Origin of the sequence: Micromonospora sp. NBC_01392, assembly GCF_045040125.1 — a bacterium.
In the GTDB taxonomy this organism is placed as follows: domain Bacteria; phylum Actinomycetota; class Actinomycetes; order Mycobacteriales; family Micromonosporaceae; genus Micromonospora.
Map to the genome: position 1 here is coordinate 3,747,573 of NZ_CP109549.1, position 115,343 is coordinate 3,862,915.

96 protein-coding genes and 1 pseudogene (2 of these 97 cut by a window edge) are annotated in these 115,343 nt (G+C 72.9%); 58 read left to right on the forward strand and 39 right to left on the reverse strand.

From position 1 onward, the window contains the following. Positions 1-972, forward strand: partial view of a glycosyltransferase gene (locus OG767_RS16155; RefSeq protein ID WP_405089297.1) — the 3' portion only. It extends 381 nt beyond the left edge of the window; only the last 972 of its 1,353 coding nucleotides appear in the window; its start codon lies beyond the left edge, outside the window; its stop codon occupies positions 970-972. A gap of 90 nt (positions 973-1,062) precedes the next feature. Here the strand turns inward: OG767_RS16155 and OG767_RS16160 are convergent, their stop codons facing one another. Together OG767_RS16160 and OG767_RS16165 are read right to left on the reverse strand one after the other, a co-directional pair. After that, positions 1,063-3,870, reverse strand: a complete 2,808-nt coding sequence (locus tag OG767_RS16160) for an AAA family ATPase (protein WP_405089298.1) — start codon at positions 3,868-3,870, stop codon at positions 1,063-1,065. A 469-nt stretch (positions 3,871-4,339) separates the two neighbouring features. Beyond that, positions 4,340-7,096, reverse strand: coding sequence for an AAA family ATPase (locus OG767_RS16165; RefSeq protein WP_405089299.1), 2,757 nt, complete (start codon positions 7,094-7,096; stop codon positions 4,340-4,342). Positions 7,097-8,383: 1,287 nt separating this feature from the next. Between OG767_RS16165 and OG767_RS16170 the strand changes: the two genes are divergently transcribed. Continuing rightward, the gene (locus OG767_RS16170; protein ID WP_405089300.1) at positions 8,384-9,775 is read left to right on the forward strand and encodes an AMP-binding protein; all 1,392 of its coding nucleotides are present in this window, start codon (positions 8,384-8,386) and stop codon (positions 9,773-9,775) included. Between the two features lie 51 nt (positions 9,776-9,826). Further along, positions 9,827-10,492, forward strand: coding sequence for a 4'-phosphopantetheinyl transferase (locus OG767_RS16175; protein WP_405089301.1), 666 nt, complete (start codon positions 9,827-9,829; stop codon positions 10,490-10,492). Here OG767_RS16175 and OG767_RS16180 read toward each other — a convergent pair. Further along, positions 10,489-11,892: an acyl-CoA synthetase gene (locus OG767_RS16180; RefSeq protein WP_405089302.1), complete on the reverse strand. Its 1,404-nt coding sequence runs from the start codon at positions 11,890-11,892 to the stop codon at positions 10,489-10,491. The two genes, OG767_RS16175 and OG767_RS16180, sit on opposite strands and share 4 nt — an antisense overlap. Before the next feature lie 285 nt (positions 11,893-12,177). Here OG767_RS16180 and OG767_RS16185 point away from each other — a divergent pair, with 285 nt between their 5' ends. From OG767_RS16185 to OG767_RS16200, 4 genes are all read left to right on the forward strand, one after another. Continuing rightward, entirely contained in the window at positions 12,178-13,110 is a 933-nt protein-coding gene (locus tag OG767_RS16185; protein ID WP_405089303.1) for an ATP-binding cassette domain-containing protein, read from the forward strand. Further along, positions 13,107-13,847 carry an ABC transporter permease gene (locus OG767_RS16190; protein ID WP_405089304.1) on the forward strand — a complete coding sequence of 247 codons (741 nt, stop codon included), beginning with the start codon at positions 13,107-13,109 and terminating at the stop codon, positions 13,845-13,847. Before OG767_RS16185 ends, OG767_RS16190 begins: the two co-directional genes overlap by 4 nt. A 189-nt stretch (positions 13,848-14,036) precedes the next feature. Then, positions 14,037-14,351: a DUF5988 family protein gene (locus tag OG767_RS16195; RefSeq protein WP_396769833.1), complete on the forward strand. Its 315-nt coding sequence runs from the start codon at positions 14,037-14,039 to the stop codon at positions 14,349-14,351. Between the two features lie 18 nt (positions 14,352-14,369). Continuing rightward, complete coding sequence (locus OG767_RS16200) at positions 14,370-14,735, forward strand: VOC family protein (RefSeq protein WP_405089305.1); 366 nt, start codon at positions 14,370-14,372, stop codon at positions 14,733-14,735. Between the two features lie 62 nt (positions 14,736-14,797). On the opposite strand, the gene OG767_RS16205 is transcribed toward OG767_RS16200, so the two are convergent. From OG767_RS16205 to OG767_RS16215, 3 genes are all read right to left on the reverse strand, one after another. Next, positions 14,798-15,634, reverse strand: coding sequence for a glycosyltransferase family 8 protein (locus OG767_RS16205; RefSeq protein ID WP_405089306.1), 837 nt, complete (start codon positions 15,632-15,634; stop codon positions 14,798-14,800). 144 nt (positions 15,635-15,778) lie between these two features. Beyond that, entirely contained in the window at positions 15,779-16,924 is a 1,146-nt protein-coding gene (locus tag OG767_RS16210; RefSeq protein ID WP_405089307.1) for a helix-turn-helix domain-containing protein, read from the reverse strand. Next, on the reverse strand, positions 16,921-17,070 hold the full coding sequence (locus OG767_RS16215; protein WP_405089308.1) for a hypothetical protein: 150 nt from the start codon (positions 17,068-17,070) through the stop codon (positions 16,921-16,923). Before OG767_RS16215 ends, OG767_RS16210 begins: the two co-directional genes overlap by 4 nt. A 91-nt stretch (positions 17,071-17,161) precedes the next feature. On the opposite strand from OG767_RS16215, the gene OG767_RS16220 reads away from it, so the two are divergent. Further along, positions 17,162-18,595, forward strand: a complete 1,434-nt coding sequence (locus tag OG767_RS16220; protein WP_405089309.1) for a Tat pathway signal protein — start codon at positions 17,162-17,164, stop codon at positions 18,593-18,595. A 77-nt stretch (positions 18,596-18,672) separates the two neighbouring features. Continuing rightward, entirely contained in the window at positions 18,673-19,095 is a 423-nt protein-coding gene (locus tag OG767_RS16225; protein ID WP_405089310.1) for a hypothetical protein, read from the forward strand. Between the two features lie 81 nt (positions 19,096-19,176). On the opposite strand, the gene OG767_RS16230 is transcribed toward OG767_RS16225, so the two are convergent. Then, complete coding sequence (locus tag OG767_RS16230) at positions 19,177-19,593, reverse strand: ASCH domain-containing protein (protein ID WP_405089311.1); 417 nt, start codon at positions 19,591-19,593, stop codon at positions 19,177-19,179. Between the two features lie 63 nt (positions 19,594-19,656). Beyond that, positions 19,657-20,538 (reverse strand): alpha/beta hydrolase family protein, encoded by an 882-nt coding sequence (locus OG767_RS16235; RefSeq protein WP_405089312.1) that lies wholly within the window; start codon positions 20,536-20,538, stop codon positions 19,657-19,659. Between the two features lie 111 nt (positions 20,539-20,649). On the opposite strand from OG767_RS16235, the gene OG767_RS16240 reads away from it, so the two are divergent. After that, positions 20,650-21,177: a GNAT family N-acetyltransferase gene (locus OG767_RS16240; RefSeq protein WP_405089313.1), complete on the forward strand. Its 528-nt coding sequence runs from the start codon at positions 20,650-20,652 to the stop codon at positions 21,175-21,177. Position 21,178: 1 nt separating this feature from the next. Here the strand turns inward: OG767_RS16240 and OG767_RS16245 are convergent, their stop codons facing one another. After that, positions 21,179-21,592 (reverse strand): MmcQ/YjbR family DNA-binding protein, encoded by a 414-nt coding sequence (locus OG767_RS16245; protein ID WP_405089314.1) that lies wholly within the window; start codon positions 21,590-21,592, stop codon positions 21,179-21,181. Between the two features lie 163 nt (positions 21,593-21,755). Between OG767_RS16245 and OG767_RS16250 the strand changes: the two genes are divergently transcribed. The 4 genes from OG767_RS16250 to manD are packed head-to-tail and all read left to right on the forward strand — an operon-like array spanning position 21,756 to position 26,428. Beyond that, positions 21,756-22,871, forward strand: coding sequence for a WD40/YVTN/BNR-like repeat-containing protein (locus tag OG767_RS16250; RefSeq protein WP_405089315.1), 1,116 nt, complete (start codon positions 21,756-21,758; stop codon positions 22,869-22,871). Then, positions 22,868-23,164: a MoaD/ThiS family protein gene (locus OG767_RS16255; RefSeq protein WP_405089316.1), complete on the forward strand. Its 297-nt coding sequence runs from the start codon at positions 22,868-22,870 to the stop codon at positions 23,162-23,164. The genes OG767_RS16250 and OG767_RS16255 overlap by 4 nt, the downstream gene beginning before the upstream one ends. A gap of 48 nt (positions 23,165-23,212) precedes the next feature. Next, a complete protein-coding gene (locus tag OG767_RS16260) occupies positions 23,213-25,162 on the forward strand; it encodes a beta-propeller domain-containing protein (protein ID WP_405089317.1) in 1,950 nt (649 codons plus the stop codon). Positions 25,163-25,219: 57 nt separating this feature from the next. Beyond that, on the forward strand, positions 25,220-26,428 hold the full coding sequence (gene manD / locus OG767_RS16265) for a D-mannonate dehydratase ManD (protein ID WP_405089318.1): 1,209 nt from the start codon (positions 25,220-25,222) through the stop codon (positions 26,426-26,428). A 10-nt stretch (positions 26,429-26,438) separates the two neighbouring features. Here the strand turns inward: manD and OG767_RS16270 are convergent, their stop codons facing one another. Genes OG767_RS16270 through OG767_RS16295 form a run of 6 tightly spaced genes read right to left on the reverse strand, consistent with a single transcriptional unit; the run spans position 26,439 to position 34,325 of the window. Further along, the gene (locus tag OG767_RS16270; protein WP_405089319.1) at positions 26,439-28,556 is read right to left on the reverse strand and encodes an alpha-glucuronidase; all 2,118 of its coding nucleotides are present in this window, start codon (positions 28,554-28,556) and stop codon (positions 26,439-26,441) included. Beyond that, entirely contained in the window at positions 28,553-29,236 is a 684-nt protein-coding gene (locus OG767_RS16275; protein WP_405089320.1) for a hypothetical protein, read from the reverse strand. The genes OG767_RS16270 and OG767_RS16275 overlap by 4 nt, the downstream gene beginning before the upstream one ends. Beyond that, positions 29,233-30,777, reverse strand: coding sequence for a GH39 family glycosyl hydrolase (locus tag OG767_RS16280; RefSeq protein ID WP_405089321.1), 1,545 nt, complete (start codon positions 30,775-30,777; stop codon positions 29,233-29,235). Before OG767_RS16280 ends, OG767_RS16275 begins: the two co-directional genes overlap by 4 nt. Before the next feature lie 6 nt (positions 30,778-30,783). Continuing rightward, positions 30,784-32,427 (reverse strand): extracellular solute-binding protein, encoded by a 1,644-nt coding sequence (locus OG767_RS16285; protein ID WP_405089322.1) that lies wholly within the window; start codon positions 32,425-32,427, stop codon positions 30,784-30,786. A gap of 27 nt (positions 32,428-32,454) precedes the next feature. Further along, positions 32,455-33,339 carry a carbohydrate ABC transporter permease gene (locus OG767_RS16290; protein ID WP_405089323.1) on the reverse strand — a complete coding sequence of 295 codons (885 nt, stop codon included), beginning with the start codon at positions 33,337-33,339 and terminating at the stop codon, positions 32,455-32,457. Then, complete coding sequence (locus OG767_RS16295; protein WP_405089324.1) at positions 33,336-34,325, reverse strand: ABC transporter permease; 990 nt, start codon at positions 34,323-34,325, stop codon at positions 33,336-33,338. Before OG767_RS16295 ends, OG767_RS16290 begins: the two co-directional genes overlap by 4 nt. Before the next feature lie 119 nt (positions 34,326-34,444). Between OG767_RS16295 and OG767_RS16300 the strand changes: the two genes are divergently transcribed. Further along, positions 34,445-35,455, forward strand: a complete 1,011-nt coding sequence (locus tag OG767_RS16300; protein WP_405089325.1) for an acetylxylan esterase — start codon at positions 34,445-34,447, stop codon at positions 35,453-35,455. 77 nt (positions 35,456-35,532) lie between these two features. Here OG767_RS16300 and OG767_RS16305 read toward each other — a convergent pair whose 3' ends face one another. After that, positions 35,533-36,624 carry a cellulose binding domain-containing protein gene (locus tag OG767_RS16305; protein WP_405089326.1) on the reverse strand — a complete coding sequence of 364 codons (1,092 nt, stop codon included), beginning with the start codon at positions 36,622-36,624 and terminating at the stop codon, positions 35,533-35,535. A gap of 297 nt (positions 36,625-36,921) precedes the next feature. Here OG767_RS16305 and OG767_RS16310 point away from each other — a divergent pair, with 297 nt between their 5' ends. Then, the gene (locus OG767_RS16310; RefSeq protein ID WP_405089327.1) at positions 36,922-37,254 is read left to right on the forward strand and encodes a YciI family protein; all 333 of its coding nucleotides are present in this window, start codon (positions 36,922-36,924) and stop codon (positions 37,252-37,254) included. Here the strand turns inward: OG767_RS16310 and OG767_RS16315 are convergent. Next, positions 37,251-37,610, reverse strand: a complete 360-nt coding sequence (locus OG767_RS16315; protein ID WP_405089328.1) for a hypothetical protein — start codon at positions 37,608-37,610, stop codon at positions 37,251-37,253. The two genes, OG767_RS16310 and OG767_RS16315, sit on opposite strands and share 4 nt — an antisense overlap. Positions 37,611-37,756: 146 nt before the next feature. Between OG767_RS16315 and OG767_RS16320 the strand changes: the two genes are divergently transcribed. Beyond that, the gene (locus OG767_RS16320; RefSeq protein WP_405089329.1) at positions 37,757-38,026 is read left to right on the forward strand and encodes a GlsB/YeaQ/YmgE family stress response membrane protein; all 270 of its coding nucleotides are present in this window, start codon (positions 37,757-37,759) and stop codon (positions 38,024-38,026) included. Between the two features lie 65 nt (positions 38,027-38,091). Here the strand turns inward: OG767_RS16320 and OG767_RS16325 are convergent, their stop codons facing one another. From OG767_RS16325 to OG767_RS16340, 4 genes are all read right to left on the reverse strand, one after another. After that, positions 38,092-39,267 carry an SGNH/GDSL hydrolase family protein gene (locus OG767_RS16325; RefSeq protein WP_405089330.1) on the reverse strand — a complete coding sequence of 392 codons (1,176 nt, stop codon included), beginning with the start codon at positions 39,265-39,267 and terminating at the stop codon, positions 38,092-38,094. Positions 39,268-39,338: 71 nt separating this feature from the next. Then, positions 39,339-40,178: a sugar phosphate isomerase/epimerase family protein gene (locus OG767_RS16330; RefSeq protein WP_405089331.1), complete on the reverse strand. Its 840-nt coding sequence runs from the start codon at positions 40,176-40,178 to the stop codon at positions 39,339-39,341. Continuing rightward, complete coding sequence (locus OG767_RS16335) at positions 40,175-41,338, reverse strand: dihydrodipicolinate synthase family protein (RefSeq protein ID WP_405089332.1); 1,164 nt, start codon at positions 41,336-41,338, stop codon at positions 40,175-40,177. The genes OG767_RS16330 and OG767_RS16335 overlap by 4 nt, the downstream gene beginning before the upstream one ends. Beyond that, positions 41,335-42,486: a Gfo/Idh/MocA family protein gene (locus OG767_RS16340; protein WP_405089333.1), complete on the reverse strand. Its 1,152-nt coding sequence runs from the start codon at positions 42,484-42,486 to the stop codon at positions 41,335-41,337. Before OG767_RS16340 ends, OG767_RS16335 begins: the two co-directional genes overlap by 4 nt. Positions 42,487-42,602: 116 nt before the next feature. On the opposite strand from OG767_RS16340, the gene OG767_RS16345 reads away from it, so the two are divergent. Then, entirely contained in the window at positions 42,603-43,634 is a 1,032-nt protein-coding gene (locus OG767_RS16345) for a LacI family DNA-binding transcriptional regulator (protein WP_405089334.1), read from the forward strand. A gap of 40 nt (positions 43,635-43,674) precedes the next feature. Here the strand turns inward: OG767_RS16345 and OG767_RS16350 are convergent, their stop codons facing one another. Then, positions 43,675-44,619, reverse strand: coding sequence for a sugar phosphate isomerase/epimerase family protein (locus OG767_RS16350; RefSeq protein ID WP_405089335.1), 945 nt, complete (start codon positions 44,617-44,619; stop codon positions 43,675-43,677). A 136-nt stretch (positions 44,620-44,755) separates the two neighbouring features. Here OG767_RS16350 and OG767_RS16355 point away from each other — a divergent pair, with 136 nt between their 5' ends. After that, the gene (locus tag OG767_RS16355) at positions 44,756-45,175 is read left to right on the forward strand and encodes an NUDIX hydrolase (RefSeq protein WP_405089336.1); all 420 of its coding nucleotides are present in this window, start codon (positions 44,756-44,758) and stop codon (positions 45,173-45,175) included. 95 nt (positions 45,176-45,270) lie between these two features. On the opposite strand, the gene OG767_RS16360 is transcribed toward OG767_RS16355, so the two are convergent. Next, positions 45,271-46,002, reverse strand: coding sequence for a class I SAM-dependent methyltransferase (locus OG767_RS16360; RefSeq protein ID WP_405089337.1), 732 nt, complete (start codon positions 46,000-46,002; stop codon positions 45,271-45,273). Between the two features lie 222 nt (positions 46,003-46,224). On the opposite strand from OG767_RS16360, the gene OG767_RS16365 reads away from it, so the two are divergent. From OG767_RS16365 to OG767_RS16375, 3 genes are read left to right on the forward strand one after another with little or no spacing between them, the layout of a single operon-like run. Further along, positions 46,225-46,815 carry a DUF7019 family protein gene (locus OG767_RS16365; RefSeq protein WP_405089338.1) on the forward strand — a complete coding sequence of 197 codons (591 nt, stop codon included), beginning with the start codon at positions 46,225-46,227 and terminating at the stop codon, positions 46,813-46,815. Positions 46,816-46,824: 9 nt separating this feature from the next. Further along, a complete protein-coding gene (locus OG767_RS16370; RefSeq protein ID WP_405089339.1) occupies positions 46,825-50,274 on the forward strand; it encodes a WD40 repeat domain-containing serine/threonine protein kinase in 3,450 nt (1,149 codons plus the stop codon). Next, on the forward strand, positions 50,271-50,876 hold the full coding sequence (locus OG767_RS16375; protein WP_405089340.1) for a hypothetical protein: 606 nt from the start codon (positions 50,271-50,273) through the stop codon (positions 50,874-50,876). Before OG767_RS16370 ends, OG767_RS16375 begins: the two co-directional genes overlap by 4 nt. A gap of 328 nt (positions 50,877-51,204) precedes the next feature. On the opposite strand, the gene OG767_RS16380 is transcribed toward OG767_RS16375, so the two are convergent. After that, the gene (locus OG767_RS16380) at positions 51,205-51,693 is read right to left on the reverse strand and encodes a hypothetical protein (protein ID WP_405089341.1); all 489 of its coding nucleotides are present in this window, start codon (positions 51,691-51,693) and stop codon (positions 51,205-51,207) included. Positions 51,694-51,736: 43 nt separating this feature from the next. Further along, positions 51,737-53,392: a DUF6119 family protein gene (locus tag OG767_RS16385; RefSeq protein WP_405089342.1), complete on the reverse strand. Its 1,656-nt coding sequence runs from the start codon at positions 53,390-53,392 to the stop codon at positions 51,737-51,739. Between the two features lie 105 nt (positions 53,393-53,497). Between OG767_RS16385 and OG767_RS16390 the strand changes: the two genes are divergently transcribed. The 7 genes and pseudogenes from OG767_RS16390 to OG767_RS16420 all read left to right on the forward strand — a co-directional run bounded on the left by OG767_RS16390 (position 53,498) and on the right by OG767_RS16420 (position 64,278). Then, positions 53,498-55,390, forward strand: coding sequence for an N-6 DNA methylase (locus OG767_RS16390; protein ID WP_405089343.1), 1,893 nt, complete (start codon positions 53,498-53,500; stop codon positions 55,388-55,390). A 212-nt stretch (positions 55,391-55,602) separates the two neighbouring features. Next, positions 55,603-57,564 carry an N-6 DNA methylase gene (locus OG767_RS16395; RefSeq protein ID WP_405094232.1) on the forward strand — a complete coding sequence of 654 codons (1,962 nt, stop codon included), beginning with the start codon at positions 55,603-55,605 and terminating at the stop codon, positions 57,562-57,564. Continuing rightward, positions 57,561-58,049, forward strand: a pseudogene (locus OG767_RS16400) (hypothetical protein); the annotation flags it as partial. The gene OG767_RS16395 and the pseudogene OG767_RS16400, both read left to right, overlap by 4 nt. 330 nt (positions 58,050-58,379) lie before the next feature. Beyond that, positions 58,380-58,808 carry a hypothetical protein gene (locus OG767_RS16405; protein WP_405094363.1) on the forward strand — a complete coding sequence of 143 codons (429 nt, stop codon included), beginning with the start codon at positions 58,380-58,382 and terminating at the stop codon, positions 58,806-58,808. Continuing rightward, a complete protein-coding gene (locus OG767_RS16410; protein ID WP_405089344.1) occupies positions 58,805-61,852 on the forward strand; it encodes a type I restriction endonuclease subunit R in 3,048 nt (1,015 codons plus the stop codon). Before OG767_RS16405 ends, OG767_RS16410 begins: the two co-directional genes overlap by 4 nt. Positions 61,853-61,878: 26 nt before the next feature. Then, positions 61,879-62,664 carry a hypothetical protein gene (locus OG767_RS16415; RefSeq protein ID WP_405089345.1) on the forward strand — a complete coding sequence of 262 codons (786 nt, stop codon included), beginning with the start codon at positions 61,879-61,881 and terminating at the stop codon, positions 62,662-62,664. A 45-nt stretch (positions 62,665-62,709) separates the two neighbouring features. Then, positions 62,710-64,278, forward strand: coding sequence for a protein kinase domain-containing protein (locus OG767_RS16420; protein ID WP_405089346.1), 1,569 nt, complete (start codon positions 62,710-62,712; stop codon positions 64,276-64,278). 423 nt (positions 64,279-64,701) lie between these two features. Here OG767_RS16420 and OG767_RS16425 read toward each other — a convergent pair whose 3' ends face one another. Next, a complete protein-coding gene (locus OG767_RS16425) occupies positions 64,702-64,938 on the reverse strand; it encodes a GntR family transcriptional regulator (RefSeq protein ID WP_405089347.1) in 237 nt (78 codons plus the stop codon). Between the two features lie 114 nt (positions 64,939-65,052). Here OG767_RS16425 and OG767_RS16430 point away from each other — a divergent pair, with 114 nt between their 5' ends. The 3 genes from OG767_RS16430 to OG767_RS16440 all read left to right on the forward strand — a co-directional run bounded on the left by OG767_RS16430 (position 65,053) and on the right by OG767_RS16440 (position 69,820). Next, entirely contained in the window at positions 65,053-65,190 is a 138-nt protein-coding gene (locus OG767_RS16430; RefSeq protein WP_405089348.1) for a hypothetical protein, read from the forward strand. 123 nt (positions 65,191-65,313) lie between these two features. Further along, positions 65,314-66,195 (forward strand): helix-turn-helix domain-containing protein, encoded by an 882-nt coding sequence (locus OG767_RS16435; protein WP_405089349.1) that lies wholly within the window; start codon positions 65,314-65,316, stop codon positions 66,193-66,195. A 106-nt stretch (positions 66,196-66,301) separates the two neighbouring features. Continuing rightward, on the forward strand, positions 66,302-69,820 hold the full coding sequence (locus OG767_RS16440; RefSeq protein WP_405089350.1) for an eIF2A-related protein: 3,519 nt from the start codon (positions 66,302-66,304) through the stop codon (positions 69,818-69,820). On the opposite strand, the gene OG767_RS16445 is transcribed toward OG767_RS16440, so the two are convergent. Continuing rightward, the gene (locus tag OG767_RS16445; RefSeq protein ID WP_405089351.1) at positions 69,815-70,102 is read right to left on the reverse strand and encodes an NIPSNAP family protein; all 288 of its coding nucleotides are present in this window, start codon (positions 70,100-70,102) and stop codon (positions 69,815-69,817) included. The genes OG767_RS16440 and OG767_RS16445 overlap by 6 nt on opposite strands. A gap of 220 nt (positions 70,103-70,322) precedes the next feature. Between OG767_RS16445 and OG767_RS16450 the strand changes: the two genes are divergently transcribed. The 8 genes from OG767_RS16450 (at position 70,323) to OG767_RS16485 (ending at position 78,769) form a co-directional block, all read left to right on the forward strand. Further along, on the forward strand, positions 70,323-72,857 hold the full coding sequence (locus OG767_RS16450; RefSeq protein WP_405089352.1) for a DUF262 domain-containing protein: 2,535 nt from the start codon (positions 70,323-70,325) through the stop codon (positions 72,855-72,857). 27 nt (positions 72,858-72,884) lie between these two features. Next, the gene (locus OG767_RS16455; RefSeq protein ID WP_405089353.1) at positions 72,885-73,877 is read left to right on the forward strand and encodes a hypothetical protein; all 993 of its coding nucleotides are present in this window, start codon (positions 72,885-72,887) and stop codon (positions 73,875-73,877) included. Beyond that, positions 73,838-75,046: a 3'-5' exonuclease gene (locus OG767_RS16460; protein ID WP_405094233.1), complete on the forward strand. Its 1,209-nt coding sequence runs from the start codon at positions 73,838-73,840 to the stop codon at positions 75,044-75,046. The genes OG767_RS16455 and OG767_RS16460 overlap by 40 nt, the downstream gene beginning before the upstream one ends. Before the next feature lie 115 nt (positions 75,047-75,161). Beyond that, positions 75,162-75,851 (forward strand): DUF6308 family protein, encoded by a 690-nt coding sequence (locus OG767_RS16465; RefSeq protein ID WP_405089354.1) that lies wholly within the window; start codon positions 75,162-75,164, stop codon positions 75,849-75,851. Position 75,852: 1 nt separating this feature from the next. Beyond that, the gene (locus OG767_RS16470; protein ID WP_405089355.1) at positions 75,853-76,104 is read left to right on the forward strand and encodes a hypothetical protein; all 252 of its coding nucleotides are present in this window, start codon (positions 75,853-75,855) and stop codon (positions 76,102-76,104) included. Beyond that, on the forward strand, positions 76,101-77,102 hold the full coding sequence (locus OG767_RS16475) for a hypothetical protein (RefSeq protein ID WP_405089356.1): 1,002 nt from the start codon (positions 76,101-76,103) through the stop codon (positions 77,100-77,102). The genes OG767_RS16470 and OG767_RS16475 overlap by 4 nt, the downstream gene beginning before the upstream one ends. A 9-nt stretch (positions 77,103-77,111) precedes the next feature. Beyond that, positions 77,112-77,840 (forward strand): hypothetical protein, encoded by a 729-nt coding sequence (locus tag OG767_RS16480; protein ID WP_405089357.1) that lies wholly within the window; start codon positions 77,112-77,114, stop codon positions 77,838-77,840. 137 nt (positions 77,841-77,977) lie between these two features. Further along, positions 77,978-78,769 carry a class I SAM-dependent methyltransferase gene (locus tag OG767_RS16485; RefSeq protein WP_405089358.1) on the forward strand — a complete coding sequence of 264 codons (792 nt, stop codon included), beginning with the start codon at positions 77,978-77,980 and terminating at the stop codon, positions 78,767-78,769. 232 nt (positions 78,770-79,001) lie between these two features. Here OG767_RS16485 and OG767_RS16490 read toward each other — a convergent pair whose 3' ends face one another. Both OG767_RS16490 and OG767_RS16495 read right to left on the reverse strand, forming a co-directional pair. Next, positions 79,002-79,595: a hypothetical protein gene (locus OG767_RS16490; RefSeq protein ID WP_405089359.1), complete on the reverse strand. Its 594-nt coding sequence runs from the start codon at positions 79,593-79,595 to the stop codon at positions 79,002-79,004. A gap of 47 nt (positions 79,596-79,642) precedes the next feature. Next, positions 79,643-81,034, reverse strand: coding sequence for a pyridoxal phosphate-dependent decarboxylase family protein (locus OG767_RS16495; protein WP_405089360.1), 1,392 nt, complete (start codon positions 81,032-81,034; stop codon positions 79,643-79,645). Between the two features lie 182 nt (positions 81,035-81,216). On the opposite strand from OG767_RS16495, the gene OG767_RS16500 reads away from it, so the two are divergent. Next, the gene (locus OG767_RS16500) at positions 81,217-82,131 is read left to right on the forward strand and encodes a hypothetical protein (protein ID WP_405089361.1); all 915 of its coding nucleotides are present in this window, start codon (positions 81,217-81,219) and stop codon (positions 82,129-82,131) included. Here OG767_RS16500 and OG767_RS16505 read toward each other — a convergent pair. Continuing rightward, positions 82,100-84,097, reverse strand: a complete 1,998-nt coding sequence (locus OG767_RS16505) for a BTAD domain-containing putative transcriptional regulator (protein WP_405089362.1) — start codon at positions 84,095-84,097, stop codon at positions 82,100-82,102. The genes OG767_RS16500 and OG767_RS16505 overlap by 32 nt on opposite strands. Positions 84,098-84,160: 63 nt before the next feature. Between OG767_RS16505 and OG767_RS16510 the strand changes: the two genes are divergently transcribed. Then, the gene (locus tag OG767_RS16510) at positions 84,161-85,039 is read left to right on the forward strand and encodes an alpha/beta fold hydrolase (protein WP_405089363.1); all 879 of its coding nucleotides are present in this window, start codon (positions 84,161-84,163) and stop codon (positions 85,037-85,039) included. Between the two features lie 49 nt (positions 85,040-85,088). Here the strand turns inward: OG767_RS16510 and helR are convergent, their stop codons facing one another. Next, entirely contained in the window at positions 85,089-87,236 is a 2,148-nt protein-coding gene (gene helR, locus OG767_RS16515) for an RNA polymerase recycling motor ATPase HelR (protein WP_405089364.1), read from the reverse strand. A 412-nt stretch (positions 87,237-87,648) separates the two neighbouring features. Here helR and OG767_RS16520 point away from each other — a divergent pair, with 412 nt between their 5' ends. From OG767_RS16520 to OG767_RS16545, 6 genes are all read left to right on the forward strand, one after another. Then, positions 87,649-88,620 carry an ATP-binding cassette domain-containing protein gene (locus OG767_RS16520; RefSeq protein WP_405089365.1) on the forward strand — a complete coding sequence of 324 codons (972 nt, stop codon included), beginning with the start codon at positions 87,649-87,651 and terminating at the stop codon, positions 88,618-88,620. A gap of 11 nt (positions 88,621-88,631) precedes the next feature. Further along, entirely contained in the window at positions 88,632-89,450 is an 819-nt protein-coding gene (locus tag OG767_RS16525; protein ID WP_405094234.1) for an ABC transporter permease, read from the forward strand. 79 nt (positions 89,451-89,529) lie between these two features. After that, on the forward strand, positions 89,530-92,319 hold the full coding sequence (locus OG767_RS16530) for a DEAD/DEAH box helicase (RefSeq protein WP_405089366.1): 2,790 nt from the start codon (positions 89,530-89,532) through the stop codon (positions 92,317-92,319). Next, complete coding sequence (locus OG767_RS16535) at positions 92,316-93,617, forward strand: SWIM zinc finger family protein (protein ID WP_405089367.1); 1,302 nt, start codon at positions 92,316-92,318, stop codon at positions 93,615-93,617. The genes OG767_RS16530 and OG767_RS16535 overlap by 4 nt, the downstream gene beginning before the upstream one ends. Before the next feature lie 100 nt (positions 93,618-93,717). After that, complete coding sequence (locus OG767_RS16540) at positions 93,718-94,524, forward strand: TetR/AcrR family transcriptional regulator (RefSeq protein ID WP_405089368.1); 807 nt, start codon at positions 93,718-93,720, stop codon at positions 94,522-94,524. A gap of 23 nt (positions 94,525-94,547) precedes the next feature. Continuing rightward, the gene (locus OG767_RS16545) at positions 94,548-94,859 is read left to right on the forward strand and encodes an NIPSNAP family protein (RefSeq protein WP_405089369.1); all 312 of its coding nucleotides are present in this window, start codon (positions 94,548-94,550) and stop codon (positions 94,857-94,859) included. A 33-nt stretch (positions 94,860-94,892) separates the two neighbouring features. Here the strand turns inward: OG767_RS16545 and OG767_RS16550 are convergent, their stop codons facing one another. Continuing rightward, the gene (locus OG767_RS16550; RefSeq protein WP_405089370.1) at positions 94,893-95,903 is read right to left on the reverse strand and encodes a helix-turn-helix transcriptional regulator; all 1,011 of its coding nucleotides are present in this window, start codon (positions 95,901-95,903) and stop codon (positions 94,893-94,895) included. A gap of 89 nt (positions 95,904-95,992) precedes the next feature. Between OG767_RS16550 and OG767_RS16555 the strand changes: the two genes are divergently transcribed. Then, positions 95,993-96,589: a DUF664 domain-containing protein gene (locus tag OG767_RS16555; RefSeq protein ID WP_405089371.1), complete on the forward strand. Its 597-nt coding sequence runs from the start codon at positions 95,993-95,995 to the stop codon at positions 96,587-96,589. An 18-nt stretch (positions 96,590-96,607) separates the two neighbouring features. Here the strand turns inward: OG767_RS16555 and OG767_RS16560 are convergent, their stop codons facing one another. Continuing rightward, complete coding sequence (locus tag OG767_RS16560) at positions 96,608-97,825, reverse strand: MalY/PatB family protein (protein WP_405089372.1); 1,218 nt, start codon at positions 97,823-97,825, stop codon at positions 96,608-96,610. Positions 97,826-97,858: 33 nt separating this feature from the next. On the opposite strand from OG767_RS16560, the gene OG767_RS16565 reads away from it, so the two are divergent. Next, the gene (locus tag OG767_RS16565; RefSeq protein ID WP_405089373.1) at positions 97,859-98,416 is read left to right on the forward strand and encodes a GNAT family N-acetyltransferase; all 558 of its coding nucleotides are present in this window, start codon (positions 97,859-97,861) and stop codon (positions 98,414-98,416) included. A gap of 124 nt (positions 98,417-98,540) precedes the next feature. On the opposite strand, the gene OG767_RS16570 is transcribed toward OG767_RS16565, so the two are convergent. Next, on the reverse strand, positions 98,541-99,362 hold the full coding sequence (locus OG767_RS16570; RefSeq protein WP_405089374.1) for an MOSC domain-containing protein: 822 nt from the start codon (positions 99,360-99,362) through the stop codon (positions 98,541-98,543). A 3-nt stretch (positions 99,363-99,365) separates the two neighbouring features. Next, a complete protein-coding gene (locus OG767_RS16575) occupies positions 99,366-100,994 on the reverse strand; it encodes an acyl-CoA dehydrogenase family protein (protein WP_405089375.1) in 1,629 nt (542 codons plus the stop codon). A 168-nt stretch (positions 100,995-101,162) separates the two neighbouring features. Between OG767_RS16575 and OG767_RS16580 the strand changes: the two genes are divergently transcribed. Genes OG767_RS16580 through OG767_RS16605 form a run of 6 tightly spaced genes read left to right on the forward strand, consistent with a single transcriptional unit; the run spans position 101,163 to position 108,417 of the window. Beyond that, entirely contained in the window at positions 101,163-102,704 is a 1,542-nt protein-coding gene (locus OG767_RS16580) for an ABC transporter substrate-binding protein (RefSeq protein WP_405089376.1), read from the forward strand. A 1-nt stretch (position 102,705) separates the two neighbouring features. After that, positions 102,706-103,650: an ABC transporter permease gene (locus OG767_RS16585; RefSeq protein ID WP_281941108.1), complete on the forward strand. Its 945-nt coding sequence runs from the start codon at positions 102,706-102,708 to the stop codon at positions 103,648-103,650. Continuing rightward, positions 103,647-104,528 carry an ABC transporter permease gene (locus OG767_RS16590; RefSeq protein WP_107156792.1) on the forward strand — a complete coding sequence of 294 codons (882 nt, stop codon included), beginning with the start codon at positions 103,647-103,649 and terminating at the stop codon, positions 104,526-104,528. Before OG767_RS16585 ends, OG767_RS16590 begins: the two co-directional genes overlap by 4 nt. Beyond that, positions 104,525-105,544, forward strand: a complete 1,020-nt coding sequence (locus OG767_RS16595) for an ABC transporter ATP-binding protein (protein WP_405089377.1) — start codon at positions 104,525-104,527, stop codon at positions 105,542-105,544. The genes OG767_RS16590 and OG767_RS16595 overlap by 4 nt, the downstream gene beginning before the upstream one ends. After that, the gene (locus OG767_RS16600) at positions 105,541-106,593 is read left to right on the forward strand and encodes an ABC transporter ATP-binding protein (RefSeq protein ID WP_405089378.1); all 1,053 of its coding nucleotides are present in this window, start codon (positions 105,541-105,543) and stop codon (positions 106,591-106,593) included. The genes OG767_RS16595 and OG767_RS16600 overlap by 4 nt, the downstream gene beginning before the upstream one ends. A gap of 36 nt (positions 106,594-106,629) precedes the next feature. Beyond that, entirely contained in the window at positions 106,630-108,417 is a 1,788-nt protein-coding gene (locus OG767_RS16605; protein WP_405089379.1) for a gamma-glutamyltransferase family protein, read from the forward strand. Positions 108,418-108,587: 170 nt separating this feature from the next. On the opposite strand, the gene OG767_RS16610 is transcribed toward OG767_RS16605, so the two are convergent. Further along, positions 108,588-109,448: a class I SAM-dependent methyltransferase gene (locus OG767_RS16610; RefSeq protein WP_405089380.1), complete on the reverse strand. Its 861-nt coding sequence runs from the start codon at positions 109,446-109,448 to the stop codon at positions 108,588-108,590. Between the two features lie 5 nt (positions 109,449-109,453). Then, entirely contained in the window at positions 109,454-110,857 is a 1,404-nt protein-coding gene (gene sthA / locus OG767_RS16615) for a Si-specific NAD(P)(+) transhydrogenase (protein ID WP_405089381.1), read from the reverse strand. An 80-nt stretch (positions 110,858-110,937) separates the two neighbouring features. Here sthA and OG767_RS16620 point away from each other — a divergent pair, with 80 nt between their 5' ends. Continuing rightward, a complete protein-coding gene (locus tag OG767_RS16620) occupies positions 110,938-112,410 on the forward strand; it encodes a M1 family metallopeptidase (RefSeq protein WP_405089382.1) in 1,473 nt (490 codons plus the stop codon). Positions 112,411-112,453: 43 nt separating this feature from the next. Here OG767_RS16620 and OG767_RS16625 read toward each other — a convergent pair whose 3' ends face one another. Then, positions 112,454-113,815 carry a glycosyl hydrolase family 18 protein gene (locus OG767_RS16625; RefSeq protein WP_405089383.1) on the reverse strand — a complete coding sequence of 454 codons (1,362 nt, stop codon included), beginning with the start codon at positions 113,813-113,815 and terminating at the stop codon, positions 112,454-112,456. A 117-nt stretch (positions 113,816-113,932) separates the two neighbouring features. Here OG767_RS16625 and OG767_RS16630 point away from each other — a divergent pair, with 117 nt between their 5' ends. Next, a complete protein-coding gene (locus tag OG767_RS16630; RefSeq protein WP_405089384.1) occupies positions 113,933-115,174 on the forward strand; it encodes an ROK family protein in 1,242 nt (413 codons plus the stop codon). A 68-nt stretch (positions 115,175-115,242) separates the two neighbouring features. Here the strand turns inward: OG767_RS16630 and OG767_RS16635 are convergent, their stop codons facing one another. Beyond that, a protein-coding gene (locus tag OG767_RS16635) for a ricin-type beta-trefoil lectin domain protein (RefSeq protein ID WP_405089385.1) crosses the window boundary here: on the reverse strand, positions 115,243-115,343 show its final stretch. Its footprint extends 1,783 nt past the window's final position; only the last 101 of its 1,884 coding nucleotides appear in the window; the start codon falls outside the window, past its right edge; it ends in the stop codon at positions 115,243-115,245.

Genomic DNA, 115,343 nt, shown 5'->3' on the forward strand with positions numbered 1-115,343 from the left:
TCGTTCGCCTCGTTCGGCCTGGACGCGGCCATCACCCGCGGGGTGCCGTTCGTCATCAGCGTCACGGTGCCGCCGTCGAACTTCCTCCAGGACAGTCTGCCGCCGGCGTACCCGATGTCGTTGTCCGGGCTGCCACTGGCGATGAACCCCAGCCAGCGGGCGGCGAACGACCGCTACCGGGCCGCGCTGGTGGCCACGCTGACCGAGCCGGAGCGGCTCGCCCGCAGCACCGCCGCCGCGGCACGCCGCGCGGACGCCGGCATCAGCAACGTCGAGCTGCGCCCCTCCCAGTACGCCGAGGCGGCGGAGGCGCTGCTGGCCTACACGGTGTTCGGGCTGGAGTACCCGTTCGACACCGCGCCGGCGAACCTGCGCATGGTGGGCTCGATGGTGCCCCGGGAGATCGTGCCGAGCCCGGACGGCGCCGAGCTGCGGGCCTGGCTCGACGCCCACGAGTCGGTGGTCTACATCGGCTTCGGCACCATCATGCGCCCGACCGCCGCGCAGGTGGCCGCGCTGGTCCAGGTGGCCGCCCGGCTCGGGCCGGAGCACCAGGTGCTGTGGAAGCTGCCCGCCGCCCGGCACGCGTTGCTGCCGCCGGCCGACGAACTGCCACCCAACCTGCGCGTCGAGTCGTGGCTGCCGTCGCAGGTGGAGGTGCTGGCGCACCCGCACGTGCGGGTGTTCTTCAACCACGCCGCCGCGAACGCGATCCACGAGGCGGCCTGGTTCGGGGTGCCGCAGCTGGTGATGCCGTTCTGGTTCGACTGCTACGACGGGGCGGTGCGGGTGGTCGACGCCGGCGTGGCGCTGGCGGTCGAGCATGAGGACCCGCTCGACGTCGACGACATCGTCGGGAAGCTGCGCCGGCTGCTGGCCGAGCCGTCCTTCCGCGACCGCGCCGCCCGCTGGCGTGACTGCCTGCGCCACGCCGGCGGGGTGACCGCCGCCGCCGACCTCGTCCTGAGCTAAGGCCGGGCCCCCTCTTAACGCATTCGGTAGAGGCGGGGCCCCTTGTTAACACCAGGTGTTAACAAGGGGCCCCGCCTTACACCCGTGGGGTCAGGACGCGGCGGGCTGGATCTCCTCGCCCAGCGGCTCGGCGAAGGCCACCAGCCGGGCCGGCAGGTCCGAGCGGCGCTTGACGTCGAGCTTGCGGTAGACCCGGGTCAGGTGCTGCTCCACGGTGCTCACCGTGATGAACAGCTTGCTGGAGATCTGCCGGTTGGTGTGGCCCTGCGCGGCGAGCGCCGCGACCCGGCGTTCGGCCTCGCTGAGCCCGTCCTCCGGCTCCGGCGCCTCGACCGGCGGACCCGCCGGCACGCTGCCCGGCTCGCGCCGGACCAGCCGCTGCGCCAGCACCGAGGCGCCGCAGTCCTGCGCCAACTGGTACGCCCGGCGGACCAGCAGCCGCGCCTGCGCCGAGTCGCCGGCCCGTTGCAGCGTCTGCCCGGTGTCCCCGAGCGCCCGGACCAGTTCCAGCCGGTCGCCGCAACCCTGCAACAGGTTCACCGCCTCGGAGAGCAGCTTGCGCCGGTGGTCCGGCGCGGTGGTGCCGGCGAGCAGCCGCAGCGCCCGGCCCCGGGTACGGTCGTCCACCCCGTGCGGCACCCGCAACTGTTCCTGGAGCAACTGGGTGGCGTGCGCCTTGTTGCCCACCGCGAGCTGCACCCGGGCCAGCTCCAGCCGCCAGGGCACCAGCCCGGCCACGTCCACGCCCCAGGCGCGCATGAGTTCGCCGCACCGGCGCAGGTCGGTGGTGGCCGCGTGGGCCCGGCCGAGCGCCAGGTGGTGGCGGGCCCGGGCGGCCAGGTAGTGCAGCCCGAGCGGTGTGCGGAAGGCGCCGGCCGGCACGCTCTGCGCCAGCCAGCGATCCGCCTCGGCGTGCCGCCCGGACTCGGTGGCGCAGGCGATCAGCGTGGCCAGCGGGCCGGCCGCGGCGACGCCCCAGGCGGCCACCGGCAGGTCGTCGAGCGCGGCCCGGGCCTGCTGGTCGGCCACGGTCAGGTCGCCCAGCCGCAGCGCCGCCTCGGCGCGCAGCGCCCGCAGCACCGCCCGCCAGAGCGGGGCGTGCCGCACGGCCGGCCGCTCCAACAGCGCCGCCGTCCAGGCGGCCACCCGGTCGGCGCGCCCGGCCCAGAGCAGCGCCAGCAGCGGCGCGGCCAACATGGGGAGCATGCCGTCGTCGCAGTGGTGGCGGTGCAGCAGTTGTTCGGCGCCGGCCACCGCGTCGTGGTCGCCGGTGGGTGTCAGCGCCGCGCCGACGAGGCCCAGCGCCTGCGCCGGTGAGGAGCCGCCGGCCAGCAGCGCGGTCCGCGGCGCACCGGCCGCTTCCCGTACGGCGGCCAGGTGCTCCGGGTGGGAGAGCCCCAGCAGCAGGTGCATCGTCCGGCGACGGCCCGTCGCGTGGGCCTGCTCGTCGTCCCCGGCGCAGCCGGCGATCGCCTCGTCGGCCTCCTCGACCCGCCCCTGCCACAGCAGGTACGGCGCGGCGGACAGGGCGGCCTCGGCCGGCCAGCCGCCCGCCCGGGCGGCGTCGACCAGTTGGTCGAGTTGCCCGTTGACGGCCAGCGGGTTGATCTGCCAGCGCGCGCTGACCTGCATGGCGGTGATGGCGACCCGCTGTTCGTCGTCCACCTCGGCGCGTCCGACCAGGCGCAGGCAGCCGGCGGCCACGTCGGGCCGGCCGGCGGCGAGCGCCTGGGCGGCGGCGTCGTGCAGCACGGGCACGGTCCACCCGGCCTCCGCCCATCCGGCGGCGACCAGGTGCTCGGCCACGCCGCCCGGCTCGACGCCGTGTTCGTGCAGCACCTCGGCGGCCCGCTGGTGCAGGTCGCGTCGTTCGTCGACGGACATGTCGGCCAGGATGGACCGTCGGATCCTGGGGTGCCGCAGCCGATCCTGGTCCAGCAGGCCGGTGGTGCGCAGCATGCTGACCATCGGGGTGACCGACTCCGGCACCACGTCGAGCAGGTGGCCGAGCAGGTCCACCGGGCCGCCCGGCCGGTCCAGCACCGCCATCGCCTGTGCCACCCGGCGTACGCCCGGCTCGTGCCGGTACAGGCAGCCGAGCACCGCCTGGTCGAACGCGTCGCCGAGGGCGGCGTCCACGGTCGGTTCCTCGTCCGTCGCCGGCCGGGGCTGTTCCTCGATGAGCGCCCGGGTGAGCAGCGGGTTGCCGCCGGTCATCCGCAGGCAGCGCTCGGCGGCCTCGCGGGCCGCCGGCTCGACGTCGTCGTCGACCAGCCGGGCGATCGCCTCCACGGTCAGCGGCGGCAGGGTGATCCGGGTGAAGTGGGGCTGGCTGAACAGTTCGGCCCGGAAGTGCGGGTGCGACGGGCGCAACGTGCGGGCCTCCGCGAGCACCACCATGATCGGGGTGTGCCGCAGCCGGCGGGCGACGTAGAGGAGGCAGTGCAGCGACGCCGGGTCGGCGTGGTGCACGTCGTCGACGGTCAGCACGAGCGGCGCCGACTCGGCCAGTTCGAGCAGCGTGCTGAACAGGCCGTGCAGCACCGGCGCCCACACCTGGTCGGCGGCGTCGTCGCCGCCGTGTCCGGGCTCCGGCGGGGCGGCCGGGGAGTTGCGCAGCAGGCGCTCCACCCGTACCCCGGTCTCGGGGTCGAGCCGCGCCCCCTGGAGGAGTTGCCCCAGCACCCCTAGGTGCAGTCCGCGCTCGGCGCGCGACGCGGTCGCGCTGAGCACCCGGCCACCGGCGGTGGCCGCCCAGTCGCCGAACGATTCCAGCACGCTCGTCTTGCCGCTACCCACCGCGCCGGTGACGAGCGAGACGTGTCCCCTCCGCTGCCGTTCGCAGTTCTGGAAGGTCTCGCGCAGCAGGGTGAGCTGTTCCTCTCGCTGTACCAGCACGTGTGTCGTCAGCCCTTCTCGTCGGCGGCGCCGCGACGGGGTCACCGCCGCCGGCAGGCCGCTCCGCCCGGTGTCGTCGACGACCCCTTCACCACACCCGTCGCAGACGCGAAACAGGGGTGAAGCGCACCGGGTCGCCGGCCGGGTGGACCCTGGAATCCTCCCCACCGGAGCGCGTCGTCGGACGACCGTTCCGGCTCCAGGCGAGTCTGGCATCGGCCCTGGCGTGCGACAACGGTCCCGGGACCCCACCGTTTCGGCGGTAAACCAACGGTGCCGACCGGACGTTAGGGGTTGCGTGGCCGTCCGGAAGGGGGGCGCGGGCCGACCGGATGACGGGCGTGTTTCGCCCCGATGGACAGCAGGTGACGGCCGATCGAGGAGAGGAGACCACAATTCGGCGGGGCCCGCAGGCCGAGTGGCCGGCCGCGGGCGGACCGTCAGGGGGTGCGGGGGTGGCCGGTCGGGCTCAGCGGTCGAGCCGCAGCCGGGCGGCCAGTTCGCTGCGGGAGTTGACGTCCAGCTTGCGGTAGATCCGGGTCAGCCGCTGCTCGATGGCGCTGACGGTGAGGAACATCCGCTCGGCGATCTCCCGGTTGGTGTGCCCCTGCGCGGCCAGCGCGGCGACCCGGGACTCCGCGTCGCTGAGGCCGGTGAGCAGGATCCCGGCGTCGGAGGCCGGATCGGGCGCGGTGGCCCGGCCGGCCGCGGTCGGCCGCAGCACGGGGATCCCGCACTCCTCGGCGAGGACCCGCGCGGCGCGGGCCGTGCTGCGCGCCTCACGCAGGTCGCCGGCCTGCTGCTGGGCCTGGCCGAGGTCGCCGAGGGCGCGCGCCAGCTCGACCCGGTCCCCGCACTGGCGCAGCAGTCGTACCGCGCACCGCAGGTGCCGGATCCGCTCCGCGCCCTCCTCGACGGTGCCGAGCACCCGCAACGCGGCGCCCCGGTAGCGCAGGTCGGTCGGGCGGAGCCGGTCCAGCTCTTCCCGGACCACCTTCTCGGCCTGCTGCCGGCGGCCCATCCGCAGCAGCGCCCGCGCCGATTCGGTCCGCCAGGGGACCAGCGGCGCCTGGTCGAGCCGCCACGAGGTCATCAACTGCCCGCACAACTGGAAGTCGGCCAGGGCCGCCTCGGGGCTGCCCGCGGCGAGGGCGTGCACACCCCGGGCGTGCAGGTAGTGCAGGCCGAACGGGGTCTCGAACAGCGTCGGCGGCACCGGCGTACGCAGGCAGGCCGCCGCCTCGTCCCACTCCTCGAGGCAGGTCAGCGTCCACAGTCGGATGGCCAGCGGCGCGCCGATGACGACGCCCCACCCCTTCGGGGACAGCCGGTTGAGCGCCGACTCGGCGAGCTCACGCGCCCGGCGCAGGTCGCCGCGTCGGCCGGCCACGGTGGCGGCGACGGCGGTGAGCAGGGCACGCGGCGTCCGGTGCCGGCGGGCGGAGGCGATCCGGTCCAGCCGGTCGCACCACTCGCCGGCCAGGTCGAGCCGGTCGGCGTAGATCATGGCGATCACCGCGCAGACGGCGCTCCACATGTTCGGTTCGTCGTCCAGCCCGAGCGTCCCGAGCGTGCGTTCGGCGTTCTCCAGCGCGCCGAGGTCGCCCCGACCCAGCACGGTGTCGAGCAGGAGAACACCGCGCAGCCGGTGCCGGACCCGGGCGAGGGCGAGCGGGTCCCGGGTGGCGCCGGCCGGTGCGGCAACCGCGTCGAGCGGTACCCCGGGATAGAGCGTGGCCATCCAGCCCTTGATGATCATCAGGTCGGCGGCCGAGCGCGCGTCCACACCGTCGGCGCGTTCACCGAGGTGGTGGATGAGTTCCATGGCCCGGCCGATCTGGCCGTGCCAGAGCAGGTACTGGATCGGACCGGCGGCCTGTCGGGTGTCCAGGTGGCCGGCGCGTACGGCGGTGGCGACGCCGAGCAGGTGGGGGACCGCGCCCTGCGGGTCCAGCCGCCACTCGGCGCGGGCCAGGGCGGAGCGGATCCGGGCCCGCAGGCACTCGTCGGCGCAGTCCCGGTTGGCGCGGCGCAGGTAGCGCCGGCCGGTGTCCACGTCGCCGTCGGCCAGCGCCTGTTCGCCGGCGTCGAGCAGGGTCTGCGCCATCCACGGCTCGGCCAGCTCGTCGGCGGTGAGCAGGTGCGGAGCGATCCGCGGTGGCGGGGCGCCGTCGTCGTGCAGCAGTTGGGCGGCGGCGCGGTGCAACCGGGCGCGTTCCTCCCCGGTCATGCCGTCGAGCACCGCCCGGCGTACCGCCGGGTGTCGGAGGCCGTCGGCGTCGACGAGACCGGCGCTGGTGGCCGCGTCGACGGCGTGCAGGTTCAGCTCGGAGGGGAGGTCGACCAGGTGGGGCAGGAGCGGGCCGTGCAACGGCTCCTCGGTCACGGCCAGCGCGCGGGCGGTCTTGAGCACCAGGTGCTCGCAGCGGTAGAGGCAGCTCAGCACCGCCTCCCGGAACGCCTCGCCGGGTGTCGGCGTCTCGGCGCCGGCCGGGTGGTCGTCGGCCAGCGCGTGCACCAGCAGCGGGTTGCCGCCGCTGATCCGGTACGCCTCGTCGGCGATCCGCCGGGCCACCGGCGCGCCCAGCCGGTCGGCCAGGATCCGGTGTGTCCCGTCCGCGGTGAGCAGCGGCAGTCGGACCCGGTGCAGCCGGGCCGGCTGGAGCAGTTCGGCGTACGCGGTGGGATGCCAGGGCCGGGTGCGCGGGGCCTCGGTCAGCACGATCAGCACCGGCAGGCCGGTGACCCGACGGGTCAGGTGGTCGAGGCACCGCAGCGAGGGCGCGTCGGCGTGCTGGACGTCGTCGACCGCGACCACGGCGGGTGCCCGCGCGACGAGTTCCAGCAGTTCGCCGCCGATCGCGGCGGTGAGCGGGGCGAGCGCCTCCTCGTCGGCGGTCTCGCCCCAGCGCAGCACGGCCTGGTCCAGCAGCCGGCCGACGCGGTCGCGGTCGGCGTCGTCCACGGTGGCCCGTCGGACGAGTTGCCGCACCACCTCCAGCGGCACGGTGCGTTCGCTGCGCGACGCGCTGGCGCTGAGGAACGTGACCCCGGCCTCGGCGCACCGTCGGGCGAAGGCCTGCAGGAGCGTGGTCTTGCCGGCGCCGACCGGCCCGGTGATCAGCGTGATCGGGCCGGGGGTGGGGGCGGGTCCGCCGGGGTGGCGCAGGCCGGCGAGCCGACCGGTCAGGACGTCGAGATGCCGGTCCCGTTCGGCCATCGTCATCGGGCGGGCCTCCGCCCGGCCGCGGCCCCCGGGCGGGCCGTGCGCCGTGGTCTCCGGTGACACCCGTTGCAGTCAGAGACCCACAAATCCTTGACCCATTCCAATTGGCGAATACCGACAACGATGGTACGACGTGGGCGTTTCATCGAACGTCGCGCCTGGTCTAGCGCGTCGAAAATCCGCCGTCACCTGCGGTCCCGCAATTTGGGCGGATCGACGCGGTCCGCCTCTATCGATCCCGATTCATGGGGTGGAGTATGTCAGCCCGGCAATTGGGCGGCAAGTCGAAGGATGTAAAGGATGAGCAAACATGGCATCGCCGCGTCGGGGGTCGACGAGGGCGACCCGGGCGGTCCGACAGCGGAAAGTCATCCGGTTCTTCCGGAACGTGACGCAGGAGGTCCGACAGGGCGGTTGGTAACGTTTTCCACCCTTGCCGCTAATGCGCGTGGAGAACGGACGGCCGCCCTCGGGGGGTGGCCGCGGCGGCCGGTCGGCCGGCTCCGGCCGTCGGCACGGCGGCCTGGGTCGCGCGGGGGCCCCCGCCACGCGGCGTGAGAGCGTTCTCGCTGTTCACCTGTTGGCCGGACGGGCGAGCGCGCCCGCCGGGGTGTGACGGACGGCGGCTCGATGCCGGCCGGTCGGCCCGCATGCCGCGGGCCGGCGTCGTCGCCGGTCGCTCCGGCCGGTGCGTCCGGCCCGGGTCGCCGGCGCTTTGACCGTTTCTCGCCCCGGTGGTTGCCGATTCCGGCAACCGTCGTCGCACTTTCGACCCTCGCCCAACTTGCCCGTTTCAGTCCGTCTGGAAGCCCTTTGCCGCAACTTGTTGTTAAACAAGAAATTCGCGGCGCATCGGTCCACGGAACGACGGTGGTAAAGAAAGCGACCCCGTCGGTAACTGCCCCGGAATGAAATAGGAATCGTTATTTCCCGGCCCTGGTGGATGGCGCGGTGGAGTGCCGGGCGCGATTCGACGGCCCGATTCCGTTCGCACCCGCGGACGCCGCACACCGTCGACCGATCAACGCGAATGACTTTCATCCGGGGCGCTCCGCCCACCCCCCACCTGCCGCTCCGGGCGGTGACACCGCGACCGGACGCGTCGTCGCCCATGCGGGGTAGGGGTTGTCCGCCGCCCGTCCGCCGCCTAATTTCGGACTGTCCGCCATGGTCGGCGGATGACAATCCGCCGCACGACGGGGGGATCGGCCACGGGCCGCGCGCCCGGGACGTGAAGGGTTCGCGCGTGATCTGCCAACCACCGCCGAGATACCGGGCCCCGGTTCGATGACGCTCCTGCCCGGGCTGCTCGGGTCCGGGGCGGACCGTTGCGACGCGCTCCGGGTCGCCGGCCGGACGCTCTCCGCCGAGGCGCTGCTGGGCTGCGCGAACGCGGTCACCGGCCGGATCCTGGGCGCCCGGGCGGTCGCGGTCGAGGCCGGCCCGAGCCTGGAGACCATGGTCGGGATCGTCGGCGCCGTCCAGGCCGGCGTGCCGGTGGTGCCGTTGCCGCCCGGCGTCGAGGCGGACGAGCGGCACCGCATCCTGCGCGAGTCCCGCGCCGACGTGTTGCTCGGCCCCACCACCACCGCCGACACCACCCTGCCGATCGTCCCGGTGGACCTGCGGGAGCGGTCCTGGGCCACGCACCCGGACCCGCTGCCGGCCAGCGACGCGGTGATCCTCTACACCGGCGGCGTCGGCGGGCTCTCCCGCGGCGTCCGCATCTCGCACCGGGCCATCGCGGCCGACCTGGACCTGCTCGCCGCCGCCTGGCGGTGGAGCGCCGAGGACGTGCTCGTCCAGGGCGCGCCGCTGTTCCGGGCGTACGGGCTGGTGGTCGGGCTGCTCGGCGCGCTCCGGGTGGGCAGCCGTTTCGTCCACCTCGACCGGCACGCCACCGCCGGCCCGGCCGGCACCATCTACCTGGCGCTGCCCGGGCAGTGGGCGCGCATCGCCCGGGACGCGCCCCGGGCCCGGACGCTGTCCCGGGCGCGCATGCTGGTCTCCGGCGACGCCCCGCTGGCGCCCGCCGTGGGCGAGCGGCTGCGGCTGCTGACCTCCCATCATCCGGTGGAGGGGTACGGCACCACGGAGACGCTGATCGTGCTCACCGGTCCGGCCGGCGCCCCGGTCACCACGCTGCCCGGCGTGCAGACCCGGGTGCTGGACCACGCCGGCCGGCCGGTGGCCGCCGACGGTGACGCGGTCGGTGAGCTGAGCGTCCGGAGCCCGACGATGTTCAGCGGGTACGCCGACCGGCCCGGGTCGGCGCCACCGGTCGACGGCTGGCACCCCACCGGCGACCTGGCCACCGTGGACCCGGCCGGACGGCACCGCATCCTCGGCCCGGAGGGCATCGGCGTGGTGCGCTGCGGCGGCCGGCCGGTGCCGACCCGGCAGGTCGAGGAGGTGCTGCTCACCCACCCCGGCGTGCACGACGTGGCGGTGGTCGGCGCGCCGCACCGCACGCTCGGCGAGCAGGTCGTCGCGTACGTCGTCGCGGCGGCCGGGCTCACCGCCCAGACGCTCATCGACCACGTCGGCCGGCTGCTCTCGGCCGCGGCCCGGCCCCGCCGGGTGCACTTCGTCGACGAGCTGCCCCGCGGCGCGCAGGGCCGGGTCCGCAAGTCGCTGCTGATCCGGCGGAGCGGACAGCACCCCGTACGCGACCCCTGACCACCGGCCGCGGGTCGGACGAACCGGCGGACACGCCCTACCATCCGGGGCGTGATCGAGCGGATCCTGCCGCCGGCCGTGGTGGTGGAGGAGTGCTTCACCGACCCGGTCGGGCTGCGCCTGCACCCGGCCGAGGAGCACGTCGTCGCGAACTCGGTGGCGAAGCGCCGTCAGGAGTTCACCACCGTCCGGCACTGCGCCCGCCGGGCGCTGGCCCGGCTGGGCCTGCCGCCGGCGGCGATCCTGCCCGGCGTGCGGGGCGCGCCCGGCTGGCCGGCCGGCGTCGTCGGCAGCATGACCCACTGCGACGGCTACCGCGGCGCCGCCCTCGCCCGCGCCGCGACGGTCGACAGCGTCGGCGTGGACGCCGAACCGCACGCGCCGCTGCCCGACGGGGTGCTGGACGCGATCGCGCTGCCCGCCGAACGCACCCGGACCGCCGCGCTCACCGCCGCCCACCCCGGGACCTGCTGGGACCGGCTGCTGTTCAGCGCGAAGGAGTCGGTCTACAAGGCCTGGTTCCCGCTGACCGGCCGCTGGCTGGACTTCGCCGAGGCGGACATCACGGTCGACCCGGCCGGCACGTTCACCGCCCGGCTGCTGGTGCCCGGCCCGCGACTCGGCGGCGTGGAGCTGACCGCGTTCGACGGCCGGTTCCTGGTGGAGCGGGGCCTGGTGCTCACCGCCGTCACCGTCCCGGCGGCGCCGCGACGCTAGGTCAGCCGGCTCTTCTGCACCTTGCCCATGGCGTTGCGGGGCAGCGCGTCGACCAGCCGCACCTGCCGGGGCCGCTTGTGCACGGAGAGCTGCCGGGCCACGAAGTCGATCAGCTCGGCCTCGCCCAGCCCGTCCCCGACCACGTACGCGGTGACCTGCTGGCCCAGATCCGGGTGCGGGGTGCCGACCACCGCCGCCTCCCGGACCCCGGGATGCGCCAGCAACGCGTCCTCCACCTCACCCGCGCCGATCCGGTACCCACCGCTCTTGATCAGGTCGGTGGCGGCCCGGCCGACGATCCGGTGGGCACCGTCCGGGCCGACCGTCGCCACGTCACCGGTGCGGAACCAACCGTCCGCGGTCCGGGCCGCCGCGTCGGCGTCCGGCCGGTTCAGGTAACCGTCGAAGAGCGTGTCGCCGCGAACCTGGAGTTCGCCCATGGTCTCCCCGTCGGCGGGCAGCGGCGTGCCCCGCTCGTCGACCACCCGGGTGCGCACGCCGGGCAGCGGCACCCCCACCGTGCCCGGCCGTCGGGGCCCGTCCGCCCGGGCGCTCACCGTGATCAGGGTCTCGGTCATCCCGTACCGTTCGACCGGGCGGTGGCCGGTCAGCTCGGTGAGCGCGGTGAAGACCGGCTCGGGGAGCGCGGCGCTGCCGGACACCAGCAGCCGGGCGCCACGCAGCGCCCGCGCCGCCGCCGGCTCCGCCGCGATCCGCGACCAGATCGTCGGTACGCCGAAGTAGAGCGAGCCGGCGGCGGCCGCGTACCGGTCGGGGCGGGGCCGGCCGACGTGGTGCAGCCGGCCGCCGATCCGCAGCGGGCCGAGCACGCCGAGCACCAGCCCGTGCACGTGGAACAGCGGCAGGCCGTGCGCCAGCACGTCGTCCGGCGTCCAGGCCCAGGCGTCGGCGAGCCCGTCCAGGCAGGCGGCGACCGCGCGGCGGGACAGCACCGCGCCCTTCGGCGCGCCCGTGGTGCCGCTGGTGTAGAGGATCAGCGCGGTGGTCGCCGCGTCCGGCTCGGGATGCCGGGTGTCCGAGCGGCGGGTCAGGTCCACCGGCAGGGCCGGCGGCCCGGCGGGACCGTCGACGGCCGGCGTCCCGGGCGTCGTCAGCAGCACCTCGGCGGCGGAGTCGCGCAGCACGTGGTCGCGCTCCACCGGCCCGGCGTCCGGCGGCACCGGCACCACCGCCGCGCCGGCCAGCAGGCCGCCGACCACGCCGACCACGGTCTCCAGGCTCGACGTGGCGGGCACCGCGACCCGGCGGACCCCGCGCAGGTCGTCGGCGACCGCGGCGGACGCCCGGCGCAACTCCACCCAGGACAGTGCCCGGTCGTCGACCCGGATCGCGTCCGGTCGCTCGTCGGTGGACCGGTCGAGCCAGCTCAGCAGCGGCACGGGCGCCCCTCTCGCGATTCGCCGCCGGCGGCGGCGCACCGACCGTAACCGGGCCGCCCCGGGGCCGGCCACCCCCTGCCGCCACCGGGTCCGCCGACACGCCGGGTGACCGTCCGACACCCCTGGCGGCGGGCCGTACACCCCCGATTCATCGGCCGATGGGTTGAACCGCGTCTCGGTTGCCCGGATGATGGGCGGCGTCGGCCCGCCGCGCGGGTCGCCCCCGCCCTCACCCGACGCCGCGACTCGCCGGCGGCACCCGTACGCGACGGAGGATCCCGCCAGATGCCGGTCATCGAAGTCGAGCACCTGCACAAGAGGTACGGCGACAAGGTGGCGGTCGACGACGTCTCGTTCAGCGTGGAGCAGGGCGAGATCTTCGGGGTGCTCGGCCGCAACGGCGCCGGCAAGACCACCACCGTGGAGTGCGTGCAGGGCCTGCGTCGCGCCGACGGCGGCACGGTGCGGGTGCTCGGGCTCGACCCGATCCGGGACCGCACCGAGGTGCGCCAGCGGGTCGGCGCCCAGCTCCAGGAGAGCCAGCTCCCCGACAAGCTGCGGGTACGGGAGGCGCTCGACCTCTACCGTTCCTTCTACCGCAACCGCGCCGACATCGACGAGCTGTTGGCCGACCTCGGGCTGGCCGAGCAGCGCAACACCGCGTTCCACAAGCTCTCCGGCGGCCAGAAGCAGCGCCTGTCGGTGGCGCTGGCGCTGGTCGGCCGCCCCGAGATCGCCATCCTCGACGAGCTGACCACCGGGCTGGACCCGAAGGGCCGGCGCGACACCTGGGACCTGGTCGAGCGGATCCGCGACCGGGGCGTGACGGTCGTGCTGGTCACCCACTTCATGGCCGAGGCCGAGCGGCTCTGCGACCGGCTCGCGCTCATCGACGCCGGTCGGGTGGTCGCCATCGACACGCCGGCCGGGCTGATGTCCCGGGTGGACGCCGAGCACCGGGTGCACTTCCGCGCGCTCGACCACCTCGACGACGCGCTGCTGTCCGCGCTGCCCGAGGTCAGCTCCGTGCGCCGGGACGGCGACGAGGTCACCGTCACCGGCCCCGAGGAGGTGCTCCAGGCGGTGCTGTCGGCGCTGACCGAGCGCAAGATCCGCTACGCCGGCCTCCGGGTCGAGCAGCCCACGCTGGACGACGCGTTCGTCTCCCTCACCGGCCACCCGGCCACCCCGCCGGCGCTCGACGGAAGGTCATCGTGAACGCCCTGTCCAAGCTCGTCGCCATCGAGGCCAAGCTGTTCCTGCGGGAGCCGGTCTCGCTGTTCTTCGTCTTCGCGCTGCCGCTCGGCCTGATGCTGGTGTTCGGCCTGCCGCAGCGCGGGGCCCCCCAGGCGGCGACCCCGGGGCAGCACGGCGAGCAGACGTTCCTGCCGTCCATCGCGCTCTCCCTGACGATCGGGATGCTGGCGCTGTTCACGCTGCCGATGGCGCTGGGCATCTACCGGGAACGCAAGGTGCTGCGCCGGCTGGCCACCACCCCGGTCAGCCCGGCGTTGCTGCTCATCGCCCAGGTGGTGGTCAACCTGGCCATGGGCGTGGCCGGCGCGGTGGTCACCGCGGTCGGCGTACGTTTCCTGCTGGACCAGCCCGCGCCCGCCAACGTGCCCGGGTTCGTGCTGGCCTTCCTGCTCGGGGTGGCCTGCCTGTTCGCGATCGGCCTGCTCATCGCCGCGCTCGCCCCGTCGGCGCGGTCGGCGCAGTCCATCGGGCCGACGCTGTTCTTCCCGCTGCTGTTCCTGGCCGGGGCCTGGCTGCCCCGCGACCAGATGCCCACCGTGCTGGCCCGCATCGGGGAATACTCGCCGCTGGGCGCCACCGTGGACACCCTTTCCGCCGCGTGGGCCGGGCAGAGCCCGTCCGTGTCGCAGCTGCTCGTGCTGGCCGGCACCGCCATCCTGGGCTGCCTGCTCGCCACCCGCCTGTTCCGCTGGGAGTAGGGCCCGCCGGCCCCCGCTAGGGGGCGGCTAAGGGTACGTCGGCGGTGTGATCTGGATTACGTTCGAGTCGCACGGGAGATCGCCGCACGGTCCGCTCCGGCGGAACCGGCGGCGATCCGCCCCGCGCTCGTGCGCGGCGCCCGCGGCGCGCGCACGGCGAGGCGGAACACGAACGACGGAGGTCGTGCCATGACAGCTTCTTCCGATCCCGCCCCGGCCGTCCGGACGGCGACGTCCTTCGTCAACGGTGACGACCGGACCGCCTGGCCGCTGGCGGCCCACCAGATAGGCACGGACGCCACCGGCATCGTCGAGGCGGTGCTGGAGGGCGGGCCGGCGACGTTGCCGGTCGAGCTGCGCAACCACCGGGTGTCCCCGGTGGAATCCAAGATCAAGGTACGGCACTACGGGGGCTACGAGCACTTCGAGCGGGATCCGGCCGGCGTCGTCGACGGCACGCCGGCGGTCTTCCGCTGGACCGGCCGAACCCGTATCGCGGAGTGAACGAGAGGCGGTAACGCGATGGGCGTCGGGGATTCGCGCAACGGTGCGCACCTGACGGTGACCGACGTCGCCACGGTGACCGCGTTCTACGCGGCGGTCTTCGAGGCGGTGCCGGTGCAGCGGGAGTGTCTGCTGGACGGGCGCGTCCTGCACGCCGAACTGGTGGTCGACGGCCACCGGCTGACGGTCAGCGAGTGGTCCGACGGCCCGGGTGAACCGGGCGGTCCGGGTGGCCCGCTGCCGCTCGCGCCGGCCGATCCGCACCAGCTCGTGCAGCGGGCGCTGGCGGCCGGCGCGACGCTCGAACCCACAGGTGGCGGCCCGCCGGTGGGCGTGGTGTTCCGGGACCCGGCCGGCCTGCGCTGGGCGGTGCCCGCCCCCTAGGCGCCCGACGACGACGAACGGCCCCGCCCGACGGGCGGGGCCGTTCCTCGTGTCCGCGAGGATCAGCGCCGCAGCGTCGACCCGAGGCCGCCGCCGCTGCGCCGCCGGTGCTGCCAGTAGAAGTCCCGCCGGGCGCCCTGCGGGAAGCCGGGCTGCCACGGCTTGACCGGGCCGGCGGTGTGGATGATCGACGAGTCGGTGAGCTTGCCGCCGAACTCCGGCTCCCGTCGCCAGGCCATCAGGTCGTTCCACCGCCACGGCAGCCGCAGCCAGTTGGCGTGCACCGCGAAGTTCAGCGCGTCCTGGTCCGGGTAGCGGGACTCGTGCGCGTGCCGACGCAGGTAGTCCAGCGACACCTCGCTCACCTCGCACTCCTTCCAGCGCGGCACGTCGATCAGCAGCACGCCGGAGTTGAAGTAGAGCGCGTGCGGGTCGAGGTGGTCGTAGCTCGACAGGCCGGGGATGCCGCCCATGTCCAGCAGCCGGCGGTTGAACGGGTCCCGCACCGCGCCGAGCGGCACCCCGCCCATGTCCACCTCGAACAACGGCTTGAGGCTGTTCAGGCACATCGTGTCGCAGTCCAGGTAGAGCAGCCGGCGCACGTCCGCCGGCAGCGCCGCCGGGACCAGCAGCCGCAGGTACATCGCCGGTGACAGGTACGCCATCAGCGGGTCGCTGCCCTTCGACAGGTTCACCTGCGCGGCGTCCACCCGGAGGAACTCCACGGTGGCGTTGGGCCCGGCGATGCGGGTGAGCGTGTTCCGGGCGCTCGCCGGCACGTCGTCGGCGGCCACCAGCCAGTACCGGAGCGTCTCGCCCGGGTTCGACTCGGCGACTGTCGACATGACGACCGCGGCGTGCGCCGCGTACGCGTTGTCAAAGGTCAGGGTGAGGTCCACGGGTGCTCTCCTTCGCGGCGGTGCGTGAGCGCAACGTCGAGAAAAGTAGCCGTGGAATTGTCGGCCCGGCAAGGAATGCGCATTCGCTCAGGGGGTTCGGCAAAACAACCCCTGAATTCGCCCCTCAATTCCACCCGGTCCGGGTCAGCGGGTGAGGCCGATCATGGCCGCGATCCGGGCGACGTCGGCCGCCGCCGGGTCGCACCGGGCCATCTCGGCGACGAGGGTACGCGCGACCGGCCGGTAACGGACCTCGGCGGGAGCGATCCGGTCGGCCTCGACCAGCACCCGGGCGGCAGCGGTGAGATCGCCGGTGCCGAGGTGGGCGCGCGCGGCGTCGACGAGGTGGGCGGCGCGATGCTCGACCGGCAGCCGAGACCATCCGCCGGCACGGATCGCGCTCTCGTGCCGAGCCACCGCTTCGGTGCTATCGCCGATTTCGAGGGCGGTCAGGAAGCGGGCCAGCAGTACGGTGGTGGGATTGAACGCGGTGTGGTGCGGGTCGTCGTCGGTGGCGCAGCGGTCGGCGAGTGCGGCGGCGCGGTCGGTCAGGTCGTCGGCGTGCCGGCGGTCGCCGCAGCCGGCGGCGGCGAGGCCGGCCTGAAGCAGCAGCGTTCCGCGTACCGCATCGTGGGTCGTGGTGTCGGCGGCGGCACGGGCGGCGGTGAGCGCGAGGCGGTGCCGACCCAGCGCGCGCAGTGCCTGGGTGACGGCGATGGTGGCGGTGGCGGCGTGGGTGGGGTTGCCGGCGGCGGTGACGGCGCGGTCCGCGGCGAGCCAGGCGAGGTCCGGTTCGCCGAGCTTGACCAGCACCGAAGCGGTGATCCGGTAGGCGGGTACCAGCAGGTCGCGGTGGCCGTGGGCGGCGTCGAGCAGGGAGGGCAGGACGCGCAGAAGTTGGGCGTAGTGGGCATGCTGGTACGTGAGCCAGGCATGGGCGACGTGCGGTGCGACCTGGTCCGCCGGCACCGGCGTGGGGGGACGGCGGTGATAGCGGGCGAGGGCGGCGCGCACCGCCTCGACGCCGTCCAGCCGGGTTTCCGCTGCCGACGGTGGCCGGTGAGGGCCGAGCAGGACCGCCGGGTCCAGGCGGAGCACCTCGGCGATCTCCTGGATCACCGAGTAGCGGTCCAGCGCGCGTACGCCGCGTTCGACCTTGTCGACCCAGCTCTTCGACTTGCCGAGCCGGTCGGCGAGCATCTGTTGGGTCATCCGGCGGCGGACCCGCCAGCGGGCCACGCGTCGGCCGATCGGCATCTCGTCGGTGTCGAGCAGCCGCCGGCCGGTCACCGGTCGCGCTCCGCCGGCGGGTGACCAGCCAGGGTGGACGCTCCGCAGCGCGGGCACCACCGGGACTTCACCCGGAAGGCGAGCAGCCCGAGCAGGAACCCGGGCACCAGCCCACCGAACACGACCGACACGACCACGGAGACCATCTGCGCTCACCTTCTGTGTCGTAGGTTCCACCTACAGTGAACGGGCTGCGCTGATGGTCGGTAGCCCGACCGGCCACCGGGCATGTGGAACGTGTGGAACACCGACATGGTGGGAGGCCAGCGAATGGCGCGGTCACCGAAGCAGCGCAACGAGAAACTACGAGCGGCGATCAGGGAGTGCCAGTGGTCCTACGACGCCTGCGCCGCTGCGGTGCGTGCCGTCGCGCGTGAGGACGGTCAGCCTCTGTTCTCCTGCGACCGATCCCACGTCGGGCACTGGGTTGCCGGCGTGAAGCCCAGTGGCAGCAGTGCCCGATATCTGGCCGAGGCGATCTCCCGCCGGCTCGGCCGAGTGGTCCGACCAACCTGTCTCGAACTGCTCAAGAGCGGTAGCCTTGAGTCCGAGGTGGGCGGCCTGGACTGGCGCGGACATGCGCCGGTCATCGATCTTCTCACGGTCGGGAGGGCCGACGTGGAGCGACGAGCGTTCGGGCGCACCGCGCTCTACTCATTGGCGGCGTTGGCTGTCCCCCTCGACTCCTGGCAGGAGATCGCGGACCGTGGGCGACGGGCGCAGGGCGGAGGCATCGCCGTGGGTCGCGGTGAGATCGACGCCGTACGGGACATGCTGACCGTGTTCAGCACGGCGGACGAGCGGTTCGGGGGAGGGCATGCGCGCCTCGCCGTGGTGCAATACCTCCTTTCCGACGTGGCTGACTATCTCCGCGGTGGCTTCTCCTCCGACGGCGACCGTCGGGCCATGTTCAGCGCTGCTGCCGAGTTGACCTACCTGGCCGGCTGGAAGGCTTTCGACACGTCACTTCACGGGCTCGCCCAGCGCTACTACGTGCAGTCGCTGCGCCTGGCGAATGAGGCGGACGATCGGGCGCTCGCCAGTTTCACCCTGCGGGCGATGGCACATCAGGCCGTCGACCTCGGCCACGCACAGGAAGCCCTGCAACTGGCCAACTCGTCCCTGGAATGGTCGAAGGGCCGGGCAACGCCGGCGGCAACGGCGCTCTTCACGATCCTCACCGCGCGAGGGCACGGCGCGACGGGCGACAAGGTCCGCACGTCAGCGGCGATCACCGCAGCCGAGGCATCGCTCGCGGCCGCCTCACCCGACGACGAGCCGGCATGGATCAGGACCAGCGGATTCACCGAGACATCCCTCGCCAGCCAGGCCGGCCAGGCCCTCCGGGATCTCGGCGATCTCCCGGCGGCCGAAGCCCAACTGAGCCGGTCGATCGCCACCCGGAACACCACGGCGTACCGGCGCACCCACGCACTCACCCTGGCCAACCTCGCCGACGTGCAATGCGCCCGGGGTCGGCTACGGGAGGCGACCGAGAACTGGCAGCACACCCTGGACGCGATGACCGGCGTCCGATCCGGTCGAGCCTGCACCGCCGTGACGAACATCCGAACCCGCCTCAGCAGCTTCGGGCCCCGCCTTCCCGCGTACGCGAGGAAGCTCGATCAGCGGGCTGCCGCGTTCCTCCGCGCCGAGGCCCCCGCCCACTGACGTACGGCGCTGCCGCGAGGCAGCCTGCACCGGGTCGATGCCCCCGACATCCGAGGGCCACCGGTTAAAGTGCACCCATGTCCGTCGATGCCCTGACCGGCCGTCCCCCGCTGGCGCGCACCGTCGCGGTGGCGCAGGTGGCGCTGGTTGTCGCGTTCCTCACCGTCGCCGCGCTCTGGCTGGGCCGGATGGTGTCGGCCGACGCGGGCCCGGCCGAGCTGCGCACCGGCGCGTACGACCCGAAGGATCTGGTGCCGTTCGGCATGCACGGTTGGAACCCGTTCATGTGGCTCTACGGCCTCACCGCACTGCTCTATCTCGCCGGGTTGGCCAGCCCGCTGTTGGCCGGCTACGGCGTGGTGCTGCTGGCCCGGGACCGGCGGTCGCTGCCGCGCGGGCTGCGGGCGCTGCTGCTGGCCGGCGTGGTGGCCGGCGTCGTGGTGACCGTGCTGCGCTTCACGCCGGTCGGGGCGGACATGCAGGCGTGGTGGCTCGACTGAGCGGCGCCGGCGCGACGACAACTGCACCCGGAGCGGGCTCAGCGCGACGACGACCGCACCCGGAGCGAATCGCGCGCGTCGTCACAGCGTCTCGACGAGGCGGAAGCGCTCCAGCACGGCGGGCGTGTCGTCGTCGATCGTGAACGTGGGATCGCCGAGCCACCCCCGGTAGTCGTCGCCGTGCCAGTAGTCCTCGTGGCCGGCGCGCCAGGCGGCGACCGACGTGTAGCCCTCGCCCTCGTCCCGGGCGTGGTCGAGGTCCACGTCGCCGATCCGGGCGACGCGGACCTCGACCAGCTCGATCACGGCCACCGGTCGGCCGGCGGAGTCGATCACCGCGAACCGACTGCCGACGGTCGGCAGCGGCACGCCCTCGATCTCGTTGTCCTGGAGTAGCCCGGTGGTGCTGGTCTTGGTGCCGTTCAGCACGGCGGCGACCAGTTGGTCACGCAGCGGGCCGGGGAAGGCGAACTCGTACGGGGGCAGCTCGGCGGTCATGGCCCGCAGCGTAGCCGCGTCGCGGGTCGGCGGCGACGCGGTTTCGGCGCAGGCCCGACGGGGTCAGGCCGGGTCGGCCGGGAGCCGCCGGTCGAGCCAGTCGAGCAGCGCGGCCTCGTAGCGCGGGCTGACGGCGGCCAGCTCGTCGCGCCCGTCGAGGGTGGGCGCGTGGTCGCAACCGGGCAGCCGGGTCACGGTCAGGTCGGCGTGGCGGGCCGCCCGTCGCCACACCGCGATGCTCTCCTCGATCGGCACCCACCCGTCGGTCTCGCCGTAGCAGAGCAGCACCGGGCCGGTCAGCCGGGCGAACACCGGCGCCGGGTCGAAATCCATGTCGGCCCAGGTGCCCGGCCGCTCCGACAGCTCGCGGGGGAGGAACGCCAGCGGGAACCAGGGCCGCGACAGCGCGGCCGTCAGCGCCGCCTGCGCGGTCGGCCGGGGCACGTCGCCGCGTTGGAACCCCTCGGCGACCTCGCGCAACCGGGTCAGCTCGGCCACGTCGGCCGGCCCGTAGCCGTGCCGGCGGAGCTGTTCGGCGGTGCCGTAGCGCATCTGCACGGCCGGGCTGACCCCGCTGCACCCGACCAGGATCAGGAGGTCGACGGGGTGCGCGGCGGCGGTGACCGCCGCCGCCCAGGCCCCCTGGCTGAAGCCCCACAGCCCGACCGGCGCCGGGCCGACGTGCCGGCGCAGCACGGTCACCGCGGCGGCGGCGTCCTCGGCCTGGTCGGCGAGCGGCACGTCACGGCCGTCCACCCGGGGGCGGCGGTCGTAGCGCAGCACCGCGACGCCGGCCGGCGGCAGCAGCCGGGCGAGGTGCCGGTAGAGGAAGTGGGACCGCTGGTCGGCGTGCGAGCCGTGCAGCACCACCAACCCGCCCCGGACCGGGCCGGCCGGCAGGTCGAGCGTCGCCGGCCGGCCCGACGCGCCGATGGTCGTCTCCACGCCGGCAGTCAACCACGCCGCGCCGGTCCCGGCCGTCCCGTGCCGCCGGGTGCGTCGCGCACCCGCCTGCGTACGCTGGCGGGGTACGCCGCGCCGACCGTGGAGAGCACGATGACCAGCACCACGACCCGTACCGCAGGACCCGCCGACGTGCCCGCCCTGGTCGACCTGATCGAGTCGGCCTACCGGGGAGACCGGGCCCGGGCCGGGTGGACCCACGAGGCGGACCTGCTCGACGGCCAGCGCACCGACCCGGAGATGGTGGCCGCGGCGGTGACCGGCCCGTCCGGCGTGGTGCTGCTGGCGGAGCGGGACGGCGCGCCGGTCGCCTGCTGCCAGCTGGAGCGCCGGGACGACCACGCGTACTTCGGCATGTTCGCGGTCGCGCCCGGGCACCAGGGCGGCGGGTTGGGTCGGGAGCTGCTGGCCGAGGCCGAGCGGTACGCCCGGGAGCGCTGGCACGCCGGTGAGCTGCGGATGACCGTGATCGTGCAGCGCGACGACCTGATCGCCTGGTACGAGCGGCGCGGCTACACCCGTAGCGGCGAGTTGAGCCCGTTCCCCTACGGCGACGAGCGCTTCGGTGTGCCGCGTCGCCCGGACCTGGCGTTCGAGACGCTGCGCAAGAAGCTCGGCTGACTCAGCCCGGCGGCCGGTCCACGCGGGCGGCCAGCTTCCTCGGCGCCCGCAGGCAGTAGCTCTCGGTGAGCAGTTCGGCGACCTCGGTCCAGTCCGTCGTGTCGTCGAGCGTCATCCCGACCACGTCGGCGCCCCAGCCCGGCGCGAAGAACGGCGGACCGGCGGCGAGCAGCCCGGCGATCTCGTCGCCGGGCGCGCGGAACGTCAGCACGCAGAGCGGCTCGTCGGTCGCGGTGGCCCGCGCGACGGCGGCCGGGTGGTCGGGGCCGACGGTGTACGCGTGGGCGAACGTGCGGGTGCGGATCCGCCAGCGCAGGCCCACCCAGGCGGGCTCCTCGCGGGTCTCCGGCAGGCCGAGGCAGACCGGTCGCAGGCGGTCGAGGTGGTCGGGTGGGACGTCTCCGGGGGCGGTCACGCGCGCAGGTTAACCACCCCCACCGACAACCCGGACGGCCGGCGCGGCGTCCTTGCCGCCGCCGGTGGGGCCGTCGATTGTCGTAGGCGGGGAGTAGAACACCGATGAGTCTCGACGCGATCCGTGGTCATAGCTGCTGCACCTGCGGACAAAGGATGAGGATATGAGCATAGTTCGAGTGCTTGTCGGCACGCGCAAGGGCGCGTTCCTGCTGACGTCGGACGAGCGGCGCCGCGACTGGACGGTCGACGGCCCGCACTTCGGCGGCTGGGAGATCTACCATCTGACCGGCTCCCCGGTCGCTCCGGACCGGCTCTACGCGTCCCAGTCCGGCGGCTGGTTCGGGCAGCTCATCCAGCGCTCGGACGACGGCGGCCGGAGCTGGAACCCGGTCGGCAACGACTTCGCCTACGCCGGGGACGTCGGCGAGCACCTCTGGTATGACGGCACGCCCAGGCCGTGGGAGTTCAAGCGGATCTGGCATCTCGAACCGTCCCGTCACGACCCCGACACGGTGTACGCGGGCGCGGAGGACGCCGCGCTCTACGTCTCCACCGACGGCGGCGAGAAGTGGACCGAGCTGACCGCGCTGCGCCAGCACCCGAGCGGTCCCGGCTGGCAGCCCGGCGCGGGCGGGATGTGCCTGCACACGATCATCCTGGACCCGGTCCACCGGGACCGGATCTACGTGGCGATCTCGGCGGCGGGGGCGTTCCGCAGCGACGACGGCGGCGCGAGCTGGCTGCCGATCAACAAGGGGCTGCGGTCGGCGGAGATCCCCGACCAGGATTCGGAGACCGGCCACTGCGTGCACCGGCTGGCCCAGCATCCGTCCCGCCCCGACACCCTGTTCATGCAGAAGCACTGGGACGTGATGCGCACCGACGACGCCGGTGGGAGCTGGCGCGAGGTCAGCGGCAACCTGCCGTCGGATTTCGGCTTCCCGATCGCGGTGCACGCGCACGAGCCCGAGACGATCTACGTGGTGCCGATCACCAGCGACTCGCTGCACTACCCGCCGGACGGCCGGCTTCGGGTCTACCGCAGCCGCACCGGCGGCGAGCACTGGGAGCCGCTGACCGAGGGCCTGCCGCAGTCGCACTGCTACGTCAACGTGCTGCGGGACGCGATGGCGGTCGACACGCTCGACGAGTGCGGGATCTACTTCGGCACCTCCGGCGGGCAGGTCTACCACTCGGCGGACGCCGGCGACAGTTGGGCGCCGATCGTGCGCGACCTGCCGCCGGTGCTCTCCGTCGAGGTGCAGGTGCTGCCGTGATCCGGGTCGTGCTGCCGGCCCACCTGAAGAACCTGGCGCACGTCAGCGGCGAGGTGCGCGTCGAGGTGGCCGGCCCGCCCACGCAGCGCGAGGTGCTCGACGCGCTGGAGGCCGCGTACCCGATGCTGCGGGGCACGATCCGCGACCGGCACAGCGGCGCGCGCCGCCCGTTCGTCCGCTTCTACGCCTGCGAACGGGACCTGTCCCACGAGCCGCCGGACGCGCCGCTGCCCGAGGAGGTGGTCGTCGGCAAGGAGCCGTTCATCGTGCTCGGCGCGATGGCCGGGGGCTGAGTCGCCGCGTCCGGGAACCGGGTCCGGGGTGGCCACGTCTGAGGGTCCATGACTGGTGGCAGATCCCGAACCGTCGGCTGGATGACTGTCGTCGCGCTGACCCTCGCCGGCTGCACCGCCGCACCGTCGGCCGCGCCGCCGCCCCGGGACCGGGGCGGGTCGGCCGGCGGGCTGCGGTTGGTCGCGTTCGACTCCTGCGAGCAGGCGTTGCGGCAGCTCCGGGCCGCGACGCGGGCGGCGGTCGGTCCGTGGGGCGTCGGACCGGACGGGGACGCCGTGCCGCTTGCCGCCGCCGAGCGGGGCGACGGACCGGCCGCCGCGAAGGACGCGGCGAGCGCGCCCACGGCCGGTTTCTCCGGCACCACCGTGCACGAGGCCGGCGTGGACGAGCCGGACCTGGTCAAGACCGACGGCCGGCGGATCGTCACGGTGACCCGGGGCGTGCTGTCCGTGGTGGATCCGGCGAGCCGCCGGCTGACCGGCCGGCTGGCGATCGACCCGACGGTGGGGGAGCGGTTCGGCGGAGGTGACATCAGTCTGCTGCTGCACGGCGACCGGGCGCTGGTGCTGCTCCCGGCCCGGTGGGTGGTCAAGTCCGCCGCGCCGAAGGGGCGGCTCGCCCCGGACGGGCCGCAGTCCCGGCTGGTCCTGGTCGACCTCGCCGGGACGCCGCGGATCCTCGGTGACTACCGGATCGACGGCAGCATGGTCGACGCGCGGCAGGTCGGGGCGAGCGCCCGGGTGGTGGTCCGCTCCACGCCCCGGCTGGCCTTCCCCGCGCCGGGCCGGGGCAGCGACGCGCAGCGGACGGCCGCCAACCGCGCCGTCGTCGACCGGGCCACGATCGACGACTGGCTGCCCCGGTACGAGGTTCGGGAGGCCGGCCGCACCGCCACCGGGCGGGTGGACTGCGACCGGGTGAGCCGGCCGGCCGGCTTCTCCGGCACCGCGATGGTGACCGTGCTCAGCTTCGATCTCGGCGCGTCCACGCTCGGCACCGGTGACCCGGTGACCGTCGCGGCCGACGGCGACACGGTCTACAGCAGCGGTCCTCGGCTCTATCTCACCAACGATCAGCGCCGGCGGGTGTCGGCGGCGTCGCCGGGCGGGGCGGACGGCGGCACCGAGATCTACCAGTTCGACCTGACGGGGCGCACCCCGCGTCACGTCGCGTCCGGCTCGGTGCCGGGCTGGCTGATCAACCAGTACGCGTTGTCCGAGTGGAACGGCCACCTGAGGGTGGCCACCACCACCGGGGACCGGTGGGGCCGCGGGGATCGCTCCACCTCCGGCGTCTACGTGCTGCGGCCCGACGGTCCGACGCTCACCCGGGTCGGCCAGGTCACCGGGCTGGGTCGGGGCGAGCGGATCTTCGCGGTACGGTTCCTCGGCCCCACCGGCTACGCGGTGACGTTCCGGCAGACCGACCCGCTGTACGCGGTGGACCTGCGGAACCCGGTCGCGCCCCGGGTGACCGGCGAGCTGAAGATCAACGGGTACTCGTCGTACCTGCATCCGGCCGGGGACGGCCGGTTGCTCGGGGTCGGGCAGGAGGCGACCGACCGGGGGCAGGTCCTGGGCACCCAGGTGTCGCTGTTCGACGTCGCCGACCCGGCCCGGCCGACCCGGATCGCCCGGCACCACGTCGCGCAGGGCTGGTCCGACGCGGAGGCCGACCCGCACGCGTTCCTCTACTGGGCGCCGGAGCGCCTGGTGGTGCTGCCGGTGAACCGGCCGGGCGTGGTCACCGACCGGGCCGGCGGGGAGGCCGGCCGGGCCGCGCCGGCCACCGGGATGCTGGCGCTGCGGGTCGGCGACGACGGGTTCACGGTGGCCGGCACGATCGACCATCCGCCGTCGCTGGGCGACGGTGCGGAGTGGACGCCGGTCCGCCGGTCGCTGGTGGTCGACGGGGTGCTCTGGACCGTCTCCGACACCGGCCTGAAGGCGACCGCCCCGACCACCATGCGGACGGTGGCCTGGGTGCCGACGACCTGACCCGCCCGGCGGGCCGGCGGCCCGCCGCGACCATGGATGTCTGTTAATGTCCTGATGATGAGGATCGTCGATGCTCGGGTCATCCTGACCTGCCCCGGCCGCAACTTCGTCACCCTCAAGGTGGTCACCGACGAGGGCGTCACCGGGGTCGGCGACGCCACCCTCAACGGTCGGGAGCTGGCCGTCGCGTCCTACCTGCGCGACCACGTGGTGCCGCTGCTGATCGGCCGCGACCCGGCCCGCATCGAGGACACCTGGCAGTACCTCTACCAGGGCTCGTACTGGCGACGCGGGCCGGTCACGATGAGCGCGATCGCGGCGGTGGACACCGCGCTCTGGGACATCAAGGGCAAGGTCGCCGGGCTGCCGGTCTACCAGTTGCTCGGCGGCCGGTCCCGCGACGGCGTGACCGTCTACGGCCACGCCAACGGCGAGAGCGTCGACGAGGTGCTGGCCGAGGTGGCCCGCTACGTCGACCTCGGCTACCGCGCCGTACGCGTGCAGTGCGGTGTGCCCGGCCTGCCCCGCACCTACGGCGTCAGCGCCGACAAGATGTTCTACGAGCCGGCCGACGCCGCGCTGCCCAGCGAGACCACCTGGTCCACCGAGGCGTACCTCGCCCACGTGCCGGGCGTGTTCGCCCGGGTCCGGGACGAGTTCGGCCCCACCCTGCGGCTGCTGCACGACGTGCACCACCGGCTCACCCCGATCGAGGCGGCCCGGCTCGGCCGCAGCCTGGAGCCGTACGCGCTGACCTGGATGGAGGATCCGGTCCCGGCCGACCTGCCGGAGGGCTTCCGGCTCATCCGCCAGCACACCACCACCCCGATCGCCGTCGGTGAGGTCTTCACCAGCATCTGGGACGCCGCCCAGCTCATCCGGGAACAGCTCATCGACTACGTCCGCGCCACGGTGGTGCACGCCGGCGGGCTCACCCACCTGCGGCGCATCTTCGACCTCGCGGCGCTGCACCACGTTCGCAGCGGCTCGCACGGGGCCACCGACCTGTCGCCGGTCTGCATGGCCGCCGCGCTCCACCTCGACCTCGCCATCCCGAACTTCGGCCTCCAGGAGTACATGCGGCACACCGAGGAGACCGACGAGGTCTTCCCGCACGGCTACCACTTCGCCGACGGATACCTGCACCCCGCCGAGACGCCCGGCCTCGGGGTGGACATCGACGAGGCGGCGGCGGCCCGGTTCCCGTACGCGCCGGCCTACCTGCCGGTGAACCGGCTGACCGACGGCACGGTGCACCCGTGGTGACCGCGCCGGGTCACCAGATGCGGCGACCGTACGCGTCCGGCACCCCGGACTTGCGGAAGAAGTAGGTGTTGATCTGGTCCCGCCACTGGATGGCGCTGCGGACCTGCTCGTCGAGGCGCTCGGCCACCCGTTCGTGCACCGCCGGTTCGATCAGGCCGGCGAGCCGACGCCACCGCTCGCGCATCGCCTCCACCTGCTCGACGCCGGCGAAGTGCGTGTCGTAGATGTGCTGGATCACCGTACGGCCGCTGTGCAGCACGTGGTCGTAGGGGACGTGGTGGAAGAAGAGCAGCAGCTCGTCCGGGCACCGCTCGCGTGACTCGTACACCTCCGACCAGGGCGCCGGGTACTGGCCGGTGAACCCGGTCCCGGTCGCCCGGGTGCGGTCCACCCCGACACCGTCGCGGTCGGCGAAGTGGTAGGTGCCCCAGGCGGTGTACTCGTAGCCGTCCACGTCGGGCCCGTAGTGGTGTCCGGGCCGCACCATGAAACCGACGCCCAGCGGCGCGGTGTACCGCTCGTAGCCGCGCCAGGAGTCGTCCATGATCTCGTGCAGCGTCCGCCGTAGCAGGTCCGGGTCGGGCGTCGTGCCCGGCGGCCACGTCAACCCGATCCACTCGTCGAGCACCGCCCCGGGCTCCAGACGGGGGTCCCAGGCGAGCCGGCCGACGGCGTACAGGTTGGCCTGGGCCAGCGGATGCCCGGTCCAGAACGGGTCGTCCCCGGTGCTGGCCACCGCGGCCAGTCCGCCACCGCGTGCGCCGGCCACCACGTCGGCGACCGTGCCGGCGTCGCCCCGGGGCGCGAACCGCAGCACCTCGCTCCAGCAGGGGCCGAGCCAGCAGACGTGCCGCTGCTGGCCGGTGTACTCCTGCGTCACCTGCACCTCGACCGCCATCCGGGTGGCCGGCATGGCCAGCAGCAGCGGCGACACCGGCTCGCGGACCTGGAAGTCCACCGGGCCGAACTTCACCTGGACGATCACGTTGTCGGCGAAGCGCCCGTCCAGCGGGGTGAAGTGGTCGTACGCGGCCCGGGCCCGGTCCGTCGACCGGTCCCGCCAGTCCTGGTGGTGGTTGTAGACGAACGCCCGCCAGTGCACCACGCCGCCGTGCGGCGCGAGCGCGGCGGCCAGCAGGTTCGCCCCGTCGGCATGGTCGCGCCCGTAGGTGAACGGGCCGGGCCGGCCCTCCGAGTCGGCCTTCACCAGGAAGCCGCCGAAGTCCGGGATGCGCGCGTACACCCGCTCGGCGGCGGCGGCCCACCAGGCCCGCACCCGGTCGTCGTGGGGGTCGGCGGTGGGCAGGCCGCCGAGCACCACCGGGGCGGCGAACGTGACCGCCAGGTGCACCCGCACGCCGTACGGGCGCAGCACGTCCGCGATCTCCGCCACGTCGCCCAGCCGGTCGGTCAGCAGCCGCGCCTCGGTGTCGTGCACGTTGACGTTGTTCACCGCGATCGCGTTGATCCCGGCGGCGGCGAGCAGCCGCCCGTAGTCCCGGATCCGGGCCGTGTCCCGCCGCGCCGCGCCGTCGCGCCAGAAGATCGAGCCGCCGGCGTAGCCGCGCTCGACCTGACCCGACACCGGGTGCACGGCCACGTTGTCCCAGTGGTCGAGCATCCGGCGGGACAGCGCCGGGCGGTGCCGCCGCGCCGGACGGTCGACGTCGAACGCCGCCGCGCCCAGCCGGACCACGTGGAACAGCCCGTACAGCAGACCGGCCGGCGCGTCGGCCAGCACCACCGTCACGCCCGCCGACCGGGCGGTCAGGAACCCCTCGTCGCCGAGCGCGCCGTCGCCCCGGCCGTTGACCGCCGACGTGGCGGCGAGGCGGACCGCCTCGGCGGTCGCGTTCGCCAGCGGACCGGCGTCGCGCAGCGCGAGCACCAGGTCGGCGTCGACGTCCCAGGACGGGGAGCGCCACACCCGGCCGCCGTACCGGGCGCAGGCCCGCGTCACCTCGTCCAGCACGGTGTCCACCAGCGGGCCGGAACCGTGCACCAGGACGCCCCGGGTGCCGAGCGCCCGGAACGCCTCCGGCGGCAGCCAGGCGGCGTGCCAGGTGGTGGTGTCCACCGGCCGCGGCTCCGCGCCGCTCGCCGGGTCGTCCGTGGCAGCGGTACTCACGCGGTGAACTCCCTCCGGATCACGTCGATCATCGGGTCGCCGATCCGGAGCAGCGCCAGCACGCCGACCGCGCCCAGGAGCGCGAGCACCGCCTCGGAGAAGACGGCGGTGACGCCGGCGGCGGCGCCCAGCAGGACGATGTTGCCGACCGTGACGCCGGGCGTGCGGACCAGGAAGTACCCGGCCAGCCGGACCACGTCGCGGGTGCGGAACGCGAACAGCGAGACGATCACCAGGGCGTTGGTCCCGACCAGCGCGACGCCCGCCCCGACCAGCGCCAGCGGCACCGCCCACCAGGCCGGCACGGCCGCGGCCGGCAGGTGGGCCAGGTTCACCGCGATGAGCGTCAACCACGCCAGCGTCGGCACCCAGACCCGCAGCACGCCCGGCAGGTTGGCCCGGTAGGCGCGCCGGAACGCGGCGGCGGGCCGCAGGTCGGTCAGGTCCCGGCGCTGGTGGCGCAGGGCGTGCAGCGCGGCGGAGACGGCCGGCCCGACCGGCAGCAGGCAGACCGCGACCAGCGGCAGGTTGCTGGCGTCCCGGTCGAGCAGCACCAGCGCGACCAGCCCCGGCACGGTGGTGAGCAGGAGCAGCAGCTCCACGACGAGCAGGATGTGCACGGCCGCGGCGGCCCGCGACAGCGGCCCGTCGCCGAACTCCCGCCGGCCGGGCCCGCTCACCACGGCTCCGCCCCGGTCGGGGCCGGCTCACCGGTCGGGTCGAGCAGCCGCCCGTCGTCCCACGGCGGCGTCTCGTCCACCACCGGCGTCAGCTCGACAAGCGTCACCTCGTGCCGGGCGAGCGTGAGGTCGACGTCGGCCCGCCCGCCGGCGACCGGCAGGGCCCGGTGGCTGCGGGCCGGCTCGGCGGCCTCCCGCAGCGCGTCGAGCTGCCGGGGGTGGGGCGAGCGCGGGCTGCCCATCTCCCGCCAGGCCGCCCGGACGTTGCCGGCCTCCTCGTTCACCGACGAGCGGAGCTGGAACGCCGAGGTGGTGCCGGGCGGGCCGAGCGGGACCGACAGCGCCAGGGTGTGCCGCGCCGGCGCCGCCGCCCGGCCGGTGACGTCGACCGGCGCCCAGGCCAGCACCGCGACCCGACCGTCCGGGTGCCGGGTGACCAGGTGGTCCGGCCCGCGGGCGAGCACCTCGCCGCCGAGCCGCGCCATGAACGCGTACAGGTGGTAGGTGGGTTTCTTGAGCTGCCGGTGGGCGAGCAGGCCGAAACCGCCGTGCAACGGCGCGGTCGGCACACCCACCTCCTCGAACACGTCGCTGAACGTCCAGTAGGAGAACGAGTCGACCAGGTCCCCGCCGCCGGCCAGCACCGGCGCGAGATAGGCGGCGTGGAACGCGGTGTCGTGGACCGGGTTGTCCGGCCGGTAGGAGGAGTTGAACTCGGTGATGTGCACCGGCCGGTCCGCCAGCGCGGTCCCGGCCAGGTGGCGGCGCGGCGCGGCGAACTGCTCCAGCAGCTCCGCCGCCGGCGCCAGGGTCTGGTGGGTGCCGAACGGCACGTGCCGGGCCGGCCCGGAGGTGTACGCGTGGCGGCTGACGAAGTCGACGGGCACGTCGCGGGCGGCGACGAACTCGGCGAACGGCGCCAGCCACTCGTCCGCGCCGGGGGAGATGGCCGGGCCGCCGACCTGGAGCGAGGCGTCGACGTCCTTGACCGCGTGCGCCGACACCTCGTACAGGCGGTGGTAGGCGGTCTGGTCGGCGTCACGCCAGAAGTCGGGCAGGTTGGGTTCGTTCCACACCTCGATGGGCCAGCCGCGCACCTCGGCCAGGCCGTACCTGTCGACCAGGTGGGCCACCGTGGCGCGGACCAGGTCGCCCCACTCCGGATAGGAGCGGGGTGGCGTGACGTTGCCCCGCCACCAGAACACGGTCTGCTCCCCGGCGGCGAGCGCCGACGGCATGAAACCCAGCTCCACGAAGGGCCGGACGCCCCGCTCCAGGTAGGCGTCGACGACCTGGTCGACGTACGTGAACGCGTGCCGCACCCGGCGCTCGCCCCGGTACTCGTACGGCTGGTGCACGCCGACGCCGTCACTGAACAGCCCGTGCCCGCGGATGTGCCGGAACCCGATGTCGCGCTGCACGAGCGCCAGCGAGTCCTGGTGGTCCCGGCGCAGCGCCAGGTCGAACCGCCCGGTGCCCACGCAGGTGCGCCAGGCGTCGGTCAGCCGGCCGACGGGCCGGTCGGGGACGGTGCGGCGCATCGTCGGTCACCCGTGGTTCTTGCGGTACCGCTCGTACGCCTTGTTGACCAGATCGGTGTACGCCTGCGCGTTCTTGCCCTTCAGCTCGGTGACGTAGGCGTCCCATTCGCTCAACGGGCGCTGGCCCAGCGCGAACCGGAGCGTGTTCTGGGTGACGTAGTCCTTCAGCGCCGTCGCCCAGAGCGTGGTCTGCTCGCGCTCCTCGTCGGTCAGCGGCGCGGGCGGCGGCGTCACCCAGGGCGCCGGCTTGCGGCCGTTCATCTCCCGCTGGAACTCCATCTCCTCGGGGGAGAAGAACGACTGCACCAGGTCCAGCTTGCCGCCGTACGCGAAGACGCCGTTGGCGAAGCCGAAGTCCTTCTGGAGGTGCTTGGTGCCCTTGGGGTTGAGCCCGACGATGTCGACGTCGGGGGTGGGGGCGCGCCGGCCCGAGGCGTCCCGGGTGTACGTGGTGCCCTCGACGCCCCACTTGGCGAACTCCTGGCCGGCGTCGGAATACCAGAGCCAGTCGATGAACTGCATCATGGCCACGAAGTTCTTGCCCTCGCGGGCCTTGCTGGAGATCATCACGCCGTTCTCCAGCCGGCTCGCCGGGTTGACCGGGCCGGCCGGACCGATCGGGAACATGATCTTCTTCAGCCGGGCGTTCGGGTTGATCTTCGCGATGTCCGGGCGGTAGTCGTTGACCAGGGTCTGCGCGTTCGTGCTGATCACGAAGGACTTCCCGCTGGCGAGCTTCTGGCGGGCCTGGTCGTCGGTCTGGGTGAACGTCTCCGGGTCGAGCAGCCCCTCGGCGACCAGCTTGTGCAGGAACGTCACCACCTGCCGGTACTGCTCCGACGCGCCGGTGAAGACGTACTTCCCGGCGCCGGCGTCCCAGGCGGTGGCCTGGTAGTTCCAGCCGGCGCCCGGCAGCCCGTGCGACAGGGCGAGCATGTTCAGCAGGTTGCCGGCGGGGTTGGGCTTGCCGAACCGGTCGGAGAACGGATGGACGTCCGGGTGGGCCGCCTTCATCGCCTTGAGCATGGTGTACACCTCGTCCCAGGTGGTCGGCGACGGGATGCCCAGTTGCTCCAGGATGTCGGTGCGGACCGCGAGCGTGTACTCCTGCCAGGGCTTCTCGTGCAGGCCGGGCAGCAGATAGAACTTGCCGTCCTCCTGCCGGAGCGTGTCCATCTCCGGCTTGAGGTTCCACTTCGCCAGCTTCTCCGCGAAGTGCGGCATCAGGTCGAGGTAGTCGCTGACCGGCAGGATGGCGCCGGAGGAGACGTACGAGTTCTCCTGCGGGTGGTAGGTCTTCGGGATGATCAGCGGCGCGTCCCCGGAGGAGACGAGCACGCTGCGCTTCTGCTCGTAGTCACTGAGCGGCACGGCGACCGGGTCGAGCTTGACGTTGGTCCGCTTCGCCAGCTCCGACCAGAACAGCCACTCCGGCTTGAGCGGGTAGTTCGGGTGGTTGTTGTAGAGGATCGAGAACGTGACCGGCTCGGTGGCCCGGAACTGGTCGCCGACGCCGTACTTCTCCATCGCGCCGGTCCGGTTGCGGTCGAGGTCCTTCTTGTCGGGGCCGTCGTCACCGCATCCGGTGAGCGAGACGACGGCGGCCGCGCCGGTGGCGAGCAGCACCTGGCGGCGGGACAGCTGGACCATGGGTGTTCCCTTCGGTTGGCGGCACCGCTATCCCTTGACGGCGCCGAGCATGATTCCGGAGACGAAGTAGCGCTGGATGAAGGGGTAGACCGCGAGGATCGGCAGGACCGTCAGCACGATGGTCACGGACTGGATGGTCGCGGCGGCCTGCACGATGTCGTCGCCGCTGCCGAGCCCGCCGCCGGCCTGCGTGGCGTCGCTCGCGCCCACGATGAGGTTGCGCAGGTAGACCGTCACCGGGAGCAGGTCCTGCCGGTCCATGTAGAGGAACGCGGCGAACCACGAGTTCCAGAACGACACCGCGTAGAACAGCACCATCGTGGCCACCATCGCCTTGGACAGCGGCAGGACGATCCGCAGCAGCGTCCCGTACGTGCCCAGCCCGTCGACCGCGGCGGCCTCCTCCAGCTCGACCGGCAGGCTCTCGAAGAACGCCTTCATCACCAGCAGGTTGAACACGTTGATGGCGTTGGGCAGCGCGACGGCCCACACGGTGTTCTTCAGGCCCAGGCTGGTGACCAGCACGTAGTTGGGGATCAGGCCGCCGGTGAAGAACATGGTGAACACGGCGATCCCGACCAGCGCGGTCCGGCCCCGCAGGTGCTTCTTCGACAACACGTACGCGTAGCAGGTGGTCAGCACGACGGAGATGAGCGTGGCGACCACCGTGTAGACGACGGTGTTGCGGTAACTGATCCAGAACGCCGGGTCGGACGTCACCACCCGGTACGCGGTGAGGTTGAACCCGCGCGGAACGAGGTTGACCTGCCCGCTGACGATGGCGGCGTTGTCGCTGAGCGAGCGCGCCACGATGGTGAGGAACGGGTACACCGTCACCACCACCACGGCGGTGAGGACGACGGCGTTGACCGCCTGGAAGACGCGGTAGCCCCGCGTGGGGCGAGGGGTCACCACAGGCTCGTCCCCACCGCGCGCCGGGAGATCCCGTTCGCGGACAGCACCAGCGTCAAGCCGATCACGGCCTCGAACAGGCCGATCGCGGCGGCGTAGCTGAGGTTCCCGGAGACGATGCCCACCCGGTACAGATAGGTGGAGATGACGTCCGCCGTCGGATAGGTGAGCGGGTTGTAGAGCAGCAGGATCTTCTCGAAGCCGACCGCCATGAACGTGCCGATGTTCAGGATCAGCAACGTCATCATGGTCGGTCGGATCCCGGGCAGCGTGACGTGCCAGGTCTGTCGCCACCGGTTGGCGCCGTCGATCCGGGCCGCCTCGTAGAGGTCGCCGTCGATCGTGGTGAGCGCCGCGAGGTAGAGGATGGTGCCCCAGCCGACGGTCTGCCAGACCTCGGAGGAGACGTAGATCGACCGGAACCAGCCGGGCTCCTGGATGAACGGGACCGGTTGCCCACCGAACGCGCCGACCACCTGGTTGACCGTGCCGTCCACGGACAGCAACTGCATGACCATCGCGGCCACGATCACGATCGACAGGAAGTGGGGCAGGTAGGACACCGACTGGACGAACCGCCTGAGGAACCGGCTGCGCACCTCGTTGAGCAGCAGCGCGAGCACGATCGGCAGCGGGAAGCAGAACAGCAGCGTCAGCGCGCCCAGCACCAGCGTGTTGGTGAAGACGTCCCAGAACGTGGGGTCGGTGAAGAACAGCCGGAAGTAGCGCAGGCCGGTCCAGTACTCGCCGAACACGCTGCCACCGGGCCGGAAGCGCCGGAACGCGATCACGTTGCCCAGCATCGGCAGGTAGCGGAAGACCAGGAAGAACAGCAGCGGCAGGACGGCCAGCGAGTAGAGCTGCCAGTCCCGCCGCAGCGCCCGCCGCCAGGGCCGGCGGCGGCCGGCGCGGCGCCGGCGGTCCGGCTGCGGCGCGGTCGCGGGCCCCGTCGGGGCGAACCGCGCATCCGAGCGTACGGATGTCATTCGCGCCCTCCCACCGTGGCCGAAAATTCCGGTAATGGCCCGTAAGCTTTCCGGAAATTTATGGCCATCGCTTGATCGATGTCAAGGTGATCGATGTGCCCGTCATCCGTGGAGGATCCGTGCCCTTCTCCGACCTGCCACTCGACCAGCTCCGGCGGTACCGGCCGGCGGTCCCCGAGCCCGCCGACTTCGACAGGTTCTGGCGCGCCACGCTCGACCGGGCCGCCGCGACCCCGGTCCTCTGCGACGTCCGGCCCGAACCCACCGGCCTGCGACTGGTGGACACCTGGGACGTGACGTACGCCGGCTTCGACGGCGAACCGGTGCGGGCCTGGTACACCCGCCCCGCGGGCGTCGACGGGCCGCTGCCCGCCGTGGTGGAGTACGCCGGCTACGGCCGCGGGCGGGGCCTGCCGGGGGAACGGCTGACCTGGCCGGTGGCCGGGTACGCCCACCTGCTGATGGACAACCGGGGCCAGGGCGGCTGGTACGCCCGCGGCGACACTCCCGACCCGCACGGCGGCCCGGGCGGTCCGACCATCGCCACCCGGGGCATCCTGAACCCGGACGACTACTACTACCGTCGCCTGATCACCGACGCGGTCCGCGCGGTCGACGCCGTCCGCGCGCTGCCGGGCGTCGACGCGACGCGCGTCGTCGCGGCCGGGAACAGCCAGGGCGGCGGGCTCGCCCTGGCGGTCGCCGGCCTGGTCGACGACCTCGCCGCGGTGCTGGTCACCGCGCCGTTCGCGTGTCACATCCTGCGGGCCGTCCAGCTCACCGACGCCTCCCCGTACGGCGAGATCGCCCGGTACCTGGCCGTCGACCGTGAGGTCGAGGCGGCGGTCCGGCACACGCTCGCCCACGTCGACGGCGTCGCCTTCGCCCGCCGGGCCACCGCCCCGGCGCACTTCGGTATCGGCCTGCGGGACGACGTCTGCCCGCCGAGCACCGGCTTCGCCGCGTACAACCAGTACGGCGCCGCCGGCGGCCGGCCGGTGCCGCCACTGCGGGAGATGCACACCTACCCGTACAACGGCCACGAGGGCGGGGAGGCGGTCCACGTGCGGCGGCAGCGGAGCTGGCTGGAGGCGGTGCTCCGGCGTGCCGACGCGCCGGTGCGGACCTGACCGCCCGCCGTGCCCGGCGCGTCCGGCCGGTGCGGCCGGGCGCGTCGGGACGGCCGGTACGGTCCGTCGGCGGCCGATCAGCCGACCGAGCAGGGGGCGCCGTTCAGGCTGAAGGACGCCGGCTTGCCCGTGTTGCCGGAGTGGCTGGCCTGGAAGCCGATGTCGACGGAGGTGCTCGGGGCGATCGTGCCGTTGTAGGAGACGTTGCGCGCGGTCACCGCCCCGCTCGTCGGCGCGTACGAGGCGTTCCAGCCGCCGGTGATGGTCTGCCCGCCCGGCAGCGTGAACGCCAGCGCCCACCCGTTGACGGCCGCGCCGCCGGTGTTGGTGATCGTGACGCTGGCGGTGAGACCGTTGCTCCAGGCGTTGACCGTGTACGCCACCCGGCACCCGCCGGCCGGCGGCGGGGTGGTCGGCGGGGGAGTGGTGGGCGGCGGTGTGGTGGGCGGGGCAGTGGTCGGGGGCGTGCTGTCGCTGATGCTGCCCGGGACCGATCGCAGCGCGTTGTACCAGGCGGCGGCCATCTTGGCGTAGCCGCCGGCGTTGGGGTGCACGCCGTCGGCCAGGTCGCCGAGGGTCAGCGCGGCGTACATGTCCACCAGGTGCACGCGCCGCCCCGCGTCGGCCCGGCTCCTCACGATGCCGGGGATCGCCGCGTTGTACGCGCGGACCTGCGTGTCCGCGCCGGACTTGGGAACGATCGTGGCGACGAAGAGTTCGGTCGTGGGTGACGTCGACGTGATGCGGTCGACGAGCGTGGCCAGCCGGCCCGGGGCGCCGCTGGTGTCGCCGTACATGTCGTTGGTGCCGATGTGCAGCAGCACGGTGCGGGGGTTCGTCGCCCGCAGCCAGTTCACCACGTTGGCGTCGATCTGGGCGATGGTCCACCCGGAGTGCCCCTCGTGGTCGTGGTCACCCAGGCTGCTCGGGCCGTTGAACTGCGAGCCGACGAAGTCGATCCGGTAGTTGTCCGCCGCCAGCCGCCGCCACAGCTCCGTCCGGTAGCCGCCGGGCACGTTGAACCCGTCCGTGATGGAGTCGCCGAGCGGCATCACCCGGACGCCCCCGTTGGACTCGGCGCTCGCCGGGCCGGTGGCCATCGTCGCCGCGGCGGCCAGGGCCACCATCGCGGCGGCTGCCGCGCTCCACAGTCGAAATCTTCGGATCATCGGGTCCTCCGCGGGGGATCGGTCGGTGCGTGCGTCACCGCGGTCGCCGTGGCACGCGCGGTGACGGGACGGGAGTGCGGGCGCGGAGCGACCGACCGGGACCCGGACACCGGTGTCGTGCCGCACGGGGAGCGTGCCCTCCGCTCCCGCCGGCCCACGCTACTGAGCTTCCGATAACGATGTCAATCGATGGTGATAAATCGATTTCGACCCTCCCGGCCGGGCGCGGCGCGCCGTGGTGCGGCGCGGGCGTGGTAGGCAGGTCGAGGACCGCAACCGCGACGGAGGGCCCGCAGCATGCCGACGTTCATCACCATCGGGTACGGCGACCAGGACGGCTACGACCGCACCGACCCCGCGGTACGCGACGCCGCCCACGCGCACGACGAGCGGCTGCGGGCGGCCGGGGTCCGGATGGGTGTGGCCGGCCCGCCGGTGCAGGTGCGCAACCCCGACGGCGCGGGCGCCGAGGTGCGCGACGGGGCATTCCTGACCTCGGCGCTGCCGATCGGCGGCTTCGCGGTGATCGAGGCGGCGTCGATGGCGGAGGCGATCGAGCTGGCGTCGGGAACCCCGTGCGCGGTGGCCCACGGCGTCGTCGAGGTGTGGCCGCTGCGCGACACGCCCTAGCCGAGCCGGCGCAGCGCCGCGTCCACGGTGTCCTCCGGGGTGCTGTTGAACGCGATCGCCGCGCCTGGGGCGTGCCGGTGCACCAGGTTGACGACCTGCTCGAAGAGTTCCAGCAGCGGCTCGTGCTTGCGGAGGCCGCCCCCGACCACCACGCAGGCGTACGCCCGGCGGGTCAGTGCCGCCGCGATCTCTCGTTCGGCGTCCGGGTCCGGCGCGACCAGGCACAGGTCGGCCTCGATCCCGTGCTCGGCGAAGCGGGCGTGGCCGCGCGCGATCGCGGCGACCACCGGCGCCGGGTCCCAGCCCGGGATCCGGGCCGGGTCGAGTCCGATCACCAGCACCGGGCCGTGTGTCATGGCGTCCTCCTCGGTGTGCCGCGCCGTCCGGTCCAGCCCATCCCACCTCACCGGCGGCGGTCCGGTCAGCCCGCCACCCGGTTTCATTTTCCGTTGCCCCGGGCAATTGACCGGTCGACTCACACCCCTGAGGAAGGGCGGCCATCATGCACGTCGGCGGCATCATCTCCGGCATCATCATCGGTCTGATCATCGGCGCGCTGGGCCGTCTGGTCGTACCGGGCAAGCAGAACATCCCGATCTGGCTCACCCTGGTCATCGGCGTGGTCGCCGCGCTCCTCGGTACCGTCGTCGCGGGCGCGCTGGACGTGGCCGACACCAACGGCGTCGACTGGATCGAGCTGCTCATCCAGGTCGTCTTCGCCGCGATCGGCGTGGCGATCGTCGCCGGCACGTACGGCCGGCGACGGATCTGACCCGACCGCACCGCCGTCACCCGGGCCGGGTCGGGACGCCGCGAGCGTCCCGACCGGCCGGCGTGTCAGGAGCCGCCCGCGCCGAACGGGCCGCCCGCGCCGAACGCCAGCGCGGCGAACCGTTCGCCGATGCGGCGGTCCGCGACCGGGTCGGGGTGCAGCTCGTCGGGCAGCGGCAGCTCGGCGTAGTCCGCCTCGCCGTAGAGCTCCAGCCCGTCCAGGTAGTGCAGGTTCGGGTCGTCGGCGGCCCGGGCGGCCACGATCCGGGCCAGTTCGGCGCGGATCACCCGCAACGTGAGCTTCCCGGCGGCCTGCTCGGCCGGGTCGCCGGTGGCGACGAACCGCAGCGTGCCGGTGCTGAGGTCGGCCGCGCCCGGGCCGGGCGTGTCCTCCTGGATCGGGCACAGGATCGACGAGACGACAAGCAACGGGGTGTCCGGGTGCCCGTCGCGCAGCGTGTCGAGGAAGCCGTGCACCGCCGGGGTGAACGCGCGTAACCGCATCACGTCGCTGTTCACCAGGTTGATGCCGATCTTCACGCTGATCAGGTCCGCCGGGGTGTCCCGCATCGCCCGCGCGGTGAACGGGTCGAGCAGCGCGCTGCCGCTGAACCCGAGGTTGACCAGCTCCACGCCGGCGAGCCCGGCGGCGATCGCCGGCCAGGTGGCGGTGGGGCTCTCGGCGTCCGAGCCGTGGCTGATCGAGCTGCCGTGGTGCAGCCACACCCGCCGCCCCCGGTCGCCGACCGGCTCGACCGGCGCGTCGGTGCGCAGCGCCACCAGCTCGGTGATCTCCCGCTGCGGCAGCCAGATCTCCACCTCCTTGTCGCCGACGGGCAGGTCGGCGAAGCGGACCGCGGCGACCGGTCCGGGATCGGTGGTCACGGCGCCGGTGGTCAGGTCGATGGTGAGCACCTTGCCGCCGTCGGCGGTGGCCTGCCCGGCCAGCCGCCCGTCGACGAGCAGGTCGTAGCGGCCGTCCGGGCGCGGCGGGGCGCCCCGGTAGACCATCTTGGTGGGCAGCACGTCCAGCTCGACGACGGTGGCGCGGGTGCGGAACACCAGGCGTACGCCGGACGGCATCGTCTCCGCCATCGTCACCTGCGGGTCGGTGTTCTGGGCCCGGGCGCGGGCCGGCAGCCGGTGCGGCAGCACGCCGTGCGCGGTGCGTTCCAGGTCCAGCGCGCCGCGCAGCAGGTCGGCGGTGATCGGCGTGGTGATCGAGGGGGGCGGCAGGGTCATGATCCGATCTTGACCTACCGGTCCGCCGGACGACCACGTGTTTCGTCCGACAGGCCGGACTCGTGCGCGCGTCAGTCGGCCAGCACCAGCTCGACGTAGCGCTCGGCCATGGTGGCGACGACCTGATCCGGGTCGGTCGCCCACACCTCGGCGTTGAAGATCTCCACCTCGGTGTCCCCGGTGTAGCCGGCCGCCGCCACGGCGCGGCGCAGCGGCGGGAAGTCGATGTGCCCGTCGCCCATCATCCCGCGCCCGAGCAGCACGTCGGCCGGCAGTGGGGTGAGGAAGTCGCACACCTGGAAGCTGGCGATCCGGGCCCCGGCGCGGGCGATCTGCCGCCACACGTCCGGGTCCCACCAGACGTGGAACGTGTCCACCACGACGCCGACCTGGTCGACCGGGAACGCCTCGGCCAGGTCGAGCGCCTGCCCGAGCGTGGACAGCACCGCCCGGTCGGCGCAGTACATCGGGTGCAGCGGCTCCAGCGCCAGGCGCACGCCGCGTTCGCCCGCGTACGGGGCCAGCTCGGTGAGCGCGTCGGCGACCCGCGCCCGCGCGCCGACCAGGTCGCGGGAGCCGGGCGGCAGGCCGCCGACGACCAGTACCAGACAGTCGGTGCCGAGACCGGCCGCCTCGTCGATGGCGCGCCGGTTGTCGGCCAGCGCCTCGGCCCGCGCGGCCCCGCCGGCGGCGGTGAGGAAACCGCCCCGGCACAGCGAGGACACGCGTAGCCCGGCGTCCGCGACGAGCGACGCGGCGGCCGGTACGCCGATCTCGGCGACCGGCTCGCGCCACAGCCCGATCGCCGGGATGCCGGCGCGGACGCAGCCGTCGACCGCCTCCCGGACCGACCAGCGTTCGGTGGTGCGCTGGTTGAGCGACAGCTTCGCCAGCCGCGGATCGGCGGTCATCCGGTCACCCCCGCCACGTCGAGGTACCCGCGCATCCGGTGTGCCGCCAGCTCCGGGTCGAGCAGCAGCCCGGCGGCGTCGGCCAGCCGGAACGTCTCCACCAGGTGCGGTACGCCGCGCCCGCCGTGCAGGCCGCCGACCATGGTGAAGCCGGGCTGCCGGCCGTTGAGCCAGGCGAGGAACGCGATGCCGGTCTTGTAGTACCGCGTCGGCGGCGCGAACACGTGCCGGGACAGCGGCACGGTCGGGTCCAGGACCGCCCGGAAGCCGGCCGGGTCCCCGGCGTCGAGCCGTTGCAGCGCGGCGGACGCGGCCGGGGCGATGGCCGCGAACGCGCCGAGCAGCGCGTGACTGGACCGCTCACCGTCGCCGGCGATCAGCTCGGGGTAGTGGTAGTCGTCGCCGGTGTAGACCTTCACGGAGGGTGGCAGCAGTTCCCGCAGCCGCACCTCCCGGCCGGCGTCGAGCAGCGACACCTTCACGCCGTCGATCACGTCGGCGTGCGCGCGCACCAGCGCGACGAACGTCGTGGTGGCGTCGTCCAGGTCGGTCGAGCCCCAGTAGCCGGCGAGCGCCGGGTCGAACATGTCTCCGAGCCAGTGCAGCACCACCGGTGCGCCGCTGGCGCCCAGCACCTGCTGGTAGACGCGCCGGTAGTCGTCGGGGCCGGTGGCGAGCGCGGCGAGCTGCCGGCTGGCCATCACCACCGCGACCGCGCCGCACTCCTGCACGAACGCGACCTGCTCGGCGTACGCGGTGACCACCTCGTCGAGCGTGTCGGGCACGCCGGTGAGCTGGTCGGTGGCCGCCCCGGCGACGATGCGCCCGCCGCAGGCGGCGGCCTCGGCGGCGCTGCGCCGGATCAGCTCGCGGGTGGCCGCCCAGTCCAGCCCCATGCCGCGCTGCGCGGTGTCCATCGCCTCGGCCACGCCGAGCCCCCACGACCACAGGTCACGCCGGACCGCGAGGGTGGCGTCCCAGTCCAGCCGGGCGGGCGCGTCGGGGGCGTTGTCGGCGTACGGGTCGGCGACCACGTGCGCCGCCGCGTACGCGATCCGGCTGGCCGGCGGCGCGGCCGGCCGCTGCCAGCCGGCCGGCTCCCGCAGCGTCCGCGTCTCGGTGCCGCCGCCCGGGGTGGGCAGCGTGATCCGGACGGTCACCTGTCGATCTCCTCGATCTCGACCCGCCGCCCCTCCCGGGCGGAGCGCAGCCCGGCCTCGGCGAGCTGCACGCCGCGCGCGCCGGCCAGGAAGTCCCACGGGAACGGTTCGTCGTCCACGACGTGCCGCAGGAACGCCTCCCACTGCACCTTGAAGCCGTTGTCGTAGTCGGCGTTGTCCGGCACGGTCTGCCACTGGGCGCGGAACGGCTCGGTGACCGGCAGGTCCGGGTTCCACACCGGCATCGGGGTGGCGCCGCGGTGCTGGATGCGGCAGTCCCGCAGCCCGGCCACCGCGCTGCCGTGCGTGCCGTCGACCTGGAACTCGACCAGCTCGTCCCGGTACACCCGGACCGCCCACGAGGAGTTGATCTGCGCGATGACGCCGCCGGCCAGCTCGAAGATCCCGTACGCGGCGTCGTCGGCGGTCGCCGGGTAGGTGACGCCGTTCTCGTCGACCCGCTCCGGGACGTGCGTGGCGGTGACCGCGGTGACGGCGGTGACCCGGCCGAAGAGCTGCTCCAGCACGTAGTGCCAGTGCGGGAACATGTCGACGGTGATGCCGCCGCCGTCCTCGGCGCGGTAGTTCCAGCTCGGCCGCTGCGCGTCCTGCCAGTCGCCCTCGAACACCCAGTAGCCGAACTCGCCGCGCACCGACAGGATCCGGCCGAAGAACCCGCCGTCGACCAGCCGCTTGAGCTTGCGCAGGCCGGGCAGGAACAGCTTGTCCTGCACCACGCCGTTGCGGACGCCCCGGTCGGTGGCGAGCCGGGCCAGCTCCAGCGCCCCGTCCACCCCTTCGGCGAGCGGCTTCTCGGTGTAGACGTGCCGGCCGGCCTCGATCGCCGCCCGGATCGCCTTCTCCCGCTGGGCGGTCACCTGCGCGTCGAAGTAGATCTGGTGGCGGTCGTCGGCGAGCGCCGCGGCCAGGTCGGTGGTGTACGAGGTGAGCCCGTGCCGGGCGGCGATCTCGGCGAGTCGGGCCTCGTTGCGGCCCACCAGGGTCAACTCCGGCCAGATCCGGCTGCCGTCGCGGGCGGGCAGCCCACCCTGCTCCCGGATCGCGAGCAGGGACCGGACCAGATGTTGCCGGTAGCCCATCCGCCCGGTCACGCCGTTGAGGATGATCCCGATAGACGTGCGCTCCACGTGTGTCCTTCCGGATGGTGGTCCCGCTCCTGAATGCGTTTTCAGTAAGCGCTTTCAGAAGGTACGGTAGCCACGCCGAAACCGGCCGGTCAAGACGTTCCGCAGGGGGGAGATCGATGCCGCCACGGACGCACGTGACCCTGGAGGACGTGGCCCGGGCCGCCGACGTCTCGCTGGCCACGGCCTCCCGCGCGCTCAACGGCATGCGGGTCACCCCGCACCTGCGTGACCGCGTCCTGGCCGCCGCCGCGCAACTCGCGTACACCCCGAACGCGCACGCCCGGGCGCTGGCCGGGGCCTCCCACCGCACCGTCGGCGTCATCTGTCACGACGTCACCGACCCCTACTTCGCCGCCGTCGCCGGCGGCGTCATGCGGGTCGCCGGCGCCAACGACCTGCTGGTCATGCTGGCCAGCACGTTCCGCGACCCGGAACGCGAGATCGCGTACGTGTCGATGCTGCGCGCCGAACGCGCCCCCGCCATCCTGCTGATCGGCTCCGGCTTCGAGGACACCCGCTGGGAGCGGGCCATGGAGGCCGAGCTGAAGCCCTACCTCGACGGCGGCGGCCGGGTCGCCGTGGTCAGCCGACACCGCAACCTCAAGGTCGACAGCGTGCTGCCGGAGAACCGGGCCGGCGCCGCCGCCATGGCCCGCGCCCTGCTGGAGCTGGGTCACCGCCGCTTCGCGGTGCTCTCCGGCCCCCGGACGCTCACCACCGTCATCGACCGGCTCGGCGGCTTCCGGGACGAGCTGGCCGCCGCCGGCGTCACCCTCCACCCGGCAGACGTGATCGAGGGGCCGTTCACCCGCGACGGCGGCTACCAGGCGATGACCGACCTGCTCACCCGAGGACTGGACGCCACCTGCGTGTTCGCGGTGACCGACGTGATGGCCATCGGCGCGTACGCGGCGCTGCGCGACCACGGGCTGTCGGTGCCCGGTGACGTGTCCGTCGCCGGGTTCGACGACATCCCGATCGTCCGCGACCTCACCCCGCCGCTGACCACCGTGGCGCTGCCGCTGCGCGAGATCGGCGAGAAGGTGATGGAGCTGGCGCTCACCGAGAACACCACCCGTCGCCGGCGGATCCTGCGCCTGAGCGGCGAGGTGGTCCTGCGCGCCAGCACCGCCAAGGTGGGCGCGTGAGCAGGCCCGCCGCGTTCACCGCGATCGCCCATGCGCCGTGTCAGTAGGTCAGGCGGCGCAGGTAGCGGTAGCCGACCTCGGCGGTCCGCTGCGGCGTCACGTCCGGGGTGTCGTTCTCCACGATGTACTCCAGCACCTGGTGCCGGCGGAAGATCCGGGCGAAGTCGATCATCCCGGTGCCCAGGTCGGCCATGTCGCCGGTGACCGGGTCGCGGTCCTTGACGTGGTACTGCAGCACCCGCTGCGGCGCGCAGCGGATGACGTCGAGCGCGAAGCCCTCCGGGTCGTCGACGCCCTCACCCGAGTTGATGCCACCGGTCACCGCCCAGTACAGGTCGATCTCCAGGTGCACCAGACGCGGGTCCAACTCCTCGGTCAGCACGTCCCACGGGCGCCGGCCGTTGCCGAAGTCGATGGTGAACTCGTGCGCGTGGTTGTGGTAGCCGTACCGCAGGCCGGCCCGGCGCGCGGCGGCGGCCTCGACGTTCATCTGCTCCGCCCAGCGCTTCCAGTCGTCCTCGCGGTCGGAGTTCAGGTACGGCACCACCATGAACCGCTGGCCCAGCGTACGAGCGTTGGCGATCTTCTGCTCCAACGCGGCGGCGTCGGTGGCGATCCCGTCGTGGCTGGAGGTGGCCCGGATGCCGATGCCGTCGAGGAAGCGGCGCAGCTCCTTCGCGGTGCGGCCGAAGTAGCCGAGCGCCAGCTCCACCCGCGGGTAGCCGACGCGGGCCAGGTGGGCCAGCGTCGCGTCGTAGCCGGGTGCGCCGTTGAGCGCGTCGCGGACCGTCCAGAGCTGGAGGCTGATCAGCTCCTTCGGCACGTGCCGCCGGCCGTGCTGGTGTCCACCGCCGGCCTGAGCCGCGGTCGCGCCGAGCCCGCTGGCCAGCCCGACGCCGGCCAGCGCCGCCAGCGAGCCGCGTAGCAGGTTGCGCCGGTCGAGGGACTGCCGCAGCGCGCCCTCCCCGTCGAATCCGTAACACATGACGTTCTCCTTTTCGCCGGTCTCAGATGCGGCCGACGCTACAAAAGGTATGTCTATATGTCCATAGCTTTCTGCTTCTCCGGCGCAACTTTCGCCCACGTTGGACGAAAGTGGTGCGCCGTGCCATGCTCCGCGCATGACCAGCTACGACGTCGCGCTCGTCCTGCTCGTCGACCCGACCGGCGCGATCCTCATGCAGCACCGCGACGGCAACGCACCCGTCTCGCCGTATCGGTGGAGCCTCCCCGGCGGCAGCATCGAGCCCGGCGAGACACCCGATCAGGCCGCCCGCCGCGAGCTGCGGGAGGAGACCGGCCTGACCGCCGGCGACCTGCGCCTGCTGTGGAGCGGCCCCCGACCGTACGAGGAAGGTTTCCCGCACGCCGTCACCGTGTACGTCTTCCGCGGCACCACGGACGCCCGGCAGGAGGACGTGGTGCTCGGCGAGGGGCAGGCCATGGTGTTCGTGCCCCGTGACCAGGTGCTCGACCGGGAACTGGCGGTCGGCACCGCGAAGGTCCTGTCGCTGCACCTGGCCGACCCGGAGGTCGGCTAGCGTTCCGTCATGTCAGGCCCCGTTTCGGCCCGGCGTCGGACTGTGCCGGCCCGCCACTGTCGAGCTGAGAGCGGAAACGACTCAAGCAGCGGTGATCAGCGCACGACCAGCAGGTCCAACTCGTCGACCACCGGCCCGGTGTCGGCCCGGGCGGCCTCCCGCAGGCGCGCGACGCCGGCCGCGTACTCGTCATCGGTGATCAACTGAAGCGGCGTGTGCGCCTCCCGGCGCAGCGTGACCGCCGCCTCCCGCAGCGACGGCGCGGTGACCTGCGGGACCGGCTCGACGGACGCGGTGGGAAAGCCGGCGCCGGCGAAGGCCGACCCGACCTCGGCGACACCGGGGTACGTGTCGAGCACGCGCACGGCCTCCGGGAAGTAGCGGAACAACGTGATCGCCGCGTGCCGGCCGGCGAACGCCGACCGGATGAGCACCGGTCCGCCGGGCCGCACGACCCGGCGCAGCTCACGCGCCGCGGCGGCGAGGTCGGACACGTGGTGGACCACGGTGGAGAGCCACGCGCCGTCGACGCTGTCGTCGCCGAGCGGGATGGCCACTGCGTCGCCGGCCAGGGCCGGCCGGAACGTGGCGCGGGCGCGCATGGCCGCGGACGGTTCTACGGCGACGACGTCGAGGCCGGGGAACCAGGTGGTGAACGCATGGGCCCAGTTCCCGGTGCCGGCACCCAGGTCGAGCAGTCGCCTGCCCGGCTGTGGGGCGAGGTGGCGCGCGACGGCCTGTCGCCACGCGGTGAGGCTGTCGTCGGTGAGGTGACGGGTCGAGGCGAACGCTGCCGCGTCGGTGTCGTCGTACGCGATGCGGGCCATGCCGTCGAGTCAACCATCCGGTGGGTGCACACCGACCGCCGTAGCCCACCCGACGACCCTGGTCACTTCGTACGGCGCTCGCCGACCTCGCCCGCGCCGTTCATCGACCACAGTCGTCGGTCGGTGATCCGGTGACGGTCCGGACGTCATCGCAGGGGGCGGCAGCGCGAGCATGCGCCACGTAGGCTGGAGCCGGCCATCTCCCTCCCATCGGAGCGTGCCTTGACCCTCAAGTACTACCTCTACCTGTCGCACCTCAAGCTCGGGCTCCTCGCGGCGCAGGTCGCCCCCTCCACTCAGCACGAGACCGAACTGGCCGTGGATCTGAAGGTGGTCCGCTACAGCCGCAAGGCGGTCCGGCCGGAGCGCCACGACCTCGACAAGCTGGAGAAGGTGATCCGGCACCTCCAGGACGCCGACCAGATCGGCACCGCGTTCGAGTCGGGTCCCTATTTCCAGGCCTGCCTGCCGATGCGCTGGCAGGTGTTCCCCACCGCCGGCATCGTGGTCTTCGCGGGGACGCTCGACGACCAGGTCATCGTGCTGGGCGGCTCGGCGTCGCACGTGGTCGGCGGCGGCGACGCCGAACCGGTCGGATCGGTCCCGCCCTACCTGTTCCGCAAGCTTCAGGAACTGCGTCCGGAGCCGGGCGAGTTCGACGACGAGCGCCTTCACGAGGCCCTGGCACAGATCGGGGACGGGCTCCCGGGGCCGACACAACCGGTCGAGTTCATCGCCAAGCGGCTGGCCGAGAAGTCGGGACCGAACGGCGCGTTGCTGGGCAGCCCGATCTACGTGGCGCTCGCTGACTAGGGCTTCGGGGTGGACGCGGGGGAGGTGATCCGGTGGCGGCCGGGGGAGACCGTCCTCGACACGTTCCGCATCGAGGAGGTGGTCGAGACCGGCGGCATGGGTTTCGTGTACCGCGCCCGTCACCTCGGGTGGAACGTCGACCTGGCCGTGAAGACGCCGCGACCCGAGCTGGCCACGGCGTCCGGCATCCTTGACCTGCTCGCTCAGGAGGCACAGGCCTGGACCGATCTCGATCCCCATCCGAACGTGGTCGGCTGCGCCTACGTGCGGCGCGTCGGCGCGTACCCGGTGATCTTCTCCGAATGGGTCGCGGGCGGCGACCTGACCGCGGCGGTGCGGGAGGGTCGCTGCCGCGACCTCCCGCGGGCGCTCGACGTCGCGATCCAGACGCTACGCGGCATCGGGCACGCCCACGCGGCGGGCCTGGTGCATCAGGACATCAAACCTTCGAACATCATGTACGACGGCGAGACGGCCCGGGTGACCGACTTCGGCACGGCCAAGGCGAAGGCGCACGCCCCGCAGGATCCGCAGGATTCCGCCGAGACCGCGTACGCGACGCTCGGCGGACTCACGCCGCAGTACTGCTCCCCCGAGCAGGTCGATCCGGACGGTCGGATCGGTCGGGCCAGCGACCTGTGGTCCTGGGCGCTGACGGTGATCGAGCTGATCCACGGGCGTCGGCTCTGGAAGTGGGGCCACGACGGCGCAGACGCGTTGGCGGGGCTGCGCGCCGATCTCCCGCCGGCACTGCGTGACCTGCTGGCGGGCTGCCTCGCGCGCGATCCCCGGTCGCGGATCAACGACGCCGCCGAGGCGGAGGCCGTCCTCACCGCCGTGTACGCGGACCGCACGGGTAGCCCCTACCCGCGCTCCCACCAGGTTCCGCCGTCGTTGAAGGCCGACGGCCTGTCCAACAAGGCGCTGTCACTGTGGGACCTCGGCGAGCAGCGCCGGGCGATCGAGCTGTTCGAGCAGGCGAAGGCGATCGATCCGCACAATGTCCGCGCGGTCTACAACCACGGGCTCACCAGGTGGGCCGACGGGCTCGTCAGCGACGCGACCCTGCTGTCGGAACTACGCGCCACCGGAGACTCGTGGGAGGCCGACCACCTCGCCGCGATGGTCCACCTGGAACGCGGCGACGGCGTCCTCGCGGCACGGCACCTGGCCGAGGCGGACCGGAAGCATCCGGGCGCACCCGAGATCACCGCCGCGCGCGAGCGCTGTGCCCGGCTGACGCCGCGGGGCACACTCGAGACGTTCGGGCAGTTCTCCGGCGAGGTCGTGGCGATGGCCTGCGACCATGACGCGACGCACGTGGTGGTGGCCGAGGTGTCGGGCCGGGTCCGGATCTGGGACGCCTTCGCCGGCCGGGTGGTCAGCGAACTCGCCGACGCCGGTCGGACACCCGTCGACGTCGCGATCGACCACGCCGGAGCGTGGGTCCTCGTCTGCTACCAGGACACCAGGGTCGAGCGGTGGCGCCTCACGGACGGCGCCGCCGACCTCGAAGGCCGGCTGGACGGTGGAACAGCCGTGGCGCTCAGCCCGGAGGGCGGCTTCGCGGCCGTGGGCACCGCCGACGGTCGGGTCCTCGTCCACCGCACCGGCACGTGGGAGCCGGTCGCCGACCTTCGACCCCACGAGGGTCGGGTCACCCGGGTGATCCTCGCCCGGGACGCCGAGGTGTGCGTCTCCGCCTCACTGGGCCGCCCCGACGCCGATCGCCGGGTCGAGCAGTGGTGGCCTCTGCGGCGGACGAGGATGCGGGGTCTGCAGATGCCGTCGGACGGAATGGACGACGGCCGGAGGATCGCCCTGGCGACGGACGGGTCGATCGTCCTGCGGCTCGGCTTCCGGTCCATGATGACGGCGGACATGCGGGTCTGGGACGATCCGCGTCGGTGGGACGTTCCCTGGCTCGTCGGACACGACGTGCTCGGCGTCTCGGGTCGGGCCGGCTGGGCCCTGCTCGACCCCGGAACCGGCGACCTCCAGGTCCTGGAACTGGCCATCCGCCGCTGCGTCCGCACCTTTCCGAAGGACTGGACGCGCGGATCGCATCGGGACGCGACCGCGTTCAGCGGCGACTGCGGATACGCCGTCATCGCCGAACGCGACGCCCACCGCGGCCGGACCTCGCTGTCGCGCCTCCCGATGCCGCTGTCCGGACATCTCGCCCCCTGGGCGTACGCGCCGCCTCGCCCGGTCGGTGCCCTCGCCGCCGAGGAACGCGCGTTCGAGCAGGCCATGGTACGCATCGAAGAAATGATCGTGGCCGGGGAGGGCCAGCGCGCGACCGACGCCGTCCGTGCGGCCAGGACCATCCCCGGCTTCGAGCGCCATCCCCGGCTCCGGCGGGCCGCCCGCGACGCGGGCCGTGGGCGGCGCCGCACCGGACTGGCCGGCATCTGGGTGGAGCAGGAACTGTCCGACGTGATGCTCGCCCACGGGGCGTTCGACGTCAGCGACTCCGGGCGACTGTTCGCCTTTCCCGCGAACGTCGACGAGGTCGAGATCGTCGACCTGGAGACGCTGGCGAAGGCGGGATCGGTGGTCGAGAAGCGGAACCCCGCCCGCAGCCTGCACTTCACCCGGGCCGGGCGCGACCTGCTGATCGGCTACGCGGACGGGTCGGTCGCGTGCCACGACACCGCGACGTTCGAGCCGCGGTTCAAGGTCGCCGGCGCCCTGCCCCGCGACGAGGGGGAGACGACGTTCGACATCTCCGGCGATCTGCTGACGGTCGGGTTCGGACACGGGCTGGCGACGGTGTGGTCGCTGGAGAATGCGACATGCGTCGCGAAGATCCGCACCGGTGCGGGGACGATCCATGGCGTCACGGCAGACGAGAAGTCCCGCTCGATCGCGGTGCACCTGCGGACGGGCGACGCGACAAGCGTGGAGGTCCGGTCGATCGACACCGGGAAGGTGGTGCGGACCTTCCCCGACGTCCACTCGCACACCGAGGTCCGCTTCGCCTCCGGCGTGCTGCTGCTGGCCGAGATGACCCGCCTCACCGCGTGGCGGCCGGGGCGCCGGCGCCCGCTGTACCACCTCGACGGGCTCAGGCACAGTTCGTCGGCGGACCTGGCCTTCGCCGACTCCCGTCGCCTCGCCGTCCTCGCCGGGATGGCGGGGTTCGTGGTGTGGCACGCCGCGACCGGAGAGGTGGTCTTCGACGGACGGGCCCTCGAAGAGCCCGATCTCCGCTACGGGACCGAGGAGGTGGCGGTGTCCTCCGACGGCCGATTCGCCGTGGCGGGCGACGGCGGGGACGAGACCGTCGACGTCTGGGACCTCCGCTCCCGGCGCCGGACCCGATCGCTGCACGGGCACCCCGTCCGGGTGAACGCGATCCGTGCCGACGCCTCCTTCCGCACCATCGTCACCGGGGACCACCAGGGCAACGTCCGGGTCTGGGGCCTCGACTGGGACCACGGGAGTGATCGATGACGTCCAAACCCGACCTGCGGGCGAAGTTCGTGGCCAACCGGGAGCAGGTGCGGTCCTGGCTGGCGGCCTGGGAGATCCCGGAGATCATGTGGACCGACGAGTTCAACGAGATCCCGGCGCCCTGGGTCGTCTCGGAGCGGGACAGAAACGGTTGGCTCAAGGACCGCGCACCCGCCCTCGACGCGTACCACTGGATGTTCGTCGGCCGGCCGCTGACCCCGGGGGTTCGCAAGGTGCAGGCCCTGTGGCGCTTCGCGGCGGGACACCGGTTCGAGAAACTCGAGCTGACGATCACCAGCGTCTGCGATCCCGGCTACCTGGCCGAGAAGCTGACCCTGGCGGTTCACCACGGCGGGTTGAAGGGGTGGCGGCAGGAGGACGCGCAGCCGCTCTACCGGTGGCTCGTCGAGGGCGTGAACACCAGGCCCCTCAACGACGCCGTACGGGGCAACGAGCGGTTGGGCTTCGTCCTGCTGAACTTCACCCGCTTCCCGACCGGCGACGGCGACGTGATCGTGTCGCTGACCGCGGCCGAGACGGATCGCGCGCTGGACGGCTCGCTGCTCGACGAGAACGGGGTCTCCATTCCGCCGGCACCGTGACCGCTCGGCAGATGAGCCGGTGAGCGTAACCCTGACCAATGGGAGACCAGGTCAGTGAGGATCGAGGGCCCAGAGTTCCTGATCGAGCCGTCCAACGTGAGCCTGATGGTGCGCCGTCAAGCCGGCCCCGCCACGTCGCCCCGCCCACCCGGCACGTCCCGTCGGCCTGCACCGCCGTCACCACCCGGTCGGTACGCGCGTCGTCGCCGAAGCCGACCAGCACCTGGTTGAGGACCACGTCGTTGACCACCTCGAACCCGGCCGCACCACGCCTGCGGCGGTACTCATCGTCGGTGCTCAGGGCGATGCGAGCGTGCCGTCGAGCCAACTATCCGGTACTGGTCCGGGGCAAGCGTGGTGACGAACCGCGCGGGCCGGAGGCGGCCCGCCCAGACACCGGGACCGGGCTGCCCCGCCGCACCCGGGACGCGTCGGACCGGCGCACGCCTCGGGCACGGAGGGCGGACCGGCCGACGCCGGTGGCGTACCCGAGGCCAGCGTCCCGGCTGTCCCCGCCGGCATCGGTCGCGGACGCCCCCGTCCGGCACCCTTCCTGGTCGCGTCCCCATTCCTGGTCGGGCCAGGGGCGGCAGGCGACACCGTGTTCGGCGGCCAGCCGGACGGTGCGGTCGAGGAGTTGGCCGGCCGTGGCGAGCTGGTCGTAGTGGGCCGCGGTGAGCGCGAGCGCGACCGTGTCGCCGATGCGCTGACACTGCGGGCAGCCGGTGCGGAAGGCGTGACGGCGCAGCGGGCGGACGCGGTCGTGCAGGGCGGCGGGAAGCAGGCTCAGGGCCTGGCGGAACTCATCGGGTCGCACGGGTGCCTCCGAAGTGGTCGATGAGGACGGACGCGGATCACTGTCAGGCGGGCGGGATGGCGACGACCTCGACGTCGACGCCCTCGGCGCGCAGCGTCTTCACCGCCTGGCAGAGCGCGACCTGCGCGAACGTGAAGAGCGAATCCACGGTGAGCGTGCGGCCGGCGCTCAGCGCGATGGCGTAGACCACCGTGCGGGGACGGAAGTCCTCGGGCAATTCCACGCCGCCGGGCTGCGCGCGCACCAGGTCACGGAACCGGGTACGCGCCCGGGCGTCGTAGCGCAGCGCGTCGTACGAGGTGACGCCCTGCGCGAAGAGGTGACTGAGCGGGGAACTGCCGGACGCCCGCTTGACATGGATCAGCTCGCCGTTCGGGCCGAGCAGGTCGCACCCCTCGATCCCGCGGGGGTGCTGGCGGGTGTGGACGAGCTTCTTGTCCAGCAGCACCAGCCCGGGGTGACGCTTCGCGGCCTCCTTGTTGTAGGCGTCCTCGTTCGGCAGCGCGGTGGTCCAGGCCGGCAGCGTGACGCTCGGGGGTCGGTCCAGGAGACGGGCGATCTCGTCGCGCAGGAACTCGCGGTGCCGAGCGCCGATCTCGTACCACCGGCCTTCGTGGAGCAGCAGGTGACCGGCGCCGACCGCCACCTCCGCGGTGAGCCAGCGGGACACCGGCGTGGACGTCAGCTCCTCGGTGCCGGCGGTGTCGGCGTAGAGCGTCAGCGTGCCGTCGTGCAGCCCGGTCCACCGGTCACCGTCGAGCGCTCCGGTGGTGTGGGCGAGGATCGCGGCCAGGTCCAGCTCCGTGGTCAAGGTGGGGCGCCGCCCGGAGCGGGGCACCCGGATCCGATACGACCCGACGTGCTCGACGTCGGCCACGAGCCGGCCCGGCACGGCGACGCCGAGGTCCGGCGGCTCCGCCAGCGCCAGCCGCCGGTCCAGCTCGTCGGCCAGCGCCGACTGTCGCGGGTCGGTGGGTCGCAGCGGCCGGATCTGCTCGATGAACTCCAGGTCGGCCGGGGGCGACTCCTGCCGGCACACCCGGTCGATCTCCCGCAGGTCGGCGAGGAGCCGTTCCGGGGAGGCGCCGAGCGGGATGCGCAGCGCGTCACCGCCCTCGACCTTCACCGCCCCGCCGACGCGCCGGCACGCGGTCAGGTTCGGATTGTCGACCCGCCCGGACAGCTGGCCGACGATCTCGCCCCACTTGTCGATGGCGTACCTCCAGATGGGCTGACCGCCCGGCACGAGGCTGCGGTCCACGCGGCCACTGGCGCCGAGCACCCGCCGCCGGACCTGGCGGATGTCGTCGGGCTTCAGGGTCCGCACGGCGAAGGAGACCCCGAACGTGGGATCCACCCGCTCCGGCTCGACCATGAACCGGCCCAGCGTGCCGAAGGTCAGGGCGTACGCCCGGTCGTCCACGGCGAGCAGCAGCGCACCGCCGCCGTTGCTGTGGCCGATGGTCACGTCCGTACCGACCAGTCCGGACAGCACGCCGCACCACTCGGCCCGGCTGCGCGGGGCGCTGCCGTGCACCAGGATCGCCGGCGCGTCCCCGACCCGGTGCGGCGTCGGCTCGAACCCGTGTCGCCGCAGGTAGTCGACGTGGAGCGCGGAAGCCAGGCCGTCGGCGGTGGGCGGCACGGCGAGCCGGTAGACCGTGGTCGGGTAGGTGTCGTCGGGGTTGTTCAAGCGCATGACGGACTCCGGTGGAGAGCAGGGGTGTCAACGGGCTCAATGAGAACATCGTCCGTGAACTGTGTCAACAGACATGACGCTTGACGGCTGTGGCACACTTCGAACGTGCAGGAGACGCCGACCATCACCGCAGCGGAGATCGCCCGGCTCGCCGGTGTCGGCCGGGCCGCCGTCAGCAACTGGCGCAAACGGCACGAGGACTTCCCCGCGCCCGTCGGCGGCAGCGCGACCAGCCCCGAGTTCGACCTCGCCCAAGTCGAACGCTGGCTGCACGCCCAGGGCAAGCTCCCCGACCTCGCCACCGCCGACCGGCTCTGGCGGCACCTCGCCGCCACCAGCACCTCCCCGGCCGCTGGTCTCGCCGCCGTCGGCACCCGACTGCTCGCCCGGCACCACGGCCGACGCCCCGCTCGGTCCACCGACCCACAGCTCACACCGCTGCTGCCCGACGTTGACGCGCTCGCCGACGAACTCGGCCCGCAGGGCGCCTTCGACGCGCTGTGGCAACGCTTCTCCGCCCCCGGCCCCGGCCGCGCGTTCGCCACCCCCGACGACCTCGCCGACCTGATGGCCGGGCTCGCCGACGTCGGCGGCGGCGCCGTGCTCGACCCGGCCGCCGGCACCGGCGCCACGCTCCGCGCCGCCGCCCGCGCCGGCTGTACCTCCGCGTACGGGCAGGAACTCGACAGCGACCTCGCCCAGCTCGCCGAACTCTGGCTGGCCCTGCGCGACGTGCCGGGGGAGGTGAGCACCGGCGACTCACTGCGCGCCGACGCCTACCCGGGACGCACCTTCGACGCGGTGGTCTGCCACCCGCCGTTCGGCGCCAGCAACTGGGGCGACGACGAACTCGGCCACGACCCCCGATGGATCGTCGGCACCACCCCGCGTACCGAACCCGAGCTGGCCTGGGTCCAACACGCCCTGGCGCACCTGCGCCCCGGCGGCCACGCCGTGCTCCTGATGCCGCCCACCGTCGCCGGTCGCCGCGCCGGGCGGCGCATCCGCGCCGAACTGCTGCGCCGCGGCGCACTGCGCGCCGTCGTGGCGCTTCCGCCCGGGGCGGCGGCACCGCACGGCGTACCCCTGCACCTGTGGGTGCTGCGACGCCCGCCGGCCGACGCGCCGCCCCCGGCGCGGACGCTGCTGGTCGACGCCGCGGATCTGACGCGCGTCCTGGACACCTGGCGGGCGTTCGTCGCGGACGCTGACGTCGACGAGCCCGGCTACGCCCGTGCCGTGCCCGTCATCGAGCTGCTCGACGAGGACGTCGACCTAACCCCCGCCCGTCGCCAACCCGCCGTCGCGGGCGAGGCGAGCGGAGAACATCTGGTACGCACGCGGGAGCGCCTCGCCGCCGTCGTCGCGGACCTGCCGGCGCTGATGCCGCAGGTCACGCCCGCGCCGGAGGACTCTCGCAGCGGGTTCCTCACCGTCGGCGAGCTGATCCGGTCCGGCGCGCTGCAACTCCTCGGCCCGATCCGGGGCGTGCCCGGCGGCGGCGGTGAGCCGACCGGGGACGGGCGGCCGGTGCTCACCGCGCCCGACGTGGTCACCCGCAGCGAGCCCTCGGCACGCGGCGGCTCGCTCGGGCAGGAGATCCCCCTGGTCCCCGGCGACGTGGTCGTGCCGGTGATCGCCCGGCAGCTCACCGCTCTCGTGGTGAGTACTGAGGGAGCGCTGCTGGGGCCGGGTCTGTACCTGCTGCGGCCCAATCCGGCGGTTCTCGACGCGTGGTTCCTGGCCGGGCAGTTGCGGACGTCGACGAACGAGCGGCAGGCGTCGAGTCTGTCGGGGACGCTGCGGTTCGACGTGCGGCGGGCGCAGGTGCGGCGGGTGTCGCGGGACGAGCAGGGGGCGTACGGGGAGGCGTTTCGGCGGCTGGACGCGTTCGAGTCCGCGATGCGGCAGGCGGCGGCGCTCGGGGCGGAACTGGTGCGGCTGACCGCCGACGGGTTGGCGCGTGGCGCGGTCCGTCCCGATGGGGAACGACGATGACTTCTCACCGCATGCACTTCTCGTCAGATATCCGACGGTGGCGCAGCGATCCGACGACAGATGCGGAAGCCTGCGGGGCCGGCGGCCCGGCGCGCATCCTCCATCAGCAATGACACGCTGACAGTCGGTTGATCAACTCGGCCGAGTGTACGACTGGAACGACGCAGGGCGGCAGGCATACTGCTTGCCTTGAGGCAATCGAAAGGAACCTGGTGAGCACCAAGCACCAAGAGTTGGCCAACTTCATCTGGTCCGTGGCCGACCTGCTCCGCGGCGACTACAAGCAGTCCGAGTATGGCCGGGTGATCCTCCCCTTGACCGTGCTCCGCCGGTTGGACTGCGTGTTGGAGCCGACAAAGGACGCGGTGCTCGCCCGGCACCAGCAGCTCAAGGATGCTGGCGTGCAGAACGTCGATCCGGTGCTGCGCCGCACCGCCGGATTGCCTTTCTACAACACGAGCAAGCTCTCCTTCAGGACGTCGTTCGGCGACCACGACCACGTCGCGGTCAACCTCCGCGCCTACATCGGCGGCTTCTCGCCGGGCGCGGTCGACGTGCTCGATAAATACGGCTTCGACACGCAGATCAGTCGGCTAGCCGAGGCCGGGCTGCTGTATCAGGTGGTCGCCAAGTTCGCCGAGGTGGACCTGCACCCGAACGTGGTCTCCAACCACCAGATGGGCTACGTCTTCGAGGACCTGATCCGCCGCTTCTCGGAAATCAGCAACGAGACCGCCGGCGAGCACTTCACGCCGCGCGAGGTCATCCGGCTGATGGTCAACCTTCTGCTCGCCCCCGACGAGGACGACCTGGTCACGCCCGGCATCGTCCGGAAGATCTACGACCCGGCCTGCGGCACCGGCGGCATGCTGACCGAGGCGCAGGAGCACATCCAGGCGCACAACCCGCACGCCACGGTCGAGGTGTACGGGCAGGAACTCAACGGCGAGACGTACGCGATCTGCCGCTCCGACATGATGCTCAAGGGCGGCGACCCGACGAAGATCGCCTTCGGGAACTCGTTCAACCAGGACGGCCACGAGGGCGAGCGGTTCGACTACATGCTCGCCAACCCGCCGTTCGGGGTCGAGTGGAAGAAGGTCGAGAAGTTCGTCAAGGACGAGGCGGCCCGTGGCCACGCCGGCCGGTTCGGCGCGGGCCTGCCCCGGATCAACGACGGCTCGCTGCTCTTCCTCCAGCACATGATCTCGAAGATGAAGCGTCCCGAGGATGGCGGCAGCCGTCTGGCGATCGTCTTCAACGGCTCGCCGTTGTTCACCGGCGCCGCAGGCTCGGGGGAGTCGGAGATCCGCCGCTGGATCCTGGAGAACGACCTCCTCGAAGGCATCGTCGCGCTGCCCGACCAGCTCTTCTACAACACCGGTATCTCCACCTACTTCTGGATCCTCACCAACCGGAAGGAGCCGGCGCGGGCCCGCAAGGTCGTGCTGCTCGACGGCCGCGACTACTGGACGAAGATGCGCAAGAGCCTCGGCGACAAGCGCAAGATGCTCACCGACGAGCACATCGCCGACCTGACCCGGGCGTATGTGAACGCGCTGTCCATCGCGGACGACCCGCAGCACCCGCAGCACGCCAAGGTGAAGGTCTTCAAGACCACCGACTTCGGCTACCAGCGGATTACGGTCGAGCGCCCCCTGCGGTTGCGGTTCGAGGTCACCGAGGAGACGGTGGCGTTGCTCGCTGAGGCGAGGGCGGTGCTGAAGTACGCCGAGCGGGAGTCGTTGCTGGCGTCGGCGAAGTCGCTGATCGGCACGTCGTCTGCGACGCGGGCTGAGTTTGCGATGAAGGTGAACGGTCTGGGAAAGCTGCCGGCCGCCGTGGAGAAGGCGGTGTGGGAGTCGTTTTCGGTCAGCGACCCGGAGGGGGAGGTGCAGACCGACCGCAGGGGCAACCCACTGCCGGACGCCGACCTGCGTGACAACGAAAACGTGCCACTGGGCGAGGGCATCCACGACTACCTCAAGCGCGACGTGCTGCCCCACGTCCCCGATGCGTGGATAGATGAGACCAAGACCAAGATCGGATACGAAATACCGTTCACCAGACACTTCTATGTATACACACCGCCGCGTTCTCTGGTCGACATAGATGCCGAAATCAAGAGCCTGGAAGCGGAGATTCAAGAGTTGCTCGGCGAGGTGGCTGGATGACGTACGCTGCGCTTCCGCTGAAGCGATTTGTCGATCCTGCTAGACCCATTACCTATGGTATTGTGCAGGCGGGCGTGAATCATCCAGGCGGAGTGCCTTACATCCGTCCTGTTGATATGACTGAGACGCGAGGCGTGGAAAGCCCATCCCGGCTGCTACGGACAGACCCTGCAATCGCTCATGCATACCGCAGATCGACAGTCAAATTTGGTGATCTCGTAATTTCTATTGGGCCCTCGTTTGGCAAGGTTATGGTGGTGCCCCGGGAGTTGGACGGAGCAAATCTGACCCAAGGTACTGCTAGGGTAGCTGCGGCCAGAGGCGTAGAGCCGAGGTTTCTGTACTGGGCGCTTCAAGGGCAACAAGCGCGCCAGCATTGGCATGCGTCAGTCGGGGGAGCTACGTTTAGAGCGCTCAATCTGGAGCCATTGTCTATGACTCCAGTGCCTTTCGTTCCTTTTAGTAGGCAGCGTCAGATCGCGGATTTCCTTGACGTCGAAGTTCAGTTGCTTGATCACGTCGCCACCCTCAAGAGCGCTCTCCTGAGCCTCCTTCAAGAGCGACTTAGTGCTGTGCGTGATAGAAGCATCGGCGCTCTTCGTGTCCGATACGGTGATATTCCGCTCCGAAGGATGATTTCTGCCGTTGAGCAGGGTGCAAGTCCGCTCTGTGACGCTGTTCCGGCCGCCGGGGGAGAGTGGGGCGTCCTGAAGCTCAGCAGTATAAAGCGGGGGCAATTCTTGCCCGATGAGAACAAGCGACTTGCGGATGGCGGCTCTCTGGCTAGGTATGAGCTTCGGGAGGGTGATCTATTGGTGACGCGAGCCAATACACCCGAGCTGGTTGGGGATGTTGCGGTGGCTAGAGGGGATGTCAAGGGCAAACTCCTTCCTGACTTGATTTACCGACTGCGGCTATTGAACGGGGCTCAGCCGGAATATGTTGCTGAGGTGCTGCTTGGTGGACTTGTTCGTGGTCTTATTCAAGCAACCGCTCGCGGCTCCTCTCTGTCTATGGTGAAACTGCGCGGCGAAGATATTAAAGGCTGGCCAATCCCACGCGCAGATATGTGTGCTCAAAATGAATTTGTTCAACGCATGCGACTGGAAACGATCAGAGTGCAAGTCCTTGCAAAAGCAATTGGGCGTCAGCAGCAGCTAATTGCTGAGCGTCGCCGTGCACTGGTCACGGCAGCGGTGACCGGGCAAGTTGATGTGACGAGGGCTCCGGAGATGCGGGCATGAGCGCCGTCAATCAGGAACAGTCGTTCGAGATGGGCATCGAGGCATCGCTGCTCGACTCCAGGTGGGCGCGGGGTAGGGGCAGCCACTATCAGCGCCACCTAGGTCTGGACAGCGCCGAACTGCTCGCCTTCGTCGGGGCGACGCAGCCGGAGGAGTGGGCGAAGCTTTTGGCGTACCACGGGAACGACCCAGATCAGGCGCAGCGGCAGTTCGCCCAGCACCTCGCCAAGCAGATCGATGAGCGCGGCCCTCTCGACGTCCTTCGTCGTGGCGTCAAGGACAAGGGCGTTCTGATCCGCCTCGCCTACTTCAAACCCGCGCACGCCATCACCGACGACGCGCTCAGCCTCTACCGCGCCAACCGCCTCACCGTCACCCGCCAGCTCGCCTACTCGACGAGCAACAACAACACCCTCGATCTGGTCCTCTTCGTCAACGGCATCCCGCTGGCCACCGCCGAGCTGAAGAACCCGCTCACCGGGCAGACCGTCGAGGACGCCAAGGAGCAGTACCGCAAGACACGCGACCCGAAGGAACTGCTCTTCGCTCGGCGTACCCTCGTGCACTTCGCCGTGGATCCCGACCTGGTCTTCGTCACGACGAAGCTGGCGGGGGAGAAGACCCGATTCCTCCCCTTCAACACCGGGTCTAACGGGCCCGGCGTCTCCGGCGGCGCCGGCAACCCACCGGCGACCAGCGCCGGCTACCGCAGCTCCTACCTGTGGGAGCAGATCTGGCACCCGGACGTCTTCATGGACCTGGTCCGGCGGTTCCTGCACTACGACAAGGAATCCAAGGCGCTGATTTTCCCGCGTTATCACCAGTGGCACGCGGTCACCCAGCTCACCGAGCATGCCGCCCGCCATGGATCGGGCCACAACTACCTGGTCATGCACTCGGCCGGGTCGGGCAAGTCGAACACCATCGCCTGGCTGGCGCACCGGCTGTCGAGTCTGCACACCGCGCCCGACGTCGCGAAGGAAGGGCTGCGGCCCAACGAGCCGGTCTTCGACAAGGTCATCATCATCACCGACCGGGTGGTGCTGGACCGGCAGTTGCAGGACACGGTGTTCCAGTTCGAGCATGTGCCCGGTGTGGTGCAGCGCATCGACAAGGACTCCGCCCAGCTCGCCGCCGCGCTCCAGGGTGAGACCGCCAAGGTCGTCATCACCACGATGCAGAAGTTCCCCTACGTGCTCAACCAGGTGCAGGGGCTCAAGGGCAAGCGGTTCGCGGTCGTCGTCGACGAGGCGCACTCGTCGCAGTCCGGCGACTCGGCCGCCGCGCTGAAGAAGGTGCTGCTCAAGCTCGGCAGCGACGACGTCGACGAGTCGGGTGACCTGCTCACCGCGTCGGCGCTGGCGCGGGGTCGGCACGAGACGCTGTCATACTTCGCGTTCACCGCCACTCCGAAGCCGAAGACGCTCGAACTGTTCGGCACGCCGCACCCGGTCACCGGCAACCCGCAGCCGTTCCACACCTACTCGATGCGGCAGGCCATCGACGAGGGCTTCATCCTCGACGTGCTGCGCAACTACCTGACCTACAAGTCGTACTGGAAGCTGGCCAACGCCAACCCCGACGACCCGGAGGTCGACCCGAAGAAGGCTGGCTCCCAACTCGCCCGCTTCGCCAGCCTGCACCCCACGATGCAGGCGCAGAAGGCGGAGATCATCGTCGAGCACTTCCGAAAGCACGCCGCGCCGCGCCTTGGCGGTCGCGCCAAGGCCATGGTGGTCACCGGCTCGCGCGAGGCCGCGGTCCGCCTGCACACCGCCATCCGGAAGTACGTCGACATGCAGGGCTACGTCGGCTGCGACTCGCTGGTGGCGTTCTCCGGCGACCTGGAGGTGGACGGCGTCCAGCACACCGAGGCCAGGATCAACGGCTTCAGCGAAGAGGAACTGCGGATGCGGTTCGCCTACACCGCCGCCGACGACAAGCACGCCGGCACGCCGAAGGCCAGGCAGGACACCGAATACAAGATCCTGGTCGTGGCGGAGAAATATCAGACCGGCTTCGACCAGCCGCTGCTCACCACGATGTACGTCGACAAGCTGCTCAAGAATGTCGCCGCGGTGCAGACCCTGTCCCGGCTCAACCGCACCCACCCGCTGAAGAACCAGGGTGACGTGTTCGTCCTGGACTTCGTCAACGAGGCCGGCGACATCGCCGAGCAGTTCAAGCCATACTTCGAGACCGCCGCGACCACCCCCACCGACCCGAACCTGCTCTACACCGCGCAGAACGCGGTCACCTGCTACCCGGTGCTGGTCCAGTCCGAGATGCAGGCGTACGCCGAAGCGCTGCTCGCGGCGGAACGGAAGGCGACCACCGAGACCGGCCTCCAGCGGGCCCACGCCGCGCTCTACCGCTTCACCGAGCCGGCCGTCCAGCGCTTCGAGGCCCTGGCCGCCGAGGACCCGGAGGCCGCGGACGGCTTCCGGTCCGCGCTGCGCGACTACACCCGGATGTACGCGTTCCTCAGCCAGGTGGTGCCCTACCACGACGAGGACCTGGAACGGCTCTACCTGTATGGGCGGGCGCTGCTCAACCGGCTGCCGCGCCGCCAGGACCCGTCCGTCGACATCGGCGAGGTGCAGCTGACCCACCTGCGGGTCAGCAAGACCGGTGAGCACGATGCCTCGCTGTCGCCCGAGGGTGAGCAGATGCTGCCCGGTTTCGTCGGCGGCGGCGCCGGATCCCAGCACGACCCGGAGAAGGTCGCGCTTTCCGAGCTGATCGACGCGTTCAACGACCGGTTCGGTATCGGGCTCGGTGAGGCCGACAAGGTCTGGGTCGAACAGCAGATCGTCGCCCTCGCCGAGGACGGCACCCTCGAAGCCGCCGCGCTGGTCAACGACGAGAGCAACTTCGGGGTCGTCTGCGACAAGCGGATCGAGGACGTGATCCTGTCCCGGCACGACGACAACGGCAAGCTGATGCAGCGCTACCTCGACGACGAGAGCCTGCGCTCACGACTCAACCAGTTCGCGCGCCGACAGGCGTACCAGATGATCCGCCGCCGCAAGGGCATCGCCTAACTGAATACCCGCCGAGAGGAGGACGGTTGTCCCCGTCCGAACCCGCCTTCCACCTCTGGATCGCCGTGGACGAGGCGCGCGTCATGACCGCGCTCGCGCCGCTCAAGGTGACCAGGTCGCCCCTACGGCATGAGTGGGGCAGCATTACCGACCTGCGAGCGGTCCCTGCTGGCCCGGAATCCTCCAAGGTTCCCGGCGTGATCGTGCTCTGCGCCGTCGCCATGCTCGTCTCCGCCGTGCTCTGCGGCTCTGGCGCACCCGTGCTGGTCGTGCTGTTCCTGGTGGCGCTCCTGCTGGCCCTCGGGCTCGCCGGAATCATGTCGAAGAAGCCGCCGCCCCAGGTGGAGGCCCCCGACCAGGCTGCCTTCCCGAATCTGCACCACACCCTGACCGGCAGCGAGGAACGCGAGGACTTCCTCGACCTGGTCGAGCTGGCAGAACGCGCCGGCCGCGCGTTGCCCGGGGTGAGCCCCGTCGTCGACGGCACGGAAGGCGCCGAACTCCTGGCGCAGGTGCTCTGGGAGGCGAGCGACGTGCTGAGCCGTCGTCAGCAACTGCGTACTCAGTTGCGCCGCCAGCAGCAGCCTGCCACGACCGGTGACGCGAGCAGCCGCGTCTCCCAGGCGTTGACCGAGCAGCGGCGACGCGTGTCCGGCCTCTGGGGTGAGACCGAGGCGGAACTGGCCCGGATCCGTGACGCGCTGGAACTCGCCGCCGTGGCCGCCGAGAACGCGGCTCACGATCCAAGTGCCGGCGAGGCCGTCCGCGAGGCGTACCGGGAACTGGCCGACGTCTACGGCGAGCGGTACTAGCCGGCCAAGCCGCAGAGCAACTGACGGGGCGCCGAGGGGAGACGCATGCAGGCGCAGGAGCGGGTAGCCGACCGGTACGAGCTGACGTATCCGGTCGGACACGGCGGCATGGGGGAGGTGTGGGCGGGCTTCGACGAGAAGCTGGACCGACCGGTCGCCATCAAGTTCCTACGCAAGCTGACCGTGCCGGAAGGCGACCGGGACACCGCCATCGACCGGTTCATCCGCGAGGCCAGAGTGACGGCGCGGCTGGACCATCCCGGCGTGCCGAGCGTGCACGATGTCGGCCACCACGGCGACGATCTCTACATCGTCATGCAGCTCGTACCGGGTGTGCTCCTGTCCGACCTGATCGCCGAGCGCGGCTGGCTGGCGGTGCCCTGGGCCGCCGCCATCGGTACGCAGATCTGCTCGGTGCTGGCGGTGGCGCACGCCGCCTCGCTCGTGCACCGCGACCTGAAGCCGCAGAACGTGATGGTCACCCCCGCCGGCGCGGTCAAGGTGCTCGACTTCGGCGTGGCAGCCCTGCTCGGGCCGGACGTGCCCCGGCTGACCGCCACCGGGCACACGCTCGGTACTCCGACCTACATGGCCCCCGAACAGGCGCTCAACAGCGCCGTCGGCCCGCGCGCCGACCTCTACGCGCTCGGCTGCGTGTTGTTCGAGCTGCTCACCGGTCAGCCGCCCTACCGGGCCGACAACCCGCTCGGGATGCTGCACCGGCACCTGAACGACCCGGTCCCCTCCGTCACGAACCACCGGGCGGGTGTGCCGGACGTCCTGGTGCAGCTCCTCGGCCGGCTGCTGGCCAAGGACCCACAGCACCGTCCGGATTCGGCCGTCGAGGTGTACGAGCTACTGGCGCCGTTCGGCGCGGTCGCGACCGAGAGAGCGGCCGACATCGGTCTGACCGTGGCGGACGGGCAGCGCGTCGACCCGACCATGCCGTACCGCTATCCCTTCGGGCCGTTACCACCCCGGTCGCCGCTGCCGCCCACCCGCGTCGACATCGCCCGGCCGCGAGCTGCGACGGAGTTCGTCGAGCCGCCGTCGCTCGACGAACTGGCCGAGGTGGAGGACCGCGTCTGGGCGCTCGCCGAGGAGGAACGATTCACGCAAGCCGCTGAACTGCTCGAATCGGCGTTGCGGCCGGTTGGCAGAGGGCACGGGTCCAAGCAGCCTCGAATCCTGGAGCTGCGGCTCAACCTGGCGAACCTGTATGTCCTGTCCGGCGCTTTCCGGCAGGCGCTACCCGAGTTCCAGCGGCTCATCGTCGATCTTGCCGCACGTCCGGTCCCGGACGAAGAGCTGATCTGGCAGTGCCGGCAACAGGCGGCGAGCTGCCAGGCGGAACTGGGTGAGGCGACCGAGGCGTTGAGGGAGCTACGTGCCCTGCTCACCGACGAGCAGCAGGTGATGCCCGCGGACTCACCCGAACTCTTTCCGCTGCGGCAGCAGATCGCGATGCTCGTCGCCGGCCTGGGTGACGTGCCGGAGGCCCGGCGCCAACTGGAGGGACTGCGGCGTGACATCAACGCGCTCCACGGTGCCGGATCCGCGCCGGCTGCCGAGATCGAGACGCTGCTGAACCACCTGGACCGGCTCGGGGATTAGAGCCCGGACCGCGCGGCATGGCGTCCGGGCTGCATGGAACCGCATGAGGAATGAGGAACATGTTCGAACTGGAGGACGCGGTCAAGCAGTGCGTCGAACGCCTGACGCGGTTCCGGCGTCAGCACCAACGCATCGGCGAGCAGAACACCAAAGCTGGACTCATCGAGCCGATCATCGGAGCGCTGGGCTGGGATCTCTTCGACTTGGACGAGGTGCACCGGGAGTACCGCCGTCGCAGGCCACCGACGGTCTCGACTTCTGGTCGACCGAGGACGCTCGTACTGGCGAGACGGTCACTCTCAAGGAGATCCGGCACAGGGTTGCGAGGGGCGGCGAGGTCTGAGGTCATGTGGATCGTCGGTGGCGTCGCTCCCGCTGGGAGTCGGGAAGGACGACGGGCTGCGTACAAGCAAATCCGAACGATTAGCTGTTGCGCCCCGGCGTGTCGCTGACGAAAACGCCGATGCCTGTACGGCCCACGAGTTCGTCCAGCTCGATCATCGAGTCGAGTGCTCGCCGGACCGTCATGTGGCTCGTGTCGTACTCCTCTGCCAGGAGTCGAGTTGACGGGAGTTTGCTGCCCGGTGGATAGATGCCAGCCTTGATCTTTGCGCGGAGATCATCCCTGATCTGGCGCCACAGTGGCTGCGCGTAGGGCATGCCGTGAGCAAAGCAGCCAGTTGGAACATGGTCTCGAGCATCCCCTTCCTATCTTTACAGGCTTTATATGTGCGGTAGAGTGCTGCCCAAGAGGCTTCAGCAGGGAGGAACCGCATGGGCAGGTGGCGGAAGTGGTTCTGGCGGTTGGGGCACGTCGCCGTCGACGCGGCTGAGCAGGCCGTACCCGACGGCGACGTGCGGGGCGCCGGCAGCAGCAGAGCGCGGCTGTCCGCGTACCCGATGCGGTTCTGACGTCGCGGTGCGACGGCGCGGAGGTCTACCAGCGGGCCGGGCGACGGGCGGCGTGTGTGGTGCGCAACCAGCGCGCGGACCGCTACCGCCGGGGAAGTGGGCCGGCCGAGGGGAGAAGCGCGGATGGCTGAGCCGGTGGGGTCGTCGGTGCCACGCCGGACGCTCGGGTGGGCGTTGCGGGAACTGCGCACCGAGGCGCGGATGACGCTCGACGGCGCGGCGGCGGCGTTGGAGTGCAGCCGGCAGAAGGTGTGGCGGATCGAGAGCGGCGTCGGCGCGGTGCGCGGGCTCGACGTGCGGGCGATGTGCGAGCTGTACGCGGCGACGCCCGCGCTGACCGGCGCGCTCACCGGCCTGGCCGCCGAGACGCGGGCGAAGGGCTGGTGGCACGCCTACGGCGACACCATCCCCGACTGGTTCGCGCTGTACCCGGGCCTGGAGGCCGCTGCCGGCCGGCTCCGCGAGCACGCCGACACGCTCGTCCCGGACTTGCTGCAGACCCGGGGGTACGCGAGCGCGGTGTGCCGGCCCCGCGCCGGCCGTACCGTCGAGGAGCGGGAACGGCTGGTCGAGGTACGGCTGCGCCGACAGGAGTTGCTGCTGCGGCGGTTGCCCCCGCCGCCCCGGCTGGAGGTGACGCTCGCCGAGGCGGTGCTGCTGCGCGGCGTCGGCGGCCCGGCGGTGATGGCCGAGCAGCTCGGGCGTCTGGTGGAGGCGAGTTGGTTGCCGCACGTCACGATCCGGGTGGTGCCGCTCGCGGCCGGTCTGTCCGCCGGGGCCGTCGCGGGCACGTTCGTGCTGCTCGACTTCCCGCTCGGTAGCCGCGTCGAACCGGACCCGCCGGTGGTCTACCGCGAGTCGTTGACCGGGGCGCTCTATCTCGACCGGCCGGCGGAGGTGGCCGCGTACGAGACGGCCTGGGCGGGCCTGGACGCGCTGGCGTTGGGCGAGGAGGAGTCCCGGCGGCTCATCGTCAAGATCCTGGAGGAGGTGCGGCACGGCTGAGAGCCGGCGCGCGGCTACAGGCGTCACCGAGCGTTCCAGTGGGCCATCGACGGGAGCACCTACCAGCTAACCTGATCCCATCGGGGATCATCGCTGGGGAGGGTCGGTGCGGCCGAGTCGACGTCCACCCATCGCCCTGCAACTGTCACTTCTGATCATCGCAGTCCTGCTGGAGATCGCGGCGAACTTCTTCGCCAACGCCGACGCCTCACCATTGAATGCCGGAATCCGTCAGGTCGCCGGGCCCGCACTGATCGTCCTGCTGGTGGTGTTGATCGTGGGCAACGGCCTGGTGCTGTGGTGGGAGGCGCCGCGCAGCACCCGACCCGTGTGGCAGTCGGATCGGAGCCCTTACCCTGGGCTTTCCGCCTTCACCGAGCAGGACGCGTCTGTGTTCTTCGGGCGGGACGAGCAGGTCAGCGAGCTGGTGCGACGGCTGCACGAGCTGGGCCTGGACGGGGCCGACCGGTTCGTCTGTGTGACCGGGGCGTCCGGCAGCGGCAAGTCGTCGCTGGTCCACGCGGGCGTCGTTCCCCGGCTGCGACGTGGCCGGTGGCAGGTGCTCCCGACGGTGACGCCAGGGGGTGAGCCCCTTGCTGGGCTCGCTGATCTCGCGGTCACGTTGGGCGCTGGCGACCGGGCCCGCGCGCTGCGGGACGTGCGGTCCCGTCCGGACAGTCTCGCCCGTAGCCTGGCGGCCTGGCGGGCTCGGACGGGTCATCGGCACGGGCGCGTCCTGCTGATTCTCGATCAGCTTGAGGAACTGGTCACGCTGTCGAGCGCCGCAGAGCAGGCCACGTTCCTGGAGCAGGTCGCGACGGCGCTCGACGCCGATCGGAGGCTCTGGGTTGTCGCGACGCTCCGGGTCGAGTTTCTCGCCGGCCTGCTCGCGAGCCCTCGTCCGGACCTGTTCGCGAATCCGGTGACGCTGGGCACCGTGCGGCCGGCGGACCTCGTCGCGGTCGTGGAGCAGCCCGCGCAGCTCGCCGGGATGCGCTTCGAGGACGGGCTCGTTGACGAGATCATCAGCGACGCGGCCACGCCGGACGCGTTGCCGATGCTCGCGTACCTGCTTCAGGAACTGCACCGGGCAGCCGGGCCGGGCCTTACGGCCACCCGCCAGGCATACCGGGCGCTCGGTGGCGTCGCGGGCGCGCTGGGGCGCCAGGCGGACAGTGTCATGGCGGAGATACGCCGCGAGAGCGTCACCGACGAGGTGTTGGCCACCCTGCTCCGTCTGGTGGCGATGGAGGACATCGAACCGACCCGGCGTCGGGTGCCGTTGCGGGAGCTCTCCGATGACCAGCGACGGGTGATCGTGGCCTTCACCGACGCTCGGCTGCTCACCACCGATGTGCTCGACGGTGAACCGTACGTGCAGGTTGCCCACGAGGCGTTGTTCCGTCGGTGGGCGCCACTGCGGCAGCAGGTGGAGACCAGGGCGGAGCAGCTCCGGCGGCGTACCGAGCTGGAACGGTGGGCGGCGGACTGGGTGCACGCCGGGCGCAGCGGCGACTACCTGCTCACCGGGGATCGGCTTCAGCTGGCCGGGCAGTGGCTGGAGGCCATGGAAACGGCCGGGCAGGACAGCCCCGCCGCCCGTGCCCTCGTGACCGCCTCCCGCAGCCGGGACATCGCGTTCCTGCACCGTGTCTCCGAGACGATCGGCCAGTTCGCGCTCGGCAACGTGGACCGGTACCCGGAGCTGGCGGTGCTGCTGACGACAGCCGCCCTGCGGGAATGCCCACCCACGCCAGTCGCCCGACGGGCGTTGATGGCGTCGCTGGCGTTCAGCCACGCCGAGGCGGTGCTCTCCGGTCACACGGATGCGGTCCGTGGGGTCGCCTGGTCACCAGACGGCGCGCAGTTGGCAACGGCCTCCCGGGACGGCACCGCGCGGATCTGGCACGCCGAGACCGGAACGGTCGTCCGGGTGCTGCGCGGGCACACCGGCATGGTGGAGGCTGTCGACTGGTCCCCGGACGCTGCCCGGCTCGCCACCGCCTCACGGGACGGCACCATCCGGGTGTGGGAAGCCACGACGGGGACGACGGTCGCGGTGCTGCCCTGCGGCGACGTGGCACGCGGAGTCGCCTGGTCACCAGATGGCCGCTGCCTCGCCGGATCAAGTCGGGACCGGACAGTGCGGGTGTGGGACACCTCGGCCTGGCAGCTCGCTACCCACCTGGTCGGCCACGAGGGCGACGTGTGGGGCCTGTGCTTCGCCCCCGATTCCCGCACGCTGGCCTCGGCTTCGCACGACCGTTCCGTCATCGTCTGGGACGTGGCCGCCGGCCGCCCCGAGCGGCGGCTGACCGGGCACGGTGACTTCGTCGAGGCCGTGGCCTGGTCACCGGACAGCCGTCGAATCGTCACCGGGTCCGGCGACCAGACGGTCCGCATCTGGGACGTGGCGACCGGCGAGACTCGGCACGTGATCGGCGGTCAGCGAGCACCGGTGTGGTCGGTCGCCTGGTCCCCGGACGGTCGTACGGTCGTCTTCGCCGGCGGCGACGGCAGCATCCACGCCTGGAACACCCGGCTGTTACGCGAGGTGGCCGAGCTGCGTGGGCACACTCAGGTCGCCTGGTCCGTCGGGCTGTCCCCGTGCGGACGACGGGTGGTCAGCGGCTCCGGTGACGGCACCGCCCGGCTTTGGGCGGTGCAACCGCGCGGCGCTGAACGACGGCTACTCACCGGGCACGAGGGGCCCGTCACCGCTCTCGCGCTGGACCGGGCCGCGAGGTTCGTGACCGGTGGTGCCGACGGCACCGTTCGGCGGTGGCAACCGGACGGTACGGCTGTCGTGACGACGTGGCCGGAGCCGGTCGTGGCGCTCGCCTGTTCACCGGCGGCTGACGTGCTCGCCGTGGCCCTGCACGACGGTTCGGTCCACCTGGTCGGCGCCGACGGGAACGTGCACTTCGGAGAGGAGGCGGAGTCGCTGGCGTGGTCACCGGACGGCTCCCGACTGGTGGCAGGCTGCAAGGACAACTCGATCCGGCTGTGGGACGTCCGTACGCGCAGTGCCGCCGGCGTCCTGCGCGGACACGCGGACTGGGTGGGCGCACTCGCCTGGTCGCCGAGCGGTCGCTACCTCGCCTCAGGCTCCGACGATCGCACCGTTCGGGTCTGGGACATCGAACACCCGGGCGACTGCACGGTCCACTCCGGGCACCAGAACTACGTGGACGGCCTCAGTTGGGCGCCGGACGAAAGCCGGCTCGCCTCCTGCTCCGCCGACTGGACCATCCGCGTCTGGAGCCTCACCGGGGCCGACCGGCCGCGGGTGCTGACCGGCCACGAGAAGCGGGTTCGTGTGGTTGCCTGGGCCCCCGGCGGCCAGCGCCTCGCCTCCGGTTCCGACGACCGGACCGTGCGGCTCTGGGGCCTCGACGACGACCAGGGCGAGGTGATCGGCGTGCACCGTGATGGCGTGACCGGCCTGGCATGGCTGCCGGACGGGCGACAGATCGCCACCTGCTCCGCTGACGGCACCGCACGTGTCTGGGCGGACTCCCTCGACGTGGACGAGCTGACCACCGCGGCGCGTTCGCGGGTGTTCCGTACGCTTACCGACGACGAGCGGCGAGCCCACCTGCTACCAGCCGATGCGGGCTCATAGCGTCTGCTCTACCTCGCGGGTCTCCTCGCCTACCAGGTAGTCGTCCGGGTCCAGACCGAGCGTCCTGCGCCGCTCCGAGGCCCAGTAGGCGGCGTTGGCCTCCTCGAACGACTCGGGCCCGTCGTAGGAGATCACCCAGATGTGCTGGCTGCGCGCGTGGTCCTTCCACGAGCCGTGCACCTCGAAGCCCAGATCACGGCGCAACGGCACGACCATGCGCTGCCACTTGTCCACCCACTCGTCCAACAGCCCGGCCCGCACGGTGTAAGTGCGAATCTGCACCGTTCTTGCCACGCCTGCCACCCCCACCGAGCCGTGTCTGATTCCGTCATCGACCCTAGCCCCGACCGAGCGGGAGGCGCGATGGCTGGCTCCCCATGTCGCCCCGCCCGGTTGGCTGTCGACTATCCGACGCCACGACCTTTCGTGTGGGTTGGTCCCGGGCGGATCGATCTGGTTGTCTTGCCGACTCAGGGATGAGTCCGAAAGAGACGGTGGCGGGATGGTCGCGGCGCAGGAAACCACGTTGCAGCGTCTGCTGGAGGGCACGAGGCAATACCTTGTGCCGCTCTACCAGCGGACCTATTCGTGGACCGAGCTCCAGTTCGCGCGGATGTGGGACGACGTCTGCCAGCTCGCCAGGGACCGGGCCGACCACCCGGACGCCACCCATTTCATCGGCTCACTGGTGCTCGCGCCCAGCCCGGCCATGGGTCCGGTCGGTCTCGCCGAATACCTCGTGGTGGACGGCCAACAGCGGCTCACCACGCTGACCATCCTGCTCTGCGCCATCCGCGACCACCGGGCCGAGCACGAAAGCGAAAAACACCGGCTCCGGCTCGACCAGCAGTACCTGACCAACCCGTTCGAGGAGCAGCGCTGGTTGAAGCTGGTCCCCACCCAGGCCGACCGGGACGCGTACGTGGCCTGCGTGAGGTCGACGCCGCAGGCCGGCGCGGACAACGCGGTGGGTCGGGCGTACCGGTTCTTCGCCAAGGCGCTGGAGGCCCTCGGCACCGCCGAGGAGCCGATCGCCGTCGAGCAGATCGAGAGCGCCGTGATCACCGGGCTGGCGTTGGTGGCGATCACCGCCAAGCCGGGCGACAACGTCTACCGGATCTTCGAGTCGCTGAACAACACCGGGCTGACGCTCACTCAGGCCGACCTGCTGCGCAACTACATCTTCATGCGACTGCCCAACCGGGGGCAGGCCGTCTACGAGGCGCTCTGGCTGCCGCTGCAGCAGCGGTTCACCCCGACGGAGCTGGTCCTGCTCTTCTGGCTCGACCTGGTTCACCGCGACCCGAAGGTCAAGCAGACCGACACGTACGCGAGCCAGCAGGTTCGCCTCGAGAAGCTGCGGACGGAAGCGGACGTCGAAGCCGAGGTGCAGCGGTTCAGCCGCCTCGGCGCGTTGCTGCGGGTGATCCTGCACCCAGCCGAGGAGCACGACCCGGCCGTGCGGCAGCGGCTGGAGCGGCTCAGCGCATGGGGCACCACCACCGTCTACCCGGTGCTGCTGCACCTGCTCGACCGGCGGGACCGGGGCACGGCGACCTCCGAGCAGATCGCCGCCGCGATGCTGTACCTGGAGAGCTTCTTCGTCCGGCGGCTGCTGATCGGCCGGAGCACGATGAACATCAACCGCATCCTGCTCGCCGTGGTCACCGAGATGGACCGGGACGTGCCGGTCCACGAGGCGGTGCGGCGATACCTGTCGACGGGCCGCAAGCACTGGGCCACCGACGCGAGCCTGCGCGCCCTGGTACGGACCATCCCGTTCTATCTCAACGGCCGGGCCAGCCAGCGCAACCTGGTGTTGCGCTGGCTGGAGGAGTCCCACGGCAGCAAGGAGCCGGTGGCGCTGGAGAAGCTGACCATCGAGCACGTGCTTCCGCAGACCCTCGGCGACGAGTGGCGGCAGATGCTCGCCGCCGACCTCGACGCCGACGAGACCCCCGACGAGGCGCACGACGCGCTCGTGCACACCCTGGGGAACCTGACCCTCACCGGCTACAACTCGGAGCTGAGCAACAAGCCGTTCGCGGCCAAGCGGACCGCCCTGGCGAAGAGCGGCGTCCGGTTGAGCCGGGACATCGCCGACCGGCAGCGGTGGGGCCGCTCGGAGATCCTGGCGCGGGCCGACGCCCTCGTCGACCGGATCGTCACCATCTGGCCCGGCCCCACCGAGGAGAGCGGCAACCAGTCCGACGTGCCCTGGGACGTGCTGGCGAAGGCCCTCGCCGAGCTGCCGGCCGGCTCGTGGACCACCTACGGTGACCTGGCCGCCCTGATCGGCACGGCCCCGCAGCCGGTGGGTAACCGGCTGGCCAACCACCCGACCCTGAACGCCCACCGGGTGCTCCAGGCCGGTGGGGTCGTCGCGGGCAACTTCAAGTGGCTCGAACCCGGCCGCACCGACGACCCGCGTGACGTGCTGCGCGGCGAGGGCGTGACGTTCGACAGGAACGGCCGCGCCGACCCGGCCCAGCGCCTGACCGTCGAGGAGTTGGCGCAGCTCGCCGGGGTGACGCCGCCCGACCTGCCCGAGCCGCGACCCCGCGCGACCGGCGCCGTCGACCGCGCCGCGCGGTTCATGGAACAGCTCACCGCGTCCCAGGGGCCGACGGTCGCCACGGCCGTCGCCGTCGTGCTCGACGCGTGGACCACCATGGGTGGCATGCTGGGCTACGGCGACGGCGACGAGACCTCCTGCTTTCTCCTGGCCCGGGGGAAGGAACACGAATACGGCAACATCTGGCCGGTGGCGCTCTACCCCAGCGGGAAGTGCGAGGTCGTCTTCCAACACCTCAGCATCCGTACGCCGTTCGACGCGGTGGCCCTGCGGGAGGAACTGCGGCAGCGGTTGAACCAGTTGCCGGGCGTCCAGATCGCCGCCGCCAGGCTCACCCTGCGGCCGGGCTTCCCGCTGGCGGTCCTCGCCGACGCCGACGCCCGCGAAGCGCTGCTCGACCACCTCCGTTGGTTCTACGACCAGGCGCAGGTGCCCGCCACGGACGAACTACTCGTCGACTGACCGTTCGCCGCCCCTGAGAGGCCGCCCGTGCCCCAGCTCGCCTTCGCCAACACCTTCTGGCAGAGCTTCGACGTCCTGGAGAAGCCGATCAAGGCCGGCGTACGCAAGGCGATGCAGAAGTTCCAGCAGCTCACCATCGCCGAGCTGTACGCCGACAAGGGCCTGCACCTGGAGTCGGTGCACAACGCCCGCGACCCGCGGATGCGGACCATCCGCGTCACCGACTTCTGGCGCGGCGTCGTGCTCGCACCCGACGACGGCAGTGACACGTTCCTGCTCCTGAAGGTCGTGCCGCACGACGCCGCGTACACCTGGGCGACGAAGCTGCTCTACACCGTCAACACGGCCACCCGGGCGCTGGAGGTCCGCAACGTGGTGGCCATCGAGCAACTCACCCCGGCGTTGGAGAAGGCGGCAGCGCAGGCGCCGAGCCTGCTGTTCGCGAAGCACTCCGACACGGCGCTGCGGCACCTCGGCATCGACGACCAGGTGCTGCGCGCCGTACGCACCATCATCGACAAGCCGCAGCTGGAGGCGTTCGGCACGCTGCTGCCCGAGGACCAGTACGAGGTGCTGCAACACCTCGCCGAGGGCTTCACGCCGGACGAGGTCTACCGGGACCTGGTCACCGAACGCCGGCCCGCCGACGCGCCGAAGGAGCCCAGCGAGAGCCTGGCGATGGCGATCGCGAACACCAGCAACCGCATCACGCTGGTCACCCGACCCGACGAGCTGGCCGAGATCCTCGACAAGCCGTTCGCCGCCTGGCGGGTGTTCCTTCACCCGTCGCAGCGGCGCGTCGCGTACCGGCCGTCCTACACCGGCCCGGCTCAGGTCAGCGGTGGTCCAGGGACCGGGAAGACGGTGGCGGCACTGCACCGCGTCAAGCACCTGCTGTCCCGCTCGGCCGACGGCCGGGTGCTGCTCACCTCACGTACACCAATGCCCTGGCCGCGACGCTGCGCGAGCACCTGGCGCTGCTGCTCGACGACGAGAAGCAGCTCGCCCGGGTGGAGGTGACCACCGTCAACGCGTTCGCCAACCGCACGGTGCGCGCCCTCGCCGGCCGGGTGCCGACGCCCGTCGGTGACGTCGACGAACGGCAGGTCTGGCGGCGGGTGTGCCGGCGACTGACGCTGCCGTGGCCGGAGCAGTTCCTCGCCCAGGAATACCGGCACGTCGTGCTCGCCCACGACGTGCGCAGCCGGGAGGACTACCGGGCGGCCAGCCGACGCGGTCGCGGGTCGGTGCTGGGCGCGCGGCAACGCGACCGGTTATGGGACGCCGTCGAGATTTTCCACGCCGAGCTGTCCGCGGCCGGCTCCGCCACGTACCTGCAGATCTGCGCCCGCGCCGCGGACCTGCTCGCCGACGCGGACCTCGCCGACCACGGCTTCACCCACGTCGTCGTCGACGAGGCGCAGGACCTGCACCCGGCGCAGTGGCGGGTGTTGCGCGCCGCCGTGGCGCCCGGCCCGGACGACCTCTTCATCACCGGCGACCCGCACCAACGCATCTACGACTCACGGGTGTCGCTGGGCTCGCTCGGCATCTCGGTGGCCGGGCGCAGCAGCCGGCTCCGCGTCAACTACCGCAGCACCGAGGAGATCCTCACCTGGGCCACCCGGGTGCTCGTCGGCGCCCGGGTCGACGAACTCGGCGGTGACGGCGAGGACAGCCTCGCCGGCTACCGGTCCCTGCTGCACGGCCGTCAACCCCAGACCCAGGGGTACGCGTCCCCGCAGGCCGAGGTGACGGCGCTGGTCGAGCGGGTGCGGGAGTGGGTGACGCAGGGCGTCGGGCCGAGCGAGATCGCGGTCTGCGCCCGGTTCACCACCACGCTGCGCGGCGTGCACGACGCCCTGACCGCCGCCGGCATTCCCACCGCCTGGGTGCGGGACCAGCCGGGCGCCGACGTCGACGGGGTACGGCTGGCCACCATGCATGCCATGAAGGGGCTGGAGTTCCGCTGCGTGGCGTTGGCCGGGGTGACGGCGAAGGCCATCCCGTTCGCCAAGGAGGTCACGCCGGCGGAGGTGGACCAGATGCAGCACGACAACGACCTGCTCCGGGAGCGGTGCCTGCTGTTCGTCGCGGCAACCCGCGCCCGCGAGGCCCTGCACGTGTCGTGGAGCGGCGCGCCCAGCCCGTACCTTTCCGCACAGGAAAGCCGTGGCCCGGTGGTGTGAGGTCGAGTCGCGTTCCCGACGGAGACGTCGCTCCACTTCGGACGTCTGGTTGGCTGGCTCGATCATCCCCGGGGCGACGTGAAAGGCGACGCGGCCCGGACCTCGAAGGAGACCCATGCGCCAACCCCTCACCCTCGCCGAGATCCGGGCCGTGCTGGCCGCCCCGAAATCGGTCGGCGACCTCCGGAGCTACTTCCACGGTGTCGCCGACGCGGCCTACACGGGCGCGCAGTTCGACGTGCTGGGCGGCGGTGGATCCCGCCCGGAGGTCGCGGACACCGTCACCGCCGAGGACCTCATCGCGGTGGAACTGCTCAGTGTGAGCATCCGCCACGGACAGCGGCTCGAACTGCTTCAGGGGCGACTCGGCCGGGAGGTGTCCGCGGCACTGGCCACGATCCCGACCGACGTCGAGCTGGGCGAGGACGACGCGCTCGCCTACATCGTGGACGGTGGTGCCGCCGACACCGCGTGGCGCCTGCTCTGCGACACGCCCGGCATCGGCTGGGTCACCGCCGGCAAGCTGCTCGCCCGTAAACGCCCGAAGCTCGTGCCGGTCTACGACCACGTGGTGTCCTGCGCCTACGGCACACGGAGCGGCTTCTGGGCATGGCTGCACGACACACTGCGCGAGGACACCGCTGCCGTGGCGCGGCGGCTCGACGCCCTGCACCGGGAGGCCGAGCTGCCGGCCGCGGTCAGCCGGTTGCGGGTGCTCGACGTCGTGTTCTGGATGCGCCACCGGCACGCCCACCTTCCCAGCGGCTGTCCCGGCCTGCGGCTGCCCGCCCCCGCGGAGCGATGAGATGCGCGAGATCACCATCCGCTTCGACTGCCGGGACCCCGATCGGTACGCGGACATCGCCAACGCCATCTGGGCGCAGATGAACGCGACCGGCTGCGACTTCACCGTCGCCCTGGGCGACGGGGCCGACACCGCCGCGGTCGACAAGCGTTGGGACGACTACAGCACGGTGTCGTGGGAGGCCGGCGGTCGCCGGGGCACCCCGCAGGCGCTCGCGGCCAAGGAATCCCGCGCCGACCCGTCGCACGAATGACGATCCGCGGGGAGGAGGCCATGGTGCGTTGCGTCAACTGCGGCGATGTCGTCCACGGCCGGGCGAATTCGCGCGGTCGTGGCCCGGACATCGCCTGGCACGCCCACTGCCAGCCGTGCGCGGCGCTGGTGGCGGACCAGATGGAGCGGCTCGATCTGCTGCCGGAGGGCAGTGGTGTCGAGATCTACCGGTGCCGGAGTTGTGGCACCCGCCGTATCTGCCGCACGGGCTGGCGGACCCGGTGCCACATCTGCCTGGACGAGCGCTCGGCCGGCTACGCCCTCGCGGCCGGGGAACGCCTGCTGGCCCGCGTCCCACACGAACCAGCCCACGCGGCGCAGCTCCGCCAGTTCGGCGGCCTCACCGCGGAGGACGACATTCCGGTACGCGTCGCCGCCGAGTTCCAGGCGGCCATCGCGCTCGGTACGGAACTCGACCGGCGCCGCCGGGACGGCTGGGACGACCTCACCGGTGACGTCCACGGGCTGCCGTGGCACGGCGAACGGACCGCAGCCTGGTCCCACGGCACCTGGGGTGTGCACGACCGGTGTGGCGCCTGGCAGCGGTTCCGGGACCGGGCCTGCCCGCAGTGTCCGCCGGAGCCGGGCGATCGGTCGTTCGCCGCGCTGCGGGACACCCCCTATCTGCTGTACCTGGTCCGGCATCGAGGGCTGCTCAAATTCGGGGTCGGTCGCCCGGCTCGGGTACGGGAGCATCTGCGCGCCGGCGCGGAACTGGTGGAGGTGGTGGAGGGGCGCCACGCCGACGTCATCGCCGCTGAGGCGACCCTCAAGCGGCAGCGGACAGCACCGCTGCGGAAGTGGCGCACCTGGCGGATGCCGGCGTCGTTCGGGAAGGGCACCGAGGTGGTCCGGGTCGTGGTGCCGATCAGACTCGCGGACGTGCTGCCCGCCGGTCGTGACGTCACCGACCGCTTCGTGGATCCCGCGCGACACGGGGGTACGGCAGCGCGCCTGGGCAACCGGAGGAGAGGCTGACTACTTTCAGTGAGGCACGAGGAGACGAGCGCGGGCCTGACATCAGCACTGTTTGCTGCCAAGCTGTCCCATATGCGGTATGCCGTGCCTACTGGCGCCCCGATCGATCTTCCAGTGCAGCCGCGTCCGGCAAGCTGGAACAAGTCCGGGGATCCCGACCAGGTAAGGCTCGGGGAGTTCCTCAGCGGTATCGACCGACTTGTCCGGCTGCGGCTCGAAGCGTTGCCCGACCCGCTGGCTCTCAGGCTTGATGTCGGTCTACCGGCTAAGACGCCGCTGCTCGTCCACCATGATCTTGACAACTACCTGCTGCCGCTGGTCGCGCACCTGACCCGGAAGACAGGGCGGCGATTCGCCAGCGCCTGGGCCACGAAGCGAACGTCACCGACATCCTCGCTTCAGATTGCCCGGGCGCGACCCCTTCGGGGCGATGCTGCCACCGGCCAGCTCCACATGGTCCGTACCAGCGCATCGAGCCAGTCCGTCGGCTTCAAGCAACAAATCCACGATCAGCTCAGCGACGCGGATCCGCTCCCGGAGGGCCCGGTCGCACTACACCTGTCCTTTGCCGTGGGGCCACAGCGGAACTGGACGAACCTGTGGAAGCCGACGATCGACGCCCTTGAGCGATACTCGGCCGAGCTACGCCGGATCGCTCCTGGCACCCGAGAGACGGGCGTGTCGTCGAACTCGGCCTGCACTGCCAGATCGATACGGCGCTGCGCTACGACGTCGTGATCGCCATCGCGGCGACCGCGGCCCGCACCGCCACTGATCCTCCCGCGACGGGCTTCCCCGCTCGGGAAACCGATGGCCTTCGCATGCCGTGAGCAGAATGTCTCGCTTCTCAGGAAGATCGCGGGCAGGCTGCGGGGATGGCGAGGGGATTCGGCGGTGAGGTGGCCACCTACTACGCGCGGCACCGGCGCGGCTATCCGCCCGCGGTGCTCGACGCTCTCACCGCGGCGTTGGCCCTCGACGCCGACGACACGGTGATCGACCTCGGCTGTGGCACCGGCCAGTTGACCATCCCGCTGGCAGCCCGGGTGGCCGCGGCCATCGGCATGGACCCGGAGCCGGACATGCTGGCCATCGCCCGTGCGGCCGCCGTCAACGGTGGACGGACCAACGTGACATGGCTTCTCGGCGCGGACGACGATCTGGCCGCGGTGGGCCGGCTGCTCGGAACTGGAACGGTCGGCGCGTTGACCATCGCTGTCGCGATTCACTTCATGGACCGTGCCGCCGCGTTCACCGCCGCGCGGTCGATGCTGCGTCCCGGCGGCGGTGTCGCGGTGGTCACCAACGGCGCGCCCTTGTGGTTGCAGGACACGGACTGGTCCGGCGCGCTGCGCGCATGTCTGGAACGGCTGCTCGGGCATCCCGTGACCGCCAGTTGCCAAACCGACGAGGCCGGTCGCCGACTCAACCAGGAGGCGCTCGTGCGGGCCGGCTACCGGTATGTGGAGTCGGTGGTGCGATACGACGCTCCGCTCACCGTCGACGACATGGTCGGCGGCGTCTTCTCCGCGATGTCGGCCGACCAGTTGCCCGCGCTGGAGCGGCGTGCCGCGTTCACCGCCGAGGTCCGCGACGCCCTCGGAGGTAGGGAAGAGGTGACCGAGCGGGTGCACGTCTGGCTGCAGTGTGGCGTGCTGAAACCGTAGCCGTACTCAGCGGGCTACCGGCGCCGCGCCGCTGACAATGTGATCTTGGCGGTGGTGGCGGCATCGAAGGCGGAGTGCCGCCACCGCCCTCCCCAGAGGACATCGCCAACCGTCACGCAGATAGCCGGGTCGCGCTGGGCATCTGTCCCGTTGCCCTGCCACCATCTGATGCACCGCGCCAACGAAGGGCCGACCACCAGCCGCGTGGATGCGTGCCGACGAGGGACATGGGTCAACCCTGGAGCCGCTGTGCCCAGAAGACCTGGTCATCGGGTCCTAGGTAGACCAGTGCCAACAGCAGATCGGGCAGCGTCACCGGTGCGGTGGCGATCGGGAACTCCCGTCGGTGCCCTTCCAAATGCGGAAAGAGCGCCACGAACGTCACCGGTGAGGCACCCGAGTCCCCGATCGCGAGCCGGCTCCCCACGCTCTGCCACTCGTGTTCGCCGACCCGGATGTCGCCCGCGCCGCGCAACCAGGGGTAGTGGTCGACGATCCTGTTCTCCACCCCGGCGCTGCCCAAGCTGACGCTCTCCTGCGGTGCGGCCACCGCGAACACCGACGGTTTGAGGTCGGTGCGCTTGTCGACGAGGAAGAGCGCGAAGTATCCGCCGTTCAGCGATGCCGGCGGCGTCTGCCAGGACACCCGGCCCAGCACCAGTTGGTCACCGCCGGACGCTACCGGAGCCTGGTACGCCGAACCGAGCGCCGCCTGCGCCTGCTCGTAGCTGACGAACTCCAACGATGACCGCAGGTGCAGTGCCTCCGGCCCGTAGGGCGGACGCTGGTGCCACCAGCGCCACCCGGCGACGGCCACCACTGCCACGACCAACACCGCCGCCGTGGAAGCGACCCGTCGCCATGTCACGCCCGTCAGTGAACCATGTCGCCGCCCGGCCGGCGGGCCAGCCGGGTGATCGCGGCCACCGACCGGTCCACGTCCGCCGCCGTGGTGGTCGCGTTCGACACCGAGATCCGCATCAACCGTCGGCCCCGCCACGTCGTCCCGCCCACCCAGCACGTGCCGTCGGCCTGCACCGCGGCCACCAGCCGATCGGTGCGCGCGTCGTCGCCGAAGCCGACCAGCACCTGGTTGAGCACCACGTCGTTGACCACCTCGAACCCGGCCGCGGAAAGCCCGTCGGCGAACCGGCGGGCCAGCGCGCAGCACCGGTCCACCAGCGCGGTGACGCCGTCGCTGCCCAGCTCCCGCAGGCCGGCCCAGACCGCGAAGCCACGGGCGCGGCGGGAGGACTCCGCGGTCAGGTCCGCGCCCGCCGGCACCCCACCGGAACCCACGAGGTACGCGGCCGAATACGACAGGGCCGCCGCGTGCGCGTCGGGTCGGGCGCAGAACGCGAACGCGGTGTCGTACGGCAGGTTGAGCCACTTGTGCCCGTCGCAGGCCCACGAGTCGGCCGCCTCGATGCCGTCCACCAGGTGTCGGGTGGCCGGGCTGGCGGCGGCCCACAGCCCGAACGCGCCGTCCACGTGCACCCAGCCGCCGTGCCGGTGCACGAGGTCGCAGGCCCGGCGCAGCTCGTCGCAGGCGCCGGTGTTCACGTTGCCGGCCTGGAGGCAGACGACGGTGGGGCCGGGCCCGGCGTCGCGCAGCGCCACGGCCAGCGCGTCCGGGTCGATCGCGCCCTGGGGGCCGGCCGGCACCTCGCGCAGCGCGTCGGTGCCGAGGCCGAGCAGGCGCAGCGACCGGTCGATGGTGGCGTGCCGTTCGGCGCCGGCGAGCACCCGCACCGGCGGCGCGCCGAGCAGGCCGCGCCGTTCCACGTCCCAGCCGGCGTCGGCGAGGACCTGGTGTCGGGCGGCGGCGAGCCCGGCGGTGTTGGCGGCCTGGCCGCCGGTGACGAAGCCGACCGATGCCGACGCCGGCAGGCCCAGCAGCTCCTTGAGCCAGGTGCCGGCGGCGGTCTCGGCGGCGACCGCCGCCGGCGAGGTGACCGCGTTGAACGCGATCTGGTCCCAGCCGGCGGCGAGCATGTCGGCGGCGGTGGCGGCCGGGGACGCGCCGCCGACCACGAAGCCGAAGTAGCGCGGCCCGGCGGTGGCGACCAGCCCTGGGTCGGCGGCGGCCACCAGGTCGGCCAGCACCTGTTCCGGGGGCGTGGGCACGGCCGGCAGCGGGGCCGCGAACGCCCGGTCCAGCGCGGCCTGGTCGACCGGCCGGCCGACCGGCCGCTCCGGCAGTGACCGCCGGTAGTCGACGGCGTGGTCGGCGGCCCGCCGGAACAGCTTCCGCAGCTCGTCCATCGCCGCACCCTAGCGCCGTGACCGCCGGCTCGGGAGGGCGGTCGGGTGGCCGGCACAGTCGGAGTGAGTGCTGAGTGACGCCCGTGACCGCTGGCTCACCCACGGACTCCTGCGTTTGTGTGGAGTGGGTCGGACCGTCGGTGGCTTTCCCGCCGACGAACAGGCGCCCCGGGGGAGGACCCATGAGTCTGCGGAGATTGTTGGACAGCACACCTGCCCAACTGGCGGGGCGGAGTTCCGACCTGCTTCAGTTGGTCGTCCTGGCCGGCACGGCCCTCGCGACGCTGTACGGCGTCGGTACCACCTGGGCGGTGGCGCTGCACCTCTCACCGCTGGCGCTCGTCGTGCTGGCGCCGCTCCTGCTCACCGTGGTGGTGACGGCGTACTACCTCCGGTGTGTCTACCGCCCACCGGATTTCGTCATCGAGGAACTCGACGGTTCGCTCGTCGTCACGCGTGTTCCGGGTGACGGCGGCCCCGACCATCACCGCTACGCCTACACCCGGCGGCAGCGCGTCCGGGCCACGCGGCAGATCCGGTTGGTGGGCGTACGTTCCCACTGGAGCGGCCAGAACCGGGTGGTCGAGGAGGCGAGTTCGCTGTTTCCGGAACATCGACTGCTCGACGGCGCCGTCGCCGAGGAGGACGGGCGCGTCTACCGGTGGCTGTACCTGCTCGGCCCGCTCGCCCGCGGCCGTCGGGTGAACGTCGGGATCAAGCAGGTGTTCGAGGACGTGTACGCGCCGATGAAGCCGTACTACCGGGAGAGCTGCGAGGAGCGACAGGTTCGGAAGCTGTCGGTTCGGGTGCAGTTCGACCACGTGGACGCGCCGGCCGAGGCGTGGCACGTGGTGTGGCGGAGAACGCGGTCGGGGTCGAGTCGTCAGGAGGTCGCCCGTACCCGCTGCCGGCCCAGTGTCGACCCGGCGGGGGAGAAGGTCGTCTACGAGTTGACCCTCCGGCGACCGGACCCGGAGTGCGCCTACGGCATCTGGTGGCGGTGGCCGGAGGAGCCGCCTCGGCGACACGCGGATGCGGCGGCGCGGCGGGCCGGGGAGGAGGGAGTCATTCGGACGCCTCCCCGAGAGCGGCGGTGAGTCGGTCGAGGTGGGTCGCGACCGGCCCGGCGGTGAGCATGCCGCTGCCCGCGCCGGCCACCTCGTGCGCCGCCGGGGCGAGCGCGGCCCGGGCCCGCCGCATCGCGGCCCGGTCGCCGAGCGCCGTCGCGGCCCGGCCGGTCAGGCACCACAACGCTTCGAGCAGCAGGTCGGGCGGGGGCGCGGGGGTCCGGTGCAGCGCGTCGGCGGCGTCGGCGGGGCGGTCGGCGGCGAGCAGGACCAGCGGGCGGGCCCAGGGCGCGTACGGCCCCCAGTCGGTGTCGTCGGGGAAGTCGGCGGGTCGGTCGTGCCACACCCGCAGGCACAGCAGCGCCAACGGGAGCAGGCCGCGCGCCACGCCGGGCATGCCGCAGCCGACCAGCCGGGGCGCGGCCGACCGGTAGGCGGCCTCGGCCGGCGGGTACGGCGCGCCGGTCGCCGCGGTCCGCATGGCCCGGTACCAGGTGGTGAACACGCCGGTGAGCGGGGACTCGTGCCGGTCGGCGAGCCGGTCCGCGGCGTCCGCGTGCGCGTCGGCGCCGGCGAAGTCGGCGAGTGCGCCCCGGGCCTGCATCCGGATCAGGTGTCCGAGGATCTCGACCGGGGCCTGGCCGTGCCGGGCGGCCAGCGCGACCAGTTCCGCGCCGACGGCGTCCCGTTCGGCGGCCAGCCCGGTGCGGTGGAACGTCTGGAGGAACACGCCGTTGAGCGCCTGCGCCAGCAGCGCCGGGTCGGCGAGTCGCCGGGCGATCGCCTCGGCCTGCCGGGCCGCCTCGGGGCCCCGCGTCGACGGCCGGCCGCGTGACTCGACCGCGACGGTGGCGAGCAGCCGCGCCCGGGTCGTCTCCGGCGCGTCCGGACCGAGGCCGGCGAGTGCCCGCTCCGCCGCGGTCACCACCCGGGCCGCCTGTTCCGGGTCGTCCGACCGGGTCCAGATCGCCGGCACGTCGTATCCGCCGATCACCCGCGCGGTGAGGTCCGGGTCGCCGAGCTGCTCGGCCGCGTCGATGGCCGCCAGCCGCTGGTCACGGGCGGCGGCCAGGCCGCCCGGCCCGGTCACCGCGAGGCTGCGCAGCAGGCCGACGGTGGACTCCAGCCGGGCCCGCGCGCCCGGCACCACGCTGCGCTGGTACGCGGCGGCGGCCTCCGCCCAGACGTGCGCGGGACCGGCCGGCTCGGGGTCGGCCTGGCGTCTCAGGTCGGCCTCCAGCCGGCGCAGTCGCGGGCCGGGGTCCAGGCCGAGCTGGTCGCGCAGCAGTTCGCGGGCCCGGCGCAGCACCGCGAGCGCGTCGGCCTGCCGCCCGGCGCGGTAGAGCGCCAGCGCGAGCAGCCGCCAGCCGTCCTCCCGCCACGGGTGGTCCGCCACGTGGGCGTCCAGGTCGGGTACGGCGTCGGCGGCCCGGTCGAGCGTGAGCAGCGCCTCGGCCCGGCGTTCGACGGCGGTGAGCCGCACCTGGTCGAGTCGGGTGCGTTCGGCGTGCGCCCACGACCTGTCGACGTCGGCGTACCCGGGCCCGCGCCACAGGCCCAGCGCCGCGTCGAGCCGGTCGAGTGTCGGCCGGGGCAGCGCGTCGGCGGCGTCGGCGACCGCGGTCTCGAAGCGCCAGGCGTCGACCGCGTCCGGGGCGGCGCGCAGCGCGTACCCCGGTCCGTCGGTGACCAACAGCCGGGCCGGCTGCCGCGGTGGGCGGTGCGGTTCCAGGCCGCGGCGCAGCGCCGCCACGAACGTGCGGACCGCGCCGACCGCGCCGGCCGGCGGGTCGTCCCAGAGGTCCTCGACGAGGTGCCCGACCGGCACCACCCGACCCCGGGCCACGATCAGCCGGGCCAGGACCGCGCGGTGCCGTGGACCCCGCAGGTCGACGGGTGCGCCGGTGTCGTCCCAGGCCGTCACCGGACCGAGCACACCGAAGTTGACCCGCACCGACCGTCCCCCTCCTCGACCGGGCCACCGTACCGCGCTCATCGGTTGCTCATCCGGCGCGGCGACGCTGGTCGGGCACCAGTCGAGCGGAGAAAGGAACGACCGATGACCTCCACCATCGCCGGATTCGAGACGCGACGGGTCACCGTCGCCGAGGACGTGGCGCTGCACGTGGCCGTGGGCGGCTCGGGCAGCCCGATCGTGCTGCTGCACGGCTTCCCGCAGACCCACCTGATGTGGCGGCACGTCGCCGCCGACCTGGCCGCCGACCACACCGTCATCTGCCCGGACCTGCGTGGGTACGGGGCCAGCGACAAGCCGGCCGCGCGCGACGAGGACACGTACGCGAAGCGGACCATGGCCGCCGACGTGGTGGCCCTGGCCCGGGCGCTCGGCCACGAGCGGTTCGCGCTCGCCGGCCACGACCGGGGCGCCCTGGTCGCGGTCCGGGCCGGCCTCGACCACCCGGACGCGGTCACCCACCTGGCGTCGCTGGACGTCCTGCCCACCCTCGACATGTGGGAGGTGCTGCACGGCGCGTCCGCGTCGGTCGCGTTCCACCTCTACCTGATGGCCCAGCCGCCCGGCCTGCCGGAGCGGATGATCTCGGCCAGCGCGGACGACTTCTTCGGGTACTTCCTCGACGCCTGGGCCGGCGACCCGGCGGCCATTCCGGCCGACGTGCGCGCCGAGTACCTGCGGGCCTCCCGGGAGGCGGTCGACTCGATCGTCGCGGACTACCGCGCCTCGGCCGGGATCGACGTCGCGCACGACCGGGCGGACCGGGCCGCCGGGCGGCGGCTGGCGATGCCGGTCACGGTGATCCAGCAGGACTGGGGCGCGGCGCTCGGCTACGACGCGGCGGCGGTGTGGCGGGCCTGGGCCCCGGACCTGGAGCACCGCACCACCTCCGCCGGGCACTTCCTGGCGGAGTCGGCGCCGGCCGAGGTCAGCGCCGCGCTGCGCGCGCTGCTGGCCCGGTGACGGCGGACGGGCGGCGGCGGGACGGCACGTCGCCGCCCCGCCGCGGCGGTCAGCCGAGCACCACGAGTTGCCGGGTGGCCCGGGTCATCGCGACGTAGCGGTCCACCGCGCCCGCGACGCCGTCGCCGAACGCCGCCACGTCGACGAGCACGACCAGGTCGAACTCCAGCCCCTTGGCCAGCTCCGGAGTCAGCGACCGGACCCGGGCCGGGGCCGGGAACGCGGGGTCGCCGATGACGCAGGCGGTCCCCTCGGGGTGGGCGGCGAGCCACCCGTGCACCACCGCGTCCAGCTCCGACCGGTCGCCGTACCGCACCGGCAGGTCGCCGGTGCGGATGGACGTCGGCACGTTGGCGTCCGGGAGGACGGCCCGGATGACCGGCTCGGCCACAGCCATGACCTGCGCCGGGGTGCGGTAGTTGACGGTCAGCGAGGCCAGCTCGATCCGGTCGAGACCAACCCGCTCCAGCCGCTCCCGCCAGGACTCGGCGAACCCGTGCCGGGCCTGGGCCCGGTCGCCGACCACGGTGAAGCTGCGCGACGGGCAGCGCGACAGCAGCATCTGCCACTGCGCGTCGGTCAGCTCCTGCGCCTCGTCCACCACCACGTGCGCGAACGGTCCGGCCAGCAGGTCCGGGTCGGCGACGGCCAGCCCGCTGTCGTCGATCAGGCTGGTCCGCATGTCCGCACCGCTCAGCATGGTCATCAGGCCCTCGCCGTCGTCGTAGGCGTGCGTGGCGATCAGGGCGTCGACGACCGTGTCCATCCGCTCCCGCTGCGCGGCCAGGGCCGCGGCGTTTCGGCGCCGTCGCCGGGACGCCTCCGGGTCGCCGACCCGCTGCCGCGCCGCGTCCAGCAGCGGCAGTTCGGCGACCGTCCAGGCGCGGGCGTCGTCCCGGCGCAGCGTACGGATCTCGTCAACGCTCAGCCACGGGGCGCACCGGCGCAGGTAGGCCGGCACCGACCAGAGGTCCGCCACCACGTCGGTCGGGTCGAGCAGCGGCCACGCCCGCCCGAACGCGACGGCCAGGTCGCGGTTGCCGGCCAGTGACCGCCGGACCGCGTGTTCCGGCTCGTCGCCGTGGTACCGCTCCAGCAGGATGGTGAGCAGCTCCTCCCACACGTCGTCGCGGGCCTCGTTGTGCGGGACGCCGGGCCCGGCCGCCGCGAACGCGTCCGCCCAGTCGTCGGCGGTCAGTCGCAGCTCGGCGTCCGCGACGCCGACCGTCATTCCGGACGTGGGTGGTTCCTCGTAGAAGCGCACCGCCGCGTCGACGGCCCGGACCAGGTCGACGGACGACTTCAGCCGGGCCGACGCCGGGTCGGTCTCGGCCACCGCCGCCGCGCCCTCGGGCACCAGGTCACGCAGTGTGCAGATCTGCACGTCCTCCTCGCCGAGGCTGGGCAGCACGTCGGAGACGTAGCTCAGGTAGGGCTGGTGCGGGCCGACGAACAGCACGCCGCCCCGGCGCTCGCCCAACCGTGGGTCGGCGTGCAGCAGGTACGCGGTGCGGTGCAGCGCGACCACCGTCTTGCCGGTGCCCGGCCCGCCGTCGACCACCAGCGTGCCCTGAGACCCGGCCCGGATGATGGCGTCCTGGTCGGCCTGGATGGTGCCGAGCACGTCCCGCATCCGGGCCGACCGGGTGTCGCCCAGGCTGGCGATGAACGCGGACTGGTCGTCGAGCGCGGCGTGCCCGGCCAACCCGTCGGCGGTGAACACCTCGTCCCAGTAGTCGGTGATCCGGCCCCGCGTCCAGCGGTACCGGCGGCGGCTGGCCAGGCCCATCGGGTTGGCGTGGGTCGCGCCGAAGAACGGCTCGGCGGCCGGGGAGCGCCAGTCCAGCAGCAGCCGGCCGCCCGCGCCGTCGGTGAGGCCGAGCCGGCCCACGTACACCGGGTCGGCGCCGTCCGCGCCGACCATCCGGCCCAGGCACAGGTCCAGGCCGTACCGGCGCAGGGTACGCAGCCGCGCGGTCAGGCGACGGATCTCCTGGTCCCGGTCGACGGCCTGCCGGCCCTTGCCGCCGGCGGCCCGGCGCTCGGCGTCGAGCCGGTCGGACAGTTCGGCGATCGACCGTCGCAGGCTCTCCCCGATGGTCGCGAAGTGCCGTTCGTCGTGGGCGATCAGTTCGGGGTCGGCCTTCGCGGAGAGGCGCTCGGGAAGGTCGAAGACGCTGGTGGCGGATTGATTCACGAAATCAGCTCCGATCTGCGGCCGGCGGCCGGCCGGGGTGCCGCGAAACGCTTGTGGTGGGCCGGTCCGGGCGGACGCGGACACGAGCCACCCGCCGCTCCTGGCGGCCTTTTCATGTCGGGAGAATCGCTTCGGCCGGCCATTCTGCGCCCCCACCCGGGTCTTGCCGCAAGACCCGGGGTGCGCTATATGGTGATGGTGGCGGGGAACGCGAATGCCCCCGCTCTTTCCCGGGCCGATTCGCCGTCGCGAGGCCCGCTCCGCGCCCGTCCCGGCCGTCGCCGGACCGCGCCCCGCCGAATGCCGTGACCCCCGCCGTGCCCCCCGCGTCGTGTCCGGCTATGCCGTATCGCCTACCGTATGATGTACGCTAGAGCCGCCGTCGGGGCGACACTGCGGAGGAGGGGGCGACGTGGCAGCGGGCGAACACGCGATCATCGCGGCGGGGCTACGCAAGCGGTACGGCGACAGGACCGTCCTGGACGGGTTCGACCTGCGGGTCCCGCCGGGCGCCGTGTGCGGCCTGCTCGGCCCGAACGGCGCCGGCAAGACCACCGCGGTGCGGATCCTGTCCACCCTGCTCCGGTTCGACGAGGGGCGGGCCGAGGTCGCCGGCTTCGACGTCGCCCGCCGGCCCGACCAGGTGCGCCACCGCATCGGTCTGGTCGGGCAGCACGCCGCGCTGGACGAGGTGCTCAGCGGCCACCAGAACCTGGTCATCTTCGGCCGCCTCTGCCACCTCGGCGCGAAGCGGGCCCGGCGGCGCGCCACCGAGCTGCTGGAGCGCTTCGGCCTCGCCGACACCGGCGACAAGCCGGTCAAGGCGTACTCGGGCGGCATGCGGCGCCGGCTCGACCTCGCCGCCGGCATGATCCTCACGCCGTCGGTGCTCTTCCTCGACGAGCCGACCACCGGTCTGGACCCGCGCGGCCGCAACGAGGTCTGGGAGTCGGTCCGCGAGCTGGTCCGCTCCGGCACCACCGTGCTGCTCACCACGCAGTACCTGGACGAGGCCGACCAGCTCGCCGACCAGATCTCGGTGCTGGACAGCGGGCGGGTCATCGCCGCGGGCAGCCCCGACGAGTTGAAGTCGCGGCTCGGCGGCGACCGGATCGACCTCGTGCTGCACGACGCCGGTGACCTGGCCGTGGCCGCCGCGCGGCTGCGTCTGGTCGCCGGCGCCGAGCCGGAGGTCGACCCCGACCGCCGCCGCGTCAGCGCCCCGGTCGGCGACCGGGTCGGCGCGCTCACCGAGGTGCTGCGGGCGCTCGACGCGGGCGGCGTCTCCGTGGCCGACGTGGCGCTGCGCCGTCCGACGCTCGACGAGGTGTTCCTGCACCTGACCGGCCGCCACTCGCGGGCCGCCGAGGAGGTGTCCGCGTGACCGGCGCGACCCTGCCCACCGCGGTCGGCCCGGCCGCCGTGCCCGGGCGACCGTTCCTGCTCGCCGACAGCGTCACCCTGACCCGGCGCAGCCTGGCGCACTGGCGCCGCGACCCGGGGCCGCTGATCGCGTCGCTGGGCTTCGACGTCGTCATGGTGCTGATGTTCGCCTACCTGTTCGGCGGCGCGCTCCGGGTGCCGGGCGGCGGCAGCTACCGGGAGTTCCTGATGCCCGGCATGTTCGCCATGACCATGGTGTTCGGCATCAGCCTCACCACCCTGGCCGTCTCCGCCGACGTCGACCGGGGCGTCACCGACCGGCTCCGGTCGATGCCGGTGTCGCCGCTGGCCCCGCTGATCGGCCGCGCCGCGGCCGACATGCTGTTCGCGGTGGTCACCCTGGTGGTGATGGTGCTCGCCGGCCTCGCCGTCGGGTGGCGGGCGCACGGCGGCGTCGGCGACACGCTCGCCGCGTTCGGGCTGATCCTGCTGCTGCGTTTCGCCCTGGTCTGGGTCGGCATCTTCCTCGGCTTGGTGATGAAGGGGCAGCAGGCGGTCGCCGGCGTGCAGACGCTGGAGTTCCCGCTCGGCTTCCTGTCCAACGCGTTCGTGGCGCCGTCCACCATGCCCGCGTGGCTCGGGACGGTGGCGGAGTGGAACCCGCTGTCGGCCACCGTCGGCGCCGTCCGGGAGCTGTTCGGCAACCCCGGTTGGGGCGGTGACTCCTGGGTGGTGTCCCACTACCCGGTGCTGGCGGTGGCGTGGCCGCTGGTCCTGGTGGCGGTCTTCCTGCCGCTGGCGGTCCGCAGATACCGCTCCTTGCGCAACTGACCCGCCTGGCCGGACGGGTAAGCTACGGTACGTTGTACGCCAAGCGGGGTGGGCCGCCGGCGCGATCGGGAGGTACGAGGTGCTGCTCGGGCGGTTCGCGGTCGTCTTCGAGCCGGGCGATCCGCCCCGGGCCGGCACGGTCAGCTTCTACGACCCGACCGGCGACGCGGTGCCGGACGAGTGCGACGAACTCGGCGACGTCCGCGAGCTGACGCTGGCCCTGCCCCTCGACGGCCCGGTCGAGGCGTGGCAGGTGCAGGTCTGCGCCGTGCCGGTCGCCGACGCGGTCCGGCAGCTCGTCGCGCTGCGCGACGCGGCGGACGTGACGCCCGCCGCCGCGTTCTGGTCGGCGGTGGCGGTCACCGGCCTGCACCTGGTGGCGCGGGGCCGGCTGCTGCCCGGTGTCACCCCGGACGGGCACGACGCCTGGCGGGTCGGCCCCTTCGACGTCGCCGACGTGGAGCGCATCCGCGCGCTCGCCGCGGCGATGCCGGCCGGGGCCCGCGCCGTGCCGGTCGACCCGTTCGCCGGCACGCTCGTGCTGCCCGACGCCGAGGACCTGGTCCGGGCGTTCCTGGAGGCGGTGGCCGACACGCTGCCGCGTATCCCGGCGGCGCCGTGGCTGACCGGCGACGACCGGTTCACCGGCCTGGACCCGCAGCCGGTGGAGGAGCTGCGCGACTGGGCGCGGGAGGTCTCCGCCGGCGTGGACACCGGGCTGCGGGTGGCGTTGCGGCTGGAGGGGCGCGGCGACTTCGCCACCGCCGGCCTCACCGCCGTGGTCCGCCTGCGCAGCCTCGCCGACCCGACGGTGGTCAGCGACGCGGCCGCGCTCTGGGAGGGCGACGAGCACGGCCTCGGCGAGCAGGCCACGTTCGAGGCCATGCGCGCGGTGCGCCGGGCCGCGACGGTGTGGCAGCCGCTGGCCCGACTGCTCGACGAGGCCGCCCCGGTCGAGCTGGAACTGCTCGACGAGGACCTGATCGACCTGCTGGGCGGCGCCGAACGGCGGCTCGCCGCGGCCGGCATCGACGTCGAGTGGCCGCCGCAGCTGTCCCGCGAGCTCACCGTCCGCGTCCTTATCTCCTCGCCGCCGGAACAGCCGGCCGACCCGGCCGGCTTCCTCCGCTCGGCCGCGCCGATGCCGCGGAGCTGGCAGCTCACGCTCGCCGGCGAGGCGCTCACCGACGCGGAGATGGACCTGGTCGCCAAGTCCCGGCCGATCGTCCGGCTGCGCGAGCAGTGGGTGGCGGTCGAGCCGGAGCTGGCCCGCCGGGCCCGGGAGCGGCAGCTCCCTCCGCTCCAGGCGTACGACGCCCTGGCCGCCACGTTGATCGCCAGCACCGAGGTGGACGACGAACGCGTCGAGGTGGTGGCCGACGGCTGGCTCGGCGCGTTGCGCGAGCGGATCGCCGAACCGGACGGCGGCCCGGAGCGGCTGGCCCCGCCGGCCGGGCTGGATGGCACGCTCCGCGCGTACCAGTTGCGTGGGCTGCGCTGGCTGGACCGGATGACCTCGCTCGGCTTCGGCGGCTGCCTCGCCGACGACATGGGTCTGGGCAAGACCGTCACCGTCGTCGCGCTGCACCTGCGTCGCCGCGCCGACCCGGCCCTCACCGGGCCGACGCTCGTGGTCTGCCCCGCCTCGGTGCTGGGCAACTGGGAACGCGAGATCCGCCGGTTCGCGCCGGGTGTGCCGGTCCGCCGGTTCCACGGCGCGGCCCGCACGCTCGACGACCGCACCGACGGGTTCGTGCTGACCAGTTACGGCACCATGCGACTGGACGCGGCCGTGCTCGGCGGGCGACGGTGGGGGATGGTGGTCGCGGACGAGGCGCAGTACGTGAAGAACCGGCTCAGCGGCACCGCGAGGGCGCTGCGCGAGATCCCCGCCGACGCCCGCCTCGCGCTCACCGGCACGCCGGTGGAGAACAACCTCTCCGAGCTGTGGACCATCCTCGACTGGACCACGCCCGGCCTGCTCGACACGGTCGGCACGTTCCGGGCCCGGTGGGCCCGGCCGATCGAGGTGGACCGGGACGCGTCAGGCGTGGACCGGCTGGCCCGTCTGGTGCGTCCGTTCCTGCTGCGGCGCCGCAAGTCCGACCCGGGCATCGCGCCGGAGCTGCCGCCGAAGACGGTCACCGACCACCTGGTGTCGCTCACCGGCGAGCAGGAGACGCTCTACCGCCGGGTCGTCGACGAGGTGATGGGCGAGATCCGCGCCAACCCGACCGGCATCGCCCGCCGGGGGCTGGTGCTGAAGCTGCTCGTCGGGCTGAAGCAGGTGTGCAACCACCCGGCGCACTATTTGAAGGAGCCGCACGGCGAGCTCTCCGGCCGCTCGGAGAAGCTGCAGCTTCTGGACGACCTGCTGGAGACCATCCTCGCCGAGGACGGCGGCGCCCTGGTCTTCACCCAGTACGTGCGGATGGCCCGGCTGCTGGAGCGGCACCTGGCCGAGCGGGGCGTGCCGGCGCAACTGCTGCACGGCGGCACGCCGGTGCCGCAGCGCGAGGAGATGGTCCGCCGGTTCCAGGCCGGCGCGACGCCGGTGTTCCTGCTCTCCCTCCGGGCGGCCGGCACCGGTCTCAACCTGACCCGGGCCGACCACGTCATCCACTACGACAGGTGGTGGAACCCGGCCGTGGAGGAGCAGGCCACCGACCGGGCGTACCGGATCGGGCAGACCCGGCCGGTGCAGGTGCACCGACTGATCGCCCAGGGCACCCTGGAGGACCGGATCGCCGCGCTGCTGGAGTCCAAGCGGGAGCTGGCCGACGCGGTGCTCACCGGCGGCGAGACCGCGCTGACCGAACTGTCCGACGCCGAGCTGCTCCGGCTCGTGCGGCTACGCGACGAGGGATGACGGACGTGGACTTCGACGTCGAGTTCGACGACGAGCCGGACGACGAGACGGCCGGGCCGGTCGAGGACGACGGGCGGGCCCGGAGCTTCCCGGCGTTCGGGCCGGGCCGGCGGATCGGCCGGAAGTTCGCCGACACCTGGTGGGGCAACGCCTGGATCGAGTCGATGGAACACACCGCGCTCGACCCGGAACAGCTCAGGAAGGGCCGGCGGTACGCGTTCGCCGGTCAGGTCGGGCCGATCACGGTGAGCCCCGGGCGGATCTCCGCGCCGGTGCACGACGGCGACCAGTACACCCCGCACGACACGGTGGTCCGGATCGGGACGCTCACCGACGCGGAGTGGGACCGCCTGCTGGACCGGGTCGCCGCCCGGGCCGGGCACATCGCCGCGCTGCTCGATCGGGACATGCCGCAGGAGCTGGTGACCACTGCCGACGACGCTGGGGTGCGGCTGCTGCCCGGCTACGGCGACCTGGAGCCGTCGTGCGACTGCCCGTCCTGGGACCATCCCTGCCGGCACGCCGCCGCGCTGTCCTACCAGGCGTCCTGGCTGCTGGACCGGGATCCGTTCGTGCTGCTGCTGATGCGGGGCCGGGCGGAGCCGGAGCTGATCGAGGAGCTGCGCACGCGTAACGCCGGTCGCGCGGTCGCCGCCGGCGCGGCGGACGCCGTCGGCGTCCGGGCCGAGGAGGCGTACGCGACCGTCCCGGCCGCCCTGCCCGGCCCGCCGCCGGTGGTCCGCGACGAGCCGATGGCGCTCACGCCGCTGCTGGCCCCGCACGACGCGCCCGGTCTGGACGCCGAGGCGCTGGGCGTGCTCGCCGCGGATGCCGCGTCCCGGGCCCGGCGTCTGCTCACCGCCGACGCGGCCGAGGTGCTCGCGCCCGAGCACGACGCCTGGTCGGACGCCGTGCGGCTGGCGTCGCGGATGCCGCGCTCGCGGGCCGCGCGCCGCCTCGGCGAGGCCAGCGGCCGGGCCGCCGACCTGCCGCTGGCGATCAGGGCCTGGGAGTACGCCGGCGCCGCCGGCCTGGCCGCTGTCGACGCGGTGTTCAGCCCGCCGAAGGAGCTGGTGTCCCGGGCCACCGACGCGCTGCGCGAGGCCGGCGGGATCGGCGGCGCGACGCCGGAGGTGCGGAACTGGCGCAACCGCTGGACCGTGGGCCGGGACGTGCAGGTGCGCTACGGCCCGGACGGCCGCTGGTACCCGTTCCGCAGGCGTTCCGGCCGGTGGTGGCCGGCGGGCCCGCCCGGACCGGATCCGGCCGACGCGCTGCTGGACCTGTCGAGGGATTGATCCGCGGACCGGCGGCCGGCCGGAGGGTCCCGCTCCGGCCGGCCGCCTCAGCGGACGGCCCGTACGCCATACGGTATGCCACCGGTAGGATGGAGCCACTATGTCGAAGGAGCGCAGCGGCAAGGCCGATCCCGCACGCAGCCTGGCCATCCTCTGGCGCACCCGGGAGCCCACCAGCCGCGGCACCGGCCCGGGGCTCAGCGTCGACCGGATCGTGCGGGCGGCCGTCGAGATCGCCGACGCCGAGGGCATCGACGCGCTCACCATGCGGCGGGTCAGCGAGGCGCTGGGCGCCGGCACCATGTCGGTCTACACCTACGTGCCCGGCAAGTCGGAGCTGCTCGACGTCATGGTCGACACCGTCTACGGCGACATGCCGCGCCCGGCCGAGGTGCCGGGCGGCTGGCGCGGCCGGCTGGACCGGATCGCCCGGGACAACCTGGCGCTCTACCGCGCCCACCCGTGGCTGCTGCGCGCCGAGACCAGCCGCCCGGTGCTCGGCCCCCACACGCTCGCCAAGTACGACTACGAGCTGCGCGCCGTGGCCGACATCGGGCTGGACGACGTGGAGATGGACGCCGTGCTCACCCTGGTCCTCGGGCACGTCAAGAGCATCGCCCGCGCCGACCACGACGGCGCGCGGCTGGAACGCGAGACCGGGATGACCGACGGGCAGTGGTGGCAGATCCACGGCCCGTGGCTGGAGAAGTTCATGACCTCGGGCAGCTACCCGATCGCGGCCCGGGTCGGCTCGGCGGCCGGGGCGGCGCACGGCGCGGCCTACGGCCCGGAGTACGCCTTCGAGTTCGGGTTGCGGCGGGTGCTGGACGGCATCGCGGTGGTGGTCGCCGAACGCACGGGCGGGGCCGGCACGCTCGGCTCGCCCCCGAGCGACGCCGGGCGGTGACCGCGCGCCGCTAGGGTGGTCGCATGATCACGTGCGTCGTGCACTACACCATCGATCCCGCCCGGATCGAGGCGTTCGAACGGTTCGCCCGCGCCTGGATGACGCTGGTGGCCCGGCACGGCGGCGTGCACCACGGCTACTTCCTGCCCGCCGAGGGCGCCAGCGACCGGGCCGAGGCGCTGTTCAGCTTCGAGAGCCTGGCGGCGTACGAGCGGTACCGCTCCCGGTTCGGCGTGGACCCGGAGTTCGTCGCGGCCGACCGGATCCGCGACGAGTCGGGGTGCGTGCTGCGGTACGACCGCACGTTCATGCGCCCGCTCCTGCCGACCGACTGACGCCGTCGCCGCGCTGCGGGGCGGCGGCGGTGGTCACGGGGAAGCCGGCCTCCGGGCCCGGGGGCCGACGGCCGCGGCGGCGTAGCGCCGGGCCAGGCGGGCGAACGCGTCCCGCAGCTCGGGCGGCCCGATCACCTCGATGTCGGCGTCGTACCGGCCGAGGAGGGCGGCCAGGCCGGGCCAGGACCAGCCGCCGAGCACCAGCCGGCAGCGGTCCGGGCCGAACTCCTCGACCAGGCCGTCGCGGGTCCAGGTGGAGACCGTCCGGGCCGGCAGGTCGAGGATCACCTCCCCCCGGCACGGCCAGTCACCGGGGCCGCCGGCGCCGTGGAACCGGCCGGCGACGTACGCCGCCACGTCGCCGCCGGGAAGCTCCCGGGGCGTGAACCGGGGGCCGGTCGGGGTGCGCGGACTGATCCGGTCGACGCGGAACGTGCGCCAGTCGTCGCGGTCCAGGTCCCAGGCGACGAGGTACCAGCGCCCGCCCCAGGTGACCAGGTGGTGCGGCTGGACCCGGCGCGGCGGTGGCAGGCCGTGCGGTGCATCGGCCGCCGGCCCGGCCCGGTAGTCGAAGCGCAGCACCTCGCGGGCGTGCACGGCGGCGCTGAGCGTCACCAGCAGGCCCGGCTCGACCCGGGGCCGGACCGCGCCGCCGGACTTCTCCACCGCGACCACCCGCAGCGCGTCGACGCGGTGGCGCAGCCGCGCCGGCATGACCTGCCGGACCGTGGTCAGCGCCCGCGCGGCGGACTCCTCGATGCCGGTCACGGTGGTCGCCGCGGTCTGCAACGCCACGGTGAGTGCCACGGCCTGCTCGTCGTCGAAGAGCAGCGGCGGCAGCGCCGCCCCGGCACCCAGCCGGTAGCCGCCGTCCGGGCCCTTGGCGGCGGCGATCGGATAGCCCAGCTCGCGCAGCCGGTCGACGTCGCGGCGCACGGTCCGCGCGCTCACCCCGAGCCGTTCGGCCAGCACCGCGCCCGGCCAGTCGCGACGGGCCTGCAACAGGGACAGCAGGGCGAGCAGGCGGGCGGACGTCGTCGACATGGGCCGCATTCTGCCCCGGGTAGCGGACAGGAACTGACCGCTACGCCTGCGAGCGTGGACCGGTACCGATCGCCGACCGGAAGGAACCGATGACCATGACCGCCCCGACCGCGCCGCCCACCACGCTCGACGCCGAGCGGACCGACCTGCTCCGGGCGCTCGCCGGCGCCCGCGCCGCGCTGACCGCCACGGTGCGCGACCTGACCGACGCCCAGGCGGGGGAGCGCCCCACCGTCAGCGCGCTCTGCCTGGGCGGGGTGCTCAAGCACGTCGCGTCCGGCGAGGAGGCCTGGCTGCGGTTCGTGGTCGAGGGCCCGGCGGTGATGACCTTCCCCCTGCCCGACGGCGTGACCTGGGCGGAGTTCCTGGCCGGCACGGCGCGCGAACTGCCGCGCTGGGCGATCGAACGGGAGCGGACGTTCCAGATGCTGCCCGAGGACACGCTGCCCGCCATCCTCGACCGGTACGCGCGGGTCGCCGCCCGTACCGAGGAGATCGTCGCCGGCCTGGCCGACCTGTCGGCGGCGCATCCGGTGCCGGACGTGCCCTGGCACGAGCCCGGCACGGTGCTGAGCGTGCGCGCGGTGCTGATGCACGTCATCGCCGAGACCCGGCAGCACGCCGGGCACGCGGAGATCCTGCGCGAGACGCTCGACCGGCGGACCACCACCACCACCACCACCTGACGCGGCGCGTGCCCGCCCTCACCCCGGCGCGGCGACGGCCCGGCCCATCCGGGTCACCGCCTCGGTCAGCACGGTGGGCGAGGTGGCGAAGTTGAGCCGGACGAAGCCCGCGCCACCGGTGCCGAAGACGTGCCCGGAGCTGAGCGCCACCCGGGCGTCGTCGAGGAACATCCGCGCCGGACCGGACAGGTCGGTGACCACGCCCGGCCCGTCACCCGGTGTCTCGGTGGGCACGCCGAGCCGGGTGCAGTCCAGCCAGGCGAGGTAGGTGCCGTCGGGCGGCTGCCAGGACACCGCGGGCAGGTGCTCGGCGAGCAGCGTCCCGAGCAACGCGCGGTTGGCGTCGAGGCCGTCGAGCAGCTGGTCCAGCCACGGCCCGCCGGCGGCGAACGCGGCGGTGTGCGCGAGCACCCCCAGGTGACTGGGCCCGTGGCTGACCTCCTCCGGCATCCGGGCCAGGTCGGCGGCGGCGTCCGGCCCGGCGACCGCCACCGCCGCCTTGAGACCGGCGAGATTCCACGCCTTGGACGCCGACAGCAGCGCGAACGCGTTCCCGGAACCGGGAACCGTCAGGTACGGGGTGAACCGCGCGCCGGCGAGCGCCAGCGGGGCGTGGATCTCGTCGGAGACGACCCGGACGCCGTGCCGTGCCGCCAGCTCGGCGACGGCGGCCAGCTCGTCGCGGCGGTGCACCACGCCGGTCGGATTGTGCGGGTTGCAGAGCAGGAACGCGGGCCGTGCGCCGAGCAGCCGGGCCCGGCGGAACGCCTCGTCCAGCGCGGCGAGGTCGAGCCGTCCGTCCGGCCCGAGCGGGGCCTCCAGCACCCGCCGGTCGGCGTGCGAGACGAACGCGTAGAACGGCGGGTAGACGGGCGGGCAGACCACCACCGCGTCATCCGGGTCGGTGACCAGCCGCAGCACCTCGACCACGCCCATCATCACGTCGGGCACCAGCGTGCTGCGCCCGACCGGGAAGTCCGGCCAGTCCCAGCGCTGCGCCGCGAACCCGGCGAGCGCCTCCGCGTAGCCCGTCCCGTGCGCGTAACCGGTGTCGCCCACCTCGACCGCGCGGCGCAGCGCGTCGGCCACCGGCGGCGCGAGCGGCACGTCCTGCTCGGCCACCCAGAGCGGGAGCACGTCCGGCGGGTGCAGCCGCCACTTGACGCTGGTGCGCTGCCGGAGCTGGGCCAGCGTCAGCCGGGTGAGCGGGTTGCGGTCGTCGGCGGAAACGCGCATGCCGTTCACCCTAGGCGGCTCTACCATCGCCCGATGGCCCGCCCGACCTATCCACTGCGGACGCCGCGACTGCTGCTGCGCCTGGTCACGCCCGACGACCTGGACGACGTGCACGCCTGGCAGCGCCGTCCCGACGTGTGCCGCTGGACGCTCGCGCAGCCGCGTACCCGGGAGCAGTCCCGGGCGTCGGTGGCCGCGATGGTGGGCGAGGACGCGCTGCGCGCGGAGGGCGACTGCCTGACGCTGGCCGCGGTCGCTGGCGACCTGGTGATCGGCACGGTGGAGCTGGTCTGGCGCAGCCGCGCCGACCGCACCGCCGAGCTGGGGTACGTCTTCCATCCCGACCACGGCGGCCGGGGCCTGGCCACCGAGGCGGCCGGCGCGTTGCTGGACTGGGGGTTCGGCCCGTTCGGGCTGCACCGGGTGACGGGCCGGTGCCACGCCGGCAACGAGGCGTCCGCCCGGCTGCTGGCCCGGCTCGGCATGCGCCGGGAGGCGCGGCACGTGCGCAGCTACCGGTTCCGTGACGGGTGGGCCGACCAGCTCGTCTTCGCCGTCCTCGCCGACGAGTGGCGCCCCCGCACGGGCTGAGCCGGCCGCGTGCGCCCCCGCACGGGCTGAGCCGGCCGCGTGCGCCCCCGCACGGGCTGAGCCGGCCGCGTGCGCCCCCCGCTCGGGCTGAGCCGGCCGCGTGCGGCCCCGGGTCCGGAGGCGGTCAGTCGGCGGTGACCGGATCGCCGACCCGGATCTCGCCGGCGCCGACCGGGATCAGTCGGATGCCGAACCACACCTTCCCGTCCCACCGCCGGTGCCGCGCCAGCGTGCGGATCGGCTCCCTGCCGCTGGTGAGCGTCACCGGGTCGATCAGCGTGAGCGAGCAGCGGTCGCAGCGTTCGGCGACCCGGAAGTCGACCGCGCCGATGCGCACCCGGGTCCAGCCGTCCTCGGCGAACGGCGCGACCGGGCCGTCGAGCACCACGGTGGGCCGGAACCGGGCCATCGGCAGCGGGTCCGGCGCCGGCTCGCCCCGCTCCAGCGCGCCCTCGACGATCCAGTCCCGCAGCCGGCGCAGCGACGGCAGCGTGGCGACCAGCAGCGGGCCGGCGTCGGCGAGGTTCAGCGGGTCGCCGGGGCGGCCTCCGTGCGCCTCCGACACCGGGCGGCGGCGCGGGTCGTCCAGCCAGCCCAGCCGCACCGGGCGCGCCAGGCGCTCGGTGAGCCAGTCGTGCGCCTCGGCGGTGGCCAGGCGTACCGAGTCCAGCCGGGACAGCGTGGTGGCGGCCGGCGGCCCGGCCACCGGCTCGGGGACGACCAACGAACCGCCGGCCCGGTCGGTGAGCGTGAGGGAGCCGACGCCGGGCACGGCGGTCAGCCCGAGCATCCGGGGCGCGGTGCGGGCGGTGAGCACCGCGCCGTCCGGTTGCAGCAGCACCCAGCGCCGGTCGTGGCGCAACCCCCACGGCTCGACCGTGGTCCGGTCGACATCCACGCCGGTCAGCGACTTCACCGGGTGGATGTGGGCCGAGACGAGTCGCACCGGTCAGCCGACCTTCGGGGTGGCCCGGTCGATGATCGCGGCGAGGTCGAGGCCGCCGGGCAGCGTCCCGTACGCCTGACCGTGGTCGCCGCCCAGCCGGGACGCGCAGAATGCGTCCGCGACCGCCGGGTGGCCGTGCCGGACCAGCAGCGCGCCCTGGAGCACCAGCGCGAGCCGCTCCACCACGCGGCGGGCCCGCAGCTCCAGGTCGGTGTGGTCGGCCAGCTCGTCGCGCACCGCGCGGACCGCCGCGTCGAGGCGCGGGTCAGCGCCGGCCGCGGCGGCCACCTCCGCCTCGTACGCGGCCAGCACCTGCGGCTCCCGGGTGAGCGCGCGCAGCACGTCCAGCGCGGCGACGTTGCCGGAGCCCTCCCAGATCGAGTTCAGCGGCGACTCGCGGAACAGCCGCGGCATGCCGGATTCCTCGACGTAGCCGTTGCCGCCCAGGCACTCCAGCGCCTCGGCGGCGTGCCCCGGCCAGCGTTTGCAGACCCAGTACTTCCCGACCGCCAGCGCCAGGCGCTTGAACGCGGTCTCGCCGGCGTCGCCGCGCGCCGACCGGTCGGTCGCGCCGGCCAGCCGCGTCATCAGCACGGTGGCGGCCTCGGACTCCACCGCCAGGTCGGCCAGCACGTTACGCATCAGCGGCTGCTCGGCCAGGTAGCGGCCGAACGCCCGCCGGTGCGTGGCGTGGTGCACGGCGGTGGTCACGCCCTGGCGCATGCCGGCCGCGGCGCCGATCACGCAGTCCAGGCGGGTCAGGTTGACCATGTCGATGATGGTGCGCACGCCGCGACCCTCGTCGCCGACGCGCCACGCCACCGCGTGCTCGTACTCGATCTCGGCGGAGGCGTTGGAGCGGTTGCCGAGCTTGTCCTTCAGCCGCATCAGCCGCATCGGGTTGCGACCGCCGTCGGGCAGCACGCGGGGGACCAGGAAGCAGGTGAGGCCGTCCGGCGCCTGGGCGAGCGTGAGGAACAGGTCGCACATCGGCGCGGAGGTGAACCACTTGTGCCCGACCAGCCGGTAGCTGCCGTCCGGTTCGGGCCGGGCGGTGGTGGTGTTGGCGCGCACGTCCGAGCCGCCCTGCTTCTCGGTCATCGACATGCCGGCCAGCAGGCCCCGCTTGCCCTCCGGCGGACGCAGCCCGAAGTCGTACTCGGTGCTGGTCAGCAGTGGCTCGTAGCGCGCGGCCAGCTCGGGGCTGTGCCGCAGCGCCGGCACCGCCGCGTAGGTCATCGAGATCGGGCAGCCGTGCCCGGCGTCGGGCCGCCAGACGTAGAAACCGGCGGCGCGGGCCACGTGCGCGCCGGGCCGGTCGTCGGCCCACGGCGCGGCGTGCAGGCCGTGCCCGACCGCGGTACGCATCAGCTCGTGCCAGGACGGGTGGAACTCCACCTCGTCGACGCGGTGGCCGTAGCGATCGTGGGTGCGCAGCACCGGCGGGTGCTCGTTGGCCAGCCGGCCGTGCTCGGTGGCCGTCTCGCCGCCGGCCAGCCGGCCCAGCTCGCGCAGCCCGGCGGCGGCCCAGCCGGCGCCCTCCCGCGCCAGCCCGTCCAGCAGCGCCGGATCGTCGGCGGTGTCGTGGCCGACCAGCGGCGGGACCTGGTTGACGACCTCGTGTGTGGTCACGGCGGCACTCCCAGCACGCGGTGGCGGAAGGTGGATTGAACCACCGTTCAACCCCGACCGGCAACCGCGCGTCGACCGGTCGATTCGGCTCGATTCGGTTGACATCATCCCGCTCGGCGAGAAGAGTGGCCGAAACTTTCTTTTGTTCGGAAAGCGGCAGGGGGGCCAATGTCCAGGAACAAGCTCGGCGTGATCGGCGCGGCGCTCACGCTCGCGGCCGGTGTCCTGTCCGGATGCAGCGGCGGCGAGGCCGTCGACGTCGGTGACGGCGGCGGGAGCGCCGGGGGCGCGGGCGGTGTCCTCAACGCCGCGATCGGCGGCGAACCGGACCAGCTCGACCCGCACAAGACGTCCGCCTACTACAGCTTCCAGGTCCTGGAGAACGTCTACGACACGCTCGTCGAGCCGGACGCCGACCTGAAGATGGTGCCGTCGCTGGCCACCAAGTGGACCACCAGCGCCGACCAGCTCACCTGGACGTTCACCCTGCGCGACGGGGCGAAGTTCTCCGACGGGTCGCCGCTGACCTCGGAGGACGTCGTCTACTCCTACGAGCGGATCATCAAGCAGAAGCTGAACACCGCCTACAAGTTCGCCACCGTCAAGTCGGTGACCGGCCCCGACCCGGCCACCGTCGTGGTGACGCTGACCGCGCCCACCCCCAACCTGCTGGCCAACCTGGGCGGCTTCAAGGGCGTGGCGATCGTGGAGAAGTCCAACGTGGAGTCCGGCAAGGTGAAGACCGCGCCGGTCGGCAGCGGCCCGTTCAAGGTCGCCGGCTACACCTCGGGTGACAGCATCAAGCTGGTCCGCAACGACACCTACTGGGGCGACAAGCCGAAGCTCGACGGCGTCACCTTCACGTTCGTCAAGGACCCGACCGTCGCGCTGCAGAACCTGCGCAGCGGCCAGGTGCAGTGGACCGACAACCTGCCGCCGCAGCAGGTGACGTCGTTGCGCGACGGCGACGACCCGGTGGTGAAGACGGCCCCCTCCACCGACTACTGGTACGTGGCGCTCAACGAGGCCCGCAAGCCGTTCGACAACCCCGAGGTCCGCCGCGCGATCGGCTACGCGCTGGACCGGGAGGCGATCACCAAGGCGGCCAAGTTCGGTCTCGCCACGGTGAACCAGACCGCCATCCCGCGCAACAGCGCGTTCTTCTACGACTACGCGCCCTTCTCGCACGACCCGGCCAAGGCGAAGCAGATGCTCGGCCAGGCCGGCGTCGGCAACCTCACCATGGACCTGATGGTCACGAGTGAGTACCCGGAGACGGTCACCGCCGCCCAGGTCATCGCCGCGCAGCTCAAGGACGTCGGGATCACCGTGAAGATCCGTACGCTGGACTTCGCCCAGTGGCTCGACGAGCAGGCCAAGGGGAACTTCGACGGGTTCATGCTCGGCTGGCTGGGCAACGTCGACCCGGACGAGTTCTACTACGCCCAGCACCACAGCGGCGGCACGTTCAACTTCCACAAGTACGCCAACCCGGCCGTGGACAAGCTGCTCGACACCGCCCGCACCGAGACCGACCAGGGCGCCCGCAAGCAGGCGTACGACCAGGCGGCGAAGCAGATCGTCGACGACGCCAGCTACCTCTACCTGTACAACCCGGACGTGGTGCAGGGCTGGTCGAAGAAGGTCTCCGGCTACGACGTCCGCAGCGACCGGGCGATCCGGTTCCGCACGGTCGCCCTCGGCAAGTGACATGACCCGCTTCGTCCTGCGGCGGGTCCTCCAGTCCGCGGTCGTGCTGCTCGGGGTGACCCTGGTGGTCTTCCTGCTGCTGCAACTGGTGCCCGGCGATCCGGTACGGGTGGCGCTCGGCACCCGCTTCGACCCGCAGACGTACGAGGCGCTGCGGGAACGCGCCGGCCTGGACCAGCCGCTGCCCGTGCAGTACGCCAGCTACCTCGGTCACGCGCTCACCGGCGACCTCGGGGTCAGCTTCCGCACCGGCCAGCCGGTCAGCCGGATCGTGCTGGAACGACTGCCGGCGACGCTGTCGCTGGCGCTCACCGCGGTGGTGTTCGCGCTGCTGGTGGCGTTCCCGCTGGGCATCGTCGCGGCGGTGCGCAGCGGGTCGGCGGTCGACCACGCGGCGCGCGTGTTCAGCCAGTTCGGCGTCTCGGTGCCCGACTTCTGGATGGGCATCATGGGGATCATCCTCTTCGCCGGTGTGCTGGGCTGGCTGCCGCCGTCGGGCTACGTGGCGCTCACCGAGGACCCGGGCCGGTGGGCGTCGCACGTGGCGTTGCCGGCGGTCACCGTCGGCCTGGTCACCGCGTCGATCCTCACCCGGTTCATCCGCTCCTCGGTGCTGGAGGTCCTCTCCGCCGACTACGTGCGCACCGCCGAGGCGAAGGGGCTGCGTAACCGGGTGGTGATCCTGCGGCACGTGCTGCGCAACGCGCTGATCCCGGTCGTCACCGTGGTCGCGGTGCAACTGGCCAGCCTGCTCGGCGGCGTGATCGTCATCGAGGTGCTGTTCGCCTGGCCCGGCATCGGCCGGCTCACGTTCGACGCGGTCCAGGCCCGCGACTATCCGGTCCTGCAGGGCGCCGTGCTGCTCGTGGCCGCGCTGTTCCTGCTGGTCAACCTGCTGGTGGACATTCTCTACGCCCGCCTCGACCCGAGGATCACGGTCAGGTGAGCGGCGCATCCGAGAGCACCCGGCGTCGCGTGCTGGACGCGCTGCGCCGCGACCCGCTCGCCGTCGGCGGCACGCTGGTCCTGCTGCTGCTGGTCGTGGTGGGCGTCGCCGGTCCCTGGCTGGCCCCGTCCGGCGTCAACGACGTCGACGTCGACGCGATGCTGCGACCGCCCAGCGGGGCACACCCGTTCGGCACCGACGAGCTGGGCCGGGACGTGCTCAGCCGGGTGCTGGTCGCGGCGCGCGTCTCGCTCCAGGTCGGCGTGGTCAGCGTCGGGATCGCGCTGGTCGCCGGCGTGACGCTCGGGCTGTTCGCCGGCTACTACCGGGGCTGGCTGGACAGCGTGCTGATGCGCTGCATGGACGTGCTGTTCGCGTTCCCGGTGCTGCTGCTGGCGGTGGCCATCGTGGCGGTGCTCGGGCCCGGCCTGCTCACCGCCATGGTCGCCATCGGCGTGGTCTACACGCCCATCTTCGCCCGGATCACCCGCGCCGGCGTGCTGGCCGTCCGCGAGCAGGTCTTCGTCCGGGCCGCCGTCTCCATCGGCGCGTCCGACCTGCGCATCATGCGCCGGCACGTGCTGCCCAACATCGCCGCGCCGCTGATCGTGCAGACGTCGCTGTCGCTGGCGTTCGCGATCCTGTCCGAGGCGGCGCTGTCCTTCCTCGGGCTGGGCATCCAGCCGCCGGCGCCGGCCTGGGGTCGGATGCTCTTCGACGGGCGGGGCTTCGTCACCGACGCCTGGTGGCTGGGCGTCTTCCCGGGCGCGGCGATCTTCCTGACCGTGCTCGCGTTCAACCTGGTCGGTGACGCGCTGCGCGACGTGCTCGACCCCCGCCAGCTCACCCTCAGCGAGGCCCGCAGGAGCACCGCATGAGCGAGCGCACCGAGCGAAGCGAGGGCCACGAGCGCATGACCAGTGGCGATGCCGTGTTCTCCGTCGAGGACCTCACCGTCACCGTCGGCACCCGGCGCGGGCCGGCCCGCGCCGTGGCCGGCGTGTCCTGGCAGGTGCGGGCCGGCGAGACGTTCGCGCTGGTGGGCGAGTCCGGTAGCGGCAAGAGCATGACGCTGCTCGCGGCGACCGGCCTGGCGCCACGCGCCGCCACGGTCACCGGCCGGGTCCGGCTGCTCGACACCGAGCTGAGCGCGCTGCCCGACGACCGTCGGCGCAGGCTGCGCGGCCGGCACGTCGGGTTCGTGTTCCAGGATCCGATGACCTCGCTCAACCCGGTCCTGCCGGTCGGCCGGCAGGTCACCGAGGCGGCCGAGGCGCACCTCGGGCTGACCCGCCGCGCCGCCCGGGCCCGGGCGGTGGAGCTGCTCGACCTGGTCGGCATCCCGTCGGCCGCGCAGCGGGTCGACGCGTTCCCGCACCAGTTCTCCGGCGGCATGCGCCAGCGCGTCGTCATCGCCATGGCGCTGGCCTGCGAGCCGGACCTGCTGATCGCCGACGAGCCGACCACCGCGCTCGACGTCACCACCCAGGCGCAGATCGTCGAGCTGGTCGCCGACCTCCAGCAGCGGCTCGGCACCGCGGTCGTCTGGGTCACCCACGACCTGGGCGTGGTCGCCGGCATCGCGGACACCGTCGCGGTGATGTACGGGGGGCGGATCGTCGAGCAGGGCCCGGTCGACGCGGTGTTCGACGCGCCGACGCACCCGTACACCCGGGCGTTGCTCGCGGCCCGGCCGGACCCGGCCCGCCGGGGCGAGGACCTGGTGGCGATCCCGGGCGCCCCGCCGAGCCCGCTCGACCTGCCGCCGGGCTGCGCGTTCTGGCCGCGCTGCCCGGTGCGCGCCGACCCCCGGTGCGAGCACGAGCTGCCCCCGCTGACGCCGGTCGGCGACGGGCACACCGTCCGCACCTTCTATCCGGGAGAGACGCCATGACAGCGGCGGACGTGGTCGCCGAACTGGACGGCCTGGCGGTGCACTTCCCGACCCCGGCCGGCGTGGTCCGCGCCGTGGACGGCGTCACCCTGGCCGTCCGCCGGGGCGAGACGCTCGGTCTGGTCGGTGAGTCCGGCAGCGGCAAGTCCACCGCCGGCCTGGCGTTGATGCGGCTGGTCGACCCGACCGCCGGCCGGGTCCGGGTGGCCGGCGCGGACGTGACCCGGCTGTCCCGGCGTCGCCTGCGCGGCATGCGTCGGCACGTGGCGATGGTGTTCCAGGACCCGCAGGCGTCGCTGGACCCGCGCCGTACGGTCGCGGACAGCGTCGCCGAGCCGCTTGTGGTGCACCGGCTGGCCACGTCCGCCGCCGCCCGCCGGTCCCGGGTGGCGGAGCTGCTGGAGCTGGTCGGCCTGCGGCCGGAGACCGCCGACCGGCACCCGCACGAGCTGTCCGGCGGCCAGCGCCAGCGGGTGGGGGTGGCCCGCGCGCTGGCCGGCGAACCGGATCTGATCGTGCTGGACGAACCGATCGCCTCGCTGGACCTGAGCGTGCAGGCGCAGATCATGAACCTGCTCCGGCGGCTGCAACGCGATCTCGGGCTGACCTACCTGTTCATCGCGCACGATCTGGCGGCCGTCGAGCACATGAGCGACCGGATCGCGGTGATGTACCTGGGCCGCATCGTGGAGACCGGTCCGCCGGAGCGGATCTACCAGCGGCCGGCGCACCCCTACACGGCGGCGCTGCTGTCGGCGGTGCCGGTGGCCGATCCCCGCGTCGAGCGGGAACGCCGGCGCATCGTGCTCTCCGGTGACATCCCCAGCCCGGTGGATCCGCCCAGCGGCTGCCGCTTCCGTACCCGCTGCCCGCAGGCCCGCGACGCGTGCGCCGGGACCGATCCGGCGCTGGTCGAGGTCGGTCCCGGCCAGCACGCCGCCTGCCTGTTCCCGCTGGACGGCGCGCTGCTGCCTGTCGTCGGAACGGACCGCGCGGACGGGCCGGACCGGGACGGCGGCGCGGCGCGCGCCGACACCGGCGCGGCGTAGGCTCACCGGGCCGCCGTCGCCCGCAGGAGCCGCCCGATGACGTTCACCACCCGGCCGACGCTGCGCGGCACGTTCGGCATGGTCTCCTCGACGCACTGGCTGGCCAGCCAGTCCGCGATGGGCGTGTTGGAGCGCGGCGGCAACGCGTTCGACGCCGCGGTCGCCGCCGGTTTCGTGCTGCACGTGGTCGAGCCGCACCTCAACGGCCCCGGCGGCGAGGTGCCGGCGATCCTGGCCACGGCCGGCGATCCCACCCCGCGGGTGCTCTGCGGCCAGGGCCCGGCCCCGGCCGGCGCCACCGTCGCGCACTTCCGCGCGCTCGGTCTGGACCTGGTGCCCGGCGCCGGCCCGCTCGCCGCCGTGGTGCCCGGCGCGGTGGACGCCTGGCTGCTCCTGCTGCGCGACCACGGCACCCGCCCGCTCGACGAGGTACTGGAACCGGCGATCGGCTACGCCGCCGCCGGTCATCCCCTGGTCGGCGCCGCCGGGCAGACCGTGGCGCGGGTCCGGTCGCTGTTCACCGAGCACTGGCCGACCTCCGCGCGGCTCTGGCTGCGCGACGGCCGCCCGCCCGCGCCGGGGGAGATGGTCACCAACCCGGCGTACGCGGAGACGCTGCGCCGCCTGGTCGCTGCCGGGCGGGATGCCGGGGCGGACCGGGTGGCGCAGATCGAGGCGGCTCGGCGCGCCTGGCGGGAGGGTTTCGTCGCGGAGGCGATCGACCGGTTCAGTCGCCGCCCGTTCCGTGACTCCAGTGGTCGCCCGCACGCCGGCCTGGTCACCGGTGACGACCTGGCCGGCTGGTCGGCCACCTGGGAGGAGCCGGTCACGCTCGACTGGCGCGGGCACACCGTGGCGAAGACCGGTTTCTGGGGCCAGGGCCCGGTGCTGTTGCAGGCGCTGGCGACGCTCGACGCGCTCGACGATCCCCGGGCGCTGGACCCGTCCACGGTGGAGGGCATCCACGCCCAGGCCGAGGCGCTGAAGCTCGCCTTCGCCGACCGGGAGGCGTGGTACGGCGACACCGACGTGCCGGGCGCGGCGCTGCTCTCGTCGGCGTACGCCGGTGAGCGGGCCGCGCTGATCGGCGACCGCGCCGCGACCGACCTGCGCCCGGGGACGCCAGCGGGCACGCCGCCCCGGCTCCCGGCGCACCTGCGCGCCCACGCCACCCACCGGGCCGGCCCGCCGGACCCGAGCACCGGCGAACCGACGGTACGCGCGGACGGGGTGACCCGCGGCGACACCTGCCACGTCGACGTGGTGGACCGGTGGGGCAACATCATCTCGGCCACCCCGAGCGGCGGCTGGTTGCAGAGTTCGCCCGTCATCCCGGAGCTGGGCTTCCCGCTGGGCAGCCGGTTGCAGATGTGCTGGCTGGAGGAGGGGCTGGCGTCGTCGCTGCGGCCGGGCCGGCGTCCGCGTACCACGTTGAGCCCGACGCTGGTGCTGCGTGCGGGCGAGCCGGTGCTGGCCTGCGGCACGCCCGGCGGCGACCAGCAGGACCAGTGGCAGTTGCTGTTCCTGCTGCGCCACCTCGTCGGCGGGCAGGAGTTGCAGGAGGCGATCGACGCGCCGGCCTGGCACACCACCAGCCTGCCGGCGTCGTTCTACCCGCGTGAGGTCGAGCCGGGCGTGCTGGTGGTGGAGGACCGGATCGACCCGGACGTGCTGGCCGCGTTGCGCGCGAAGGGCCACACCGTGCGCCGCGCCGACCCGTGGAGCCTGGGCCGCCTGTGCGCCGTCACCCGCGACCCCCATACGGGCGTCCTGTCCGCCGCCGCCAACCCCCGAGGCGCCCAGAACTACGCCACCGGCCGCTGACCCCCCGCCCCGCCCTGCCCCGCCCCGTCCCCGCCCCGCCCTCGCCCCGTCGATCTTGCAGATTCGGCCCCGACATCGTGGACAAACCGGGCTTCCACCGGGCCGCAACTGCAAGATCGCGGGGGCGCGGGGGAGCGGGGGAGGGGAGGGCGGGGGAGGGCGGGGCGGGGTCAGGGGTGGTCGGCGGTGGTGAGGTGGCTGTGGCGGAGGGAATGGGGGTGGTGGGTGGGGGTGCCCAGGCGGCGGGCGGTGTCGAGCAGGTGCTCGTTGCGGGCGACGGTGAAGCCGTTGCGGGTGAGCAGGGCGGCCATCGCGGCCGGGGTCCACGTGGAGCGCCACGGCTCGTCCGCCCAGACGCTCGACCGGCCGGTGGTGGCCGCCAGCAGCCGGGCCAGCAGCCGCCCGAGCGTGGTGGTCACCGCGGGCGTCTGATAGTTGACCACGAGCCGGCTGCCCGGTGCGGAACGGGCGGCCACCGCCTCGACCGTGGTCGCCACCTGCGCCCGGGTCAGGTACGGCACCACGCCCTCCCAGACCCAGGTCGTCGGCGTGTCGGCGCGGTGCCCGGCGGCGGCCAGCGCCTCGCCCAGCCGGTCCCGGCCGAAGTCCACCGGAACGAACCGGGGCGGGGCGCCGGGCAGCGCGCCGGCCCGGTCGCGTTTGTCCCGCTGGCTGGCCGGCTGGTCGACCTCGAAGACGGCCGCCCCGGCGAGTTCCGGCATCCGCCACGCGCGCCCGTCCAGCCCCGCGCCGAGGATCACCACCTGCGGGCCGGGCCGCTCCCGGACGGCGTCGTCGACGGCGACCGTGCGGGGCGCCATCATCTCGGCGCAGGCGCGGACGCTCTCGTAGTCGACCCGGGGCCGCCAGCCGGGCGGCACCGCGCCGACGCGGACCCGGTCGACGGCGACGCGCTCGTCCGGGCGCAGCATCGGCGACGCGGTCGGGTCGGTGAAGCGCCCCGGGGCGAGCCGTCCGTCGGCGGCGGCACGGCCCTGGCACACCAGCACCGCGGTCCGGCTCGCCCGCACGTCGCTCAGCCGTCGATCCGGGTGATGTTGCGGATCTTGTTGGCGGCGTCCAGCGCCGCCACCTTGTACGCCTCGGCCAGCGTCGGATAGTTGAACACCGCGTCGAGCAGGTAGTCGACCGTCCCGCCGCAGCCCATCACCGCCTGCCCGATGTGGACGATCTCGGTGGCGCCGGTGCCGAACACGTGCACGCCGAGCAGCCGCCCGTCCGTCGGCGAGACGAGCAGCTTCAACATGCCGTACGAGTCGCCGACGATCTGCCCCCGGGCCAGTTCGCGGTAGCGGGCGATGCCCACCTCGAACGGGGTGGAGCTGTCGGTCAGCTCGTCCTCGGTCTTCCCGACGAAGCTGATCTCCGGGATGGTGTAGATGCCGATCGGCTGCAGTTCCGGCATCGCGCGGGCCGGTTCCCCGCAGGCGTGCTGCGCGGCCAGGCGGCCCTGTTCCATCGAGGTGGAGGCGAGCGCCGGGAAGCCGATGACGTCGCCGACGGCGTAGATGTTCTCGACCGCGGTGCGGTAGTCGGCGTCGACCTGGATCCGGCCGCGGTGGTCGGCGGTGAGACCGGCCGCCTCCAGCGCGAGTTCGTCGGTCTGCCCCTGGCGGCCGGCGGAGTACATCACCGTGTCGGCGACGATCTTCTTGCCGCTGCGCAGCACGCAGAGCGCGGCGGTGCGGTGCTTCTCCACCGACGCCACCTCCTCGCCGAAGCGGAAGGTGACCGACAGGTCCCGCAGGTGGTACTTCAACGACTCGACGATCTCCTCGTCGCAGAAGTCGAGCATCCGCTCGCGGCGCTCCACCACCGTCACCTTGGTGCCGAGCGCGGCGAACATCGACGCGTACTCCATCCCGATCACGCCGGCGCCGACCACGACCATGCTGCGCGGTACGGCCTGCAGGTTGATGACGCCGTCGGAGTCGACGATCGTCCGGTCGTCGAAGTCGACGCTGTCCGGGCGTGCCGGGCGGGTGCCGGCGGCGATGACCGCCTTGTCGAAGCTGACCCGGGTCTCCCGGCCGGAGCCGGCGTCGACCCAGACCGAGTGCGCGTCGGCGAACCGGCCGGTGCCGGTGATCATCGTGACCCGGTTGCGGGCCAGTTGGTCGCGGATCACGTCGGTCTGCCGGCCGATCACGTGCTGGGTCCGGGCGGCCAGGTCGGCGACCGTGATGTCCTCCTTGACCCGGTAGCTGCTTCCGTAGAGGTCCCGCTGGCTCAGCCCGGTCAGGTAGAGGACCGCCTCGCGCAGCGTCTTGGACGGCACGGTGCCGGTGTTGATGCACACCCCGCCGAGCATGTCGCGACGGTCCACGACGGCGACGCGACGGCCCAGCTTGGCCGCGGCGATCGCCGCCTTCTGTCCACTTGGTCCGGAGCCCAGCACCAGCAGGTCGTAGTCATACACGCCCGACAGCCTGGCAGCATGTCCCGGCGGACGCCAGCGGAGGGGCCCCCAGAAGTGGATCATTCCCGTATGGTGCGCTGATGCGTCGCCGCGTACCGCTGATCCTGCTTCTCGCGCCGCTGCTCGCCGCCGGGTGCACCGCCGACCCCGCCGCGCCGGCAGCCGACCCGTCCACTCCGCCGACCACGCCCGCTCCGAGCGTCCCCGCCGTCGACTACACCGCCTGGCAGGCGGGCCGTTCCACCCCGGTGGCCGACAAGGTCTACCCGGCGCGGGGCACCGACGCGCTGGACGTCCTGCACTACGACCTGGCGGTGGAGTGGGCGCCGTCGACCCGGACCCTCACCGGCGCCGCCACGCTGCGGATCCGTCCGGTCCGGGACGCGCCGAACCTCGTGCTCGACTTCATGCCCTACCAGCTCGACGGCGTGACGCTGGACGGCACGCCGGTCACCGCCGCGGTGGCCCGGGAGAAGCTCACGGTGACCGCGCCGGTCGTCGCCGACAAGCCGGTGACGCTGGTGGTCGAGTACCACGGCCGGCCGCGGACCACGCCGATGCCGTCGCACCGCAAGGACGTGGAGGACCTCGGCCTCACCGTCACCAAGGAGGGCGGCCTCTGGACGATGCAGGAGCCGTTCGGGGCGTTCACCTGGTACCCGGCGAACGACCAGCCCGCCGACGAGGCGCTCTACGACATCCGGGTGACCGTGCCGGCGGGGTGGACCGCGATCGCCGGCGGCACCCCGGCCGGGCAGTCCGGCACCACGTTCTCCTACCGCAGCGCCGACCCGGTCGCGACGTACCTGACCACGCTCGCGGTCGGGAAGTACCAGAAGCTGACCGCCAAGGGGCCGCGCGGCGTGCCGCTGACCTACTGGTACCGCAAGGGCGCCGACGACGATCTGGTGCCGTACCTGAAGAAGTCCCCGCAGTACCTGGCCTGGCTGGAGAAGAAGTTCGGCCCGTACCCGTTCCCCTCCGGCGGTGTCGTGGTGGTGGACTCGGCGTCGGGCATGGAGACCCAGCAGATGATCACGATGGGCGGGAAGATCGAGGACACCCGGGCCCGCCGGGACCGCTGGGGCAGCGACCTGCTGCACGAGTACGCCCACCAGTGGTTCGGCAACTCCGTCACGCCCACGAGCTGGACCGACCTGTGGCTGAACGAGGGGTGGGCGAAGTACGCCCAGGACCTGTACACCCAGGAGACGCTGAAGCTGAGCGCGGCGAGCCTGGACCGCTACCTGCGCGAGGGCGACGCGGTCCTGCGCAGGAAGCTGGGCCCGCCCGGCAAGCCCGATCCGAAGCGGTTCGCCGAGGGCAACGTCTACCTCTGCCCGGCGGCCATGCTCCGCGAGATCCACCGGCAGGTGGGCGACAAGACGTTCTTCGCGCTGGCCCGCGCCTGGGTGCAGGACCAGCGCAACACCCAGCAGGACCGGGCGTCGTTCATCGCGTTCCTCAACGAGCGGACCGGCCGCGACTTCACCAAGCTGGTCAACACCTGGCTGGACTCGAAGACCACGCCGAAGTCGATCAAGGTCGGTTGACCGGGTCCGGGGCCCCGCGGGGTCGGCGGGGCCCCGGACCGGCTCAGCGGCCCTGGAGCGCCCGGACGTTGTCGCCGAACGTCCAGCCCTTCGACCCGTCCCAGTTGATCGACCAGGTCATCAGGCCCTTGAGTCCCGGCACTCCGTGCCAGGCCTGGCTGACCAGCGACGGGCTCAGGTAGCCACCGCCCGCGCCGGGCTGCGCCGGCAGGCCGGGGACCTGCTTGTCGTACGGGACGCGGATGGTGACGCCCTGGACGGTGAGCCCGTTGTTCAGGCACTGCGTCTGCACGGTGAAGCCCTGCACGGTGCCGGCCGGGTACGAGTCACCGGCGCAGCCGTACATGGAGCCGTTGTAGTACTGCATGTTCAGCCACCAGAGCCGGCCGTTGTCGGCGTACTTCTTGACGATCGGCAGGTACGCGCCCCAGATCGAGCCGTAGGTGACGCTGCCGCCGGTGACGTACGCGGTCTCCGGCGCCATGGTGAGCCCGAAACCGGCCGGCATCTGGGCCAGCACCCCGTCGATGATCCGGATCAGGTTGGCCTGCGACGGCGAGAGCTGGTTGATGTTCCCGCTGCCGGTCAGCCCGGTCTCGATGTCGATGTCGATGCCGTCGAAGTTGTGCCGTTTGAGGATCGGCACCACGGTGGCGACGAACCGGTCGGCGACGGCGGCGGAGCTGAGGTCGATGCCGGCGGCGGCGCCGCCGATGGAGAGCAGCACGGTCAGGCCGGCGGCCTTGGCCTGGCAGACCTGCGCCGGGGTGGGCACCTTCACGCCGGCGTCCATGCCGTCCTCCCAGAGCACGGTGCCGTCGGCGCGGATGACCGGGAACGCGGCGGTGACCACGTTGTAGCCGTGACCGGTGATCCGGGCGTCGGTGAGCGGGATCCAGCCGAGCCCGGGGTGCACGCCGTTGGCCGCGCCGTCCCAGTTCTCCCAGTAGCCCTGGAGCACCTTGCCGGTCGGCCGGGACCGCAGCGCGCAGGTGTCACCGCCCGGCGTGGACGTCGCGGTCGGGGTCGGCGTGGGGGTCCGGGTGGGGGAGGGGGACGCGGTGGGGCTGGGCGTGGGTGACGGTGGCCGGGTGGTCGGGCTGGGTGACGGTGTGCCGCCGGTGCAGGCGCCGAGGTCGGTCCAGAGCGCCGGTACGGCGGCCGGCGTCCAGCCCGCGCCGACCGGCGGGGTGTGCGTGACCAACGCCTGGTAGAGCCGGCCGGCGTAGCTGGCCCGGCTGCCGGCGGTCCAGGTGACGCCCTCGGCCCAGGCCGGCGCGTCGCAGGCCACCAGCGCGGTGGGGTTCGCGGCGGCGGCGAAGCCACCGACGGCGGGCAGGGCCACGGTGGCGGCGAGCAGCGCGACGCCACCGAGCAGAGCGGTCGTCCCACGTCCGAGTCGCATGACATACCTCCTCATCGATGCGGCGGAGGTTATCAGTTAACTTTGTTAAGTGTAAATGCGCAGTAGTCTGTCAGCACTTCGTTCAGGACGTGAAATGTAGGAAGGACGGCGGCGGACGTGGACGCCAGACGCACCACGGTGCGCGACATGCGCCGGGCCAACCGGTCGGTCCTGCTCACCCGGATCTGGCTGGACGGCCCGCTCAGCCGGCACGAGCTGGGCCAGTCCACCGCGTTGAGCCTGGCCAGCGTGAGCAACCTGGTCGGCGAGATGATCACCGAAGGGCTGGTCGAGGAGGCCGGCTCGGTGGAGTCCGACGGCGGTCGCCCCCGGGTGCTGCTGCGGGTCGCCCCCGGCCACGGCTACCTGGTCGGCGCCGACGTGGGCGAGACCCGGGTGCAGGTCGAGCTGTTCGATCTGACCATGACCGCGCTGGCCAAGGCGGAGTACCCGATCGCCACCGCCGAGCCCGACCCGGGACAGGTCGCCACGCACCTGCTGCACGGCCTCGCCGCGGTGACCGAGCAGGCGGGCGTCGACCCGGCCGCGGTGCTCGGCTTCGGCGTCGCCGTCTCCGGCACGGTCGAGCGCGCCGCCGACGCGGTGGTGCACGCGCAGACGCTCGGCTGGGACGGCGTCCCGCTCGGCGCGATGCTGCGCGCCGGCACCGACGTGCCGGTGCACATCGACAACGGCGCCAAGACGCTCGGCCAGGCCGAGATGTGGTTCGGCGCCGGCCGGGGCGTCCGGCACGCGGTGGTCGTCCTGGTCGGCTCCGGCGTCGGGGCCTGCGTGGTCGCCGACGGCGTCGGCTACCGCGGCGCGCACAGCAGCGCCGGCGAGTGGGGCCACACCACCATCGTGTACGGAGGCCGGCGCTGCCGCTGCGGCAACCTCGGCTGCCTCGAGGCGTACGTCGGGGCGGAGGGGGTGCTCGACCGGTTCCGGCGGGCCAACCGGGGCCGCCCGGCGCCCGGCGGGGACGAGGAGAGCGCGTTCGGTGAGCTGCTGCGCGCCGGCAGCCGCACCGCCGCCACGGTGATCGACGAGACGGTCGGCTACCTCGGCGCCGGCCTGGCCAACCTGGTGAACCTGTTCAACCCGGAGCGGGTGGTGCTGGGCGGCTGGGCCGGGCTGGCGCTGGGCGAGCGCCATCTGCCGGCGATCCGCGAGGCGACCGCGCGGCACGCGCTGCGCCAGCCGTACGCGCAGACCTCGGTCGAGCTGTGCCGGCTCGGACCGGACGCGGTCGCGATGGGCGCGGCCACCCTGCCGATGGCCCGGCTGCTGCGCGACGGCGGCGTGCGCCGCGAGCCGGCCGCCCGGCCGGCCCCGCCGCGGCGGTCGCCGGGCCGCTGACCGGCCGAACCGGCGTCACCCGCGGCAGCGGCCGGACCGGCGTCGCCACCGGCCCGGCCGCCCGGGGGTCAGGACGGCAGGGTCCACTTCTGGTTGGCGCCGCCGGTGCAACTCCACACCTGCGTCTTCGCCCCGTCGGCGGACGTGTTGCCGGTGACGTCGAGGCACT

Bases quoted from the DNA above. Each gene is read 5' to 3' on its own strand.
- OG767_RS16165 (WP_405089299.1), bottom strand. From the start codon at position 7,096: ATGACGATGGCCGAACGGGACCGGCATCTCGACGTCCTGACCGGTCGG.
- OG767_RS16170 (WP_405089300.1), top strand. From the start codon at position 8,384: ATGACGCTCCTGCCCGGGCTGCTCGGGTCCGGGGCGGACCGTTGCGAC.
- OG767_RS16185 (WP_405089303.1), top strand. From the start codon at position 12,178: ATGCCGGTCATCGAAGTCGAGCACCTGCACAAGAGGTACGGCGACAAG.
- OG767_RS16195 (WP_396769833.1), top strand. From the start codon at position 14,037: ATGACAGCTTCTTCCGATCCCGCCCCGGCCGTCCGGACGGCGACGTCC.
- OG767_RS16200 (WP_405089305.1), top strand. From the start codon at position 14,370: ATGGGCGTCGGGGATTCGCGCAACGGTGCGCACCTGACGGTGACCGAC.
- OG767_RS16215 (WP_405089308.1), bottom strand. From the start codon at position 17,070: ATGGTCTCCGTGGTCGTGTCGGTCGTGTTCGGTGGGCTGGTGCCCGGG.
- OG767_RS16225 (WP_405089310.1), top strand. From the start codon at position 18,673: ATGTCCGTCGATGCCCTGACCGGCCGTCCCCCGCTGGCGCGCACCGTC.
- OG767_RS16230 (WP_405089311.1), bottom strand. From the start codon at position 19,593: ATGACCGCCGAGCTGCCCCCGTACGAGTTCGCCTTCCCCGGCCCGCTG.
- OG767_RS16240 (WP_405089313.1), top strand. From the start codon at position 20,650: ATGACCAGCACCACGACCCGTACCGCAGGACCCGCCGACGTGCCCGCC.
- OG767_RS16250 (WP_405089315.1), top strand. From the start codon at position 21,756: ATGAGCATAGTTCGAGTGCTTGTCGGCACGCGCAAGGGCGCGTTCCTG.
- OG767_RS16260 (WP_405089317.1), top strand. From the start codon at position 23,213: ATGACTGGTGGCAGATCCCGAACCGTCGGCTGGATGACTGTCGTCGCG.
- manD (WP_405089318.1), top strand. From the start codon at position 25,220: ATGAGGATCGTCGATGCTCGGGTCATCCTGACCTGCCCCGGCCGCAAC.
- OG767_RS16280 (WP_405089321.1), bottom strand. From the start codon at position 30,777: ATGCGCCGCACCGTCCCCGACCGGCCCGTCGGCCGGCTGACCGACGCC.
- OG767_RS16285 (WP_405089322.1), bottom strand. From the start codon at position 32,427: ATGGTCCAGCTGTCCCGCCGCCAGGTGCTGCTCGCCACCGGCGCGGCC.
- OG767_RS16295 (WP_405089324.1), bottom strand. From the start codon at position 34,325: ATGACATCCGTACGCTCGGATGCGCGGTTCGCCCCGACGGGGCCCGCG.
- OG767_RS16305 (WP_405089326.1), bottom strand. From the start codon at position 36,624: ATGATCCGAAGATTTCGACTGTGGAGCGCGGCAGCCGCCGCGATGGTG.
- OG767_RS16310 (WP_405089327.1), top strand. From the start codon at position 36,922: ATGCCGACGTTCATCACCATCGGGTACGGCGACCAGGACGGCTACGAC.
- OG767_RS16315 (WP_405089328.1), bottom strand. From the start codon at position 37,610: ATGACACACGGCCCGGTGCTGGTGATCGGACTCGACCCGGCCCGGATC.
- OG767_RS16320 (WP_405089329.1), top strand. From the start codon at position 37,757: ATGCACGTCGGCGGCATCATCTCCGGCATCATCATCGGTCTGATCATC.
- OG767_RS16325 (WP_405089330.1), bottom strand. From the start codon at position 39,267: ATGACCCTGCCGCCCCCCTCGATCACCACGCCGATCACCGCCGACCTG.
- OG767_RS16330 (WP_405089331.1), bottom strand. From the start codon at position 40,178: ATGACCGCCGATCCGCGGCTGGCGAAGCTGTCGCTCAACCAGCGCACC.
- OG767_RS16345 (WP_405089334.1), top strand. From the start codon at position 42,603: ATGCCGCCACGGACGCACGTGACCCTGGAGGACGTGGCCCGGGCCGCC.
- OG767_RS16350 (WP_405089335.1), bottom strand. From the start codon at position 44,619: ATGTGTTACGGATTCGACGGGGAGGGCGCGCTGCGGCAGTCCCTCGAC.
- OG767_RS16355 (WP_405089336.1), top strand. From the start codon at position 44,756: ATGACCAGCTACGACGTCGCGCTCGTCCTGCTCGTCGACCCGACCGGC.
- OG767_RS16360 (WP_405089337.1), bottom strand. From the start codon at position 46,002: ATGGCCCGCATCGCGTACGACGACACCGACGCGGCAGCGTTCGCCTCG.
- OG767_RS16375 (WP_405089340.1), top strand. From the start codon at position 50,271: ATGACGTCCAAACCCGACCTGCGGGCGAAGTTCGTGGCCAACCGGGAG.
- OG767_RS16385 (WP_405089342.1), bottom strand. From the start codon at position 53,392: ATGCGCTTGAACAACCCCGACGACACCTACCCGACCACGGTCTACCGG.
- OG767_RS16410 (WP_405089344.1), top strand. From the start codon at position 58,805: ATGAGCGCCGTCAATCAGGAACAGTCGTTCGAGATGGGCATCGAGGCA.
- OG767_RS16420 (WP_405089346.1), top strand. From the start codon at position 62,710: ATGCAGGCGCAGGAGCGGGTAGCCGACCGGTACGAGCTGACGTATCCG.
- OG767_RS16425 (WP_405089347.1), bottom strand. From the start codon at position 64,938: ATGCCCTACGCGCAGCCACTGTGGCGCCAGATCAGGGATGATCTCCGC.
- OG767_RS16430 (WP_405089348.1), top strand. From the start codon at position 65,053: ATGGGCAGGTGGCGGAAGTGGTTCTGGCGGTTGGGGCACGTCGCCGTC.
- OG767_RS16435 (WP_405089349.1), top strand. From the start codon at position 65,314: ATGGCTGAGCCGGTGGGGTCGTCGGTGCCACGCCGGACGCTCGGGTGG.
- OG767_RS16450 (WP_405089352.1), top strand. From the start codon at position 70,323: ATGGTCGCGGCGCAGGAAACCACGTTGCAGCGTCTGCTGGAGGGCACG.
- OG767_RS16465 (WP_405089354.1), top strand. From the start codon at position 75,162: ATGCGCCAACCCCTCACCCTCGCCGAGATCCGGGCCGTGCTGGCCGCC.
- OG767_RS16470 (WP_405089355.1), top strand. From the start codon at position 75,853: ATGCGCGAGATCACCATCCGCTTCGACTGCCGGGACCCCGATCGGTAC.
- OG767_RS16475 (WP_405089356.1), top strand. From the start codon at position 76,101: ATGACGATCCGCGGGGAGGAGGCCATGGTGCGTTGCGTCAACTGCGGC.
- OG767_RS16485 (WP_405089358.1), top strand. From the start codon at position 77,978: ATGGCGAGGGGATTCGGCGGTGAGGTGGCCACCTACTACGCGCGGCAC.
- OG767_RS16495 (WP_405089360.1), bottom strand. From the start codon at position 81,034: ATGGACGAGCTGCGGAAGCTGTTCCGGCGGGCCGCCGACCACGCCGTC.
- OG767_RS16500 (WP_405089361.1), top strand. From the start codon at position 81,217: ATGAGTCTGCGGAGATTGTTGGACAGCACACCTGCCCAACTGGCGGGG.
- OG767_RS16505 (WP_405089362.1), bottom strand. From the start codon at position 84,097: ATGAGCGCGGTACGGTGGCCCGGTCGAGGAGGGGGACGGTCGGTGCGG.
- OG767_RS16510 (WP_405089363.1), top strand. From the start codon at position 84,161: ATGACCTCCACCATCGCCGGATTCGAGACGCGACGGGTCACCGTCGCC.
- OG767_RS16535 (WP_405089367.1), top strand. From the start codon at position 92,316: ATGACGGACGTGGACTTCGACGTCGAGTTCGACGACGAGCCGGACGAC.
- OG767_RS16540 (WP_405089368.1), top strand. From the start codon at position 93,718: ATGTCGAAGGAGCGCAGCGGCAAGGCCGATCCCGCACGCAGCCTGGCC.
- OG767_RS16545 (WP_405089369.1), top strand. From the start codon at position 94,548: ATGATCACGTGCGTCGTGCACTACACCATCGATCCCGCCCGGATCGAG.
- OG767_RS16550 (WP_405089370.1), bottom strand. From the start codon at position 95,903: ATGTCGACGACGTCCGCCCGCCTGCTCGCCCTGCTGTCCCTGTTGCAG.
- OG767_RS16555 (WP_405089371.1), top strand. From the start codon at position 95,993: ATGACCATGACCGCCCCGACCGCGCCGCCCACCACGCTCGACGCCGAG.
- OG767_RS16560 (WP_405089372.1), bottom strand. From the start codon at position 97,825: ATGCGCGTTTCCGCCGACGACCGCAACCCGCTCACCCGGCTGACGCTG.
- OG767_RS16565 (WP_405089373.1), top strand. From the start codon at position 97,859: ATGGCCCGCCCGACCTATCCACTGCGGACGCCGCGACTGCTGCTGCGC.
- OG767_RS16580 (WP_405089376.1), top strand. From the start codon at position 101,163: ATGTCCAGGAACAAGCTCGGCGTGATCGGCGCGGCGCTCACGCTCGCG.
- OG767_RS16585 (WP_281941108.1), top strand. From the start codon at position 102,706: ATGACCCGCTTCGTCCTGCGGCGGGTCCTCCAGTCCGCGGTCGTGCTG.
- OG767_RS16595 (WP_405089377.1), top strand. From the start codon at position 104,525: ATGAGCGAGCGCACCGAGCGAAGCGAGGGCCACGAGCGCATGACCAGT.
- OG767_RS16600 (WP_405089378.1), top strand. From the start codon at position 105,541: ATGACAGCGGCGGACGTGGTCGCCGAACTGGACGGCCTGGCGGTGCAC.
- OG767_RS16605 (WP_405089379.1), top strand. From the start codon at position 106,630: ATGACGTTCACCACCCGGCCGACGCTGCGCGGCACGTTCGGCATGGTC.
- OG767_RS16620 (WP_405089382.1), top strand. From the start codon at position 110,938: ATGCGTCGCCGCGTACCGCTGATCCTGCTTCTCGCGCCGCTGCTCGCC.
- OG767_RS16625 (WP_405089383.1), bottom strand. From the start codon at position 113,815: ATGCGACTCGGACGTGGGACGACCGCTCTGCTCGGTGGCGTCGCGCTG.